Below are 92281 nucleotides of genomic sequence, written 5' to 3'. Positions count from 1 at the left end.
GTATCGGTATATAGGCACAATTCTGTTGCGATACTGTTGCGGACCTGATTCGAAGGTCTCAACGGCAGAATCGACAGAATAATCAGATCGGGAAGCCGCCTTCGGGCGGCTTCCTTTATTTATATCTAAATGGCCAGAATTTTGAATAAGTTGATTCTCAGTTTTTTGTTTTGATATATTTCAGGCCCGGAGAAAACAATAAGTCATAATAATAATATTTTTCGCCCTGCCTGACAGAATCAGCCCTTTTCATTACCATCTTAAGCAGAACAAATCAAATTCAGGTCAATAGGGTGGATAAATGATGAGCCGCACCAGGATAAGATTCTGCAAACTCGATTCGGCTGAAGAATTATATGCCGACAGGCCCCAGTCGGTTTTCGCCGCCAGGTTTATTATCTTTTCAGCAATATCCATATTATTGATCGATCTTTCTTACAAGCTGGCCGCCGGAATAACCTTTCAAACCAGGGAAAGCTGTGTTCTTCATTCGACATTTCCCAAATGGACTTTTTTGTTATATGAAAATTTAATTGAGCTGTTTCTTATAGTTATTGTCGGAGTTTTTGCCGCAACGGTGGTCGAAAGGTATTTCTTAAAAGTCAGACGTGTCCTTCCGAGGAACTGCTTTACCGCCTTTATTTATGCTTCAGTCATCCCAATTTGCTCGTGCAGTGCCATTCCATTTATAAAAACCATGGAAAATAAAATACCCTATCGGGCATTGATAACTTTCGTGATCGCAGCGCCGCTTCTAAATCCATATATCATCATGGTATCAATAACGGTTTTAGGATATAAATATGCCGTTTTGAGAATTGTTTGCTCACTGGTTCTGGCCGTTTCCACCGGTTATATTGTGGAATTATTTCATAAGCGCGAAAATTTCGCAAGACCCTATAAATTATTGGGATGTGGCGGCCAAAGCATCTGCAAAATGGATAATGATTCCATTTTTATAACGAGTATGAATATTATAAGAAAAATAATTCCCTTCATTCTGGTGGCCGGTGTATTAAGTTTTTTGTTTGAAATGGTCAATCCGGGAAGCTGGCTTCAAAGTCTTGAACTTGACGGCGGCATTCTTGGAACTGCCGTGGCCATCCTGGTGGGTGTGCCGATATATTTTTGCAACGGGGCCGATGTTTTATTTCTGAAGCCGTTTATACATCATGGCGCCATATCTGCGGGAGCGGCCATGGCGTTTTCACTGACATCCACCTCAATCTGCATCTCTTCCATGGCTATGCTCATAAAATTCACCGGAAAGAAAACTGCTGTTGTAATCCTTATCTCAATTATTGTCGTGACAATTCTTCTCAGCCTGATAATACAAATGCTCCCGGTTGAATTCTATTCTAATATGAACCTGGGGAGTATTTAGATATTTCCAATAATGCATGATAGTTCAATAAGCTTTTACTCGGATCTGTAGAAAGATTGACAGACCGCTTTGATACGGTACGAAATGACTGCCTATCTGGATGTTGTTGGCTACGCCGGTGACGGCTCAGTCAATTTGCCGGACAGCGCTGTCTCATCGCCTGAAATACTCGATGAACCCGGTCTGTCGGGAAATGTTACTCCGGCCGATATCTTGCTGACTCAGGGCGCGACGACCATGCAGGATTTGGTCACGACCATTATTACCATTCCTGCCGATGGATACATCATGGTCAGCGCGGGTGCCACCATGGAGGCCTCAGGAACGTCCAAGGCGAGTCAGATCTATTTGCAGATCGATGAGACCGCCGGCGGAAATATCGTCAGCCCGTATTTTGTCATGTCAGGGTCCGGTGACCATGATACGCCCAGCAGCAGGCATTATTTGTCGATGTCCGTCGAGAGGGTATATTTCAAATCCGCCGGGACATATGAATTTCGCCTGGAGGCCAAAGCAAGCCCTGATAACGGCAGCGGCGCCGAGACCAGAATGCAGCGGCCACACATAACCGCCATTTATTTGCCGACTGCATATGGCCAGATTAATGCCTCAAATTAAGGTGGAGGCTTTATGAGAGTAATAACTCAGAAATTGGCTCAGATCATTATAGTGGTTGCATTCATGGCGGCCATGACCGGCCCTGTCGCCGCGGCGGGAAATACGACTGCGAAGGGCCTGGCTATCGGGGGACCTGCTGTATGGCAGGTGCTGGCGGGCGGAGGAACCAGCAACAGCACTTCCGCCGATTACCGGCATTCCGGAACAATCGGTCAGACGGCTGTATTTCAGGTTATGTCGTCTTCGAATACAATTAAATCCGGCTTCTGGATGAGCGCCGGGAATGGCGGTCCCTGTGAAGGAATACCGGGTGATCCCAATGCCAGCGATTCATATAATATCCTCGATCCGGCTTATTTGATTAATTTCCTGTATCGTAACGGTCCGGCACCGGCTCCGTTGGCTCTGTATTCCGGCGATCCGAATTGCAGTTGCGACATTAATATACTCGATGTCTCTTTCCTGATAAATTATCTTTACAAGGAGGGGAACGATCCCTGCGTCTGCAACGATTGGATCATCGGATGCGGTCTTCCGATCAGGTAGAAAGCAAAAAGGGCAGTCAATTGACTGCCCTTTTTTTATATTTTGAAATTATTCCAGAGTGATGATCGTCGTATTTATAACGCGCCCGGCAATAAAACCACGCGAATCATATCCCGGCGCCGAGATATTCTTGCGATTATAATAATTTAATATCAAAGAATAAACCCCCGGTGTAAGACCGGTCAAATTGGAGGACGCAATCAGGTGACTGCCGTCATTGGTTGTTTCCACCATAAAGCAGGAATCTCCTTCAGTGCTTACCAGCAACAATTCGATCGTGCCTCCGCCATAGTCAAGCCAATTGACCAGCAAATCGCTGCTCCGGCTGTGAGTGGACATGATGGTCGGAATTATCACATACGGATTTTTGGCTGGAAAGGCTATTGAATCCACCAGAGCCGGGGCGCTGCCTGAGGCGGTTACGGTGAAAATATAATTTTCACCAAGCTGGATAAAAGGGTTGGCAATGGTTCCGAATTCGGGATATGTATATCCTCCGATGGCGGCGGCCCAGGTCAGAAGATATTGCTCGCATGTTACGGAAATTCCGGGAATCGGATTGACCGGGTCGCATGGCGCATAGGCGGAATCAAAACTTGCCGTGATCCCGTCAATAAAAGTCGAATACCCCCCCAGATAAGAAACATTTCTGGCCACAACCAGCTTGGCGAATATACCCTCAGCCGCCGAACTCGTATCTATCATGACGCAGAAGTCCGAAAGATGGCTGATTTCCGCGGAAACAGAATTATCAATGATATTCACGCTGCTTAGAATATCAACCCAGCTTGAATTCTCATAGGCGCAGATAACGATCTCAGCCTCTGGTTTTCCCCCGAGCTTTGACTCGTCATAATCAATGGTGATCGTGGCCGGCGAATTGAATATCAATCCCGATGGTTCGATTGTGAACATTGCCGACAGTGGCTTCATGGGCGCCGTCGGCTGAGTGACGGCATCAGCCCGGGAAATCGCAAAAGAGGTTGTGTCGGTAACGGCTCCGACCGGGATATCGAGCTTGATCATACCGGCTATTTCGATCATGCCGCCGTCGGGTCCGATATTTTCGCCGGCCGTAATAGGCTCATCCTTGGAGTTGTTCGTCGATGAATCACCAGAGCAGCTCCAAAACACCACCCCAATAATCAAAAAAACGAAAATCGATTGTAGATAGGCCTTGCACATGAGAACTCCTTGTTTATTGATTTTTAGATTCGAATATTATTATTATACTGCCTGACACGGGAAATGTCAAATCGTCAAATACGACTAATTAGGATTAAATCTTCTTTTTTTTATTTTGTTGACAGAATCAAACTCCATGTTATATTTCAATAAATAAGGCAGCGATACCCGCTTAAAAATAGTTAATGATTCTGCTTTATCTGCATGTTGGAGTATAGGCACAAACCACATAAAGGAGGCTTCATGAAAGCCGCAGTATTTACCGTCGTACTGTTATTTCTCTTTACAATTTCAATTATGGCTCAACAGCCTGAAAAAGTCTCATACGGACCGAATTATCTCGAATCCAATCCGAATGTGACAACTTATCAAACCAATGACCGAGGAATTCCCCGCTTCGTCGAAGGAAATCTGTCGGATCCGGCAAAATCGGATGATATCACGGCAACGGCATTCGATTTTTTTGAAAACAACCGCGGGGCATATAAAATGGCCAATCCGACCGAGGAATTGATGGTCGGCAAAATCGAAGAAGATGATTTGGGAATGCGACATATTCGCTTCAACCAAACTTATAAGGGAGTAAAAGTTATCGGGGGTGAGCTATTCGCGCATTTCACGGCGGATAATATTCTCAAAACGGTCAACGGTACTTATATCGATAGAATAAATATCGATGTCAGGCCCGATCTGGCACAGGAAGAAGCGGTCCGGCTGGCCTCCGATGACCTTTCGGGCTTTTTTGGAGCCGGTCAACCCGGATCGCCCGAACTGGTGGTTTTCCCCTGGGAAGGCCAGAATTACCTTTGCTGGCGGCTGTTTATTCTATCGGATACACCCATGGGGCGCTGGGAATATCTGGTTGATGCCAAAACCGGCGACATTGTCTTCAAAGCCAACCGCATTATGGATGTCGATGTCTGGGGAACCGGCATCGGCGTCATGGGACAGGCGCGCAACTGGCTGGATATCTCGAACACCGGCGGCACTTATTACATGATCGACTACACGCGCCGGTTGAACAATAATGTCCACGGACACGGCGGGCAAATGCCCAGCGGTAATTATATTCAGACCAATATTGCGGGCTCTTCCCTCCCCGGTTCGGTTGCCACCGATGCCGACAATTACTGGGATAATGCCACAACCCAGCGGCCGGCGGTCGACGGGCACACCTATACCGGTTTGATGTATGACTATATGCTAAGCCAGTTCAACCGAAACGGCTACAACGGCAACGGGGCCTCCATGCTCACCTCGGTCAACTACAGCGCCGAAGGCGACAACAATGCCTACTGGAACGGCAGCCAGATAGTAATCTGGAGCTGGTCCACCGGCTGGCGTTCGCTGGCGGGCTGTCCCGATGTCATCGCCCATGAATGGGGTCATGCCATAACCGAATACACCTCGGGCCTGGTTTATCAGAAGGAACCGGGGGCGTTAAACGAATCATTCTCCGACATGATCGGTGCGGCTTTTGAGTTTGCCCACGACACTCTTGACACGCCCGACTGGCTGATGGGTGAAAACGGTCGTACCACCGGCGTCGGATTCAGATCAATGTCCGACCCGCACGTTTACGGCGATCCTGATTATTATGGAACCTCCGACCCCTACTGGGTAAACGTTGTCGGCTGTACCCCTTCATGGTACAATGACTATTGCGGAGTTCATACCAACAGCGGTGTCGGCAACAAATGGTTCTTTTTGCTTTCCGACGGCGGTATTCATCATGGTATAACCGTTTCCGGTATCGGCGTCCAGAACGCCATGAAAATAGCCTATCGGGCCAACGCCTATTACTGGAATTCACAAACTGATTATCATGAAGCCGCGCTTGGGACGATCTCGGCCGCGATGGATCTCGATCCGAGCGGAGCCTGGGCCCTGCAGGTGTCCAAGGCATGGAATGCGGTCGGTGTTACGACGCCCGGCCCGTCGCTGGCCTTCTCATATCCCGAAGGTATCCCCGAAACCGTTATGCCGGGCGCAATTACGACATTTCCAGTGGTAGTTACCGGCATTCTCGGCGGCGAAGCGATTTCAGGAAGCGGACAGTTACATTATTCCATCAACGGCGGGGCATATATTGTCGAATCAATGACCCAAACCGGAATCGATGAATATGAGGCGTCACTTCCGGCAATCTCATGCGGCGATCAACTGCAATTTTATGTCAGCGCCGAAGAAGCGACTTACGGCATCTTCTATGATCCTGATCCGAGTTCACCCAATGTGGCCAATGCCGCCACGCAGGTAACCACTGTCTTATATGACGATTTCGAAACAAACCAGGGGTGGACGGTGTCGGGAGGACTGTGGAACCGGGGTGTTCCGACCGGAAGCGGCGGCCAATACGGAGGTCCCGATCCTTCCAGCGGAACTATCGGCCCCAATGTCTACGGATACAACCTTAACGGTGATTATGAAAACAGCCTGCCGGAAAGGCATCTCACCAGTCCGGTACTGGATTGCTCCGGTCTGTCCAATTTAAAATTATCATTCTGGCGCTGGCTCGGGGTGGAACAGCCTTCTTATGACCATGCCTATATCAGAATCAGCACCAACGGAACCACCTGGACCACGCTTTGGGAAAACACCGCCGAGGTAGCCGACCAGCAATGGGTCTTTATGGAATTCGACATTTCGCAATACGCCGATAATCAGCCCACGGTTTACCTTCGCTGGACCATGGGTACAACCGATGGTTCCTGGCAATATTGCGGCTGGAATATCGACGGGGTCGAAGTGACCGGATACACCTGTGATGAAAATGCACTCGTTATTACAACAGATGATCTTCCTGACTGGACGGTAAAACGAACATATTCTCAGCAACTGGAAGCATCGGGTGGAATCGGCGTCAAAACATGGAACGATCGTGATGGTGATCTGGCCGGAACCGGTTTATCTCTGGCAACCGATGGAATAATCTCCGGAATGCCCATGGATGTCGGAACCATTTCTTTTATAGCCAGAGCGGTTGATGAGGAATTACATACCGCGGATAAGCCTTTCACTTTCAATATAAACGCGGCATTATCCATAACAACCTTTTCCCTTCCGAACTGGACCATAGAAATTCCATATTCCCAGCAATTGGGTGTCAAGGGAGGAACCGGTACAAAGACCTGGATTGATAAAAACAACGATCTGTCCGGCACCGGCCTGACATTATCGAACAGTGGTCTTCTGTCAGGCTCTGTGATAAACCCCGGGCCGATCAGTTTCACGGCGATGGTAAGCGATATTGCCGGCGATACTGAAGAAAGAGTTTTCAACATTACGGCCAATCCTCATGTCGTGATTACCACCGATTCCGTTCCATCGGGATTAAATGAAGTCGAATATTCCTGCCAGCTTGAATCCACGGGCGGCACTTCGCCTCTAAGCTGGACCGATAAAAACGGCGACCTGGCCGGATCCGGAATGTCTTTGTCGACAGGCGGCCTGATTTCCGGAATGCCTGCCGCATCCGGCGATTATCCGTTCACAGCCATGGTAGTGGATGCCGTCGGCGACGTTTCAGAGAAACCATTTACCATTACAATCATATCCGTTCTGGCCATTATTACGACAGATGTGCCTGACTGGACCGCCGGATATCCTTATTCAATTCAGCTGGAAGTCGTGGGCGGCGTTGGCGCCAAAACCTGGTCGGATAAAAACAATGATCTCGACGGTACCGGTTTAAGCCTGTCGCCGACCGGATTATTGTCAGGGACCCCGACGGCCGTAATGGAAATTACCTTTACGGCCATGGTCGTGGATGAATCCAAAATGACCGACGAAAAAACATTCAGCATTACCATCAATCCGGCTCTCGAGATTACCTCCGATTCCTTCCCCGACTGGACGGTAAATGTTCCTTATACTCAGCAGTTGCTAACTGCCGGAGGTACGGGAAACATTGTCTGGCATGATAAGAACGGAAATCTGGCTTCGACCGGTATCTTGCTTTCTGCAGAAGGAATCCTCTATGGTACACCGGTTCAAGTGGGATTGATAAGCTTTACAGCAAAGGCCACGGACCAGGGCGGCGCCGCAGTCGAAAAGCAGTTCAGTTTCACCATCAATCCGGGAATAATGATCATTACCTCGGAACTGCCCGAAGTTACCGTTAATATGCCCTGCTCACATCAGCTTGACGGAGACGGCGGGACCGGGACTCTTACCTGGGCCGATAAATACGGCAATCTTTCCGGAAGCGGCGTAAGCCTTTCCGCAGACGGGCTTCTCTCCGGAACTCCGACCAGCGCCGGCTCGACAGGATTCATTGCCCGGGTAGTCGATGAAGTGGGCGCTTTTAATGAATTGAGCCTGACCTTGGTGGTCAATGAAGCAGTTAGTATATCAACCGAACAACTCCCGGACTGGACAATAAACCGCGACTACAGCCAGCAACTTGCATCATCCGGCGGAACCGGGAGTATCTCCTGGATGGACAAGGATTCCGACCTGGAAGGAACCGGCCTGTCGCTCTCGGCGTCGGGACTTCTGGCCGGTATTCCGACCTCTACAGAACCGATATCATTTACCGCCCTCGCGGCAGATGAAAGCGGCAGTTCGGCCGAAATGGTTCTCGGGCTGAACATTAATGAATCGGTGTCAATTACTACAACCTCTTTACCGTCCGCGACGGTCGAGTTACCGTATACCTTCCAGCTTGAAGCATCAGGCGGAACCGGCGGTAAAATCTGGAGTGATATGACGGGCGCCCTGGATGGCAGCGGTTTGACCCTGTCATCGGACGGCCTTTTGACCGGCACGCCGCTGGCAGTATCCGATATTGAAATCACGGTTGAAGCCGAGGATATTTGCGGCAGTATGGACGAGGTGGTTTTTACGCTGTCCATCCGGCCGGCTTATGTATGCGGTGATGCCGATGGCAATGAGAGTGTCAACATTCTCGATGTATCATTTTTGATCGCATATATATATCGCGGCGGACCGGCTCCGGATCCGATTGAGTCGGCCGATGCCGATGCCGGCGGGTCGCTTAACATTCTGGACGTTACATATATTATCGCTTATCTCTACAAGGACGGCCCGGCACCTGTTTGCCCTTAATTGCAAATTCCAGCTCTCTCCACTGGGGCGACATTAAGTCGCCCCTTTTTTATTCAAAAACATCGACCACCGGAATAATTCCAGGAATAAACGACTGACCCATATTCGTTCACTCACTGCATTCTCGAAAAAATAGCCTGTCTGTTTAAATTATATATTAAACATAATGCCTTTTTGATAAGTCGAAACATATGCATCCTGAATACGTAATGAGAAATATGCCGTCACTATTTCGCATTTAAAAAGTTTTAACCATCGGAGGAAGTATGAATGCAGTCAGGCGCTTGTTCCCCATGTTATTCATTATCTGTCTTTTTTCGGCTGCGGTATGGGGAGCAGACGAAATCTATATCGAAGTTCGCGTCGATTTGGACACGCCTGATGAACTCAGACAATTGTACCAATTAAACCCGGACATCGTGCAAGTGGGGCATAAGACAGTAACAATAATTACTGACAAGAAGGGGGTTGAAGAACTAACTGCCAATGGATTTAAATTTGAAATCATTCATGAAGATCTGGAGGCCTTCTATCAATCACGTTATCCCGATAAGGAATATACCGGATTTATGACTCTGAGCCAGATAATGACCGAACTCTTTTTCTATCATTATCTCTATCCTGAAATCACGACCGATACCATGAGCATAGGGAAAACTCTTGAAGGACGGGATATCATCGCCTTCAAAATATCCGATAATCCCGAAGTTGACGAAGATGAACCCGAAGTTTTTTTTAATGCCGCCATTCACGCACGCGAGGCAATTACTCCGCTTATCATTCTGGACATGGTCAGATACCTGCTTGAAAATTACGGTACCGATCCTGAAGTGACGCATCTTGTCAACGACCGCGAGCTGTGGTTTGTCCCGGTGATGAACCCGGACGGTTATCAGTATAATGTAGCGCATCAGTGGCCGGGCGGGATGTGGCGCAAAAATCGCAAAAATAACGGTGATGGTTCTTTCGGTATCGATCTGAACCGCAATTTTGGATATATGTGGGGTTATGACAATGCCGGCTCCTCGCCCGATGGCATCGATGAAACCTATCGCGGCACGGGGCCATTCTCGGAACTGGAGACCCAGGCCATTAGAGATTTTGTAATCGAACGCAATTTCGTCTTAACAATGAACTATCACTCCTGCTCCAATCTTTATCTCTGGGCCTATTCCTACAACAACTCCTATTCTCCGGATGAAGATATCTTTCGGGCTCTCGGCGATTCCATGAATGTCTATAATGGTTACGAGGCCGGTGTGGATGCAATCGGCTATCCGGTTAACGGCGGCGCCGATGACTGGATGTACGGTGAACAGACGCTTAAGAATAAAGTCATTGCCATCACACCCGAGGTCGGTAATTATAATGCCGACGGTTTCTGGCCGGAAACCTATCGTATCCCTGATCTTCTGGCCGAAAATCTTCAACCCAATTTGTTAATCGCCGAAATTGCGGGGCATATCGAGACAATTTTGAAACCGATTCCGCCGGTTCTGGCTGTTCCCGATTCAATCGACAACGCCGAACCGCTCGAAATTAACTGGGTGCACGAGGATGATCGCAACCCGGCCGTGCAATATGAGCTCGTGGAAATGAGCGATTATCAGGTGGTCGTGGATGGGGCTGACAATTTCAATAATTGGTACAGCCGCTATTTTGTGCTTGAGGGAGGTGTCTTTCACTCCGGGACCGACAACACGATTCCCCGATATATGCAGACGCTTCTTCCCTATACCGTCGCACCCAACGACACTTTGCGATTTATGATCTATTACGAAATTGCCGCCGCTGATATCGGCGGGTGGGATTTTGCCTATGCCGAAGTATCCACCGACGGTGTCAATTTCACCACGCTTCCCGGCAATTTGACTACCAACATCAATCCCTTCGGAAACAATCACGGCAACGGCATTACCGGCTGGTCGGGAGCCGAATGGGTCGAGGCTAAATTCAATCTTTCCGCATATGTCGGTCAGCAGGTTTATTTCAGAATTTCCTATGATGTCAATGAAAAGGCATTCGCGGGCGGCGGTATTTGGCTGGATGATATCCAACCGGTTCCGGCCTATGCAAGTTATACCATCATCGCTTCCGATTTAACGGACACTTCCTACACTTTTTCGAGTAAGCCGGAAGGCATTTATTACTACAAAGCTCGTGCCCTTGACGCCGATGGACAGTGGGGTGAATATTCCGGTGTCAAATCAGTGGTTGTCGGTAATCCGGCTATTTGCATGGATCCTGACGGCGACGGCCTCGGGACACCCGGCTACCCGGGCAGTAATTGCCCCGATGATAACTGCCCCTCGATCTATAATCCGAATCAGATCGACAGCGACGGTGACGGGATCGGAGATGAATGTGATGCCTGCACCGACCTGGACGGCGACGGTTATGGCGAACCCGGTTTTGCCGCCAATACCTGCACGATGGACAATTGTCCCAACCTGTATAACCCGGACCAGGCCGACTTTGACAGTGACGGCCTCGGCGATATGTGCGAACTTTGCGGCGATGCCGACAACAGCAATGTAGTTAATCTGCTTGATGTGACATTTATAATAAAATATTTGTACAAGGGCGGGCCGCCTCCGGCTCAGACCTGGATGGGCGATAATGACGGCAGCGGAGCCATAAATTTGCTTGATGCAACTTATCTTATCAGATTTCTATACAAAGGAAGACCGGCTCCGAGTTGCAGTTAGCGATTAATATAAAAAAGGGCAGCCCGTCGGCTGCCCTTTTTTATTGACAGAACTTCCGTGTAGATGGAATCTACTGCCAGTCACCCATGACAACAAAGGCCGCCCAGTCGGCCGGATGATCGATTTTATTTGTCGAACGCAATTCCTTCAGCTTCTTCAACTGCACCTCTCGCATTGCCCTCGAAATTTGAAAACCATTTCTTTCGTAGAAAGAGGAAAATAGTTCGGACGTAAGCCGATCCGACACCGGCCAGAGGGCGCTGACCACAGTCCGGGCGCCCGCCATCTGAAACGCCCTGCGAAGGCCATAAACGCCTTCTCCCTCATGTATTCTTCCCAGGCCGGTTTCACATGCGGAGAGCACGACGATCTTGGTTCCGTCAAGATCCAGCGCCGAGACTTCATAAGCCGTCAGAATTCCATCATCGATTCCGGCGCTGTCGGCGCCCTGACCATGAAGATTTGCACCCGCAAAAAACAGACCCGATTGAAGCAGAGGATTTTCACCGGCCCACTCATTTTCCTGTAAGGAAATTCCCCCCTGAGGTTCGGATGCGCAAACCCCATCCAGAAAATAACCATGTGTCGCCAGGTGAATAATTTCATTGCCCGGCGCCTTTTTCTTAAAGCAATCTTCAGTTGCTTTTTCACCCATGTGGAAACTGACCGGCCCCAACCCGAATTTTTCCCATGAAGCGGCTATCATTATTAGCTCCTGCCGGGTCCCCGGAAGCGGATCGAGCATAATTTCGTTCAAAGCGCCGCAACCTGAGCGCATACTTTTAGAACCGTATGCGAAGGGTATCGAAGGCCCGGCCGGCCCGTTCTTTCGAGCCGTTACCCGCGCATTTACCGAAGCATCATAATCGGGGTCACCGATAGCAAAAAGCCCTTCACCGGTCTCGCTTTTTGCAACTTGCCGCAAAATATCTCTGCCCGCGGACAGATAATGTATAATATATTTTTCGATCAAGTACCGACCGCTGTCATCAATAAGTCCCGCAAAAGAAATATTATTCAATTTCCCGTCGGGAGCTATTAACAGAAGGTCATAGTCCGAAATATATATGCTTACCGGTTTCCAGATTTTTTCAACCAGCTCGGCGCATATAATTCGGTAGGCATCCAAATCGGACTGCAGGCACTGTCGTGATTGCATTGCCGTCGTAAACATATGCTGCCGATACTTTTCCACGACCGCATCGATTTCAGCCGCCCTTCCCAGATCGATTATCACCGGTTCATGGTCCACCCTGATTATTACCGCCAGATAGCGGGAATCAAATGTAGTTGGTTCTGATGCCATTTTAGTATAAGCCAGGAATTCAATCAGGGCCGCATTATCGGGCAGCCTTTCTGCCACCCGTTCCGAGCGTATATCACGATAATCCTTTTGCCGCCTGTAACTGGCACTTCGTCGCGAAAGTTCGCTTTCCAAACTGTCGGCAAGGCTCATGAGCGAATCCGTCTTCCATTGATAACTGATTGCATCCTGACCAATACCGTCGACAAACAGGCGCGATAAATCGAACTTGGTAATTTGCAGAGTCTTTGCGATATTTTTGATATCCGGATCATCCTCTTTGGCAATGGCCCGCCTTCGCTCGAAAATTCTATCCGAGACCTGTCCTTTACCACAGAGAATTATGTCGGCTACCGACTTTGCAGCCGCATCGTTCGGAACATTTAACTCAAAATAGCGGGTTAGCAATTTATGCATGGAATTCTTATATAATCTGGAAAAAATAAGGGCGTCTTTTTCCGACATGTATAGCGCATTATCATCAAAATTAGACATCTTAATATCGCAGGCGCGCCCGGCATAAACGAAAGCGGAATCCACTTCCCCGATGTTGTTAAAATAGTCGCTATATGTCTCATAACAGTCGGCAACGGTCGTGTGCCCCTGCCCAAAAAGACTTATTCTCATATTTAACGAGGTGTCTATCAGCATCCGGGATCGGTCGTAAAATCCTTCTTTCAGGTAAACCAGGGCGAGATTGTTTAATATCTCTGCGGTCATCGGGTGGCATGATGGATATATTTTTTCACATATCCCAAGCGCCTTAGCCAGCAGCGAATCTGCTTTGAAATATTTATGGGCATCTCGATAAACCAGGGACAGGTCGAGGCAACAGGTTATCACATTCAGATGATCTTCACCCAGCAAATCGGCCGTTATTTCGTGGGATTGCAGAAGGTATTTTTCGGCCTTTTCAAATTTTCCCATTTTATGGTAAACCAGGCCGAGGGCATTCATAAGTTGAGCTGGAACCGGGTGATTCTCGCCGAAAACCTCGATATAAATGTCAAGAGCCTGGGTCAGCAATTCCTCGGCACGGCCAAAATTGTTCGTATTGCAATAAAGTTCGCCAAGAAACCAGAGATTCAAGGCGACATCGGGATGTCTCTCTCCACGGTGAATTCTCTTTATTTTCAGGGATTGTCTGAAATATTCTTCCGCCGCGGCATAATCGCCCTGGGAACAACTGATGGTGCCCAGATTGGACAGACATCTCCCGACCCTGATATCATCGGGCCCGTAAAGATCGGAATAGATTCCGAGACATCTTAAATAAATCTGCCGGGCCTCCTCCAGCCGCCCCTGCCTTCCCAGAACTACTCCCAATTCAAGCAAAGTGCCCGCCAGATCGGGATCCAATCCCCCAGGTGATTTTTCCCTGATTTCAATTGATTTATTGTAATATTCTTCCGCTTCGAATAACTTGTTTTGATTTCGACATACTAATGCAAGAAAATTATAACTCTCGGCGATAGCGGGATCCTCAGGATCGAGCAATCTCAGCCGCATGGCCAATGCCTGCCTGTGAAGTTGTTCGGAGTAACTATGGTTGCCTTTCAAATTGTGCAGACGGGCCAAATCGAAAATGGTTTGGGCTACGACGGGATGTTCGCGTCCCAGAACATTTTCCCTGATTCCCAGCGCCCGGTTTAAATATATTTCGGATTCCCCGAAATTCGTATCGGCGCGAAGATAAAGACCCAGTTTAAATAAGACCCCGGCGAAAGCAGTATCATTCTCGGGCAATTGAAGTTCGGCCAGCATCAAAGCTTTCCTGCCCAGCACTATCGCCGAGTCCAAAGACCTCACTTCAAGCAGAGAATCCGCCGATCTAATCAGTTCCGCCCATTTGGAATCGGACTCTGACGAACCGGCCCAAAGGGCAGTTAGAGTAATAATAAGGATGGTTGCCAGGGTTGTGATTATAGTGAGCATAATCCCTCTCAAGCAAATTCTCAATAATGATCGAATAAATAGACGGCTGAGTACAGATTTCTGGCAAAATTTTTTAATCGGGCCGGGAAATATCGCCACCATAATTTTCAGCTTTTCCCGCGAAAGCCATCCCTCTCAATAACATCCTCTACCTGATCAATATAACAAGATTGCCCTGATTCGTAAACAGAAATATGCGACGCCTTCAGAATCGGGTCAAACCGTCGGGCCGACCCGTCAGAATACCATTGAAAGTCCTTTTTTGTAAAATAGCTGCCTTCGGTAAACCTTTTAAGCTTGACAATATTAGACCCGATATTATATTTTAATGTGCTGCAAAGGTCTACCTATTGCAAAAATAAAATTTTGAAGGGGATAATATGCGCAAACCGAATCACCGTGGATTGATTACTTTTTATTTAATTGTGCCGGCACTGATTATTTTTTCCGCATCGGCTTTCGCCGAAACAGCCGCGTATGATGAGGCTCGGCAAGTCAGTGTTAACTGGCTTAATTATATGACCTTCCAGACGGGGGTATGGGGTGGATCGGCTGCTCCCGAAATAATCGGTTCCGAGGATATTATCGTAAATGATACCATTCTGGCCCGGTGTTTCAACATTTCTCCCCGGGGATTTATTATCGTCCCGGTCCTGAAAAATCTGCATCCCGTCAAATTCTATTCGGACGAGAGTAATCTTGACCTGAGTGAGACGCAGGGATTTGAAGCAATGGTGAGGGAAGTTCTGCAGTACGAGATAAGGACCTTTGTCGACATTTACGGCAGCCTTGAAGTGATTCCGTCGGATCAGGACCCCGTTCTTCTGGCTCCTTTTCACCGCCGGGAATGGGATAAATTCCTGGTCAGCGAAAACACCTTTAATGCGGAGCTGGCGGCCAAGAGTTTTCTTCCGCTGGAGGAAATCGGTCCCCTTCTAACTTCCACCTGGCACCAGGGCGCCCCGTATAATAATTACTGCCCGCCCGGCGACGGCGGCACCTGCGTCGTCGGCTGTGTCGCGACGGCTTCGGCGCAGATCATGAAGTATCATCAGTGGCCCCCCGAGGGAGTCGATTCATTAACTTATTATTGGTACGGCGATCAATCCTGCGGCGGTTCCAGTCCGGCCATGTTTTTGACGGGCTATTTCAACGATCCTTATGATTGGGAAAATATCGGCAATTCATGCGGGATATATGATGCCGCCGAAAAGCGGGCGGCTGTCGCCGAACTCTGCTATGAGGTTGGTGTGGCCGTGAGGATGCATTACGGTGTCTGCGGTTCCGGGGCCTACCATTTCAACGTTCCCGGCGTATTTACAGACTATTTCAGGTATTATGACGGCATCGAGGAAAAGCAACGAGCCAGATATAGTTATAACCAGTGGTCAGTCCTTCTCAAGGACCAGATCGAGCAGGGACATCCTTTTCAGTATGGTATTTACTCGCACTCGATAGTCGGTGACGGCTGGCGACAGACCGATTCGGCGACTCAGGTTCATTTTAATTATGGATGGGGCGGCAGCCGCAATGCCTGGTATACCATCGATAATTTATACTGCCCCTGGACCGGGTGCGCCTCGATGGTGGAATCGGCGATTATCAATATTATCCCGGATAAACGGGTTTACCTTACGGCGGACACATTATGGGGCCGGGTTCCTTTGACGGTTGCCTTTGGCGGACACAGCGAACTCCTGGTGGAGGACTGGAATTGGAATTTTGGAAATGGCGCATCCTCAAACGAGCAGTCGCTCCTCTATACATACACGACACCCGGACGCTTCGATGTTTCTCTCACGGTAAATGCCGGCACCGATACCTGCACCTATCAAACGACCAAATATATTACGGTTCTGGCCGATTCTCTGGTCGGCAACCGGGCGATGGGCAATGCAGGCGGCGTGGTGGAAGTTGTCATTCATGGCCGCAATACGGTGCCGCTGGAAATGATAAGAATCCCGGTGGAGTATGCGGGAACCCTGGACCTTACCTATCAAAGTTTTTCGACCGAGGGATGCCGCACCAACTACTTTGACCAGAAAAAGGCCATCAGTTTCGACCCGCTCAACAAACGCATCACTTTTTCGCTCTTGAATTACCAAAGCGACACCCCATTACTGGATGCAGGATCCGGCCCGATCTTGAAACTTTACTTTACAATCGGCGGTTCCGCTACGTACGAGCAAATGGCCACCATAATTATGGATGGTTACGGTTCTTACTATCCGATGTTTATGGGCCCGATTCTCGATTACGCTCCCGATTTGAGCGATGGCACCGTCACGTTGTATTATATGTGCGGGGATGCCGATCGCAACAACAGTATAAATATTCTTGATATTTCCTATCTGGTCTCTTATTTATATAAAAGCGGTCCGGCGCCTTTGCCGGAAATCGCCGGGGATGTCAATGCATCAGGAGACTGCAATCTGCTTGATATTACTTACCTTATCAGCTATATGTACAAGGGCGGCCCGGCTCCGGTAAATATTTTACCCGCCATTCTCATATACGACCCCAATACTCTACCATTTAATATGCTTAGCAATTACATTTGATGTTTGAATACGATATAAATGGAGCAATATCGTAATTATGATCAAGCCATTAATCGGGTATGGAATTAATTGATATTGACGGGAAAGTCAGATAATGATATATTTGCCAATAAAAGATGAAGGAAAAATATTTGGAAGGTCCAATTATCAAAGTTGGAATATATTGAGGCAAACTAACCAATAGAGGGAAAAAACAACAATGAGAAAAATCAAAGGATTGCTGCTCATTACGGCCCTAATAATCGCGCTGGCCCTTCCGGCCTTCATGATCAGCCCTGTCCTGGCCGAGGAAGAGACAAAATTGGGCTTTGCCGATTTTGACGGGGACGGCATCAACGACAATGCTGCCGATGATGACGGCGACGGCATCCCCAACGACGCCGACCCGGATTTTATAAAAGATGCCGGGGAACAGTCCGGTTTTATCAATTTTGCGGCCGGTCTGAAGACAACTGCTGTTGATGAGGCCCTGTTGACGAATTATGACAGATTCGGTAAGAAACGGTTTTGCGCGCGAGCCCTGACTGAAAACCGCTGCGGTTTCACATCGGAAGAAGGGTTCGGCTCCGATATCGGAATCGGCCTTGGATCCGCCGGAGGCGGCGCTTGCGCCGGAGGTGTCTGTAGATGAGGAAATATTTCTTTAGCCTGTTCAGTGCCATGGGTTTGTCTCTTTTGTTGACCTGGCCGAGCGCAGCCCAGACCAAAATTGAGTTCCAGGCGGCCGAAGGTTTTACCGATAATTTATTTCTGGATACAAACGCCGTGGAAGACACATACACAACTAACAAAGCCTCGATTTCAATGTATCCGGGATCATTTCTTGAACTGAGGCTCAAGAATGAGTACACTTATTACAGCACTAGATTTAACTTGAGTAATTTCAAGGGCGATATTGGTTTCACGCTTCTGCCGCTTAGCGACGCTTCGGCTTTTTCTCTTTACCTGTATGGTAATTTTGGAACACAGGTTTATCGAGTCGCTTATCAGCACTTCAGCTCTGACAATTATGACCTGGCCGCCGGCCTGGGATATACCCTGGGTGAAGCGGCTCAATTAAGAGTCGGTTGGAACTTCAACGACGCAGAGTACTCCCATGAATTGCCTGAAGTGGTCGATACCACCGATATGGTCATATCGCCATTCCCTCCATTCGACACTACTGTTTATACCGAAAAAAAATATGGTATGGTTGCCGACAATAGAAATCAGGAATTTTATATTGGAGGAAATTTTACTTTTTGGGGCTGCAATGTAATTGATGTAGAGGCCGGATATGCGCGAAAATATCTGTCCTATGTTGAGAAACCAGACAGGTTGTACTTAAGGCCGGAAGTTGATAATTTTGTCGATGGCAAGTTGGAAGCATACTATATATCACCACGATTTTCCAGGTCTATCGGCGATAAAATAGGCTTAAAAGTCACTTATACGTATCGAAGCTTAAGTGGTGACGATAATATTGTGGTTCCCGGAATTTCAACGGATTTTCTTTCGCCGTGGGCGTCGGTTTATGAGGGCGATGCCATAACAATGGCCGTCAAGACATTCCTGATACCTAATTTCATTGCCACTATCGGCGCGGCCTATTGGGACAAAGAATTTTTGATGACCGAACAGTATATTGAAGATAACGACAACAGAACACCTCCCATTCAAATTAGGGGCCGTCATGATTATCAGTCAAAGGTATTCCTTTCATTCCAGAGACCATTTCCTCTTCATTTGGGATCCTTAATCGAACCGGCTATTCAGTTTGACTATTCTGATAACAACTCATCCAATGAACTTTATAATTACACTAATTTTTCAGTATTGCTGGCATTAAAAGCCAGATTTTAGAAAAATAGAGACCCGAAAAAGGCAGGCAAGATTCCTGCCTTTTTTAATAATTAGTGCTTTATTATATACCTGCCGGTATAGTTTATATTCATCCATGTTTATAGTTTATTCTTGACACCTATAAAAAAATCATTATATTTTTTATAATGGCATGTTCCGGATGACTCTATGCACAATTTGAAGTTATGGGGACCGGGCCACCACATAAAAGAGAGGTAAAGAATCCGCCGTTTTGGCACCCTTGACTTACTGCAAGTATTTGGTAGATTATAACTTGGAAGAGAAACTGAATTTTTAATAACAAACAATTTGGAGGGCACAATGACCGTCACTAAGGGCAGTCTTTTGGGCTTATTGGTTGTTGCATCAATCCTGACCGCTTCGCTGGCGATCGGAGAGGCCTTCAAGGTTTATCCGTATGAGCGAAGCAGCGAATATCAGCCGGCTGTAACTCCGGCCGATTCTCCCGCCGAAGGCCGGGGTTACCTTGGCCGCTTGATGATTTACATTGTCGAGCCGGATTCCCGGTGGATGACATATACTGCCGGGCAGTATTATCACAACGGTTTTATTGGATTTGCCTATGACAGCACATTTGATTTGACCGCTTTGGGCGGTACCCTTGACCGCACCCTAAGCTGGCATCCCATTTCGTCATATAATGATATCACGCCTGACAATCTGATGGCTATAGCGGTTCTCTATGATATGTCACAATATGTCACAACTTGCTGTGATACCAACATTTCCGTTTGCAACTATTATTTCGATGCATATTATAGTGATGCATGTGCCGCTGCCACGGTCGATGAACAGTGGTACAATACGGTTAATGACAACTTTACGCATACGGTATTTATTGAAGAAGGAACGGCGACGTGGTGCCCCAGTTGCCCAAGTATGGCCACTCAATTGGCCTTTGCGCATGATTATTATACGGATTTTCCGTTCTTTTATGCGGCCATGGTAGTTGATAAAGACGATGCCGCCGATGCGCGTATGAATGATGATCTTAACCTCCACTGGCTGCCGACGACATATTTCGACGGCGGTCAATCTGTGCAGGTCGGATCCACTGCCTGGTATAATATTGGCGGAATGGTGGAGAATTGCGGCCATCGCACGGTCCCGGGCTTTGGACTTAAAGTCGAATTAACCCAGATCAGCGGCGTTAATTATCAGGTTCATGTATCGCTGGCGGAAAACCAAAGGCCGAATACTCCTCCCGCCCCGACCGGTGATATTCAGGCCATGGCCGGCGGAACCTGTCAGTACACCGGTAATACAACCGATCCCAACAGCGATCAGATGTACTTCCGTTTTGACTGGGGAGGTTCCGTGTCAGAATGGTACGGCCCGGTGAATTCTGGTGCCGATTGCATTGGCGATCATACCTGGGCCGCCGGTGGGAACTTTGTTGTGAAAACGCAGGCCAAGGACAGTTGGGGATTTGAATCATCATGGTCAACCGGATTGAACGTGACGGTTTATGCTTATATGGCCGGTGATCCCAACGGCAGCGGTACAGTCAATATTCTCGATTGTACTTATATAATTAATTATCTGTACAAAGGCGGCCCGGCGCCGAATCCATTGCAATCAGGTGATGTAAACGGCAATGGCTCGACCAATATTCTCGATGTCACCTACCTGATTAATTATCTGTATAAAGGCGGTCCGGCGCCCGTTTATCCTTCATAATTAATTTTCAGAGTTATACAAAAGGCCGATTCGGAAATTCCGAACCGGCCTTTTTGATTGGATTGGATGGATGATTTTATAATCCGCTGAATTGAATGTCCTTGAAATAAAGACTCGGGCGCCTGATCGAAGAATACGGGTAGGCGTCGTTTCCGGTTGCATCCAATTGCTGAAAGAGATCCAGAAGATTCCCGGAAATATTCATCTCATTGACCGGCCGGATAATCTTTCCGTCTTCGATGTACATACCGATAATACCCATCGAATAATCGCCGGTGGTGGAGTTGGAGTTGCCGCCGATGAATGAGGTTACAAAAATACCCTTTTGAACATCCTTTATCAGCTCAGCCAGAGATTTATCGCCCAATTCAATAATGGAATTGGTGCGACCGGAGATGGTTGGTTCCATGGCCAGCTTCCGACCGTAATAATTGCTGATAAAATAGGATTTTAGAATTCCTTTATCTATTATGATCCGGCGCCTGGTGGCCATGCCTTCATTGTCAAATAACTTTGAACCAAGGCCCGAAATCAGAAAAGGATCATCGGTAATGGTTGTTTTTTCGGAAGCAATCCTCTCCCCCAGCTTGCCTTCGAGAAATGAGTTTTTCCTATAGAGAGCACTGCCGGACATCGGGTAGTCGAGGGATCCTATCAGTCGGCTGGCGGCGCGATTTTCGACAACCATATCATATAAGCCGGACTCCATTTTTTTCTGCCCTAATTTTTGCCCAGCGCGTTCGACCGCCTTTTTCGACAATTCTCCGGGTCCCGGAATGTCCTTTATGAACCGAACTGTTGCCCAATCCCAGTCACTCGGGCGCCCCCCGTTTTCATCCTGAAGGGTTACCTCTAATCCCCCCGAGAAAGCGGTTTCCCGGCTGAATCCCTCAAAGCCATTGCTATTGACTTTGATAAATTCCGAATAGGTATCGGCATACTGGCTGGTGGAGGTAATCAAATTGTCGGCCAGGCCGCCTACCGACTCGTCGATCCTTCGGGCCATTTCCACCCGGTCGCTCGAGGTAATATTATCATATGCGGAATCATATATTTTCAGATCGATTTCCTGCTGCCCCTGATAATATTTGGGGTCGGGCAAGCCGCGAGACGGGTCCTCACCCAGCAGTTTTGTCATAGCCACGGAACCATCGATAAATCGTTCCAGTTCGGTTTTGCGCATGTCATTGGTGGTACTGCTGGAATAGCGGCCGGCGGCATAAATTTCAAGATTCAATGAATTCTGAGTCGATTCTTTCAATTCCTCCAGCTCATGGTCGCGGTAGCTGACCTCGATATCTCTGGAATATGCAATATCCACGGCGGCATCATTGGCCCCGGCCTTTTTGGCCCGGTCGATCGCCCAATGTGCCAGTTCAAGTCTTTCTTTTTTATTCATTTCATTTATCCTGTTTACCGGTTAATAATTCACCTTGCGATAAAATGTCATAATCAGGAACTGACGCCCCCGACGGTTATTGACGACACCTTTACGGTCGGCAGACCCATAGAGACCGGAACCCCCTGTCCCCCCTTGCCACACGTCCAGCCGCCTTCGGTGAACTCGAGATCGTCGCCTACCATAACGACTTTTGTCAATACATCGGGGCCATTTCCAATTATATTAATGTCCTTGATGGGCCGGGTCAGTTTGCCATCTTCTATCAAATAACCGGATTTGACATAAAATGTAAAATCACCGGGGCCGATTCTGACTTCGCCATTGGTAAATGTTTCGGTATAGATGCCCTTCTTGACGCTGCCGATGATTTCCTCTTTGGTGTGAGGGCCGGGCAGCATGTAAGTATTTCTCATCCTGGGTATGGGCGAATAACGGAATGACTGCCGGCGCCCGCTGCCGGTCGGTTTGACACCGTAAAATTTGGAACTTATCCGGTCATGCAGATAGCTTCTTAGTATGCCGTTTTCGACAAGAAAGGTTTCTTCCGTGTCATTGCCTTCATCATCGACATTTATCGAACCGCGCATATTCATGTTGGTACCGCTATCGACAATCGACACAAATTTCTCGGCGACCGGTTTGTTAATCTTATCCGAGAAAATGGATTCTCCCTTTCGATTGGCATCGGCTTCCATGCCGTGGCCGATGGCCTCATGCAGCAAAATTCCGGAACTGCCGGCGGCCAGAACGACTTCCATCTCCCCGGCCTCGGGCTTGACCGCTTCGAACTGCCTGAGCGCCAGATCGGCCGCCTGATTGACCAGCCGGTCAACCGCCTCATCGGTAAAATGCTCTATTCCATTCCTGACGCTGATGGTGTAATCGGCGTCTTCTTTTCGTCCATTCTGTTCGGCCACGCAGACGACATAAAGCTCACCCATTGGCTGATAATCATAAACTATCCGGCCCTCGGAGGTGGCCATAAGAATATATTTTGAGATATCCTCGAGCCAGACCCTAGCCTTGATTATGCGGCTGTCCCTGGATAATATCTTCTCATTGACCTTTTGAAGATAGGGTATTTTTTTATCGATTCCGACTTCTTCCCATAATGATTTAACCGGGTAATAGCTCGGGATTTGATGTTCACTGAGGCCGACCGGGGGCATATTTTTGCTTTCATTGGCGATGTTGGCTGCCGTCCGCGCCGCTTTGATCATAGCTTCGACGGTAATTTCCTCGGTAAATGAATATCCCGTCTTTTCGCCTTCTATCACCCTGATGCCGACCCCGTAATCGATAGTGGAATAGGCCCGGTTTACGGCGCTGTCCTCCAGGCCCATCGAATTGGAAATGGTGTGGTCGAAATAAATATCGCAATAATCTCCGCCGCGCTCCAGCGCCGCCGTCATTACCTTTCGAATGGTGGTCTCATCGACTCCAAAATGATTGTAATAATCGCTCAGTGAAGCGCTTTCGGGTGATACGGCCGCAAAGGCCGCCAGCGGATTGAATTTGAAAATAAACGGGATGCTGACCAGGGCCAGCCCCTTGGCTCCGGTCTTGATGAATTCTCTACGCGTCACTCCGCCCATAAAAACTCCCTTGTAAATTTATGGATAATATTGATATTGACATGACCTAAAACTACCGGGAAATTTCATATTCTTTAGACGCCATTGCTTTTTACAAAGATTCATTTAATTTGCTTGCGGTAATAATATTTTGGCATATAATTACAGCAAGCCAACGGCCAAAAGCCTGCGAAGTGACATAATGAATAATCTTGCTGTGAGGAATTGAAATGGCTAAGAATTTTGCTTTGACGGGCGTTTCCGGATACATCGCCCCCCGACACTTGAAAGCAATCAAGGATACAGGTAATTTTCTTATAGCGGCTGTTGACCCGCATGATTCCGCCGGCATTTTGGACAGCTATTTCGAAGGCGTTCGCTTTTTTACCGAGTTTGAGAGATTCGACCGGCATATCGAAATGCTTCGTCGTAAAGGCGAAAATCAACGTGTTCATTATGTCAGTATTTGTTCACCCAATTATCTGCATGACGCTCATGCCCGGTTTGCATTACGAGTCGGCGCCGATGCCATTTGCGAAAAACCGCTGGTCCTCAATCCCTGGAATGTCGACGCCCTGGCCGAACTGGAAAACGAATTCAATCAGAGAATATTTACCATTCTTCAACTTAGAGTCCACCCATCGCTGGTCGCAATTAAAGAAAAACTCGAAAAAGAGCCACCTAAGACCAAAAATGACATACGATTAACATACGTCACATCTCGCGGGCCATGGTACCTGGCATCATGGAAGGGCCAGATCGAACGCTCCGGCGGACTGCCGACCAATATTGGAATTCACTTCTTCGATCTCCTGATATGGCTTTTTGGAAGGGCGGAATTCAGCGAGGTCCATGTCTCGACCGTGACTAAAATCGGCGGATATATCGAACTGGCCAATGCCAGGGTTCAGTGGTTTCTGTCGATAGATAAGAATGACGTTCCTGCTGAAATTCTGGCGAAGGGTCAGCGGACTTATCGCTCGATCACGATCAATGGCGAAGAGATTGAGTTCTCCGGAGGTTTCACGGATCTGCACACCATGGTTTATCAGCGCACTCTCGATGGGCACGGCTTCGGCCTGGAAGATGCCCGGCCATCCATAGAGTTGGTTCATAAAATAAGAAACGCCAAGGAAATCGGAATCAATCTCAACACTCATCCCTTCTTAAGGAAAAGCGGCGGCCAGTAATTAATTTCGGCCAATGAGGATATGAATTGGCTAAAAAGAGAGCAGACAAAAGTAATAAAAAAGACCAGGATAATTTTTTCTCCGCCATATTCTTTATCGTTGCAGCCTTAATCTCTCTCAGGTTTATCGGTTCATTTCTGCCGGAAAAGCGTCTTTGGGGTCTAAATCATGCCGGCTATCTGGACGGCCTGGTTCTGCTCTATATAGTTTTTCTCATACTGACTTTGATATTATATTTCAGGGGGAAACGTAAGCCCGGAATCATCCCGAACAGATTGATCGAATCACCCGGGACAATCTATAAGACGCTGGTCCCTTTCTTTATTGTGATCGCATCCGCAACCGCCTTTTACTTCCTCAGTGTCTCGGCCCATTTCATGGGCGACGGCTATCAATTGATTTCGTGGCTGTTCGAGACCAACCGGGCGCCGAAGGCGCGGGCTTTTGGTGAGATGAAAATCCACCAGATATTTTTTGAAATGCTCGGGATCGGAGAACGCGCCAATGCCTATTATTCATTCAAATATATATCAATTGGTTCCGGAATAATTTTTGTTGCATCGCTTCTTTACTACAGCGGCCGTTTGTTTCAGTCATATTTTTCACGTTCTGCCTTTATTCTGATTAATATCTTATCGGCCGGAACGGTTCTATTTTATGGTTATGTCGAATTATATTCGATTCAGACCGCCTGCCTGTACCTGTTTTTCCTGTCATCCCTGGCGGCTATTATCGAAAAGAAAAAATCACCGGTTCCCATTATCATTTTTGCCATTGCCGGTTTTCTGCATAAAATAAGCTTTATCTACTTCCCTGCTCTTGCGATTTATTTATTTATCATACTTGCCAATGACGAACTCATTAATAAGGTTATGGCGCATTTCAGGCATTTTATGCTGGTTCTTATCTTTGGTTTTGTTGCTGTATATGCGGCAGTTAAGCTTTTCGCGCCGATGTACTGGCAGCAGGCTTTTCTTTCTCCATTCGGCGACCGTTTCACTACCGACGGATATTATTTGCTTTCATCTAATCATCTATTCGACTTCATAAATCTGCTGCTGCTGCTGGTGCCTGTCGCCCTTATTACCTTTATTCTTTTCACGGCCGGGATCAGAACCGAAAAGGGCCCCAACCATGCGTCGATAGTATTATTTCTTACGACCGGTGTTATCGCCGGCCTCCTGACCGCCTTCACTCTCGAACCGGAACTGGGTATGGCCCGCGACTGGGATCTGCTCTCCACTCTTCTGATTGGAGTACAAATCGCCGGCGTCTTTATTTGGGTATGTGGCTATCAGAACCGGCGGCATTTCCAAGCGGCGACAGTAATGATAATTATCTTATGCCTCTCGATTTTTGTGCCCTGGATCGCCATGCTTAATTCAATCAAGAGCTCATATTTTTACAGTCTTGCCGTCATGGAACTCGACCCCAAACACAGCCGCACCGGCATGTTCACCATGATTCCCTTGAATCAAAAACAGGGGAATACCCAGGAAGAACAGCGGCTGAAAAGATACTGCGCCATAAACTACCCTGAGATTGATTTGCACAAGCAAGGCGAACGGGAACTTTTAAATGGCAACTACCGGCAGGCCGAGACTTTCATCGATCGGGCCATTGCCGCAAATCCCGGTTTTTCCCGCTCCTATGAAACCAGGGCGCGTATTCAGAATGAAATGGGCCGCTATGATGAAGCGCTGGAAAATTTGAAAATCGCCGACGGTCTTAATCCATACAGCTCGACGACCAATTATTATATGGGGTTGACCTATGGAAAAATGGGTGAAATCGATAAAGCTGTAAAATCATGGCGGCTGGCGGTGCATTATGATGCCATCAATCCTTTTCCCTATCTCGACCTTGCCAATTACTTCTATGATCGGGGAAAGGCTGACTCGGCCCGCTATTACTTTGGCCTGATTCCGGACACGGCCGCCCTCTCGCCTTCATATAACTATTACCGTTTCGGGGTTGATGGTTTGAAATATGGCGACACAGCAAGTGCCAGGATATTTCTCAAGCGGTATCTTGAAAAAGGCGATGATTCCACTCTAATATCAAATGTCAATCGAATCATGAATTCTTTGCCATCGGAGACGGACTGAAAGCGCCGGATTCAGATGGGGGAGCATTGAAAACATGGCCGAGAAAAATACTCGCAAGAGAGAAATAACCGATCAACTGTTCAATCTGATCTTTCTGATAGTCACAGTCCTCATAATAATCAGATTCATAGGTTCTCTGGTTCCATCCCTGCGGTTATGGGGCTTCAATCATGCCGGTTATATCAATGGTGGAATTTTCATCTATCCGATATTATTGCTGATTTGTTTCCTGATTTATTCAACCGGTAAACGCCGGAGTGTCATTTGGAAAGACGGCGGCGCGGCGGCGACTGGCTTTTCCCTATCCTTTTTTCCTTACCTGGTAATAATATTGTTTGGGGCAGGTTTTTATTTCTTCAGTACAAAGGCGCATTTTCTCGGTGACGGTTATCAATTGCTTGCGCAGTTATCCGATCCGACCCTGGGGCTGAAATCGGAATCATACGGTGACATGAAAATACATCAATTGCTGGCGGACTTCATTAACGGCAGCGATCCGGCTGGAAGTGTTTATCTCTCATTCAGGTTTGTCTCCATAATTTCCGGAATAATATTTATTCTGACCTTGCTCTGCTACGGCCGCAAAATTGCCACGACAACGTTTTCATCTTATGCTTTCGTCCTGCTTAATCTGTTCGGCGCATCGGTCGTTTTATTTTTCGGCTATGTCGAGACTTACGGCCCGGTCACTGTCTTTCTGAATCTGTTTTTCATATCGGCGGTGGTCTCGATAAAAAATGGCAAAAAGTCAGTAGTACCGATTGTGGCCTTTACCGCCGCAGTTTTTTTCCATAAGATTGCGATGATCTTCTTCCCCTCGCTGTTGATTTATATGATAATGATTTTTTCAGGCGAAAATCTGACGCGGCGGTTGGTATCAGGACAGAAAAACATATTGATCGGACTGGCAGGATTAATAGTCCTCATGTACCTGGCTGTCTCCATCGCCGCACCCTTAAGTATCAAAACAATATTCCTGTCCCCATTCGGGGACCGCTTTACCACCGATGGTTACTTCCTGTTGTCGTTGAAGCATCTTATCGATTACCTGAATCTTGTTCTGTTTTTATCACCATTAATTTTGGTCATTATTTTGATTATAATGAAATGGCCGCCAAAATCGGTTTCATCCGGCATGACGGCATCGTCACTGTTTATTTTTATTTCGGCCGTTATTGGAGCATTGGCCGCCTTTATTATCGAGCCCAAGCTGGGCATGGCCCGTGACTGGGATCTGTTTTCGACCATGCTGATTCCCGCGCAATTAGCCGGCATATACCTGTGGACTGTTTATTACGAATCTAATAAGAGCTTTCAACCGGCCACACTCCTGCTGATAGTCTTGAATCTGTCTATTTTTATCCCCTGGCTGACGCTCAACAATTCTCCCGACGGTTTGAGACGATATGCGATTGATATTATGAAACAAGATCCCAAGCATGGCCGGACCGGGCTTTATACGATGGTTTCGATGCTTCGGGAACAAGGATCACCGGGTGAAGCGGAACAGCTGAAAAAATTCTGCGCGGCTAATTATCCGGAAACTGAAATGGTCCGGCAGAGCGAAGGATACCTTCTGGCGGGCAATCTTGATGGCGCGGAAAAGTTGATCGATAAAGCCATCGAAGAGAACCGGTCCTTTTTCAGGGGTTATCAGCTTAAGGCCAGAGTCCAGCTGGCGCGCGGCAAATATGAACCGGCTTTGGAGAACTTCAAAATCGCCGACGCCCTGAATCCCTACAATTCGGAAAACAACTATTTTATGGGGGACATTTACCAGAAACTTGGCCAACCGGACAGGGCGCTGGAGCTGTTTAGCCGAAGCATCCGTTATGATGCCATCAATCCTTTTCCCTATTTCGAAATCGCCAATTATTTCTATGAGCGGGGCAAGGCAGACTCGGCCCGTTATTACTTCGGCCTTATTCCCGGCAGGGCAAAGGTTTATCCATACGGGCTTTATTACAAATTCGGCCTGAGCGGCCTTAAATTCGGCGATACTTCCAAAGCGATTTTCTTCTTTGACAGGTATCTTGAGGTCGGCGAGGATTCGGCCCTGGTAAACGAAATCTTAGGAATTAAGAGTCGATTGCTTTCCAGATAAAATAATCAATGCCGGAGGCCGGACTCGAACCGGCACGGACCTTGCGATCCAAGGGATTTTAAGTCCCTGGTGTCTACCAATTCCACCACTCCGGCAGACAGCTTTACGGCCGGAAATTACACAGATTCGAATTGAAACGCAAGAGTTTTAATAACGCCCGGAATCTCCATTTGGTGAAGCCGCAGGGATGGAAGTAATGTAAGGTAAAGCAAGAAAGGAAGCGAGTGGATAAGCGCCGCTGTCAGGCAGGTTTTTTCTGTATCAGAACGAAGAGGTGGCCCGAACCGGGCGAAGTGGCATCGGCCACTATTTTCGACCAGATTAATTCAAATCCACAGGCTTTGATCATGCCCAGATTTGTCTCGGCATCGTAATGGCTCCAATACATCCGGGCGCCAAGATAATCTTCGACGATGTCATCTTCCAGATCATCGGCCCCCAAGCATAACAGAGCCAGACCGGATGGCTTAAGCAACCGATAGAAATCATTGAGGATCGCCTCATGCTCTTTTCGGGGAATATGAATAATGGCATAGTAGGAACAGATGGCGTCGATAGTAGCGTCGGGAAAGCTTAATTCCGTGAGGTCCTGGCACACGAACTGTGCCTGTGGAACCAGTTGACGCGCCAGTTGAAGCTGTGCCTCGGCGAAATCGACACCTACAACATCAAAATAGCGACTTAAGTACTGGGCCACAGGTACACCGGCGCCGCAACCGGCATCAAGAACCCGCGCGCCTCGCGGGAGCCGCTGGACAAGCTCATCAAGCAGTCGCACATCTTCGGAATCCGGTTTACGGGTGGCCAGGTAGGCATTGGCAATTGCATTGTATCCGGCCCTGACTGTTTCTTTATTTTTCATATTTTATTCCCGGACCAAGTACGAGAGCGTAATGTCATTCTTAATCAACTTATCAGCTTATCCAGGCGGGCGCGGGAGTCGGTGATCAAGTCGAGCTTCATATCGGCCTGGCCCCAGTACTTGAGAACCTCACGGTAATCAGCAACAGCCGTTTCCGTATCGCCAAGCGCCTCACAGGCCCGGCCATGATAATAAACCGCCGTCATATAACTTATGGCCCGTGAAGTTTGATTCTGGCCTGTCGGAGAAGTAACATTTTCGAGTTCTTTTTTGGCCTCGGCATAATGCCCGGTCAATACATAATATTTTCCAAGAGAGATTCTATTTCCTGTCGAACCCTGATTCTGTTCCTCGACCATTTTACGCGAAGCCTCCATAATTTTGAGCGTATCGCCGACACAAAGCGCGTCAAACCTTTCTTTCAGGACATCCCCAATACCCCACAACTCCGAAGGCAGCCGCGACTTGAAATTCTGGAGAGCTTTTTCGAAGATCTCGCGCGCTTCGGGCTCCGTTGCGGGATCAGCTTTGACCATCATCAGCGGGTAGCTGAAAGACCGGAAGCCGGTCGCCCAGTCGAATCCCTTCTTATTGAAATATAAGGCGCTGTCCAACATTTCCAGGCTCTCATAATAATCGCTGAGAAGGTCGTATTGGCCATAAATAAGGACGCTGTCTCCGGTTGGCTCGGCCAATGCCGCGGCTTTTTTCAAATTGTCCAGCCCTGACCGGAAGCGCCCCTTCCAGATATCGAAGTTGGCCAGATTATAATAATAATCAACCATCAAGTAAGGATCGTCACCATGACGTTCCTTGATATATTCGTTAAATTTGTGCGCCTCGTCGAAATTTCGCTTATGAATCTGAATACTGATCAGGCGGCCCAAAATGATTTCATTATCCGGGAATCTTTGAAGCAGCATCCGGCCTTCTTCCATGGCCTCATCCAGCTTCTGTTGCAGGTAGTAAATCTCCGAGAGAGCCCTGTATCCCTCGGGCGAATCGGGATAATAATCACGCACCAATTTGGCTTTGGCTATGGCTTCATCATATTTCTTCTGTTCCATAAATAATTCCACATAAAACATAAGGGCCAATTGATATTGCGGGTCAAGCAACAGGGCCGTATCCAGTTCGGCCATGGCGCCATCGGTATCGCGCTGCAAAGCGTATTTAAGGACGGCATTAAATGTCCGGCCTTCCTTATCATCAGGATAATTACTTACAAAGGTCTTCATCTTGGTCAGGGCTTCATCGTAGCTGACTTTCAGCCAAAGGTCGGAATAAATATCCAGCAGGTTCTTTTCTTTGACCGGGAGCTTGCTTTCATATTTCTTGGCCTTTTCGAAATATGGCGCACCCTGCATCCCTCTTGCCTGCAAGGCATATGACATACCGATTCTCATATAGGGAAGGGCAAAGGTGGAATCAATCTCCAGAGCCTTCTCGAACAGCACATTGGCTTCGTCATAGTTGCTGGCCGAAAATTTCTCCATACCCTGTATATAGTAGCGAAAGGCTTCGGGAGACGATGACATGAACTCGGAGACGCCCCTGTTATTGGCCAGCACTTCCTGGACATTCAGCGACGTGGCGATCTTCTGAGTCAGGCTGTCCACAAGGGCAAAGGGATCACTCCCTATCACCTTCTCTCCCAGAATTATTTTTCCGGATTCGACTTCCTCGAGACGAGCATCGATGCGGATATTATCCCCCATTTTATAAAACGACCCGGATAGAACAGTGGCGGCACCAAGGGACCTGGCGGCATCGATACATTTCTTATGCACTTCGATTTCGTTGATATTTTCGATTTTATCTCCCAGGCAGTCAAGAACGCGGCTTCGGCTGATTATATTAATCGCCCCGCCCTGAGCCAGGTCGGTCAATAATATTTCCGGTAAACCGGCTTGAAGCCAATCCAGATCGGCATCGCCGGTTTTATTCTGGAAACCGAGAATGGCCATGGCATTTTCTTTGGCCTGAAGGCCGCGCACCTCTGTTGAAGGGCTTTCTTTCCCGGACTTGAATATGATGTACATCGGTATTAGAATGGCAACGAGGACAATGGCTATCCGTTTGGGTCGCGAGAGTTTGAATATATAGCTTCTGCTCATTCCTTCCGGTTTTCCTGCCAGGATCGTGCTGGAATCCGATATAGAACTTTCAAACTGCCGCCTGAGACTCCGGATATCGATGACGAGATCACGGGTATCCTGATAACGATCATTCGGATTTTTCTGCAGGCACTTATCAACGATCCGTTCCAGCTCCGCCGGAATCGATTCATTCTTATCGCGCATGGGAGCATGCTTCGATTCCAGAATTTTGGCCAGGATGGATACTTTCTCCTGGCCCGCAAAGGGAAATTCACCGGTGAACATGCGGTACATCAGAATCCCGAACGAGAATACGTCCGACCGCGAATCCACCGCTTCGCCCCGCGCCTGCTCCGGCGACATATAATTCACCGTTCCCATAATCTTTCCTTCCTGGGTCAGATCATTGGACAGGGAATCGGTGATATCATTATTATCCCCCGCGAAGGTGGCATCCAGCGGTTTGGCCAATCCGAAATCGAGAATTCTGGGATCGCCGTCATCGTCAATGCGGATATTGTCGGTCTTTATATCGCGATGGACAATATTGAGCTTATGAGCCGCGGACAGACCGGCGGCGATTTTTTCGGCGAGCCGCAGCGAATCGGCAATACCCGGCTTGCGCGTTTCCAGATAATCGGTCAGCGACTGCCCGCTGACATATTCCATGACAATGTATCTAAGATCTTTTCCGCTGCTCTCATCCCGGGCGGAATCCAAATCATATATAGCCATGACATTGGGATGTGAATTTTTGGCGGCCGTTCGTGCTTCCCGGATCAGACGCTGCAAACGGTCGGCGTCATCAAGAAACGCCGGCTGAAGAATTTTCAGCGCAATATTGCGGTTCAGTTTTTGATCCTCGGCCAGGTACACCTCACCCATGCCACCCTCGCCGAGTTTCTTGATGATTTTAAAATGTCCGAAAGATTGACCGGCTTCCAACATTATTCTTCCACCTTTTTAATTGCCAAAATGGTTATATCGTCAGATCTGGGCGCATCTCCCATAAAATCATTTATATCTTTCATAAGAATGTCAACTGTTTCCCGCGGTATCTTGTCCCTGGTGGCAACGACAATGTCTTCCATCCGCTTGTCGCCATATTGCTCATCATCCCGTTGTGCCTCGGTGACGCCGTCGGTAAAGATAAAGATCAGATCATCGTTATTCAATTGGACCGTTTTCTCCTCCCAGGCAATTCCGTCGATCACCCCGATAACGATTCCGGTATCCGGAAGGTATTCGATTTCGCCGCCGCTCCGGACCAGCAGGGGATGGTTGTGTCCGGCATTAACATAACGGACCTGATTGCTGTTCGGATCAAGCAGCCCGATCATGAGCGTGGCAAAATCCCCCGGATCGCTGAATTTATACATCTGTTCGGAAACCCTGCGGACAGCCCGGCACAAATCGAAATCGGATGAATCATACAATATCCTGAATGAAGCCAAAATATTGGCCATCAAAAGCGCCGCGCCCATTCCCTTGCCCGATACGTCGGCCAGAAGAAAAAGGGTTCGTCCGTCGGGCAGGCGACTGACATCATACAAATCCCCCCCGACCGAGCGTGATTGCTCCTGAAAGGTGCATAAACGATAACCTTTGGTTTCGGGAGGATTGGTCACGAGGAGATTCTTCTGTATCCCCGAGGCCCGACTGAGCTCGGCATCGATTATCTGCTTCTGCTCTCTTTCTTCAAGAAGTTCATAATTCAGCAGACGTGATGCAATAATATTTCCGAATGTGGCCAGAATCCGGAGATGCTCGTCGCTATAATGATGCCGCGGGCTGTTGGTGTCGACATACAAAATTCCCAGGACCTTGCCCTCATCGAATAACGGAGCGGCCATGGCCGACTTTAATTCCGACATTATGATAGACTGCTGTTGCGCATACAACGGGTCCTGTAGCGGATCACTGATTCGAATTGCCGATTTTTGCGTAATTATCTGGTTAATAATCGTCCGGGACAGTCTGAATTCACCCGGATCACGGCCGCCAGGAAGAAGCTTGGCGGCAGGGTATATGTCGCCGTCGGCCGAGACAAATAAAACAGCCAGTCTTTCTGCCGGAATTACTCCTGCAATCATTCCCAGCGATTTTTCGAGCATCACCTCTCTTGGATCCGACATTACCAGCATTTTGGCCATTTCAAAAATTGTGGGAAGAAGTTCACGCTCTTCAGTGGTCCGCCTCGACATAGGCTTCAAGGCCTCTTCGATTGATAGAAAGACGGAATTCTGTGGTGTCGTCTCGGAAAATTTCAGCCCGGGCTTCGCAGACGCGGCCTCATCCTCGCTGCTAACCGTTTCCAGCCTGAATTCGGTGTGACCGAACATGATCTTATCCCCGATTTTTATCGGAACACGCCCCCTTATCTGATTGCCATTGACAAATGTCCCGTTGCGGCTATCCAGATCGAGCAGGGAAAATATTGCGCCATCTTCATTGACATGAATCTCGGCATGATTTCTCGAGACGGTTTTATGCCTGATGGAAAGTTCCGAGTCAGGATTGCGCCCCACGTGGTATTTCCCGGGTTTTAGTTGAAGAGAATAAAACTGCGTACCATCTGTTCCTAAAATTTTTATCATAATAAATCTTTGTTCCCAGAATTGCTTAAGTTTTAGTTATGCATAGTGATACGCAATCGCGTCACCAATAGCAAAAATATTTTTATAAAATGATTGGCTCAAGCAAGGATAAGATAATCGGGCGGTTATGTCAATATAATTGAAAAATGTGATATGTTTCACGGGCATGAAAAAGGGGCGAAATTTTCGCCCCAAATCATTAATCGTATAGTTTATTTTTTATAAAACAACTTGCCTATTATTATCTCTGCCGGACAAAATCTGGTAAAAGACGACTGTATCAAATTAAACCCGACAAAGGCCGTCAACAGAAACCAGTAAGGCGAAATAAAATAGCCAAGAGCCAACGACGCAGATATCAAAATCCCGGCCAGAAGTCTGATGCTGTTTTCCAAGCTCATATAGAAATCTCCTTAGTAACCATATGTAATTTTTGCATAAATATTGTCATTTTTCTGGAAGGCGCCGAAATCGGTATATTCATGGTTTCCGTCAAATATATTAGCGCCCAGGGTCAGTGTCAGGGCGTCGGTATATTTATAATTGATGGAGAACCGGCCGTAAAAATCTTCATCAGAGGGTGAATAAAACGCGAAACCGGACAGGGTCAGCGTTTCCATAAACATAAGCTTAGTCAACCGACTGGTCAACAGGTGATACATTTCGTCTGATTCAATACTTCCCGGCGGCAGATTCCCGGTATAATTATCGTAATCCAGCATCGTCCTGTTCTGATACTGCAAATTGGCCGTCAGAGTCGAGGTCAACTGGCGCTCGAACCCGATCATGCTGCTGATGGAAGAATTGGGAACCGTCGGATCATAACCGGAAGAGTCATCCCGCGAATCAAAATAGCCTGATTCCAGCCAGGCGATCCCGCCCAGCACCGGCATCCGGGCCGATGCCCCAAAAACATTCAGGCGAGGATAATAGGCCGCCAAATTGGCCATGTCCATTCCGACCGGGTTCTTATAAAACCCGTGATAGAAGTAAAGAGCCACGTCGGCGGAGCCGAAATATCGGCTGAAGCGGGCGGCGATTTCGCCGTTCCTGAATTTGGCCTCCGGCATCCGTCCCTCGAAATAATTATCCTCACCCCCGACAATTTCTCCAACCATCGGATTGAAGTAGCTTAACCTCTCCCCGGTCGGGATTCGATTAGGCGTAAAACGGGGCGTATAAATCAAGGAAAATGTACCCGGACCGGTGTACCAGGCGGCCCGGATGGTGTTCTGCGGGGCCTTTAAGTATTGATCATCGCGTCCGGTAAAAAACGAGCGGTAGTCCTTGGCAAAAAGGTCATTGATAAAAATCAGATCGCCGGTGCCCCAGGTGATGATCTGTCGGCCGATTTTGAAATCCATATTATTGCCGACCTTAAACTTGGCATAACCCTCGCGAAGTTCAAAATCGTAACCGGGATTATTATAATCATCATAAACAAAATCCAACCGCCCGAAAAACTCCGCTCCCTCTGAGTATGATTCCAAGCGCATTTGCAACCGGGATTCGGAAGCCGTCAGGTCACTTGCTGTTGGATTATTGGAATCAAGCCCGCCACCATACAACCCCTGGAGGAAGCCGGAGAGCATTACCTCCCCGGCTTTGGTTGCGGGAGTTCCCATGAGCAAAAGCAGAGCAAAAAGAAGTCCTGAAATTTTATGTATCGACATCGTACGGTCTCCCTCCTCTACTGAATAAACTCGCGCGGCGGGTTCTTGAGATAACGTTCGGTGAAGACATCCTCGTTCATACCGACATTATATTTGATACTGCTGAATTCCACCGTCGAATACTGATTTTTCCGGACATCGGCCATCTTGCGAACAGTCGCTGTCACGATTCCGTCAATTACATCGACTTTCTCCGCCGTAAAAACGCGCTCGAGTTCTCCCTTTTTGTCGTAGTATTCTTCTTTCAAGGGCAGGGAGTTTTCCTTGTCGATATAAGACACTTTACGGGAAAAACCCTTATAAGCTTCTTTGGGAATCGATTCGATAACATATACATCACGATCATTATATTTTTCTTCGCCGATTAACTTGTGATTATCTTCGCTCCAGTGCCGCCCCGAGACATCTTCATAGGTAAAATCGGAACCGACAAAACTAGAGTTCTTGTCGTCGGCCGCGATGCGCTTGACCAGATCGACCGAAGGAATGTACAGCCAGCGGTTATCGGTCGCAAACGGAATCTTGTGAACCATGAAGGTCAGCCGGGAAACATCGCTGGGTTGTTTGAAGTAAGTATAATAATCCTGCTTGCCGCCCTCCTCTATGTCGAGACGCAGCATGGTGAACTCGCGCTGGCGTTCCTTCCCTTTGGAATTAACAATCTTCATAGTAACTTCGGCGGCGCCGTCATCACCGGAATAAAACAGGGCCAGGTGAGATTTCTTCATAATTTCTTCGGCCTGATTATCCTGGGCAAAGAGATTGATCGAACCGGCAATCAGGACCAGTGCCAGAGCAAAAATAATCTTCTGAAATTTCATTATATCCTCCATCTACTTTTTTTCGATATTGTTCAATTTATTCGGTCACTGCAACTTGATGATGTTTCCTTTCGGCGATTTCGATATCGGGAAAAAGGCGCTTGCGCATGACAATGAAAATCGAAGGCAGAAGCAGCATCGTCACGGCCCCGGAAACCATCATAATGGCGAAGAAAAACGAGCTGACCGTGATATATGGAACCAGCGTCGAAAAGAACATCGGCACAAATCCGATCGCAATGACCAGGACATTTCGGCCGATCGCCCGGCCCAATTCCTCGAACAGCAATGGAAATGTCTCATTGAAATCCCCGGTCGTTTCATGAATATACTTAGCTCGTTTAATAAAATGGATGGCAAAGTCAATCGACAAACCGAGCGTAAGGGACGACAGCACCGCCACCGGCATATCGTAAGGTTTACCGATATACCCGATAGCCGCATAGATGGCCATAATGGTGATGCTGAGCGGCAGCATCGAAATCAAACCCAGTATCGACGACCGGAACAGGAATATCATCATGATAAAGACAACCGCGAACGAACTGAGAAGCGCCGAGCGCATGCCACCCACCATTTTTTCCTGCCAGACGACATTGACATAAGGCAGTCCGGCCCAGTTGGCCGCCATTTGGACCGGCGGCGGATTATCGGCCATAAACGCTTTTGCTTCATTAATAACCGAAACCACCGATTCATTGTCACCTTCGCGCAACTGAACCCAGAGATTGGCTTTGGCGTAATCCTGCGTGATAAATTTGAATAAATCATCCGGATCGCCGCCCGAAATCTCATACAGGAACAGGTCCTGCGCCACTTCATCCTGGTTATCGGGAATGGCGAATTTGTCGGGATCGCTGTTAAACATTTCGTAGCGGACTTTTTTGACGACATCGGTCACGCCGGTTACCGCTCCGACCACTTTATTTTTCTCGAGATGCCTCTGCAGCTTCTCGATGTACTTAAGGGTCTCCGGGTCCTTCATGGCATCGGGTTCGCCGCCGTCGAGCACCAGGTAATTCATGTAAGTTCCGGCCAGATGCTGATTGAGGGTCCGGTCGGCCACGCGCAAAGGATGGTTTTTCTTGAACCACTTGACAGGATTGTCATTGACGACAATCAGGCTCAGGCCGATCGCCGCGACCACCATTATGACAGCCGTTCCGAACAGGATGCCCTTGTAATATTTCCAGCTAAAATCACGGAACAGATGCATAATGCGTGACAACAAACCACGACTGTCATCATTATGACCGAAATTACGCAGCGCCTTTTCCGATATCAGCACCGCAAAAGCCGGATTAAAAGTAATCGACAGGAGCCAGGCCACAAAAATACCGAAAGCCACAAATATCCCGAAAACCCGGACCGGCGGAATCGGTGTCAGAGCCAGCGAGAGAAAGCCGACGATGGTTGTAATCGTGGTAAACAGAATGGGAATAAACAACTCGGCGATGGTATTTCTTATGGTTGTCTTTTTATGTTTGTATCTCTGATAACGATCATGAAATGACGAGATAATATGAATCGAATTCAAAACCGCAATCGGTATTAGAAATATCGGTATCATCGAACTCATTATATGAACCGTGTTGCCGGTGAGAATCAACAGGCCCATCGCCCAGATGACCGATGCGATGGCCACGATCATTAGGGCAATGACAATTTTCAGGTTGCGGAAGAACATCAGCATCAGGAGAAAAATAATGATTCCCGCCAGCGGCGCCGAAACCGCCATCTGCTTGAACATTTCGGCGCCGAAGCTGTCCTCCGCCAGCGGCAGTCCGGCTATGAAATATTTTTCGTTCGGAGTCGAATATTTGTCAATTATGGTTTGGATTTCCCCGGCAATACGGTGCGACATGTTTTTTGATTCAATCGGTATGAACATGGCGATGGCCCGGCCGTCATCTGAAGCCAGCTTGCCCCGAAAAATCGGATTATCCTTTATCCGGCCCAGGATATATTTTGCCTGTTCATCGCTTTCAGGTTCTTCCCCGAGCAATGTCGATACCCTCAGGATGCCATCGTCTCCCTGCCTGATATCATCGACCGTTGACGGCGCCATGATGTCATCGACAATAACGCCGTCGATATCGGATACTTCATCGATTATATTATAGACATGAGTCAGGTGCTCCTTTGTAAAGGCGCCGTTTTCGACCACCAATCCGACCGCGACAAAGTCATGTAAGCTGAATTCCTCCTTGACTTCGTGATCAAAAATGCGCGCCGGCTCATGAGCCTCGAGCATGTTCTCGGGATCCGTGTCTATTTTAATATTAGGTAACTGGATGGCGAAGAAGGCCGTAATCAGAACCACTCCGAAAATCACCACCCAGGGATGATTAATAGAATATTCCGTAAGAAATCGTTTCATTTACACATCCTTTCCTGATTTTTTTCCCGCATTTTACCTATTAGATAGGAAAGGCTCGAAAACGATTCAAAATAAATACTATTTTTATCCGAATTGATATAACCACAAGGGATTCAGTAACATGGCGAATATTGGAAATATGCTGAATTCCAATCGATTATTAGGATATCGGACTTGATCAATTAATATTGTCTGGAAAAAAGCAGAGTGATAATAGATGCAGATAAGCGAACCTGAAATAAAGGCCGGCATGGCCTTTCAATCTTTTGAGAGATTATATTTTCAAACCGAATTTTTTATTCCACTTTTTCCTGAGGGCGTCGTTAAGTTTCGATTCGATATCTTTTGGAAGTCTTTCTTTTTTGCCCTCCCGACACAAGACAACCGTCTGTTTGAGCGTATCCACCATAATCCGGCAATTTTTACATTCGCTCAAATGCTCTTCAAGCCGGGCGCAGAGAGTAACATCCAATTCGCCGTCGATATACTCGGCGATTTGCTGAATATGTTTGCTACACCCTTTCATGGTTTTTCTCCCGGAAAATATCGCCCAGCTTTTCTCTCAAAGCAAGTCGGGCGCGCAAAATTCTTGACTTTGTCGCCGGAAGCGACAGCCTAAGAACTCTGGCCACTTCCTTGACCGGCATTTCTTCCAAATATCTCAACGTAAAAGGGACACTGTACTTAAGCGGTAATTCGGCCAGCGATGATTCAATAATATTATTTAACTGTTTACGCTCAAAGAGTCGGTGCGGGTCGCCCCAATCATAAAGTCCTGAATTTACCGTTTCGGAATGCGAATTCGGTAAATAATCATCAATCGGTTTCAGGGCCGCCTTCTTTCGATCCCCGACATGAGCCCGAATATTATTCAGCGCTATCGAATATAGCCAAGTTCCGAACGAAGCTTCCATCCGGAATTTATCTATGGCATCGATTGCCTTCATAAGTGTTTCCTGGACAATATCTTCAGCATCTTCCCGGTTTCCCGAAAGTTTCAGGGCCAGACGATATATTTTGTCTTTATGGTCCTTTATCAGAAGGTTGAAAGCTTCAAAATCGCCGCTCTGCGCCCGTTTTATCAGTGTCTTTTCACTCATTAGACTTGAATTTACTCAAAAGGATTCAAAAAAACAAGATACGATTCCCGGATTTGATTTTCTTTTGGCAGATTATGAATAAAAGTGCACCTTTTGGATAGGAAAAGTTGGAAAGGTGAGAGCCTCACAAACACTTTAAGAGTAAACATTATCTACTTTATGTGATAACCGCAGTCGGGCATTTTTGTGTCAATGATGGAGCGCCGAATACTTACATCCTCTGGCTTCTTTCCCTCGGTTTTCACCGCCGAAAGAACCGCCCTTTGTGCCAACTTTATCATTGACAAATTAACAACAATTTTTAATATTTAGTTAAGAGGAATTTTCTCGCTTGTGTTGGTGTCAGGCAGACTTGAGTAACATAACACTTAATAAACCGCCATACTTAAAATCGTTAAGGTTACATCGGCTGTAACCATGATTAGTGATTGATTTATGAGTTTTTTTGACTTCTATTCTTAACATATTGCACAAACTGTGGAAGGGAGGTGGTGAACGACCAAAACGCAAAATCAGGTTGATTTTGATAAAATCAGCAAAGATTTATTCTTTCTGACAAAATCGACCAATATTCGTCTCAGCGAAATAGGATAACGATTTTGAAAGGAGCAAATATGTCAAGGCAACTATCGGCGACAATTTTAATCTCCCTACTGTTGCTGACTTTTCTGGCTATTAATGCATCCGCCTCACAATCTGCCGATAATAACGTTTGGAAGTACCGGGAATATCTTGAAAAGAATTCCAAAGCCAAGCTCGCCGGAGCCGAGCGGGCACTCAATTATGTTCCCGCGCAGAATGGCGCCAACGCCGCCTCTCTGGGCTTCAGCGACTTCAATGCGGCTTCCCCCGGCATAAATGTTGGAATTACCACCCATGACTTCCAGCACAACGGCCGGACCAATCGGCAGGTTGACTGGCGGGGAAGCCAGGTAGTCCATCTGATTTGGTTCAAGCAGACCGATTTTATTGCCGGCGGTGACGGCGGCACCGGTTATGAAGCATTTGACCCGTCTGATGGAAGTTTCATATTTCAGGGAACGGGCGGCGGCTGCGATATTCATCCCCGTTCGGGCAGCGGAGTCAATTTTTCCGGCTATATCGCCCTGGATGTCGATACCGAAGGCAAGGCGGTCATCGCCAACCATCATGATGAAGGTGCCGGCTATGCCTCCACGGTCTGGTACGACTTTGACGTCATGAACTGCTTCTTCTCACCATACAAGAGAAGAGTTCCCGATTCTACTATGAAATACGGCGTCCCGGCCAATCAGATCACCTCGGGCGAGTTCCGATTTGTATGGCCGGATATGGCTTATCAGGTTTATGACGGCGACACCGTCACGCATGTCTTTGCCATGCAGCTTGAAAATGAAATTGATGAATCCTTTGTTCATTATTTCCGCAGAATCGGTTCCGATACACTCGGCAGCTGGGATTATCCGCCCATGCTTGTCGATACTATCCCCTGTATTTCGCAGATCGTGGTCGCCTCGCGCAACAGCGCCAAGGTGGCTCTGGTCTGGATGGCTCCTCCCGGAGCATACCCCGGTGACCCGGAATCATGGGCTCGTGACTGGGTCGACCCCGGCCTGGGTGTCAACCAGAGAACCAATGACGTCTATATCAAGACTTCCGGAAATATGGGAGCTTCATGGGGCGCCAAACAGAATATCAGCGCCTATGACTCCACCACCGGCGGTTACCTGGGGCACAGCGATATTTCCGCCCTGATCGATACGCAGGACAGGCTCCACATACTATGGGACGCCCGCGTTATTACTGCTCCCGATCCGGCGGTCGGCGGCCTCGGCGCCTATACATATTTCTGGGGATCGCGACTGCTGCACTGGGATGATTTCAACAATGAAATCCGTACTGTCAAGGACGCCAACTGGAATATTGCCGATGACGCCATCAATGACAGCACCTGTACCGGCGGTGCCTGGAATGAAATGAGTATTGTCAAACCGCAGATCGCCGAATGCGACGGTAAATTTTACGCCTTATTCGTGCAATTCCTTGACCTTGACAACGGTAACTATAATGACTGCGCGGCCCTTCGCTGGGGAGGCGCCGGCTATCGTGGAACCGCCAACGGCGAGTTGTATATTTCCGTTTCCGATAACGGCGGTTACAACTGGGATATCGCACGTAACCTGACCAATACGCCGACTCCTCTCTGCGATACCAGCGGAACCCCCTACGCGTGCGAATCCGATCAATGGCCGGCTATCTCCCGCTTTGGAATGCAGGTTGGTGTCTCCGACGACTTCGGTATCGTCCCGGTTGTGGATCCGTCGGGAGGATATTCCGGAGACTGGTATCTTGACGTTCTCTACGTAAACGATAAATTCCCCGGCGCCTGTCAGCAGGATGCCGCAATCTGGACCACCAACCCGGTCAAGTGGTTCCGGGTGCCGTGCGTGGCACCGGTTCCCAACCCGGTTATTGTTATTTATCCCAGAGAAATCGGCGCACCGACATGGGTTAAACCGGGCGAGACGATTACGGAAACGGTCACGATTGAAAACATTGGTAATGCCGAACTGCATGTATCATCCATTTCCACGGTCGAAACAAACGGCGATCCGGGCTGGCTCGATGTCAGTAATTACGGCCCGGTAACAATTTCGCATTTAACCCCCAATTCAATACAATTCAGCCTTTACCTGAATGCCGGCGGAACCATTCAGACCGGACCGGCGGTTGTCTCAGGATATGTCCAGATTGAGTCCGACGCGGCTAACGGTACCGGCTACATACCAATCGATTTGATTGTGGCCGATACGGTGCAGTTCCCCGAACAGATGGATATCCGCACCGACTGCAAACGGCTTATTTTCAGCAATGCCGGTAATATTGGCGGCGCCGGCGGTTATAACGGCAACGGCGGCTACAATATGAACTTCTTCAACGACTGCGATACCACCAATAACGTCTCCGGAGCCGATGACCTGGCCACGGTCTATCTCTATAGCGGCAGTCCGTTTATCTGCTATATTGATGGTGCCGACACGGTCATGAATTATTATATGTTCAATGCTAACTGGCTGGATGCAGACGGCTTCCGCCCGATTGAAAGTCCCTTTGCCGATTCGACCACCTATCCCGATTATCAGTATGGCTATTCCGGTCAATTCCTGTCAAAAGATTCCAATCTTGCCCTGGAATGTGAATATTTCGCCCCGTCACATCCCGATTCATGCAGCTTTATTGTGATGAAACAGCGGATTGTCAACAATTCCTCAAAGACATACAATAATATGTTCTTTGGCGACGCCATCGATTGGGATATTCCGTCTGATTCCGGCAGTGAGAACGGCTCCGATTTTGACGCTACTCGGATGCTGATGTACTGCTATGGCGCCGAGTATGATGCCGACAGCATTGTAAACAATGACTGCGTGCTGGCCGACCAGCGTCTCGGCGGTATGGCGTACTACGCCGGATTCAAGCTGCCGCATACCAGTGAGGTCAATGACAGGTTCCTGGCGCCTCGCGCCATGTGGACCAGGATGAATGCCGATTATGTTTATCCGACAGGCGGCTTCGTCTCGGGCGAGATGTACCGGTTGATGTCCAATATTTCCGGATATAATCCATGGGAATCGAGCGATCCGGGAATGGAAGATTCGCTCTACCAGGATCTTCATATGATTTCGGTCTTTACTCAGAAGACCCTGAATCCGAACGATACCCTGGTTTTTGTCAAAATTCTATCGACTTCGAACTCCGGTTTGATGCCGCTCCAGATGAATATTGACAAAGCCAGAATGTGGATTATGGCACGTCCGGACATCTTCACCTGGCCCGAAGTTTCCGTTACCTGCTGCTGTAATTTGCCCGGTGATGCCAATAACAATGGCGGAGTTAATATTCTTGATTGTACCTTTACCATCGGTTACCTTTACAAAGGTGGCGCGGCTCCACCGTGTCCGGCTGAGGCCGATGCCAATGGTAACTGTTCGATCAATATTCTTGATGTGACCTATACGATCGGTTACTTGTACAAGGGCGGCGCGGCACCCAAGTGCCCTGCTTTGTCATGTAACTTGTGCACCGGCATATAGGCACAATCCTGTTGTGATGCCGTTGCGGGCCTGATCGGAAGGTTTCAACGGCGGAAACGACAGATTAATCAGATCGGGAAGCCGCCTTCGGGCGGCTTCTCTTTTATATTTCAATCGGTGAATATTGAGATCAGACTTTTACATGCAGCCACTGCCCGCGGCGAAAATACATATACAATCCGATTACGGCAATCATTGACGAAACATTTATCGACCACCAGACCGATTCCTGGTTGAAATTAAGAAACTGGGTCAGAACATAAATGGCCGGAATTTGAAGCACCCAGGCATTTCCGGCATTCGTTATCATGGCCGGAACATTCAATCCGACGCCGGCATAAATCTGCTCTATCATTATCAGAGCACCGATAAAGGGAAAACCGAAAGCAAAAATCCTGAGAAGCGCGGCGCCATGACTGACCGTCTCGACCGATTCGAAATAGAGTGACATAATCGATCCGCCGAAGAAATAAACCAGCAGGCCGAGTGCGGTCATGATCCCGATTCCAAGCAATATTGCCTGGCCGGCCGTTTTTTGGGCCCGCTCCTTTTTTTCTCCCCCAAGATTATGCCCGATCAGGGCCGCCAGACCCAAACCGATTCCCACCAGGATTGAAATACCTATGGCCGAGATCTGCATCCCGACTCCATAAGCGGCAACGACCGAATTGCCGAATATCGCAATCATCGGCATGATAATGAAACGGGCGCCCGAGTAGGACATGTCACCTATCCAGGATGGAACGCCGATTTTGACAATTTGGACCATCGTCTTCAATGACATCGGAACCCGGCCCCTCAAATGAAGCGATACATTGGTCACGCCGGTGTACAGAATGCCCATGCCGATAAGGAAAGTCAGAGCGTAAGACGTGATCGAGGCCACGGCCGCTCCAGCCACACCCATTTTGGGGAACCCCAGATAACCGAATATGAACAGCGGATCCAGAAGCATATTCAGGACGGTCGAACCCAGCATGATCCCCATGGCCAGTTTGGGATTGGCAATGCCGCGCATGGCCGTATAAACGGAATAGGTGGCATATGAAAAACCCATTCCCAGGAAAATCACCCGCCCATATTCGATGCCCATGCGAAGTGTCTCATCCCTGGCGCCTCCGATATAAACAAGCTGATCTATAAAGAAATATCCTACCAGCCCGAGCAGCATCCCGCTCAGCCATTTAAGCAGAAAAGTCTCTTTAATCGCAGTCTCGGTCGCATCATATTTTTTTTCGCCGTACCGCCTTGAAATAATCGCAACCGAACCGGTCCCGATCAGACTGTTGAATGAGAAAAAGACCCAGGCGATATTCGAATAAATCGTGACCGCCGCCACGGCCGTCTCACGCTCGGGAAGATGCGACACCCAGTACATATCGACCATGTAATATATGTGGCTGGCCAGGAAACCGATCATCGAGGGAACGCCCATTTTAAATATGGACTGTATAATCGAGCCTTCGGTATAGTCTGTTTTCTTCTTTTCAAGCCTAGTCGCCATCACTCGCCTTTACACAAATAAATAGCTAATATACTCAATTGGGGGCGTTCTTGTTTCGATTATTTTATCAATTGAGGGATGGTCAGTGGGCCTCGAGGCATTACCGCCACGCGGGGGCGGTATCCGAGCGCCGCAATCTCATCGGCAAGGGTCGATTGAATATCATCAATCTTGAACATTTTGCATTTTTCGATCCGGTCGCGCCCCAGTGAGGAATAAACCATGACCTTCATTCTCTTCAAAATCATGGCCAGTTTTTGAGCCTGCCAGCGATCCATCATCCTGAACTCGCTTTTACTCATCATATCAAGCAGAGATTCGGGATCGGACCGGGCTGTCAGAATTTTGGCAAAATTTCCGTCATCCGGAACTCCCCGGATGCACTCGGAAGCAACAATAATCGTCCCGCCCGCTTCGGTTATCAGAGAGGCCGCGGCGATGCCCTTGACGGTCTGATAAAGGTTCTGATCAAGCGGGTAGCCGGAATTGGAGGTGACGACAATCGGATATTTTTGTCCGAGCCGGACGACGGCCGTTTCGGCCGCGGCCCGGCAGCCGGCCCGATGGGCCTCGATAAAATGCCCGGCAAAAATATGACTCATGTCCTTTTGATGATTCAATATTACATTTACCAGAAAATCAGGCGGGGCCAGCGCCGTCACCTCCCGGGCTGCCGCCTGTTGCGGGTTATTCTCAAGGAATCCATAATCCGAATCCGGATGACCGATTATCTCATATGAATGGAAGGCGTTAATCGTTTCCATTCCGCAGATAGCGGGACAAATTCCTTTGGCACCGCCGGAATACCCCGCAAAAAAATGCGGCTCAATAAAGCCGATGACGATCCGTTTGGTCGCCTCGACATATATTTTATTCATATAAACAGGTATACCATGAGAGGTCGTTCCCAGAAACTGAAGCATGCCCTTATTGGTCGCATCATGGCACAAAACCCGGCAATTATTAACGACTTCATGGCCCAAAAGCTCAATCAATTCATCTTTACTGTGCGGGCGATGCGAACCGGTACCGACCAGGACCGTTACTTTTCCCGGATCCAGCCGGCAGAAATCAATAATGGCCTGTATGAGAAACTTGTTCGGAACCGGGCGGGTCCCGTCGGCGGTAACAATGACAAGCTCATCTGAAGGTAAAACAATATTATCCAATGTAGCCGATCCAACCGGACCGGAAACAGAATCAAGAAAAGTTCTGTCCGGCTCCTGAAGTGCCGGAAGGTTTTTCGGCTCGATTATGTCATAATCCGCGATTTTCCAGTCAAGATCGACGTTGACTCCCGAATGCCCATAATCAAGCCGAACCCGCTCTATTCTTGCCGTCATGGCTTGAATATAATCAATTCGGATTAAAATACCGAAGGGTAATTCAGTTGAAGATGGTTATCAGAACGGCCATCCAGGTTATAGCAATCGCGATTATTCCGGGCGGCCGGTCTTTGGCGATTATCAGGGCGATGGCTGAAAATATCAGGGCAATTCCCAGTCTTGCCGTCAATTTGGAAAGAATCTGAATCCTGAGCGCATCACCAAGTAATATCAATCCGGCCAGGGCAAGAGATAAATAGATCAGCCATAAAACATTGTTTCCAGCCTTTGCATTACTCATGATCGTATCCCTTTAAAAAATTCTCAATCCCCTTCCTGATGGCTTTGGCGGTCGTCTTTTGAAAGTCTTCCGTTTTCAAAAGCGCTTCCTGCTCCGGCAGGATAATAAAGGCACACTCGATCAGGACGGCCGGATACTGGGTCGGACGGTTGACCGCCAGGTTGCCGTGATAAAGCCCGTAGTCATTTAATCCGGTTTCTTTAAGCAACTCGGCCTGTATTGAGCGGGCCAGGTTTATCGAATGAGGGTGATAATAGTAGGTGGACACACCATTATTGACAAAAGGATTCACGCCATCAGGCAGGGCATTATTGTGAATTGAAACAAAGAGGTCGGCCTCGGCCTCCCGGGCAATTTTCGGTCGGTCATACAGAGGCAGAGCTTTCATATCATCGCGGGTCATGATAACCCTCGCCCCTTTGCTCTCCAGTTCCTTCTTCAGCGCCAGGGCAATATCCAGATTTGCAGTTGATTCGGTAAGCCCGGTCGGCCCTACCGCTCCCGGGTCCGGCGAATGACCAGGATCAATTATTATTACTTTATACTTAAGCTTATCAATATCTTGCGGTGGTTTATTAATCTGTAACTTTAATGCATTGCCGACATAAAAAACATCATAGCCCCATATGGGCTCGTTAAAGTAAAGCTTCAAACAATACAAGTCAGGTTCTATTTGCGACCATTGCGCCAGCCTGAGCCGATCATCGCCGAAATCATACCTTATCCAGTCGGTATCGGATATTACGCCATACAAATACAAAGTCAATATATCGGTGTCTTCTTCCTCAACCCGAAAAGCATGCCTGGCCGACAGCGGCATTTCAATCGTCAGGTGATCGTCTTCCGACTGACTTCGAATAACCTTCAAATATGACTTGGGCGGCGGCCATCCCGGATCCAGAAAACGGATTGATTTGTCACTCACCCAGCCGGTATGACCACTTGACAGCCGTAACTTAACCCACTCCCCTTCCCGACCGACGGCGAGAGCCTGAACCCCCTCCGGTTGAAATATCGTCAGATAGCCCCGGCGGGGTCCGACCCTGACGATTTGAACGGTATCGGTGAATAACACGGTCCGGGGGAACTCCGGCGGATTGATTCTGAGGAAAATCGAAGAGCTGTCCAGATTTTCCTGCTCAGGAATTTTAAGCAATTTCAGCGCCCAGAAATCAAAATCCGCAGCCTGGCTGGTCACCAATTTTTCAAGCAGTCGGTCAAGGTCGGGTGACCTGAGGTGATAATAAATTCGACTGGAATCGGGCAGCCGTTTAGCGTCAATAATTATGAAGCCGGCGTAATACCCTCGAATTTTGAGCGATTCCGGCACGGCCCCGGCACCGAATACCGATTCGCCCCAGTATGGCTGAATTCGTGGCGGCATCTCGGCCATCGGAACCGAATCGACATAACCCGGAATCGAGAAAAAAGCATCGCAGCCGGGGGTCCCCTGTATTTCCACCGTCAGCATATCTCCCTCGGCAAGCGAGATGTTGCCCGCAAAACTGTTTCTTTCGACAATATAAAGACTGTCATAAGGCAGGGATTTGAGCGGCTTAGGGACATTCACCGGCAGGGTCAGACGTTCAACAATAATGCTGTCATTGCTGCCAAACGCGGCCGCCAGTTCGAAATTGAAAAGTCCCGGCTGGATCGGGAGAAAGGCTATGAAACCGCCGTCAGAATGGACCTTGACTTCCCTTCCGTTGATTGTCAAAAGCGCACCCGGCGGCACCGATCCAAGTATAAAGGTGGAATCGACAGCAGCAATATTGCCGTTCGGCTTGGGATAGATGACCTTAATACCGGCTGAGGCGGAAATCGTGATGATCCATATTCCGACTATCAGCAGGGCCGTCAGACTCATTTTATCGCGTCCGGGCATCCAGAAATTCCTTTTTTATTTTTGGGCCGCCAATAATATCTTCATCGACATAAACATTTTCAAGATTAAAATCAATTCCGCCGGCAATCATGCTTTTTAGAAGTAATGGTCCATCAAAGTCAAGGTAATCGGCCAGGGATGCCATATAAACCGCCTGGGACAGCGCTACCGATGATTCCACCATACATCCCAGCATAACCTTCAGTTTATCCCGGCGCACCTGACGGGCGATTCTGACCGCTTCGGTGATTCCTCCCGATTTGGCCATTTTTATATTAACACCGTCGATATAATCACTGTAATTCCGGTAATCATCAAGTGTGCTCAAACCCTCATCTAAAATGAGAGAGGCCTTCGAATGATCCTTAATGTATTTCCAGTCGCGGATATATTTGAGATCGGTCGGCTGTTCTATCAATTGGACATCAAGACGATTGAGCAAATAAACCATCCTCTCCGCCATATCGGGCTGCCAGCCGCCATTGGCGTCAATACGAAAGACCTTGCCCGAAATTTCTGAAAGCCTGAGAATCAATTTTTCATCGTCCGGCGATCCCAGTTTAATTTTAATAATGGGATAAGGCGAGGAGGCAATACTATCATACATTTTATCGGTATCATCGAGACTTACCGTAAATGAGGTTTTCATTCGAGGCGGCGCATCAAGACCTATGACCTTCCAGGGAAATATCGATTTCGTCTTTGAAAGATAATTCACGATAAGACCGGAAACAGCCGCCTTGGAGACCGGATTGATTTCAAGCCCGGTCAGATCATTCAAGGCATCCGCCGACCCCGGATTTGTCTCCTCCAGAAACGAACGGGCAATCTGCAGGTCGGCAAGAATCGCCTTTTCATCGGGCCCGTAAAAAACCGAACCGGCCGCTTCGCCGAATGTTTTGTCATCGATCGATATAAAATAATTTTTTCTGAAATCGGCTGATCCGGCGGAGACCCGAAAGGTTTGCTTCAGGGGCAGTTTCAGGGCAAAAATGTCGATGGCTATGGCACTACCCTCCTGGCGGTAATGAAGGAATCGAATAAATCCTGCCGAAAGCCGAACGCTCCCGGAAGAAGACTGTTTTCCGCCACTCCCCCTTCGCCGAGAGATGAATGAATAATGCGATACTCATCAATGGCAATCGCGACATGCCCCTTGAAGAACAGCAAGTCGCCCCTTTTCACCTCTTCTCTATTGACTTCACGACCGCATTGGCGTTGATCAATACTATCGCGAGGCAGTATGATTCCGAACCTGCCATATATTGCCTGCACCAACCCCGAACAATCGTACCCGAAGGGTGTCACGCCGCCCCAAAGATAGGGCGTTCCAAGGAACTTCCGCGCTTCTTTAATAACGCCGGAGTGAACATTTATCGGCGACTTGTGCCCGGCAATCGTTGCGATATTTTTTTTCGAAATCGTCGCACGCCCGCCACCGGGCATATCAAAAACGATCTTAGCGCCCGAGTTTCTCCTGACAGCCAATTTAGTGCCGTAAAAAAGGAGAGCCGGGCACGTCGAACTTTCGGATTTACCAGACATCACTCGTGCCGTTTTTGATATAACCAGGTAATTGAGACTATCACACTTTTGCCGAAACTCCTTGGTCGTTATTTTCAGTAAAGCCCGCGTATCTACCCAGCCTTCATAGCCGTCATTTTGATATACTTTATAATAGCCTTTTCGCTCCGCCCCGATCTTAACCGGTTCGTTGAAAAGCAACTGGCTCCTGCGCTCGGTTCGGAAGGCCGGTCCGGCCCTGAGATCGGTGCAGTTCCTGATAATTATGCCATAATTCATATGCGTCAATAAATAGTCTTGAGAGTTAATTAATCAATAAAAAAATAGCCGGGCGACCATCAAAGTGGTCACCCGGCCGTCACTAACGCACAAGGAGTTAGAAGTTGATTTTAGCCGTAAAATACTGGTTAGCGTCAAAAGTTTCAGTCTCAGTCCAGGAATATTCGAAATTCACATCGGTCCCGGCGATTCTGAATATCAGACCGGCGCCGAAGCTGGCACCATACAAATAAGCATCCTGGTCGGAGTAATTATATCCGGCCCGGAGTGAATATTTGCCGTCAAAAACATATTCAAGACCGCCCTGCCACAGATCGTTCGAATAGTTGTTGGACATGAAATTGCTCGACAACATGGCGACGTTTCTTTCGTTTTCAAAGAAATTATATGAAACGCCCAGATTAAACGAACTCGGCAGATCGAATGGGGCCGAAATGGGGCGAACCGGATTGTCATTCAGGACCTGATCAAAACCACGGCCGCCGAAATTCATCTCGGGACCGTAGTTCTTTATCACCATGCCGACCTTCAATCCGCGCCAACCGGGATCATATATGAAACCGACATCAAAAGCGAAACCGGTGGCACTGGCTTCGAATATGCTTTCATGAATGAAAGTTCCGGTCAGACCGAATGAAACCCGATAGGTTAATTCCCTGGCATAAGTCAGGGTGAGAACCGAAAAGGTCGGATTAAATATTCGACCGGTTCCATCCGGTTCATAATTGGTGGTTTCTTCCATATCACCGACTGCCACGATCTTGGCACCTACGCCAATTGTGCCAAAATCCGCGATGTTGGTGGCGGCCCCGAAGAAATTGACGTTGATGTCAGCTATATAAGGAAGATAACTGAACATCACCTCGGTTCCTGCAAGGCCGGCCAGACCGGCGGGATTCCAATACATGGACTCCACACCGGAGACATCGGAGATTATGGCACCACCCATGGCAGTTCCTCGCGATCCCACCGGGATACGCAATTCCTGTGCACCCGCAGTGCCGATTCGCGGGACGTTCTCCGCATAAGCCGAACAAAGGCTTATTACAAGGAGAACAATCAACGGAATAAGAACTTTATTTTTCATTTACTTATCCTCCTTGTCTAGTAGATGTTAAGCACTTCTTCTTGGACAAAGACCGCCATCTTGCCGATCTTCGTGCCGAAGCCTTCAGCGTTAACAACATAAATGTATATACCGGAAGACACCGGTAAGCCCTGCTCGGTCAGGATATCCCAGCAGGCAATCGCCGTCGTGGGGTCATCCTTTTCAAGCGTCCTGATCAGGTCGCCGCCGAGATTATAAATCTCGATGTTGCACTTTTCAGGAAGATGATGGAAACATACCTGATAACTGCCGGGTGATGGATCGTACGGACCGACCATATAGAACGGGTTCGGAACCGCCTTAATGGCATCGAGTTCGGATTCACTGTACGATTTAGTATTGGCCTCACTCGAGAAGGTATAAGAGTCGTCGGCCTTGATTACGATATTCGGATAAAGTGTAAAATAACTTTCCTCGGCGAGCATACCGCCGGTCCCGCGGTCATTGACCCACAGACACCAGGCAGCATCCCAGACACCATTGCCGTTGGCATAGCTCCAGAAGTCGATACTTCCGCCGGTGCCGTCACCATAATATGTTCCGGTCGGATCATAATCGGTGTTCAGCAGCCAGCAATAGTTATACTGCATGTCGCCATTATTCGGTAAAAGTGGATCCGGTACCAGTGGTGCATAATTAAGATCCCACTGGCCGTTCTGGTCACGATCGCGGACAACGACATTGACTTGTCTCGGATTATCTGGATCGGTCACATCCCATACCGTAAATGGAACCGGATTAAAGCCCAGATAGGCGCCACCTGAGAAGGTCTGATACATAAATGCATTCTGCGTTTCACTCGGATCATCGACCACATACGGTTCACCGATGGTATACACGCCATCTCCATTAAGATCGGTATAGGAGGCCATCGGACGGAAGTGAACTTCCATGACCGGATAATCAATCATAGGATCAAGCGATGTCGGCCCCCAGAAATTCGGCTCCATAAAGACACCGCCGAAGAAGATTTCGCCGCCATGGTTTCCACCCGTGATCCAGCGGCCGCCTTCATAATCCTGCTCGGCCACAGCGACCGGGCTGAGATTCGGCGGATCGGCGCCGGCATAAGTATAGCGCTTGCCTGCCAGAGGAGGTCCGATGACCTTCAATTGGAACCCGTCATAAATCTGGTAAGCATCATCACCCGAGAGATTGAAGTTTCTCTGAACCAGGGTGTCATTGGTGGTCGTATTATAGGCGTTCCAGAAAGTACTAATAACAGTGGTTGTATCCGAATGGAAGATGGATGAATCCAGAGTCGAATCATAATATTCACAAAGATACACTATAATAGAATCGCCGGTGACATCCCAGTCGGCATCACATGTATCGGGTCCGATGGTGGTATCGACGGTATAATAGTCGTCAGTATATTCATCTACCTCGACGACCGTATCCAGGCCGAAATCGACCAGGTAGGAATCACCGGTCAGAGCCCAGGGATCGGTCACAATCGGTTCAAGGTAACCATCGGAAGCTCCGGTGGCATGCGTCACTTCCAGCATGTCATGAGGATTGTTGCTGAAATTAATACCGGCCGGCGCCGCCTGGGGCTGCGCCCTAACGATCGTCTGGCTCTCAAGGAAACGGTCCTGATTGGGAACCAATTTACCATTATAGTAGTAGCCGAACGAGAAAGCGGTAACCCTGAAATAATAAGTCGTAACGTCTTTCAGGTCCTCATTGAGAAGAGCGTCCTTATCAATCGTATATGAATAAGCCAAACCGGTGTTCTTGACGGCCCGCTTGATGTCAGGCAGAACAAGGCCGGTTTCGAGATCGGTCAAACTATCGACCAGGGCCTTATCATAATCATTAATGACATCCCAGGTCTTGACCAAGGTCCACGGACCCGAGGCGGACGTTCCCTGCCATACCGAGTAACCTTCGAAGTCGAAATCACCCGGATCCGTTTCCGAGACGTCGGTCCAGGTCAGAACCAGCTCTTTATGAAGTTTGGTAAGCGAAACAACCGGTCTGGCCGGCGGTTTCGGCGGATTGAATCCGTTTTCATACAACTGCTGGGCGAAATCATCGAGCTGCTTGACAACAGTGATTGAATTCAAATTGTTGTTGCCCTGTCCGACGATGATCGCGGCCAGAATTTCAGTGCTGTCACCCGGCCGGAACGTGATCGGGCCGGTGCTCTGCATCCAGCGGCGGTCGGCCGGAGCGATATCGAGGTCGCCGCTTTCGGTGACGGGATTACCGGTATGGACGAACTTCAATACTTGGCCATTATAAATATAATTGGTACCATCACGATTCAAACCGCGCATATAATAATAAGTTTCATCATTATTATCCGGGTCGGTACCGTTGATATACTTATTAAACGAAGTCATTCCCAGATTCCTAAATCCGGGGATAGTATCACCCCACATAAAAGCGGTATCGGTCGGATTACCCGCAACAAGCGGACCCTGGAAAAAGTCGATACCAAGCGCCGGCGGCGCTTCACCATACTGGCTGTCATTATTGGAATCGTTATACACATAACCAAGACCAAGCGTGGTGTCGCAGCCGACCAGGTCATCACCGGCGCTGCCCAGGTCGGGATCCGACCATATCGAGAAATAGCAGTTCTTGAGGACACGATTGCCTTTGTTAAACACATGGAGCCGGATAATCACGATATTGCCCAGCGAACCCTGTCTATCAAAGGCAAAAGTAGTATTTCTGACTTCGATTCCGAGAGGACTCGTCCAACCGGCATCATTGACATGTTGATCAGGATCAGCATCATTGAAAACCGACCAGCACATCTGATCACCGATCATATCCGGAATGGTGTCGCCCTCGTTGGTCACCAGATACGGGGCGCCCTGACCGATGGCATTGGCCAGGTAATCCAGGTAGGCCTGATTGGGATTATTTGCAAGACTGTCCCGAAACAACTTGTAGACCTTAAATGCCGGGCCATCCTCCTGGAAGGTACCCCCGACCATCGGCCCCGGAACATACTCGTCACTATATTCGGAAATTATGACCAGGGCTGAATCAGACGCCGAATCGATGGCCCCAATCCACAATCCGCCGGCATAGTAAGGAGAGAAGTCACCGGCCTTGTCGATATTGCCGCCAATGTCGGCGGTATCGCCGGTGTACGGGAACCAGGTTCCGTAATCATATCCGAACAGGTCGGATAAATCCCGGCCGAAGTTGCCGTGGTTGGTGACAAACATAAGGATGCGGTTGGCATCGATATATGTTGTGTTATCTACCCGCATTGCTGCACTGCCTTTATATGCCATGGGCAGTCTGCCGGCAGGCGGTGCCGCCACAGACGACAGAGCAAAAAGGAGCACAATAACACAGACTAAATATTTTATTTTCATTTCATTACTCCTTATCATGCTCAGAATGACAACCTCAGTCCAAGATAAATTATCCTGGGATTGGCATAGTTTTTCGGGTTGTTCTGGCCCAGATCATATCTATAAGCAAATTCCTCACCGGTATCAGGATTTGTAGCACGAACCTGGCCCTCGGCCGTTTCCAGGTAACCGGAGACATTCGCCTTACCGGTTCCTTCATAGGCCGCCGTTTCGTTTTGGGTATTAAGCAGATTCTTCACCCAGACATACGGGACCAACTTGTAGTCGCCGAACATGAATGTCTTTTCCAGTTTCATGTCAATCGTGAATGTCCAGTCCAGATTGGCGGAATTGATACCGCCGGTCGGTTCCTGCTGTACCGAAGCATTCGGGCTGACGCCGTCATACACCTTCATCGGCGTATAAGGCAGACCGCTGGCCACCTGAATAATCGTATTCAGGCCGACATTTTCGAGCGGATACATATCGCCGAGCATCGGCCCTTCACCCTTGGTCGTGCGCAGATCGAACATACCGATAAGACTGTGCCGCTGATCATAATCGAGCGGATTGGTCGTCTTGGGTATACCCTGCGAATTCTTCCAGGCGATGTTGTAAGTTGACTGAGCGTATGAACCGGTGCCGGTGGCATAACTTAGGGAATACTTCAAGTTAATGCTCATGTTCCGGTTCCGTCTCATGGTCAAGTTGAAATCGACACCTTTGATCGTGCCATAATCGGCATTGGCAAAGAAATCATAGGCATAAGGAATGGCCGCCTGATGATAAATCTGGGTCAATCCCTCGACATCCTTGTAATATGCCGCTATATCGATAGCGGTAAATTCCCCAAGCTGGCGCGTGATACCGAATTCATACTGCGTAATCTTTTCCGGTTCCAGATTCGGACTCGGGAAAGGATAATAAGACCCGGCGCCGACGCGCGCTTCAAGGAAGTCGTATCCGGCATAAAGTCTGACCAGATCGGGACGCTGATAGAACTTGCCATAGTTCATGTAAACCTGGGTCTGGTCGCTGACGGGGAATGATATGCCCAGACGCGGCGATACCCGGGTGAACTTTTTGCTGGCTTCCAGATCCGAAAGCTGAATCGTCCCGCTATTCGCGTCCTCGGTGTTATTCGGATCAAAGGGATTGCTCAGGTTTCTCAAACGTTCCGCCTTGTAATCGAAATAATCAAAGCGGACTCCGGCATTGACCACGAAATCGCGCCATTCGAAGCGGTCCTGAAGATATACACCCAGGTTGATCGGGTGCTTGGTATTATTCATGAAGTCTTGACTGTCGGATTCATTGCCGAGAGAATCAAAACCATAACGGTTGACGCGTTCCGACAGGAATCCCTGGGTCGAGTTCAGATTTTCGAAATAGCGCAGTGTATGACGCTGGAAATCGAATCCGAATTGGAGTGTATGAGCGCGGGTTACCTGACTGGTCAGGTCGCCCTTGACTCCGATATATGACGATTTCCGATGCAGGAAATTCTGCCAGTACGATTCATAGAAAGTGACAAAAGTATCCACATCACCGGTATCGGCCGGATTGAAATCGCTGGCCGTCAGGCTGTCGCCTTCGCGGAACAGATTATGAAAATCATATTCCGGATTCGCATTGGTTCTTTCATAATCCAGATAATTTTCGAACAAGACGCCGTCGCCGCGCGTTCTTTCCGTCATGAAATACGAGACGCTCAGGTTATAGTATGTTTCGGGGTTAAGCGTATGAGTCATCTTGGCATTGATACCGTAGTTCTTGTCGATGTACATCGGCGTATGCTCGACTTGATCGATAAAAGCCGGATTAAGGAAATAATGGCGGTATTCCTGCCACTTATCATAGGAACCGTTTCCATTAAAGGCCAGCTTGATGTTCTCTTTAAGCTGGAAATCAAGCTTGCCCTGGTAGGACCAGCCCTTAAGGAAATTGTTCGGCAGTCTCTGCGGCTCATCAAAATACTGCGCCAGGCCGAATTTTTCATAAACGTCCTTCGTGGTAACGGAAGGCGTCCGATCGGCCATCCAGCGCCGCTCGCCTGAGACGAAGAAATATGCCTTCTCCAGACCCGGAATGGGGCCGCTGAAGTCGCCCGAATACCAGTTCTGGTCATAGCTGTCATAGCCGACCACGGTGGCCGGATTGTCACTTATCAATTCGAGGTTGCCATGGTATTCATCAGAACCGGAATTGGTCACTACGTTCACAATTCCTGACGCCACATGTCCGTATTCCGCCGAGAAGGCGCCTGATGTAACCTTTACCTCCTTAATAGCATTGTTATTGATGTTGGCTGTCGATATACCCGACAGCGGATCCTGCTGCGAGAAGCCATCGACATAGTAGGCTACCTCGGACGGACGGCCGCCGCGCAGGTTAATTTCCGGCCCATTGGCCAATGATTCACGACCACCGCGCTGACGTATATCAACGTTGGAATTCATACGTACAACGCTGTTCTGCAGACCCACGACCTGGTCATATCCTCTGACCGGCATTTGCTGCAGCTCATCTCTTGACACGATATTGACTGTGGTAGTCTTATCTTTGGTGACAAGAGGTCTTTCGGCTTTAACCACGATTGTTTTGCCCAGATCAAGCGCTTCCTTGGACAGAGTAAAATCAGTGTACGCCGTCAAATCAGCGGAAACGCCGACGTTGGTAATATCAACAGGGGCAAAACCAATCAGTGATGCTTTGACCGTATATGTTCCTACCGGAACATTCAGAATATAGTATTCACCATTTTCATCGGTCAAAGCGCCCTGCTTGGTCCCGACTACTGATACTGCTACGCCGGGAAGAGGCTCACCGGTCTCGGTATCGGCCACGACACCGGAGATCTTACCCGTGACACCGGCAAGGATCGCCTGCGGCAGCAGTAATCCAAGTGTCAGACCAAGCATTATCGCCATAGAAAAAAGTTTTTTAACCAATTTCTATAACCTCCTTTGGTTTTAAAAATTGAATTTTCCCAGGGAAAAACAGAAAAGGTTTTTTTCTCTCTTCCTCTCACCTCCTTGTGCTGCTAATCCGATAATAATGTTTAGGCTTACATTATATTTTCCAAATAAATCTTAGCTTTATCACTATCCACAAAAAGCCTGAAGCGCCCGTATTGAAAGGCCTTCTTCACTGTAAATATATACGCCGCAAGTAAGTTAGATTTCAGCAAAAATATTGTCAACAAAAAAACAATCCGATTTTTATACTTTTTATTCCACATCCAGTATAAAAATCGGAATATTTTATAAATAATTAAGCGGTTCAGCCAATTTTCATCGCGGCTTCGGCCACTCTCGCAATTGCTTTTTTGATGTTTTCGACCGAATTCGCGTAGGAAAAACGAAGATACCCTTCGCCGTACTTCCCGAATGATGTCCCCGCCAGAGCCGCGACGCCATATTCTTCAAGAAGCAACTCCTCCATCTGCTTCGAAGTTTTCCCCAGCGCCTTGATATTGGGAAAAACATAGAATGCACCAAGAGGTCTCCTGCAGGTGATACCATCTATGCCATTAAGACCATCCACGATGACATCGCGCCGTTTCTTGAATTCCGCCACCATTTTCTCGGATTCTCCCTGAGGGCCGGTGATCGCGGCGCCCATGGCGATTTGCGAAAAGGCCGCCGTACACGACGTGCAGTTTGTCTGCAGGCGGGCCACCGCGGCCGCCAGCGCTTCATTCATGACACCGTATCCCAGGCGCCAGCCGGTCATGGCATACGTTTTGGACATGCCGTCCAGGATGACCGTACGTTCCTGCGCGCCCGGAAATTGCGTCAAAGATTCAAATCTGGCCTCATAAATGATGCGGGAGTAAATCTCGTCCGAGAGAATCCAGATATCATTTTCCACGGCGATACGGACAATTTCCTCGAGATCGTCATGCGTCAAGACGCCGCCGGTCGGATTCTGGGGCGAATTGATAATCATCAATTTCGTTTTTGGAGTCACCAGCGACTTAAGTTCTTTGACATCCAGCCTGAAATCATTTTCCTCCCGGAGCGGAATCGGCACCGGTTTGGCATTGACGAAATTTATCAGCGATTCATAAATGGGGAACCCGGGATTGGGGTAAATGACTTCATCGCCGGCATCAACCAGTGCATAAATAACAAAAAACATTATCGGCTTGCCGCCGGGGGTGATAACCACCTGCTCCGGTTTCGTCTTAATTCCGCGGGTTCGATTGATCTCGTCGGAGATGATTTTGCGAACTTCCGGATAACCCGGGGCCGGGTTATAATGGGTGTATCCATCATTCAGAGCCTTGATCGCGGCATCGGTAATATACCGGGGCGTAGCGAAATCGGGCTCACCGATTTCAAGATGCACTACATCCTTACCCTTGGCTTCGAGCTGTTTGGCTCTGACCAGAACTTCAAAAGCCGTCTCGGTTCCAAGCCGCTTCATGCGTTCTGCGAACTTCATCCCATACTCCTATATCTGTCTTAATATTTCCAACTTAACCCAGGTTCAAAAGTTTCCTGGCCTTATCGGCGATATGCTCCGCGGCAACTTCGAATTCCTTAATCAACTGCCACGGCATACCCGATTCACCAAAGCGATCCTTCACGCCGACCATACCGAACGGCAGCAATTTCCCGTCTGATGAAGCTCCATCCAGGACAGCCGCGGCCACCAGATTGCCCAGCCCCCCGATTTGATGTTCCTCGGCAGTAATGATTGCCCCGGTTTCACGGGCGGCTTTCACGATGGCTTCTTTATCCAGCGGCTTGACGGTGTGCATATTGATGACGCGGGTCTCGATATTATAGTCCTTCTTAAGAATCCAGGCGGCCCGCAGCGATTCGGCCGCTTCGGGACCGCATGATATAATCGTCAGGTCCTCATTTTCATTGACATAATCGGTTGAAAGTTTGATATCAAAGGCGTCCTTGAACATCTCTTTCTCGCCGCGGAAACGATAAATATTGGCCACCCCGAATTTAAATGGCGTCTTATCATCCGAGACAATCGGCGTGGCCTCGCGGGCGAACCGGATGTATTTCGGACCGACAATATCGAAAAGCATGGCATGCGTCATTTTCTTCGTCTCCACGGAATCAATCGGTACTCCCACGCGCATATTGGGCAGACCGCACATCTGGAAAAGGGCTTCCAGTTCCTGATGGGTCGCTCCGTCCGGACCAACCGAAACACCACCATGGGCGCCGACAATAAGGACATTAAAGTCGGCATAGCAAACTGAGACACGCAATTGATCCAAATTTCGGGCCGATGAGAAGACGCCATAGGTGCCAAAAACCGGAATCTTCCCTTCTTTGGCCAGCCCGGCCGCAACGGTTGTCCCGCCCTGCTCGGCGACACCGACAGAAATCCAGCGATTTTTTCTTTCCGGATGATTTTTGTAAAAATCGGAGATCGTGATTGAATCGGAAATATCGGCCCCGATGCAGACGATGCGCTCATCATCACCATATTGATCAAGAGCCCGGCCCAGACCTTTACGGGTCGGATCCATTTCGGTTTTCATATTGGGCTGCTTGTTCCACCAGAAATTATTGGAGAATTTGGGCAGTTTCGCCTCAAGACGTTTCTCAACTTCGGCCTGGTGATCACTGCCGACTTTGAAGAATTTATCGATATCGAAGGCATCCGATAATCCCAGCTCGGCCAGGGCCTTCTTCATTTCTTCCTGATTCGGCGGCTTGCCGTGCCAGCCGGCCACATCTTCCATAAAGCTGACCCCTTTGCCCTTGATCGTGTGCGCCAGTATCAACGTCGGTTTATCCTTTGAATTACAGGCAGCTTCAAAAGCCTTTACAAGCGCCGGAATATCATGGCCGTCAACTTCAATGACGTTCCAGTTGAAGGCGCGATACTTGTCCGCAATCGGGTCCAGACATTGTACATCCTTGGTATAACCGTCTATTTGCAGGCGATTGAGATCAAGGATATTTATGAAATTATTGAGCTTGAAGTTTCCCGCTTCCATCGCCGCTTCCCATATCGAACCTTCCTGATGCTCGCCGTCCGATGTTATGGTAAAGACACGATGGTCGCTTTTATTCAGCCTGGCGGCCAGGGCAATTCCGACACCAACCGACATCCCCTGACCGAGAGATCCCGATGAAATCTCCACGCCGGGTAAATCTTTGTGATGCGGATGCCCCTGCAAAGGGGAGCCGAGCATTCTCAACTTAGCCAGTTCCGTTTCGGCGAAATATCCCGAAACCGCCAGAGAAACATACAGGGCCGGAGCCTTGTGACCGGCCGACCAGATGATGCGGTCGCGGCCGATCCATGATGGATTTTTCGGATCATGCCGGGCGATTTTCAAATACAGAACAGCGAGGATGTCCATCATCGAGAGTGTCCCGCCCGAATGCCCGGATTTGGCCGAACATAATGAAATCATATCCAATCCGCGCATGCGATTGGCCATTTTCTTCAACTCATCTATCGAGTATTCTTTGATAATACTGCCGGATTTTGAGTCTATAAGCGGCATTTTACCTCCAACTCGTACTTTGTGAATTTCGTAACTTACTTCTTCGGGGAATATATCAGTTTGAGATTCAACAGTCAACCCTTTTCGGGATGACATTTTGAAGGATTTTCTTTATTCTAAGTTCAAGAGAACTAAGAGATTTATTGTTTTGTATTATTATGTCGGCACGAGCCCTGAATTCGGCCAATTTCAACTGCGAACGCAGCCGCATTTTTGCCTCCTCCATGGTATATCCTTTTTCTACCAGACGGGAAATTTTGGCCCTGTCCGTGGAATGAACGACAATAGTCAAGTCAACCATTTTATCCCAACCCCAATCCAGCAGCAGGGCCGCATCAATTATGACAATTTTATACTTCTTAAGAGCTGCCCTGCTTTGACGTCCAAGTTCCTTCAGGAGAACCGGATGGACGATACGATTGAGCTTATCCTTATGGTTGCTGTCGGCAAAGGCCAGACGAGCCAGGTATTTTCTTCTTAATTTACCGGAAGGAGTCAGTATTTCTTGCCCAAATGCCCTGATAAGCTTTTTCAGAACGACAGGGCTGTTTTCGACCACATCCCGGCCTATCTTGTCGGCCGATATGACATAGGCTCCGTATTTGGCGAAAATCTTCGCCGCTTCGGTCTTCCCTGACCCGATTTGTCCGGTGATACCTATCAGCATTCCCTATTTCGCTTCCAGCCAGTTGTCGCCGACCCCCATATCGGCCACAATCGGGACCTTTAAGCTAACCGCTTTTTCCATGCCGTCTCTTACAATATTTCGCAACTTATCTATCTCGTCTTTGTGTGCGTCGAAAATCAATTCATCATGCACCTGCAGAATCATCTTCGATTTCATCCCGGATATTTTTCCATAAATATCAATCATGGCCAATTTAATCATGTCGGCGGCGGTGCCCTGTATCGGCGTGTTTATGGCGGTCCTTTCGGCAAACTGGCGCACCTGGAAATTTTTGGCGTTAATTTCGGGCAGATACCTGATTCGATTGAATAACGTCGTCACATATCCATTATCCCGCGCAAATTGTTTGGTTTCTTCCATATATTTTTTGATTCCGGGATAGCGTGAAAAATAGGTCTCAATAAATTCTTTGGATTGAGCCACATCCAGTTCCGACTGCATCGAAAGCCCATAGGCGCTGACCCCATAAATGACCGCAAAATTGGCGGTTTTGGCGGCGCGCCGCATCTCCGGTGTCACTTTCTTCATATCGACACCATACACCTCGGCAGCTGTTCGGGCATGAATGTCCTCATTGTTCTTGAAAGCCTGGATCAGCGTCTTATCGTCGGAAAAATGTGCAAGTATCCGCAGCTCGATCTGTGAATAATCGGCCACCAGCAGCCGGTAATTTTCGTCGCGCGGCAGAAAGGCCCTTCTTATTCTGCGGCCGATTTCGGTTCGCACCGGGATATTCTGAAGATTGGGATCAGTCGATGAAAGCCTGCCGGTAGCGGCAATGGTCTGGTTAAACGAGGTATGAACCCGGCCGGTTTCAGGATTTATCAGGGCCGGAATAGCATCAACATAAGTGCTTTTCAGCTTTCCAAGCTGCCGGTATTCAAGAATCAGACGCGGGAGCTTGTGAATTCCGGCCAACTCCTCAAGAACGCGAACATCGGTCGAAAAACCGGTTTTCTTGGCCGTTTTTCCCTTGGTGGGAAGATTCAGCTTCTCGAATAGAATATGCGACAACTGCTGTGTGGAATTGATGTTAAACTCCATCCCGGCTTCGATATAAATCTCCCCTGTCAGTTTATCAAGCTGCTTCTCCAGTTCCAGTGAAAAATCGGCCAGGTACTCCGGATCGACCCTGACGCCGGCCTCTTCCATCGAGGCCAGCACTTTTATCAGGGGCATTTCGATATTGTAATAAAGATTGTGCAGTTTCAACTCATCGATTTTCGGCGCCAGAACACCGCGCAACCGGTACGTATAATCGGCATCTTCGGCGGCATACCAGGCCGCTTTATCGACATCAACCTTGGCAAACGAAATCTGTTTTTTGCCCGATCCGATCAGATCGGTAATCGGCTGCATACTGTAATTGAAATGCTCCAGGGCCAGTGCATTGAGACCATTCTGGCGGCCCGATGGATTGATTACATATGATCCCAGCATGGTATCAAAAGAAACAGGGTCGATATCCAGGCCGGCCCGGTGCAGTACTTCCAGATCATATTTTATATTCTGCCCGAATTTTTGAACCTTACGGTCGGCCAGTAATTTGGATAACAATTTAAGCGCCTTCTCCCGCGGAAGATTGCGTTTTTTGTCTTCATGACCGATTGGAATATAATAAGCTTTGCCGGCTTCAGCGCAAAGCGAAACACCCACCAGATCAGCTTCAAGGGCATTCAGCGAAGTTGTCTCGGTATCAACCGCCACTTCTTTTTTTGAGGAAAGCGCCCCGATCAATTTCTCCAGCGCTTCAATATCCTCCAGGCAGATATAATCGGCCTTTGAACCGCCCATTACTTTTTCCTTGTCATCAAGATCCAGCATGAGATCGAGGCGCCCGGTCAATTTGGCCAGTTCTTCAAGCAGGCGGTTGAATTCCATCTCGAGGAAAAATTTCTTGGCCTTGTCGAAGTCGATTTTTCCCCTTCTCATATCTTTCAGCGAAAATTCGACCGGAACCGATATGTCGATCGTAACCAATTTTCTGGCCAGGCGGGCGCTCTCGATATTTTCCATTATCTTGGTGCGGACCCCTTTGGCCTTGATTTTTTCCGGATTTTCCAGAATAGCATCGAGGCTGCCGAATTCCTTGAGCAGCAACCGAGCCGTTTTGGGGCCGATTCCCGGAACACCTTTAACATTATCCGAAGCATCACCCATAAGAGACAGGGTATCAATAACCAATTCCGGAGGGACCCCGAACTTGTCTTCAACACCTTTTTTGTCCAGTTTCTCGGGCGGTGTTGATCCCTTCTGCGGGTTGTATATTTTCACCTTATCGGTGACCAGTTGAAACATATCTTTATCGCCGGTAACGATCCAGACATCCATGCCCTTCTTTTCGCCCGCTTTGGCCAGAGTTCCGATAATATCGTCTGCCTCGAAGCCTTCCATTTCAAATGCCGGCAGTTCGAGCGCCTCGGTGGCCTCTTTGATTCGCGGCAATTGCATAATCAGTTCTTCCGGCATCTTGGCCCGGGTCGATTTATATTCGGGCGACATCTTATGCCGGAAGGTCGGAGCCTTGGTATCAAATATGACCGCCAGGTAGTCAGGGTTTTCCTCCCGGATGACTTTCAATATCGAGTTAACAAAGCCGAATGTGGCCGATGTATCTTCACCCTTCGAATTTATCAGCGGATTTCTGATAAAAGCAAAATACGCACGATAGAATATTGCCGAACCATCGACCAGATAAAGCGTCTTACCGTTCATCTATACAGCCCCTCCCGAATAATTGTCTGCCTGGCATTTTCCGGAACCAGGTAACGGATCGACCGCCCTTCTCGGACCCTCCTGCGGATCATGGTCGAGGAAATATCCATCAGCGGCATTTCAAATCGTTCCACTTTATCCAGCCATTTCGATTGTCGTTCCAGGCTCTCATAGCCGGGTCGTCCGGCTACGATTATTTTGACTTTTTTAACAAGTTCATCCGGCCTGTACCAAGTGTCAAAAGTGGCGATATTATCGGCGCCGAGAATTAAATGCCATTTTATATCGAGATATTCGATTTTCAGGGCATCGATTATATTGACCGTATAGGCCGGCCGGTCAAAATCTTTTTCCATATCCGAGACAACAAACACATTATTGTCTTTGATCGTCTCCTCGACCATTTTAAGACGGATTTCGAATGAAGCGACCGGTTTTTGATCGCGATGCGGCGGATTGTAACTTACCACGAAAAGAACGCCGGTAAGGTCATACGCGGCGGCAGCCGACTCGGCCAGGAGAAGATGGGCATTGTGGATGGGATCGAAGATCCCGCCCATAATTCCCCAGTTACCGGCCTTTTCAAGATTTGTCCGAAACATCTGCCGTCTCCAGCAGGCGGTGAATCTGCTCGATATACTCTTCCGCCTTAGGGACCAGTTCATTCTCGGGATAAACGGTGATAAAACTATTGAATTTCGACAGCGCCTCGGCATATTCCGATTTTTTGAAGCTGATCTCGGCCAGCCGATAAAGTGATGCGGCGGCATATGAAGTTCCAGTATAAGTATCAATCACGTACTGAAAATATATTGCCGCGGATTTATATTGATACAATTTGAAATAAAGCATCCCGTTATCATATTCTTTGTGCGCCAGTTTGGTCATACCTTCGGTTATTGCCTGCTGTGCCTGCTCTACCAGAGGCGAATCGGGATTATCAATTATGAAATCCTGAAGCTGCTGAATCGCCTTTTTCAAATCTTCCTGGTCGAGCGAATAATGGCCCGGCGTGTTTTTCAAATAACAGACACCGGTCATGTACTGCGACTCCGCATAAAAGGCGGACTGCGGGTAATTAGTCATCAACCGGCGGAACTCCACTGCTCCCAGCTCATAGTCCTTATTATTATAATATGACATGGACAGATAAAACTGCGCCGTATCGACAATATCCGCCCCGGGAAAATTGAAAATCACTTTCTGGAAACCTTCGATTGCCTTCAACCAGTGGTTTTTGTCAAACTCCGCTTTGGCAAGCGCAAATTGATCCTGGGCATTTGATTCAAGCTTAATCCCCGGCGCGCCGCAACCGGCGACCCAGATGATCATTAAGGAAATCGCGATGGAAACCAATACTTTACTCATCAGATCTGATATTTCTCCTTAAACGTTTTATAATTATCCATAACTTTATTGAGGTATGACTTGGGAAGCGGCTTGTTCAAACGAACCCGGTCCCTGAGGGCGGATTCGCCCAGATTATATGAAATGACCGCCTTGCGGACATCTTTGAATTTAAGAATCATCTCGAACAGGTGCAACGATCCCATTTTGATATTCAACTCCGGTTGAAAAAGCGTCGTGGAATCCTTCCAGTCGACACCCATCTTATCAGCCAGCGACCGGCCGACGAACGGCCTGATTTGCATCAGCCCCTCCGCTCCGGCCGATGATACCTGGCCGCGCTTGAATGATGATTCGGTGAAAATCAGCGCCAGCAGGAATAACGGATCATAATCATATTTCTTGCACTCCGAATAAATAACTTCCGTCAACTGCTGCTCCTCTTCATCGCTGAAACCGATCTGAAAATCCTCAATCACCTGCAATATCTGCAGCTTTTCTTCGAGTTCCGATATCCGCTTGCGCTGAAAATCAATTTGCTTTTCGAGATCGAATTTTTCCCGGACCAGATAAATTATAAGGACCGATTGCGAGAGATATATCAGAACAAAGAAAATTGCCACCGGCTTCGACAAAAACAGTCCCAAACGATTTGACTGGATCATTTTCCTGATACCTCCGCTTTGGCGATTAAATCATACCCCTCGGCCATAACCACCCGGGCCTCTAAAATGTCGCCCACCGTAAGATTCTCGCCGTCTATATACACCTGCTGGTCGATTTCGGGGCAGTCGCCCTTTGTCCGACCAACAGCCTGAGCATCCGGTTTAACTTCATCAATTATAACTTGTTGAATTTTGTCAATCAAGGCAATATTTTTGTCAAACGCAATCTCCTGCTGGACACTCATTAAGACATCTTGGCGCGCTTCGGCCACGGCATCGGAAATTTGATTTTTCATCCCCGCCGCCCGCGTGCCCTCTTCGGAAGAATACTTGAATACCCCCAGCCGGTCAAATTTAAACTCCTCGATAAACCGCTTTAATTCGCCAAATTCTTTCTCTGTCTCTTCAGGAAAACCGGTAATGAACGTTGTCCGAATAATATTATCCGCCGATTTATCTCTGATTTTATATAAAGTATTCTCTATTTCGGAGCGATTTGTCCGCCGATTCATAGATGAAAGAATTCTATCGTTAATGTGCTGCAATGGAATATCGAAATAGCCTAGAACCTTCCCGGAAAATGTCATAAAATCAATCAGCTCTTCGGTGACCGCCTCGGGATGAAGATACATCAGGCGAATCCACTCGATCCCCTCCACCTCCTCAAGCTTCCTCAGGAGTGCCGGAATGTCGGGGCCCTTGTCAAAATCCCGCCCGTAACCGGTTCCCTCCTGTGATACCAGGATTATTTCCTTTTTACCTTTGGAGGCAAGCATCTGCGTCTCGTCGATAATTTCGCTCATGGGCCGACTTCGATACCGACCGCGTATCAGCGGAATAGCACAATATGAGCAATAGCGGTCGCAGCCATCGGCGATTTTTACATAATCATAAGGTCTGGCGGTATCCACATGACGTAATCCGCCGGACAGATAAGTCAGTTCCGAAGCCTTATCCCTGACCAAAATGGGACCGCCGGCATTATTGCCGATGATTGCATCAGCCAGCGCTTCGATTTTACCCAGCCCGAAAAAACCGTCGATGAGAGGCATGTCGGCTGTTAGCTCATCACCATATCTCTGTGGCAGACAGCCGGTAACATATAATTTCTTGATCTGCCCACGCTCTTTTTGCTGTTCATAATTAAGGATTTCATTGATTGACTCTTCTTTGGCCGGAAGAATAAAACCGCAAGTGTTGACAATAACGATATCTGCTTCCAGATCATTATTCGTCGGCTGCAATCCTCTTGATATAAGCATACCGGCGATATAGTCGCCGTCGACATCGTTCTTGGGACAACCCAGCTTTTTTATATAGAATTTCATCAGGATTTTTCAGGGAAGCGTGATGACTTCGACAGTGTCGGGCAAGTTGATATCGAAGGCCGAGGGTTCCACAGCCTTGAAAATGCTGTCGGATAAAATATGAACCTGATTCTGATCATGGTTCAAATCATAATATTTAAGAGTGGTCAGGCGGGATTTGTTCAGGGTCAGATAAAGCGAATCGGGCAACTGGCTGTGGAGAGTGTCTTTTCTGACCATTAAAAACAACGTGTCTTTTTCTTCGCTGACCGTTTTGTAATATTTCTCGAGGTTCTTTATAAAGAAAAGCTCATTTTCAAACATTTCGCCCGGTTTAAGGCAGTCCCGGGTGGCCTGATTATTTTCAGACGAATATTCCCAGATACAGCGACCGTCGAAAACATAAAGATCGTCGCCGATGTCGGCCGCATAACGGCCGTCATCCGCGATTACGATATTCCCTTCGGTCGTATCGGTATCCTCAAAAATGTCCGAAAACACGATAATCCTGACATCGAATGTGAGCATTTTTGCTTCTGAGTATTTGGAAATAACCGAGTCAAGACTACTGCCAGTGGCGCTTATTCCAACCGCCAACAGGATCAGGATATAAATCGATAATGCTTTTATATTATTCAATTTCATTAATCTTTATACGAAGTTAAAGTTTAAGAGTTCAGGTCAGATAGCGACCGGGATGACTGCAATTTTTCGATATGGGAGCTGTCCACAAGCACTTCCCGGGCCTTGCTGCCGTCATAAGCCGAGACAATACCGGCCGCTTCGAGTTTGTCGATCAGCCGGGCCGCCCGCTGGTAACCGATGCCCAGCTTTCTCTGCAAAAGCGATACCGACCCTTGTTTATGCCTGACAACCGTCTGCGCCGCTTCGATAAAGAGTGGATCATCAAGATCGACATCGTCCGCTTCTTCGCTCTCTTCTTCTTCGACCGCCACCTCGACCTTTTCCATTTTGGGGAATTGATCGGTTATGAATTTGACAATGTTCTGGGTTTCATCACCTGATAAATAGGCCCCATGCAGCCGTATCGGCTCCGGCTGACCGGTCTGCAAGAAAAGCATATCGCCATTGCCAAGAAGTTTTTCGGCTCCATTGGCATCCAGGATAGTGCGGGAATCGACCTTGCTGGCCACCTGAAATCCGATACGGGCCGAAAAGTTGGCCTTTATCAGACCGGTGATAACATCGACCGAGGGCCGTTGCGTGGCCAGAATTAAATGTATTCCAACGGCGCGGGCCATCTGCGCCAGTCTTGTTATCAGCATTTCAATTCTTGAAGAAGCGGCCGCCATCATCATGTCAGCCAGTTCATCCACGATGATGACAATGTATGGCATTTTATCATCGATGTTTTTCTGCTTGGCATTATAGTCATGAATATTCCTGACCGCTTCGCCCGCCAGCTTTTTATACCGGCTTTCCATCTCCCCGACCGCGTCGGAGAGTACTTTTTCGGCCCGTTTGGGATTGGTCACCACCGGCCGGCCCAGATGCGGTATTCCGGCATAAACCGATAACTCCAGCATCTTGGGATCAATGAAAATAAATTTCAGTTCCCGTGGATGAAGCCGGAAAATAAGTGATGTAATAAGTGCGTTGATACATACCGATTTCCCCGATCCGGTGGCTCCGGCAATAAGCAGGTGCGGCATTTTGGCCAGATCGGTCACGTACGGTTTTCCCGATATAGTCTTTCCCAGCGCCAGCGGAAGGTAATTACGCGTGTCGGCATACACTTCCGAATTGATAATATCTTTCAGAAATACCATTCTGGCCTTACGATTTGGAATCTCGACTCCGATAGCCGCCTTGCCCGGAATCGGGGCGATAATGCGAATCCGCTTGGCCTGCAGGGCCAGCGCCAGGTCATCGGATAAATTGGTAATCTGATGCACCTTAACTCCGGCGGCCGGTTTGAACTGATACCGGGTAATGACCGGCCCGGGATATTTTTCTATCTGGCCGTCAATGGTCACTCCGAAGGTCTCAAGCGTATCTTTCAGCGCCTTGGCCGTAAATGATAGTTCTTCCGGGCTGACAGTCGGCCCATTGTCGGGATTATCATTCAGCAAATCCAGGCCGGGGAAGATAAAATCTTTGGTCTCGCGGCCTACCGCCACGGTCGATACCGCTTTCCGCTCGCTTTTCTTATCGCTTTTCTTCTTTTCTCTCTTCCCGTCTTTGTCGTCAGATTCACTTTCATTGTCGCCTTCATACAAACTTAAACCATCCTCATTCCGCTCCAGCGATTCCTGAAGTATTTCATCAAAATCTTCCGGCGAAGGATGCGGTTTCCGACTCCTTTCCCCGCTTTTTTCTCCACGCCCCTCGAACAGGGAAATAATAAAGGCCGGGATTGCGGCAAGCGTCCTTCCGATGCCTCGGAATATGCGCCCAACATCGAATTTAACCGGCAATCCGAATTTGATTCTCAGCCAGGGGTACCGGTAGCCCAGCGCTACCAGGGCGGCGGCAATTAATGCTCCCAATAATATCACGGAGCCGGTTTTGCCGATAATTTTGGCCGCCAAAAGAGTCAAATTGAAAAACAGGTAGCCGCCGTAGCCCTCGGCATACCCGATAGTGCGCCCGGATGCTTCGATTTCATAAATATTGGCGATCATGGTTACCAGCAGGCAGACAAACGCGGCAAACCAGATCATCGGGCCAAAATTGGACCGCCAGCTAAAATCGAGAAATTTAAGGGCAAGCAAAATCAGCATAAAAGGCAGAAACACGGAAAGCCACCCGAAAAACCAGAAAAGAAAATATGAAGTCAACGCCCCCACTGTTCCGACCTGGTTGCGGTAATCAATCATAAAGGGATTACTCTCGGCCTCGAAGCGCTGGTCGTCCCAGGCCGAATGCGTGAAAAGAGAGACCAGGATCAAGGTCGAAAAAAGAATCAGAAGGATACCCAGAATCTTCTTCTTCGTCCCTTCATTGCCGTTTTTTTTACTGCGTTTTGCCATATTTCCAACTTTTATACCAGATAGTTAAGTTAATCGGATGAGCGCCTCAGGTCAACTAAAATAAAGAAGGCAGAGATCACTCTCTGCCCTGTCAAAGATATCCGGAAACCGGAACTACTTTTTGACGGCATCCTTCAAAGCTTTGCCGGCACGGAAATGCGGAACACGGGCCGCCGGAATATTAATTTTTTCACCGGTCTGCGGATTACGGCCGACACGAGCTTTTCTCTTGCTGGTGGTAAATGTGCCGAAACCGACGAAACTGACTTTTTTGCCCTTTTTCAGATTGGTCGTAACATTCTCGAAGAAGCTTTTCAGGGCATCCGACGCCTGGCGTTTGTTGATCTTGGCGTCCGTCGCGACTTTGGCAATCATTTCTTCCTTGGTCATACCAATTTCCTCATCCTATGAAGTTAATGGTTAATGTGATTCTGATGAAAAAAACATGATTATTAAATATGAAGTCAACATAAAAAATTGAAGGGAACCCCAAAAAAGGCTGATTTTTAGCGGCTTTGGACGATTTTTATTATTACTTAAGATGAACTGAACGGAGTAATTGTGCCTGAATCCCTCTTTTCGTACTTAATTTCAGGAATGGAAATAATATTTATTTTGAACCAGTACCCCTGGTTCGAGCCCTGCGGAACCCAGTTGAATGAGGCTTCCCAGCAGTGCAGATTTTTCTTTATCATGAGATTCTTATTGATCGATTTCTGCCTGGCGATATCATAGCTCTGCGTGAAGCTGACATCGGTCGTCGGCGTCAGGGCCAGTTGCAGGCTGTAATTGATTTGATGCGCCTTGCTGAACAACGCTCCCCGCCCGGATTCACTGTAAGAATGACTGACTGATATGCTCCATCTTTGCCGTCCGGTTCCCGCGCCCGCTCTCGTCGAATCAGATCTGCTCTCGGTTGCATACTCACTGAAAATACCGCCCGTGTTAAATCGGGTGGATATGGAAAACCTCTGCAAGTAGGGCGACCACCAGCGAAGTTTGTCGGTTCCCGGCTCATAGAGTTCATGAAGCATCGAAGCCGAAATAAACATGTTAATACTTTTCAGCATACTTGAACCGAATGAGGTTGACAGGCCGGACCACTTATGCCCGACCGCTTCAAAATTATAACTGGCCGAGCTATTAACGTAAAATAAATCGTACTTCTTCGACTCTTCCCCGGATTTTACCTTTGCCTGGAAAATATTATCAAGACCGAAACTCATGGTTTTCTGTTTCGCTCCACCGGCGCCAACCCCGGTATATTTTTTGACATCGTCATTCATGGTGATTTCGGGCGCCCATGAAAAACGCACCGATGGCGTAATGACATGCCGGAGTGCCTGCAAACCGAATAAATTCGGCTCGATTGTGCCGTACATATCGGTTGATGCGGAAACTGAAGCACTATAGGCATACCGACGGTAAACCTGCGAGGCATCGATTCCAGCCGCAAGACTCTGATCGGTCTCGAATACTTTATACCATGATTCCTGATAACTGAATGATGGAACGAGTTTGAGATAGCTGATCTTTATTTGCTGCAAGCCGATCGTGGGCGTATGATGCATCGTGAGATATTCTTTACGGCTTTTGAAACCGGTCGTATCGGTCTTCCGGTCATTATAATTATTGAGGTTCACGCGATAGCCGAATGTAAATTTACTGTACCATTTGTCGATTTTCTTGCCCGAGGCATCTTTGGCCGATGAGCCGAAAATCGCCATAGTCGGAAGGCTGAAACTGGCCGTCGGGAGCCTGTCCACGCGCCGCTCCTGGTCCAGATAATCATCATGCGTGAACTGAGCCGAGAGCGAAGCATTCCCGAATTTTTTCGAAATAGACGCCTTGCTTTGCATAACCCTGTTAGTGCGGTCATCCAGATTTGTCGAATAATCCGAATAGTAATTCTTATCCGAAATAAAGGTCCCGTCGGCCTTGATGCTGAAAGTCGGCGATAACGTGTGCGAATGATCGAAGCGCAGGTTCCACCGTTTCGATTTCTGCTCATTTATTCCGATATAGCGCGCTTCATTGGCATAATTGCCGGTCACCGAGCCGGACAGGACATAGCGAAGATTATACCTGAATTGCCCCCTGTAATTGAACCCGAGATTTTCGGTATAATCCAGCGCCCCCAGAACATCCCAGTATTCCGAGGCCGCCCAGTAATACCCGACATTGTGAACATAGCCGTCACCGCGCTGATAATTGCCGATACTGAACGGCAAAAATCCCGAATGGCGGCCCGGTTTGGTGGGAAAAACATAATACGGCACGATGAACAGCGGAAGCTTCTCGACATAAAAGACCACCGGCCGGGCAATAATTTTATCTTCCTGAATCATCTTCATATTTTTCGATTGAAAATGAAAATGCGGCTCTTCGTGGTCGCAGGTGGTATAACAGCCGTCCTCCACGTAGTAAACATCTTTTTCTTCCCTGAATAGTTCTCCGCCCCGATAATAGGCCTGTTCGTACTCCGACCTGGATTTCCGGATCATCCCCTTTTCGGTGTTCATGGAATACTCCAGATATGAACCGAGTATTTCCTCGCTGCCATCCTTGAGCAAAACCGGCCGATAGACAAAAGTCGTATCATCAATCACAGTGGAGTCATCATACGCCGTGACCAGTTCGCGCGCCGTGTTATAATTGATCTTATAGGCCGTTAACGCAACCGTCTTGTTCTTCACGGAAGCATCGCCGTTGAGAGTAATAACCGAATCGGTGAGCGAGTAGCGGATGGAATCAGAAGCATATACTACCGTATCTTCGACAAATGATCTAATCGTGTCTTTGGTTTGATATTTGCCGGTAAAATACTCACCTTCAGCGCCGCCGATCACCTCGACCACCGAAAGTTCACCATTATTCATAAACAGCCTGAGCGTATCGCCCGAGACATTATTTTTAACGATCTCCGTGCTGTCAATGGAACCCGGATTATAGAATGAATAGGCCTGTCCTGAAGCCAGAATATTATCGAGCTGACCATACTTAAAGCGAAAATCTATCTCAGCCGCTTTCAGATTAGTGATATCGAAGACAGTGGAATCTTTTTGGGTCGGCTCCTTGAAATTGCCGACGCCGTTTCCGGAAACCATCACACGTTCAAGCTTCGAGTCTTTGGCATATAGAATCAGCGTGTCGCCGATAATTTCCGACTGACCTCGTATCATTTTGGGGTTTTCCAGCAAAAGCAGTATCTCATCATCGACATAAATGATGGCCCGCCCCGAATTCGATTCCGAGTCCTGCTGCTTGATAATGACATTGCCGTCGGCATAACCGATCTTATTTTTGGATTCTATCGAGATCTTGTCGGCATCGATCTGAGTCACTGCCGACGTGTCCTGGAAATTTATAAAAACCGTCGGCCGATCCCACATTCTGAAAATACTTGAGTCGCGATTATAGAAAGCATTGGTTCCTTTGGCCAGGATGGAATCCATATGAGAAATAAGCACAACCGTATCGCCGATAGCATCGGCCGAGTTACGCCGCAAATCATAGACAACCCGGTCAGCGGCCAGATTATAAACGGTGTCTTCAATATATACATCTTTGACAAGGATGATTCTCTCACCTTTTATCCAGATAGCGGTATCGGCCACAATGGTAGCCGCACCCTGACGAAAAACGGCCCCGGTGATAAAAACAGTGTCCCGGTCAAGACCGCGGATAAATTCAAACGAATCCGACTCCTCCAGGTACAGAGTCTTGTCGGCCGCGACTGCCATCCCGCAAAATAATAAAACTATGAATATGAAAAATCGAGCTGTCCGGTACACTTCAGTCCCCGCTGATTTCTTCCTTGATTATATTGACCAGAGATCGCAAAAACTCTTCCCTTCGCTCGAGCGGGATATTCCCTATTTGCGCGAAAGCCGGGCTTCCGCCCCCCTTGCCGGGATATTTGTCCATAAATAGTTTGGCCACCTTGGCGGCATTGGTCGGTAATCCTTCCGAAACTGAAATCAGCAGCTTGTCATTCGATGATAGAATGGCCACCGAGTCATAGGCCTTTGTGACCTGCATCGCCAGATCCTTCAAATCTTTCGGGTCCTGATCGTCATAGCTCTGGATGACAATTCTGATCCCGCGCACCTCATCCCCTTTTTCCTTGAGCCGTTCCACCTCGATCGGTATCAGCTTCTTATTGAGGGCGGCGATATCCCGGCGCAGTTCCGCATTCTGCTCGGACAATTTGACTACGGCGGCGTCGATACCGGTAAAATGACAGGTGAAGCGACCGGCCAGGTCGGATATGATGGCATGTTTGGCGGAATAGTCATCCAGGGCCTGCAACCCGACCAGGAATGTCACGCGCGTGTGTCCGCGTAATTTTGCGGTGCCGATAATTTTCACCAAGCCTACTTCGGCGCTGAAGCGGCAATGCGTGCCGCCACAGGCGGTATAATCGAACTCCCCGACCTGGATTATCCGGTACTTGCCTTCCAGCTCCGGAATTTTCCTGATCGGCATATTTTTCAATTCATCACGGTTATAATAGGCAATCCGGACAGGATGATTTTCGAGAATTATCTGATTGGCCAGCCGTTCGACTTTATTCATGGTCTCATCATCAATCGCCGCGGCCGACAGCTCGATCGTCGATTCCACTTCACCAAGGTGAGCGCTGACCGTTTCGGCGCCGGCCGCCTCGATAAAGGCGCGTGACAGAATATGCTGCCCCGTATGTTTGCGCATATTCTCCAGGCGACGCTCCCTGTCAATCACTCCTGCAACTTTATCGCCGACCCCGGCTTTCCAATTTTCCACCAGATGAACGACCTCGCCATGTTCATCTTCGAAGACATCAAGAACCGACTCGCCATCGAGGATTCCGGTATCGTGCAATTGTCCCCCCGAATCGGGATAGAAGGCGCTTTTCTTCAAAAGAATCTCATGACCGCGCTCGGAGTGCCGGGCACCCGCAACCGCCGACTCGAATTCAAGCAAATAGGCGTCGTCGTAATACAGTCTTTCACTCATGTTGAGGGCCTTTCATCAGTCCATATCAAATGTCCCGGACAGCGGCAGTCGGATGATCCGAATTTCTTTATAATCCGGGCGTTTTTCAGACTCTTCAGACTGTCCATATTGATTATACATTCATCCAACCGCCCATGGAAATAAAATATATCAACAATTTCGAGTTTTTCCAGCAGATAATCAATATGCCGGAATTTCTTTTTTCGGTGGCGTAGATGCCGCTGCACCCGCATCTGAAGCCCTTTTTGGGCCCGCCCGGTGTAAATATAAAAACCTGTTTCGAAATTTATTATTCCCAATGCGCCAATCCTGACTTTACATGGGCTGTCCAGCCGGGTCACAATCTGATAACAGCCGGAATCCGGCCCGCACTCAGTCAAAACTCAACTCGGTTTGTTCGGGAACAAATCTTCCGGGATTGACAGAATGAAATTCCTTGCCAAGAACAATGAGGTACCACAGCTTCTGACCGGATCTCGAGGCCGCCGCCAGTTGGAACAGCAGGAATTCGATGATAATACCGACCATGCCGCCGATTCCACCGGTCGCCTTTAGCGCCAGCCATTCGACCAACAGCCAGATTATGAAAAACGGCAGGTATGTGACAATATAATAAAGAAACAGCCGACCCAGCCTCGGCTTGAAAAAATCGGCGCCGTGCCGAAGTATTTCCCGCAGATTCTTGCCAGGGTATGCCGCGGATGCGGCCCGGGCCGAGTCGGAAAATATCGACGCCGCCGTCAGAATGAACATCATGATTAAAAACTTCAGCAACATCAACCACAAAACCGATGTCCCCGACATCTGCCCGCCGATCAGGCCGAGAAGATTGACAAAGAACATTCCTGCCGGTATCAGGAGGGCGTAAACAATCAGCATTATTAGCGTGATCTTCATATGGATGAAAAAATTGACGCCCCCCTCGGCAAATAAATCTTTCCATCCCGGATCAGCCAATTTCCTTGAGACCACCAGATAATAAAGCCCGCCATTGGCAAATTGCATTAAAATAGTATAAATTATCAGTCCGATAAAAATCGAGATTATAATCGGCGCGATAGCATCACTTTTCAGCGCTATCAATTCGGTAAAGACCGAGACATCCCAGGATTCGATCAAACTTTTGCCGAAAAGTGAAGTGGACAAAGCCGAATCTACCGTGATGAAAAGCGGCAGGGTCACCAAAAATGCCATGATGGTCTTAAAAATATACAAGTACAGCCAGAGAGATTTAATATTTAAAAGATGCCGAAATTGCGTCAATATCGCACCCATCATAACCCGCCCAGAAAACTGAAGATTGACTCTATCAGAAACATTACTCCCGATGATAACCTGAGGGCCGCGCGGCTGTCGGTCCTATCGGTTATCGAATTATTGGCGAGATTATCGTCAACAGTAATAATATTGTCAGGATCAACGATCACTTCCATGACCGGCGCCGGAAGTCGGAAAATCATTTTTTCGGTCTTCCGCTGCGGCTCCCACGCCTGATCCAGGGTGTCTCCATTGTAAAGAATCATCCTGTAATCGATCGACAGGTTCAACTCGCCCTTTTTCTTGAGGACGAACTCCGATTCATAAGTCACGGAATCGATTTGCTTATTGGCTAGGCCTTTCACGGCGTAATCAATTTGCCCCGCATGGTTAACCAGATAATCGACCGCGCTCTTAATCCCGTCCCCTCCGATCTCGCCCGCCAGCTCGACAAAATCGTCCGGTGTCGGACAGCCGAATTTATAACGATCATAATAACTGTGCCAGAAAAGCATTGATAAAGAATCACCCAGGAGATTATCAAATGTCTCGATCAGAAGCGCCCCGCGCATGTAAACTGTCCCGACATAATCGACATCATCGATGAATTCCGAGGTCGGGCGATTCAATGGGCCGTTATCGGCCGACATTTGCGAAACAAGCCGAACCTGGTCTCTTTCGGAAATCCTGAATCCGGCAAAATCCAGGACATTGGCATCGATCCCCCACACTTTTTCCATAATTTTTAGAGTGAAGACATCGCTGATGGCTTCATCCATCCATGGAGCCGCCGCCTGGTCCGAATATATGGCCCCGTAGAACCATTGATGAAGTGTTTCATGAACCACCAGCACTTCAAATATCCTCATCTTAGCCATGACTCCATGAGATGTATTGAGTGCAATCAGGCCGGGCATTTCGACCCCGCCCGCCGTGACCAGATCAAAAACAGCCAGGGTCAAGCGGTCATATGGATAGGGCCCGACATTTTCTTGCATGAATTCAATGACATAGCCGGCCGCCGTCCTGATTCTCTCGATCACGGGCAGATCGCCCGGACGGTAATAAATAACCACATTGATTCCATCAATGGAAGTGGAATCAACCTCGAAATCAGGCGCCAGCACCAGGCCGAAATCATGAGCCGGGCCGAACGAAAAATGATTTGTCACCAGCGAATCATCCGCTGCGATTATTTCAGGCGGCACGGCCGAAGCGATTTTTAGATTGCCCGGCAGGCGCAGATTAATCTCATATTGATAAAAATTGCCGACCAGTTCCGCGAAGGAATTATAATCCGGATTGTACCATGAACCGTCCTCCTGAACGATTGCCGGATATGGAAACCAGCCGTCCAGAAAATAATTCCCGCCAAAGGTCGACAAGCGGTCGCCCCGCTCCGGCAAGCGGGTACGGAAATAAACATCGACTTGTCCGCCGTTAATATTTTTCCCGGTCTTTGATCGATAGACCGCCCGCGTGTATTCGACCGTCACACCGTTTGTGATGTTGTTTCCATCCAGCAGAATTGAATCCAGGACCATCTCGCCCCATTTCCCTGAACTCTTTAATTGCTCCCTGAGAATTTTCTTCTCCAGTAAGTATGGAGAATCTTCGGAAGCATAGACATTGGGGAAAAGCTGAAGCTCGAAGGAAGACAGATCCGGCGACATCGGAAGAACAAATGTCACCGAACCGCTGATATCTTTTCTAAGTGTATCCAGGGATGCATCGACCCGGAGAGTATCAAAAGCAAAGGCGTTCCCGGCAATCAAAAGCAAAATGGCCGGGATTATTCCTGCCGCTTTAGATAACATCATTGACAAGCGATCCAATTCCTTCGATTCTGACTTCGATCCTGTCCCCGGGCTGCATCGGCCCGATGCCGGAAGGCGTTCCGGTCGAAATTAAATCGCCCGGATGAAGGGTCATGACCTTGGATATGAAAGCAATCAGCGTCGGAATGGGAAATATCATCATCGACGTCCGCGCCGACTGCCTTAATTCGCCGTTTAGATATGATTCAACCTGAATATCTTCATATTTAATTTTATCGACAATCCACGGCCCGACCGGACAAAAGGTATCAAAGCCTTTGGCCCGGGTCCACTGGACATCCTTTTTCTGCAAATCGCGTGCGGTGACATCGTTGACGCAGGTGAAGCCGAAAATATAATCCTCAGCCTCGATAGCGGCCACATTACGGCATTCTCTTCCAATCACGACACCCAGTTCGCCTTCATAATCGACGCGCGCCGCCATATCGGGATACTCGATTCTCCTTCCGGGACCAAGTAATGCCGAGGGCGGTTTGAGAAACAGCACCGGCTCTTCGGGAATTTTGTCGGCCGACTGCGACTCTTTGACATGCTCTTTATAATTAAGCCCGACACAGACTATTTTGCTCGGCTCCACCGGCGCCAGCAACCTTACAGAAGAAGGATCGTAAAATCGCCCGGTCGCTTCATAGGCATGAACCGGATTGCCGGTAATCTTCTCGATTCGTCCCTCTTCCAGTTTCCCCCACAGACTCCCCTCCGCGGCTTCAAATCTGATATATCTTTCCATCAGCCCGTTTGCATCTCCTTTAAATGTTCATACAGGCACAAGCCGTTGGCATTACTGTTATATCCGCCCTCCAATATCGACAGAACCATGCCCTTACAATGCTTGTTCGCTACATCAACCAGTCTTTCGGTCATTCGACCGAAGGCCTTTTCCGTCAGCATCATGCCACCCAGCGGATCATCCCGATGTGAATCGAATCCGCAGGATATTATTATAAACTCCGGATTATACCGAGTCAATCCAGGAATTACTTTAGTTTCAAATTCATGCAAATATTTTTCATCGCCGCAGCCGCCGGGAAGCGGAATATTAAGAGTATATCCGGTTCCCGCTCCGGAACCGCGTTCGGCGCCGGCGCCCGAACCGGGGTAAAAAGGATATTGGTGCAGGGAGACAAAAAAGAGGTCATCACGTTCATAAAAATAATGCTGGGTGCCGTTGCCGTGATGAATATCCCAATCGACAATCGCGACCCGCTTAAGACCACCCTTTTTTATCAGGTATTCCGCCGCCACCGCGACATTATTTATGAGGCAAAATCCCATTCCATGATCAAATTCGGCGTGATGCCCCGGAGGCCTTACTGCCATAAAAATCCGCCGGTATTCCTGCCGAATTATGGCTTCCGCGGCGCCTATTGCCGCCGAGGCCGTTTCCATGGCGGCATAAAATGAACCTTTGGATAGATAGGTATCACCATCGAGATACCCGCCGCCTTGGGAAGATATGTCCTGCATCCGCCTTAAATAATCCCGGCTGTGGACCATTTCGATACAGTCGGTTTCAATGGTGGCAGGCGTAATTAATTCCAAATCCCCCGCAATATCCGATTTTAATATGAAATCAACCGCCGGTTTAAGGCGAAGGGCATTTTCCGGATGACCTGATGGCGCCGGATGTTTCGCTTCCTGAATCAGTGTAATCAGACCAACTTCCATGATATTATCAAGTAAAGACAGATGGGACCGACTGTCAAGATAATAGACAAGTTACAACTTTTTTGTTTTCCAGTTCCCCTTTTTGAACCACAGGGCCAGGACAATGGCTTTGGCAAAAGATGTAATCGTCAAGGTCCACCAGATCCCGTTAATTCCGACATCAAGAGTGAAACATAATAAATATGCCAGAGGCAACCTGGCTATCGAGCCGGGAATAGATACCAACATCGGCGGCAGCGTGTTCCCGGCCCCGGTGAAGGCTCCTTCCAGCGTAATTTCTATCCCCATAAAGACTTGCGAAAGACCAAGAATGAACAAATAATCGGCCGCTATGGCCACTGCCGCCTGGTCCGATGAAAAGATACCGGCGATAAACTCCGGAACTGTCACGAAGAATACCGAAACTATGAAGGTAATAACCGCGACAATTCCCACCGAACCCCAGGCGCATCTGGCCGCCCGATCCGGCTTGCCCGCCCCCAGATTCTGACCCACCATGGTTGACGCCGCCATGGAAAACCCAAAGGTCGTCAGAAAAGACAGGGCCTCCATGCGATTGCCGATCCCCATCGCCGCCCCGGCCGTATCTCCGAAGTGATGAACGATCTGAATAATGAACCAGTAGACCACGACGAAGATTATATTCTGCAATGAAATCGGAATCCCGATTTTGGCGATTTTAAGCATCGCTTTGAAATGTGGTTTGGTGCGATGAAGCCCTGCCAGCGAAAAATCAAGCCTTCCTCTTAAAATAAGAGTCAAAAAGACCAGGGAAGCTATCGAAACCGAAATGGCGGTGGCCAGGGCCGCACCGGCCACGCCCATTGCCGGAAATGGCCCCCAGCCAAAGATAAAAAGCGGGTCGAGAAACAAATTCAAAACCGTGCCGGTGGCAAAGGCTATGGTCGGTGACTTGGTATCTCCCGAGGCCCGGAAAATCGAACCCAGGGAATCATTGATGAATAATATCAGGATGGCTATAAAAAATATCCTGAGATACGGTATTCCCAGTTCCACGACCTGCGGGCTGGCTTTCATGAATGACAGAACATCGGGAGTAAAGATAAAGCCGACCACGCTGGCCATCAGGCCGACGCTGATCGCCATTATTATCCCCTGGCGCGAATAGAACGAGGCATCTTCCATTTTTCCGGCCCCGATAGCTCTCGCTATTATGGCCGTCAGTCCGGTCACAATAATGGCGCTCACGGCAAACAGCGTCCAGGTGACAATCATCGATGTGGTGATGGCATCCTGCTCCGGTGTTCCCAGAAAACCAACCCAGAAATAGTCGGTTATATTTAGCGCAAACTCCAGGGCCATGGCGGTCACCACCGGCCAGGCCAGCCTGAGGATTGTCGACAGAATAGGACCGTCGGTTATATGTTCAACTTTCGCCATATCTTAATCAGGTCTCTGAATTACATGGGAATTTCGCCGCTTTGCCGAATATGCCCGAAGAAGAAATACTAATCCCGGGAAATAACCGGCTCCTTCGAATAATCCTGCACCAAGCTGATAAAATCAGGATAATGATCGGAAATGAGTTCAAAATTATCAAGCGTTGACCAGCCCTGCCCCGACAGCGACAGGACAAAAAAGGCCAGGGCAACTTTGGGATTCAGAAACGGCCCAAAATCGGCGCCGGTTATTTCATTGGTGCCCTCTATTACCAGTCCATCTTCCAGTATTCCGCATTTTACATTAATCTTTTCGAGATTCCCGGCAATCTCCACGAAAGGATCGATTCCCCACTCGGAAAACTCGCGAACTCCCCTGATTATCGAAGTCCCCGTTCCCAGCGAGGCCATCGCCGCCATAAACGGTATGTCTTCGATAAGGGCCGCCGCCTGCTCCCCGGCTGTCTTGCGGACCTTGAGCTCGGCTCCTTTTAAGGTCACCGTGCCGAACTGAATGCCGTCAACCGCCTTGCGGTCGGTGATGACCGGCTCGATGCCACAGGCCTTCAAATAATTGATAAACTTCGTTCTTACTCTGTCCAGCGGAATACCGTCGAAAGTAATATTTTTCTTATTCAATATTGCCAGCGCCATCAGGGCGGTTATCATGTCCGAATCGGGCGGCAGGTCGATCTCGAACCCCTGCAACTCCGTATTGGACGCCAGCCTGATTTCCTGCCTGTAATCCACTCCAGTCGTTCTAACTTTTTTTCGCGGGTCATTGGGATCCGGTTTAATAATCGGCTTGGGCCGGTCCATTTCCAAACCCGTACCGAATCGCGCGACATAATTCTGGAAAATGTCATTGGTAATCCGAATTTCACGGATCAGAACCGATTGTCCCGACACCAGCCCGAACATCAGCAGGCAATTTTTCAAAAATGACAACGATGATGTAATTCGAATGTCGATCGGAAACTCGGCCGCGGCCCTTATTACCACCGTCCGCGAATCGGCTTCATGAAAGATGTCAATCCCGTTGGCATTAAGGACCTCGACGATGCTGTCAATAATATCATGATTGACGACTTCGGAATACTTTAAACAACAGGAGCGATTCAATCCCGTCAGCATGCCCAAAATCAATGACAGCGTAAAAATTCCGCCCTTGTACTCCAGCGTATCATCTTCCGGGACATTCAGCTTCCGGTCTGCCTCCACCGTAATTCCGTTGTCATCATGGCTGAATTCAACACCCAGCTTCTTTAGAAAGCCGATGGTCCGGTTGGTATCGACTCCGGTTCCGGCATTTCTTATTACCGTCTTTCCCTTCGCCAATGCGGCCAGCATCAGAGCCGCCTGAGTCGCATTGTGGTCTCCTGAAAAGGACAGATAGGGGGGGATTATTTTAATCGGATATATTCTTGTATTCATAATTACAATCTACATTTCATCGGGGGCCTCGATCCCCATTAAATACAAACCTTCCTGAATGACAATTTTCACCGCCTTGACCAGCGCCATGCGGGTCGCCGACAGCTCGGGATCATCGGATATAATTTTGTCCATCCGACCCGTGTCATCCTTGCGCTGATACACTTTATTAAAGGCCCCGGCCAGTTCAATTAAATGGGAACCGATCAGGTATGGCTCATAATTACGCGCCGCCTCGTTGATTGTTTCCGGAAATTTATAGAGTAAATCAAGAACGCGATGTTCTTCCGGATTATCCAGCATCGAATAATTAACCTCAGCCGACGACTCGATATCATAATGCCGCAGCAGCGAGGACAGCCGGGCATGGGTGTACTGCAGATACGGCCCCGTCTCTCCCTCGAAATTAAGAACCTCATCCCAGTCGAAATTGATATCTTTCATGCGGCGGGCCGACATATCGGCAAATAACACCGCCCCGATGCCAATCTGCCGGGCGGTCTGGTCGATCAGCTCCAGATTCGGATTTTTCTCGGCGATCTTTTCGCGGGCGAGCGTGATCGCTTTATCCAGGACATCATCGAGTAAAATAATATTTCCCCTCCGGGTGGACATCGTCTGATCCTTGAATTTGATCCATCCGAATTCAACATGTTCCAGATTTTGCGAGCAGCGCTTTTCCGGCGGAACATTTTCCGCTTCTTCAAGCAATTCAATGACCTTGAAGACCTGCTTGAAATGATCCCGCTGGGCGGTCCCGACTACATATAAAGCCTTGTGAAAATTAAAAGTCTCCCAGCGGTACACGACTCCGGTTATATCGCGGGTGGCATAAAGCGTGGCTCCGTCGCCTTTGGCCAGGATACATGGCGGTAGCCCGAATTTATCGAGATCGACAATCAGCGCCCCTTCCGAAATCCGGGTCAACCCTGCTTTATTTAATCTTTCGACCACCTCCGGCATTTTTTCGTTGTAGAATGACTCTCCGGTAAAATAGTCGAAATGGATGCCGAGCATTTTATATGTTTCCTTGAAGGCCTCCAGTGAGACTTCCTTGAACAAATTCCATAGATGCGCCTCATCATGCTCACCCTGTTCCAGTCTTCGAAAAGCTTCACGGGCCTCATCGGCTAGGGATGGATCGGTTTCTTCTTCTCTATGAAATCTCACATACAAATCATAAAGCTTGAGAACGGCGTCCCTTTCAAGATCCTCTTCCCGTCCCCATTTCCGGAAAGCGACAATCATTTTCCCGAACTGCGTTCCCCAGTCACCGAGATGATTTATGCCGATTGATTTATATCCCAGTTTCTCGAATATCCGGTACAGCGAATGCCCCAGCGCCGTCGTCCTGAGATGCGCCACGCCGAAAGGCTTGGCAATATTGGGCGATGAAAAATCGATGACGATATTTCTGCCGCCGCCTTCATTCGATGAACCATAATCCTCGTCCTGGCTGATGATCAGGGGAAGTGTCGCCGAGGCCAGCGCCTCGGTGGCAATTCGGGCATTATTGAACCCGCCCACCGCGGTAAAACTCAGAAATGAGTAATCATCATTATCTCGGGTAATGCGATTTTGAGCTTCGGCCAATTGCTTATTAAGTTCCATCGGATTTTTGCCGATTTCTTTGGCCGGCGAAAACAGCGGCAGGGCGGTATTGCCCATCTCCGGTTTCTTGGGAGTTTCGAGCATCTCATACAGTCGCCCGCCATCGAATAGATAATGATCGGGTTGCTCTTCATAAAGCGAGGGCAGCAATTCAATGAATGCTTTAGCCGTACATTCGGAAATCGCAATTTTGAATTTATCTTTTGTCATCTTTTTTCCAATTCAGGAGTTGAAAACCAATCGACTCTCCGACCATCTTTATTTCAAAATATGATTTGTCATGCCAGTTTTTTTCGAATTCCACACCCAGCTCCCGATAAAGACCGGCCGCCAAATGTTTTTTTTCCAGACCGATTCTCTCGGCAAGCCGAGCCGCCTCGAAACGGAATCCGGCGCCGTCGGGGACAGTCTCGACCACCAGTTCATAAACCAACTTCGGATCAATGCTCAAATCGGGATAAAGCTCCCGCAGAATAAAATGTATCTGCCGGGCGACCTCATCCTTTTCCAGCTTGAATTTTATCTTAGCCATTATCCGCCATTATTACTTTAAAACCGCTGTCTGTTTTCCGTTCCGAGTCCCTGAAAAATATATAATACAAAATTGAAGAGAGCATGTAAAGCCCTGCCGTAATCATTAACGGCAGTGTATAGCCGTAAGCCTCGATCAGCCGGCCGCCGACAACGGTTGATACCATCCATGAAGAATTCCACCCAAACATAAATAAAGCATTGACAAAGGCTTGCTCGGATTCATCGACCACCTCCATCCCGAAATTGGTTCCGATCGGCTGCCCCAGATTCATCAGCCCCCCCCTGATAAGAAACGCAAAAAAAGCCAACTCCAGCGAATATGTATAGGCCAGGACCACCATAAACGGGATGGAAATCACCTGTGTCCAGACCAATGATCGAACCATGCCCAATTTACGGGCCAGAACCGGGCCGGCCAGAATACCAAGGAACATGGTCGCGTGGACCGCCGTAAAAAACAGACCGATCTTATCGGGAGGCTGCCCGAAACGGTCCCGAAAATAGAGATTGAGAAACGGAATAATCAGCCCGGCACCTAAACCGACCACAAAATATGGTAAAAATAGTCTGGAGTAAAGCCCCAGCCGGCTTTTCAGCAAAGATAACGAAAATATAGCCTTTTTGTCTTCGGCGGCCGGATCGGCCGCCTTTATCATCGCAAATGGAATCAAGGATGTCAGCCCCAATCCGATACTCGCCACAAAGGTCCAGCGATAAGCAGAAATCATTCCTCCTATCATCGGAGCCAGCGTGGTCACCATTTTGCCGAATAATATGGAGCCAAAGATGCTGGCCAGAAGTGATACCCCGAATGATAACGAAAAAACATAGGTTCTTTCTTCCGGCGTCGTGTTTCGCATAAAAAAAGGCGCCGCCGCCACCCGATAAAAAGTCGTGGCGATACCGGCTGTAAATGAAACGACAATCAACCATGAGGACACCGGCAGCCAGGTCAGGACATAAATCGATAAAGCATACATGGCAGTACTTATCAGGAGAATCTTTTTGAGTTTTATTCGCCGCAGGATAAATGCCGCCGGAATCGAAGTCAGGGTCATCCCGACCGCGCCGGCTGATAATACGTTTCCGATAAATGATTCCGCCGCACCCTGCTCTCGAAGATAAAGATTAAGCAAAAGCTGGTAACCGGCAAAAGTCAGTCCGATCAGAAATGAGGCAGCCAGATATAGGCGGACGTTTCGAGAAAAAAGCTGCAGATGACGCCAATAGTCGGCAATTCCTGCCGATGTTTTCCCGAATATATTGCGCCCCGCTGTATTATTCCATTCGACCGACAATTTTGATACTCCATTGAGTTTTATTCGGCGTCAAATAGATACTCGCCCTTGCAGATAAATGCAACCGGCCCGGTCAAGTAAATATTATCATCCTTTTCGGACCAGTCGATATAAAGGGACCCGGCAGGAAAAACGACTTCAACCTTGCGATTTATATAGCCATTAACAACACCGGCAACAACCGCGGCCGCCGCGCCGGTACCGGACGATCCGGTCGCGCCCGCACCGCGTTCCCAGTCATTCAGAACGACTTTGGACCGGCTGACAATATTGACAAACTCCACATTGGTGCGATGCGGGAAGTATTTACTGTGTTCAATTATCTTACCCAGTTCCTTCCAGTCGAAATCAAACCTGTCCACGAACAGAACCGTATGCGGATTGCCGACAGACAAGACGGTTACGGGAAATTTCGTTTTTTCAATTTCGATCGGGGCATTGATATGAAACTTCCCATTTGATTTCATCGGCACCCGTTTCGTCTCAAAATCAGGTTTGCCCAGAGAGACTTTGATGGAAAAACCTTTCGAACCGCTTTTAATAATCTCCGCATCGGCAATTTCATCATTGATTTCAAAAGCAAGTTTTTTCTTTCGGGCGTAATTGCTGTGGAAATATGCCGCTACAATTCTGAGTCCGTTGCCCGATTTTTCGGCCCAGGAACCGTCGGAATTGAAAAGGTCAATGCAACAATCGGCACGGCGGCTTTTTGTCAATACCAGGATACCGTCGGCGCCGACGCCGAAACTGCGATTGCAGATTTTTTCGGCAAGCTTATTATAGTCCGGCACAGCGGGGCGTTTCTTCATCAGATCGATGATTAAAAAATCATTGCCCAGACCGTGATATTTGTAAAATTCAATCTTTTTCATGAGGCTCAAGATATAGTTTTAATAATATTTGTAAAGCAAAAAGCCCCGCACAAAGGCGGGGCTGAAAACTCGAAATTTAATCGTGTCTCAGGGCAGATTTTCCCTGAACACTTTGCCCAGCCGCTCGATGGCCAGCGTAATTGTCTCCAGTGATGCATTCGAGAAATTCAGGCGGAAAGTGTTGTCACCGGAGCCGTCCGGGAAAAACGGCCGGCCGTAAACATAAGTAACCTTGTTTTCAATCGCCTTGGGAAGCAAATCCCGGCCCGACATCGGCTCCGGCAACTCGCCCCACAGGAAAAGACCGCCTTCGGGGCGCGTCCATTTTATTTCCGAAGGGAAATGCTTGTCCATCAGTTTCAGCATATGATTGCGCTTGGCGCCGTAATTGACAATAATCTTCTTAATATGATCGTCCAGCTTTTCGGCCTGGATATATTTGAATATCATGTACTGTGTAAAAGTATTGGCATGAAGATCGGCGCACTGCTTGACCTTCTCGAAAATATTTATAATTTTTGTCGAGCAATTCATCCAGGCAATGCGCAAACCGGGGGCGATAATCTTGGAAAATGTCCCCAAAGATATCACCGCGTCGCCGCCGAGCGCCTTCATCGATGGAATCGCTTTGCCTGAAAAACGCAGCTCGCCGTAGGGATTGTCATCGACAATCGGAATATTGTACTTAAGGGCCGTCTCTATCAGCGCCTTCTTCCGGTCGGTGCTCATGGTAATCCCGGTTGGATTCTGAAAAGTGGACACGGTATAAATCAATTTGGGTTTATATTTTTTGATGGCATCTTCGACCTGATCCACAATCATGCCGTTTTCATCCATTTCCACCGATGCATATTTGGCCTGGTAGAAATTGAAGGCCTGCAAGGCGCCGACATAGGTGGGATGCTCGGTGATAATATAATCGCCGGGATCGATAAAGGCCCTCGCGCATAATTCAATGCCCTGCTGAGAGCCGGAAGTGATCAGGATATTCTCCAGCTTCGTCTCGGCGCCCGATTTGGTTTCGCGCCGGGCAATGGCTTCGCGCAGCGGGACAATCCCCATCGATAATGAATACTGGGTGGCGGCCGACTGGAATTCATCAATGGCATCAACAGCCGCTTTTTTCAGGTCTTCGAGAGGGAAACTGTCGGGCGAAGGGTAACCGCCGGCCAGTGAAATGACGCCCGGCTGCGAGGAGATTTTCAGAATTTCACGAATGATTGAAGTTTCCAATTTTATCACATGCGGCGTAAAGGGCCATTTCTCCGGAACTGCCCTGGCCGTTTCTTCTGTTAACATTTCTTTATCCATAATTATAGTCCCGTTTTTAGGTTTCTGATTTGGCTTGTGATAAAGATAACAAATAGACCGTCGAAGTCAACCCGGAAAAAGAAAAATCGGATTAAACAGGAAAGCATAAAAATGGGATAAAAAAAGAATGGATTTAATCCGGTTACAGCTTGGTTCCGGCATATTTTATGACCGATTCGCCGAACCGCTCCCGGATCTGATCGATCGCTTTGCTGGTATCTTTGATTTTATTCAAGGCGGAATTTTCAATCAGGCTCAACTGGCAATTCTCAACCTTCTTTTCGAGATGAGATACCCTGATCCCGAGCAGCCTTACCTTGATTCTGGGCCCATAATCTCTCGGTATCAGCCGTTTTGCCGTCTCAAAAATCACCTTGGCCTGATCGGTCGGCTCAGTTAAGGTCCTGTCCCGTGTTATTGTCTGAAAACTCGATGAGCGTATTTTGACTGTTACGGTTCGCCCCCAGTAATTTTCTTTTCGCAGCCGTCTCGCCACCTTATCGGAAAGCCATAATAAGGTCGAATATATTTTGTCGATTTCGGAAAGGTCAGCCAGCATGGTCGTTTCATGCGACATCGATTTATCATTCGGCCGGTTTTCATAATTGTACACCTCCGAACTGTCAAGGCCACAGGCCACCACCGAGAGCCACTCCCCGTTTTTCCCGAAATGCGCGGTCAACTCCTTTTCTTTTTTGGCCGCCAAGTCGCCGACCGTCCAGATTCCGATTTTGGCCAGCGCCTGCCGGGTCGATTCGCCGACCCCCCACAAAGCAATGACCGGTCGGGGATAAAACAATCTTTTGAAATCATCACGATCCATAATCGTCAACCCGTCCGGCTTATTCTCTCCCGACCCCATCTTGGCAATCAACCTGGTCGGGGCAATGCCGACCGAACAGGTCAGCGACAATTTCTCTTTTATCTCCGCTTTCATTTGTGCTACCAGGTTTTCCACCGTTCCGAAAATCCGATGACAACCGGTCAAATCCAGAAAAGCCTCATCGACAGAAAATGGTTCCACTATCGGCGAGTAATGCTCGAATATTTTTTGAAGCATCGCCGAGGTGTACACATAGCCCCGCATCGTTCCCGGTATAAACACCGCCTGCGGGCACAGTCTCTTTGCCTGCGTGATCGGCATCCCGGAATGAACCCCGAACTTGCGCGCCTCATACGAGCAGGTCGAGACCACCGAGCGATGTCCCAGGAAGCCCCCGACAATAACCGGCTTGTCTTTCAAATGGGGACAGTTTCGGACCTCGAAAGCGGCGAAAAATGCATCCATATCGACATGCATAATCACCTTGTCCCATTCTTTTGTACGGTCTATTCCACCCATATTTTGCTTATCACCCAGCTTGTCTGGCGCTCATCGAACGTCAGTTGAAAGAAATTCGAGGAGCTGTCGACCACCGCATAATGATGCACTTTATAGGCGCCTATATCGGTTTTCCAGTCGCCGGTCACTTCGCTGATTTTGTACACCCGGTTATTCCAGCGAAACCTGACCGGCTTCATCTTGTGGTTTTCGAACAATGCCACCACCTCGACCGGCTCATCCATATCCTGGTACATCTATGTCAACTCCTTGATGCCATTCAAAATGCCTCACACCATCCCGCTTATTCTCACCACTGCATCGAAACATGAAAATTTGTAGGTCAGGAGTGATCTTGCCCCAATTTAGTGGACACTTTGAGTAGGTTGGATTACATTTAATCCAGGAGGTGTCCTGATGGAAAAGCGGCGTAGATTTGATCGATCTTT

Annotated in this window: 62 protein-coding genes and 1 tRNA gene; 13 read left to right on the top strand and 50 right to left on the bottom strand. The window is 48.4% G+C overall.

The genetic code is table 11. The features are described from left to right. The first annotated feature begins 301 nt into the window (after window positions 1-301). From CVT49_08110 to CVT49_08100, 3 genes are all read left to right on the top strand, one after another. Window positions 302-1384, top strand: coding sequence for a hypothetical protein (locus CVT49_08110; protein ID PKK83587.1), 1083 nt, complete (start codon window positions 302-304; stop codon window positions 1382-1384). 84 nt (window positions 1385-1468) lie between these two features. Next, window positions 1469-2002: a hypothetical protein gene (locus CVT49_08105; protein ID PKK83586.1), complete on the top strand. Its 534-nt coding sequence runs from the start codon at window positions 1469-1471 to the stop codon at window positions 2000-2002. Between the two features lie 12 nt (window positions 2003-2014). Further along, complete coding sequence (locus tag CVT49_08100; GenBank protein PKK83585.1) at window positions 2015-2548, top strand: hypothetical protein; 534 nt, start codon at window positions 2015-2017, stop codon at window positions 2546-2548. Between the two features lie 48 nt (window positions 2549-2596). Here CVT49_08100 and CVT49_08095 read toward each other — a convergent pair whose 3' ends face one another. Next, the gene (locus CVT49_08095) at window positions 2597-3733 is read right to left on the bottom strand and encodes a hypothetical protein (protein PKK83584.1); all 1137 of its coding nucleotides are present in this window, start codon (window positions 3731-3733) and stop codon (window positions 2597-2599) included. Between the two features lie 204 nt (window positions 3734-3937). Between CVT49_08095 and CVT49_08090 the strand changes: the two genes are divergently transcribed. After that, complete coding sequence (locus CVT49_08090) at window positions 3938-8803, top strand: hypothetical protein (GenBank protein PKK83583.1); 4866 nt, start codon at window positions 3938-3940, stop codon at window positions 8801-8803. 266 nt (window positions 8804-9069) lie between these two features. Further along, window positions 9070-11511: a hypothetical protein gene (locus CVT49_08085; GenBank protein ID PKK83582.1), complete on the top strand. Its 2442-nt coding sequence runs from the start codon at window positions 9070-9072 to the stop codon at window positions 11509-11511. A 70-nt stretch (window positions 11512-11581) separates the two neighbouring features. Here CVT49_08085 and CVT49_08080 read toward each other — a convergent pair whose 3' ends face one another. Then, a complete protein-coding gene (locus CVT49_08080; protein PKK83581.1) occupies window positions 11582-14851 on the bottom strand; it encodes a hypothetical protein in 3270 nt (1089 codons plus the stop codon). A gap of 278 nt (window positions 14852-15129) precedes the next feature. Here CVT49_08080 and CVT49_08075 point away from each other — a divergent pair, with 278 nt between their 5' ends. The 4 genes from CVT49_08075 (at window position 15130) to CVT49_08060 (ending at window position 20853) form a co-directional block, all read left to right on the top strand. Then, on the top strand, window positions 15130-17310 hold the full coding sequence (locus tag CVT49_08075) for a hypothetical protein (GenBank protein PKK83580.1): 2181 nt from the start codon (window positions 15130-15132) through the stop codon (window positions 17308-17310). A gap of 199 nt (window positions 17311-17509) precedes the next feature. Then, entirely contained in the window at window positions 17510-17941 is a 432-nt protein-coding gene (locus CVT49_08070; GenBank protein PKK83579.1) for a hypothetical protein, read from the top strand. Then, a complete protein-coding gene (locus CVT49_08065) occupies window positions 17938-19152 on the top strand; it encodes a hypothetical protein (GenBank protein PKK83578.1) in 1215 nt (404 codons plus the stop codon). Before CVT49_08070 ends, CVT49_08065 begins: the two co-directional genes overlap by 4 nt. A gap of 321 nt (window positions 19153-19473) precedes the next feature. Then, window positions 19474-20853: a hypothetical protein gene (locus CVT49_08060; protein PKK83577.1), complete on the top strand. Its 1380-nt coding sequence runs from the start codon at window positions 19474-19476 to the stop codon at window positions 20851-20853. Between the two features lie 76 nt (window positions 20854-20929). On the opposite strand, the gene CVT49_08055 is transcribed toward CVT49_08060, so the two are convergent. Both CVT49_08055 and CVT49_08050 read right to left on the bottom strand, forming a co-directional pair. After that, window positions 20930-22252, bottom strand: a complete 1323-nt coding sequence (locus CVT49_08055; GenBank protein PKK83576.1) for a TldD/PmbA family protein — start codon at window positions 22250-22252, stop codon at window positions 20930-20932. Between the two features lie 53 nt (window positions 22253-22305). After that, complete coding sequence (locus CVT49_08050; GenBank protein PKK83575.1) at window positions 22306-23850, bottom strand: peptidase U62; 1545 nt, start codon at window positions 23848-23850, stop codon at window positions 22306-22308. Between the two features lie 209 nt (window positions 23851-24059). Here CVT49_08050 and CVT49_08045 point away from each other — a divergent pair, with 209 nt between their 5' ends. From CVT49_08045 to CVT49_08035, 3 genes are read left to right on the top strand one after another with little or no spacing between them, the layout of a single operon-like run. Next, window positions 24060-25019 carry an oxidoreductase gene (locus CVT49_08045; protein ID PKK83574.1) on the top strand — a complete coding sequence of 320 codons (960 nt, stop codon included), beginning with the start codon at window positions 24060-24062 and terminating at the stop codon, window positions 25017-25019. A 26-nt stretch (window positions 25020-25045) separates the two neighbouring features. Continuing rightward, entirely contained in the window at window positions 25046-27127 is a 2082-nt protein-coding gene (locus CVT49_08040) for a hypothetical protein (GenBank protein PKK83573.1), read from the top strand. A 34-nt stretch (window positions 27128-27161) separates the two neighbouring features. Then, on the top strand, window positions 27162-29231 hold the full coding sequence (locus CVT49_08035) for a hypothetical protein (protein ID PKK83572.1): 2070 nt from the start codon (window positions 27162-27164) through the stop codon (window positions 29229-29231). A gap of 9 nt (window positions 29232-29240) precedes the next feature. On the opposite strand, the gene CVT49_08030 is transcribed toward CVT49_08035, so the two are convergent. The 10 genes from CVT49_08030 to CVT49_07985 form a co-directional block, all read right to left on the bottom strand. Continuing rightward, a tRNA-Leu gene (locus CVT49_08030) sits at window positions 29241-29326 on the bottom strand. 146 nt (window positions 29327-29472) lie between these two features. Continuing rightward, a complete protein-coding gene (locus CVT49_08025) occupies window positions 29473-30093 on the bottom strand; it encodes a methyltransferase type 11 (GenBank protein PKK83571.1) in 621 nt (206 codons plus the stop codon). 44 nt (window positions 30094-30137) lie between these two features. Further along, window positions 30138-33140, bottom strand: coding sequence for a hypothetical protein (locus CVT49_08020; GenBank protein PKK83570.1), 3003 nt, complete (start codon window positions 33138-33140; stop codon window positions 30138-30140). Further along, entirely contained in the window at window positions 33140-34789 is a 1650-nt protein-coding gene (locus CVT49_08015) for a hypothetical protein (protein ID PKK83569.1), read from the bottom strand. The genes CVT49_08020 and CVT49_08015 overlap by 1 nt, the downstream gene beginning before the upstream one ends. A gap of 212 nt (window positions 34790-35001) precedes the next feature. Beyond that, entirely contained in the window at window positions 35002-35190 is a 189-nt protein-coding gene (locus CVT49_08010) for a DUF2892 domain-containing protein (GenBank protein ID PKK83568.1), read from the bottom strand. Between the two features lie 12 nt (window positions 35191-35202). Then, window positions 35203-36462 carry a hypothetical protein gene (locus tag CVT49_08005; GenBank protein ID PKK83567.1) on the bottom strand — a complete coding sequence of 420 codons (1260 nt, stop codon included), beginning with the start codon at window positions 36460-36462 and terminating at the stop codon, window positions 35203-35205. 17 nt (window positions 36463-36479) lie between these two features. After that, entirely contained in the window at window positions 36480-37295 is an 816-nt protein-coding gene (locus tag CVT49_08000) for an outer membrane lipoprotein-sorting protein (GenBank protein PKK83566.1), read from the bottom strand. Between the two features lie 25 nt (window positions 37296-37320). Further along, window positions 37321-39663, bottom strand: coding sequence for an RND transporter (locus tag CVT49_07995; GenBank protein ID PKK83565.1), 2343 nt, complete (start codon window positions 39661-39663; stop codon window positions 37321-37323). Window positions 39664-39937: 274 nt separating this feature from the next. Continuing rightward, window positions 39938-40189 (bottom strand): hypothetical protein, encoded by a 252-nt coding sequence (locus tag CVT49_07990; GenBank protein ID PKK83564.1) that lies wholly within the window; start codon window positions 40187-40189, stop codon window positions 39938-39940. Further along, complete coding sequence (locus CVT49_07985; GenBank protein ID PKK83563.1) at window positions 40176-40763, bottom strand: hypothetical protein; 588 nt, start codon at window positions 40761-40763, stop codon at window positions 40176-40178. Before CVT49_07985 ends, CVT49_07990 begins: the two co-directional genes overlap by 14 nt. Before the next feature lie 614 nt (window positions 40764-41377). Here CVT49_07985 and CVT49_07980 point away from each other — a divergent pair. After that, a complete protein-coding gene (locus CVT49_07980; protein PKK83562.1) occupies window positions 41378-44836 on the top strand; it encodes a hypothetical protein in 3459 nt (1152 codons plus the stop codon). Window positions 44837-44966: 130 nt separating this feature from the next. Here the strand turns inward: CVT49_07980 and CVT49_07975 are convergent, their stop codons facing one another. The 36 genes from CVT49_07975 to CVT49_07800 form a co-directional block, all read right to left on the bottom strand. Then, the gene (locus CVT49_07975; GenBank protein PKK83561.1) at window positions 44967-46340 is read right to left on the bottom strand and encodes a hypothetical protein; all 1374 of its coding nucleotides are present in this window, start codon (window positions 46338-46340) and stop codon (window positions 44967-44969) included. A gap of 59 nt (window positions 46341-46399) precedes the next feature. Next, window positions 46400-47683 (bottom strand): hypothetical protein, encoded by a 1284-nt coding sequence (locus tag CVT49_07970; GenBank protein ID PKK83560.1) that lies wholly within the window; start codon window positions 47681-47683, stop codon window positions 46400-46402. A gap of 43 nt (window positions 47684-47726) precedes the next feature. Further along, complete coding sequence (locus CVT49_07965) at window positions 47727-47966, bottom strand: hypothetical protein (protein ID PKK83559.1); 240 nt, start codon at window positions 47964-47966, stop codon at window positions 47727-47729. Then, window positions 47959-49851, bottom strand: coding sequence for a hypothetical protein (locus tag CVT49_07960; protein PKK83558.1), 1893 nt, complete (start codon window positions 49849-49851; stop codon window positions 47959-47961). Before CVT49_07960 ends, CVT49_07965 begins: the two co-directional genes overlap by 8 nt. Continuing rightward, complete coding sequence (locus CVT49_07955; GenBank protein PKK83557.1) at window positions 49835-50632, bottom strand: hypothetical protein; 798 nt, start codon at window positions 50630-50632, stop codon at window positions 49835-49837. Before CVT49_07955 ends, CVT49_07960 begins: the two co-directional genes overlap by 17 nt. Window positions 50633-50853: 221 nt before the next feature. After that, complete coding sequence (locus CVT49_07950) at window positions 50854-51654, bottom strand: hypothetical protein (GenBank protein ID PKK83556.1); 801 nt, start codon at window positions 51652-51654, stop codon at window positions 50854-50856. Between the two features lie 97 nt (window positions 51655-51751). Then, on the bottom strand, window positions 51752-52741 hold the full coding sequence (locus CVT49_07945) for a hypothetical protein (protein ID PKK83555.1): 990 nt from the start codon (window positions 52739-52741) through the stop codon (window positions 51752-51754). A 17-nt stretch (window positions 52742-52758) separates the two neighbouring features. Next, a complete protein-coding gene (locus tag CVT49_07940; GenBank protein PKK83554.1) occupies window positions 52759-56121 on the bottom strand; it encodes a hypothetical protein in 3363 nt (1120 codons plus the stop codon). A 2-nt stretch (window positions 56122-56123) separates the two neighbouring features. Then, window positions 56124-59012 carry a hypothetical protein gene (locus tag CVT49_07935; GenBank protein PKK83553.1) on the bottom strand — a complete coding sequence of 963 codons (2889 nt, stop codon included), beginning with the start codon at window positions 59010-59012 and terminating at the stop codon, window positions 56124-56126. 352 nt (window positions 59013-59364) lie between these two features. Next, a complete protein-coding gene (locus CVT49_07930; protein ID PKK83552.1) occupies window positions 59365-60531 on the bottom strand; it encodes an aspartate aminotransferase in 1167 nt (388 codons plus the stop codon). 34 nt (window positions 60532-60565) lie between these two features. Beyond that, window positions 60566-62575, bottom strand: a complete 2010-nt coding sequence (locus CVT49_07925) for a transketolase (GenBank protein ID PKK83551.1) — start codon at window positions 62573-62575, stop codon at window positions 60566-60568. A 67-nt stretch (window positions 62576-62642) separates the two neighbouring features. After that, window positions 62643-63242: a dephospho-CoA kinase gene (locus CVT49_07920; protein ID PKK83550.1), complete on the bottom strand. Its 600-nt coding sequence runs from the start codon at window positions 63240-63242 to the stop codon at window positions 62643-62645. A 3-nt stretch (window positions 63243-63245) separates the two neighbouring features. Continuing rightward, window positions 63246-65978, bottom strand: a complete 2733-nt coding sequence (locus CVT49_07915) for a DNA polymerase I (protein ID PKK83549.1) — start codon at window positions 65976-65978, stop codon at window positions 63246-63248. Further along, a complete protein-coding gene (gene nadD, locus CVT49_07910) occupies window positions 65975-66748 on the bottom strand; it encodes a nicotinate (nicotinamide) nucleotide adenylyltransferase (GenBank protein ID PKK83548.1) in 774 nt (257 codons plus the stop codon). Before nadD ends, CVT49_07915 begins: the two co-directional genes overlap by 4 nt. Continuing rightward, entirely contained in the window at window positions 66561-67346 is a 786-nt protein-coding gene (locus tag CVT49_07905) for a hypothetical protein (protein PKK83547.1), read from the bottom strand. Before CVT49_07905 ends, nadD begins: the two co-directional genes overlap by 188 nt. Beyond that, window positions 67346-67990: a hypothetical protein gene (locus CVT49_07900; GenBank protein PKK83546.1), complete on the bottom strand. Its 645-nt coding sequence runs from the start codon at window positions 67988-67990 to the stop codon at window positions 67346-67348. The genes CVT49_07905 and CVT49_07900 overlap by 1 nt, the downstream gene beginning before the upstream one ends. Beyond that, window positions 67987-69318, bottom strand: coding sequence for a 30S ribosomal protein S12 methylthiotransferase RimO (gene rimO / locus CVT49_07895; GenBank protein PKK83545.1), 1332 nt, complete (start codon window positions 69316-69318; stop codon window positions 67987-67989). The genes CVT49_07900 and rimO overlap by 4 nt, the downstream gene beginning before the upstream one ends. A 9-nt stretch (window positions 69319-69327) precedes the next feature. Beyond that, window positions 69328-69942 (bottom strand): hypothetical protein, encoded by a 615-nt coding sequence (locus CVT49_07890; GenBank protein PKK83544.1) that lies wholly within the window; start codon window positions 69940-69942, stop codon window positions 69328-69330. Window positions 69943-69965: 23 nt separating this feature from the next. After that, the gene (locus tag CVT49_07885) at window positions 69966-72290 is read right to left on the bottom strand and encodes a hypothetical protein (protein ID PKK83543.1); all 2325 of its coding nucleotides are present in this window, start codon (window positions 72288-72290) and stop codon (window positions 69966-69968) included. Between the two features lie 114 nt (window positions 72291-72404). After that, the gene (locus tag CVT49_07880) at window positions 72405-72680 is read right to left on the bottom strand and encodes a DNA-binding protein HU (GenBank protein PKK83542.1); all 276 of its coding nucleotides are present in this window, start codon (window positions 72678-72680) and stop codon (window positions 72405-72407) included. 146 nt (window positions 72681-72826) lie between these two features. Further along, a complete protein-coding gene (locus tag CVT49_07875) occupies window positions 72827-76033 on the bottom strand; it encodes a hypothetical protein (protein PKK83541.1) in 3207 nt (1068 codons plus the stop codon). A 52-nt stretch (window positions 76034-76085) separates the two neighbouring features. After that, window positions 76086-77288 carry a hypothetical protein gene (locus tag CVT49_07870; GenBank protein ID PKK83540.1) on the bottom strand — a complete coding sequence of 401 codons (1203 nt, stop codon included), beginning with the start codon at window positions 77286-77288 and terminating at the stop codon, window positions 76086-76088. Next, a complete protein-coding gene (locus CVT49_07865; GenBank protein ID PKK83539.1) occupies window positions 77285-77668 on the bottom strand; it encodes a DUF123 domain-containing protein in 384 nt (127 codons plus the stop codon). Before CVT49_07865 ends, CVT49_07870 begins: the two co-directional genes overlap by 4 nt. Beyond that, a complete protein-coding gene (locus CVT49_07860) occupies window positions 77661-78563 on the bottom strand; it encodes a hypothetical protein (GenBank protein PKK83538.1) in 903 nt (300 codons plus the stop codon). Before CVT49_07860 ends, CVT49_07865 begins: the two co-directional genes overlap by 8 nt. Continuing rightward, window positions 78563-80362: a hypothetical protein gene (locus tag CVT49_07855; GenBank protein ID PKK83537.1), complete on the bottom strand. Its 1800-nt coding sequence runs from the start codon at window positions 80360-80362 to the stop codon at window positions 78563-78565. The genes CVT49_07860 and CVT49_07855 overlap by 1 nt, the downstream gene beginning before the upstream one ends. Next, window positions 80352-81113 (bottom strand): hypothetical protein, encoded by a 762-nt coding sequence (locus tag CVT49_07850; GenBank protein ID PKK83536.1) that lies wholly within the window; start codon window positions 81111-81113, stop codon window positions 80352-80354. The genes CVT49_07855 and CVT49_07850 overlap by 11 nt, the downstream gene beginning before the upstream one ends. Further along, a complete protein-coding gene (locus CVT49_07845; protein PKK83535.1) occupies window positions 81113-82051 on the bottom strand; it encodes a histone deacetylase in 939 nt (312 codons plus the stop codon). Before CVT49_07845 ends, CVT49_07850 begins: the two co-directional genes overlap by 1 nt. A 51-nt stretch (window positions 82052-82102) precedes the next feature. Continuing rightward, on the bottom strand, window positions 82103-83452 hold the full coding sequence (locus tag CVT49_07840) for a hypothetical protein (protein PKK83534.1): 1350 nt from the start codon (window positions 83450-83452) through the stop codon (window positions 82103-82105). A gap of 68 nt (window positions 83453-83520) precedes the next feature. Further along, entirely contained in the window at window positions 83521-84885 is a 1365-nt protein-coding gene (locus CVT49_07835) for a hypothetical protein (GenBank protein PKK83533.1), read from the bottom strand. Window positions 84886-84894: 9 nt separating this feature from the next. Further along, on the bottom strand, window positions 84895-86706 hold the full coding sequence (gene argS / locus CVT49_07830) for an arginine--tRNA ligase (GenBank protein ID PKK83532.1): 1812 nt from the start codon (window positions 86704-86706) through the stop codon (window positions 84895-84897). Next, complete coding sequence (locus tag CVT49_07825) at window positions 86693-87028, bottom strand: hypothetical protein (protein PKK83531.1); 336 nt, start codon at window positions 87026-87028, stop codon at window positions 86693-86695. The genes argS and CVT49_07825 overlap by 14 nt, the downstream gene beginning before the upstream one ends. Then, window positions 87021-88328, bottom strand: a complete 1308-nt coding sequence (locus tag CVT49_07820; GenBank protein ID PKK83530.1) for a hypothetical protein — start codon at window positions 88326-88328, stop codon at window positions 87021-87023. The genes CVT49_07825 and CVT49_07820 overlap by 8 nt, the downstream gene beginning before the upstream one ends. Window positions 88329-88348: 20 nt before the next feature. Then, window positions 88349-89200 carry a diaminopimelate epimerase gene (locus tag CVT49_07815; protein PKK83529.1) on the bottom strand — a complete coding sequence of 284 codons (852 nt, stop codon included), beginning with the start codon at window positions 89198-89200 and terminating at the stop codon, window positions 88349-88351. 87 nt (window positions 89201-89287) lie between these two features. Continuing rightward, complete coding sequence (locus tag CVT49_07810; protein PKK83528.1) at window positions 89288-90511, bottom strand: aminotransferase; 1224 nt, start codon at window positions 90509-90511, stop codon at window positions 89288-89290. Window positions 90512-90653: 142 nt separating this feature from the next. Beyond that, the gene (locus CVT49_07805; GenBank protein ID PKK83527.1) at window positions 90654-91853 is read right to left on the bottom strand and encodes a DNA polymerase IV; all 1200 of its coding nucleotides are present in this window, start codon (window positions 91851-91853) and stop codon (window positions 90654-90656) included. Beyond that, on the bottom strand, window positions 91841-92089 hold the full coding sequence (locus CVT49_07800; GenBank protein ID PKK83526.1) for a hypothetical protein: 249 nt from the start codon (window positions 92087-92089) through the stop codon (window positions 91841-91843). The genes CVT49_07805 and CVT49_07800 overlap by 13 nt, the downstream gene beginning before the upstream one ends. Window positions 92090-92281: the final 192 nt, after the last annotated feature.

The organism is candidate division Zixibacteria bacterium HGW-Zixibacteria-1 (assembly GCA_002838945.1).
GTDB lineage: Bacteria > Zixibacteria > MSB-5A5 > GN15 > PGXB01 > PGXB01.
Note: the sequence above shows the minus strand (reverse complement) of the source record. Positions and strands in the feature narration are given on the sequence as shown.

What these genes read in the sequence shown, in the direction of transcription:
- CVT49_08110 (PKK83587.1), top strand. Translation starts at nt 302, where the DNA reads ATGATGAGCCGCACCAGGATAAGATTCTGCAAACTCGATTCGGCTGAA.
- CVT49_08105 (PKK83586.1), top strand. Translation starts at nt 1,469, where the DNA reads ATGACTGCCTATCTGGATGTTGTTGGCTACGCCGGTGACGGCTCAGTC.
- CVT49_08100 (PKK83585.1), top strand. Translation starts at nt 2,015, where the DNA reads ATGAGAGTAATAACTCAGAAATTGGCTCAGATCATTATAGTGGTTGCA.
- CVT49_08095 (PKK83584.1), bottom strand. Translation starts at nt 3,733, where the DNA reads ATGTGCAAGGCCTATCTACAATCGATTTTCGTTTTTTTGATTATTGGG.
- CVT49_08090 (PKK83583.1), top strand. Translation starts at nt 3,938, where the DNA reads ATGTTGGAGTATAGGCACAAACCACATAAAGGAGGCTTCATGAAAGCC.
- CVT49_08085 (PKK83582.1), top strand. Translation starts at nt 9,070, where the DNA reads ATGAATGCAGTCAGGCGCTTGTTCCCCATGTTATTCATTATCTGTCTT.
- CVT49_08080 (PKK83581.1), bottom strand. Translation starts at nt 14,851, where the DNA reads ATGGTGGCGATATTTCCCGGCCCGATTAAAAAATTTTGCCAGAAATCT.
- CVT49_08075 (PKK83580.1), top strand. Translation starts at nt 15,130, where the DNA reads ATGCGCAAACCGAATCACCGTGGATTGATTACTTTTTATTTAATTGTG.
- CVT49_08070 (PKK83579.1), top strand. Translation starts at nt 17,510, where the DNA reads ATGAGAAAAATCAAAGGATTGCTGCTCATTACGGCCCTAATAATCGCG.
- CVT49_08065 (PKK83578.1), top strand. Translation starts at nt 17,938, where the DNA reads ATGAGGAAATATTTCTTTAGCCTGTTCAGTGCCATGGGTTTGTCTCTT.
- CVT49_08060 (PKK83577.1), top strand. Translation starts at nt 19,474, where the DNA reads ATGACCGTCACTAAGGGCAGTCTTTTGGGCTTATTGGTTGTTGCATCA.
- CVT49_08055 (PKK83576.1), bottom strand. Translation starts at nt 22,252, where the DNA reads ATGAATAAAAAAGAAAGACTTGAACTGGCACATTGGGCGATCGACCGG.
- CVT49_08050 (PKK83575.1), bottom strand. Translation starts at nt 23,850, where the DNA reads ATGGGCGGAGTGACGCGTAGAGAATTCATCAAGACCGGAGCCAAGGGG.
- CVT49_08045 (PKK83574.1), top strand. Translation starts at nt 24,060, where the DNA reads ATGGCTAAGAATTTTGCTTTGACGGGCGTTTCCGGATACATCGCCCCC.
- CVT49_08035 (PKK83572.1), top strand. Translation starts at nt 27,162, where the DNA reads ATGGCCGAGAAAAATACTCGCAAGAGAGAAATAACCGATCAACTGTTC.
- CVT49_08025 (PKK83571.1), bottom strand. Translation starts at nt 30,093, where the DNA reads ATGAAAAATAAAGAAACAGTCAGGGCCGGATACAATGCAATTGCCAAT.
- CVT49_08020 (PKK83570.1), bottom strand. Translation starts at nt 33,140, where the DNA reads ATGTTGGAAGCCGGTCAATCTTTCGGACATTTTAAAATCATCAAGAAA.
- CVT49_08015 (PKK83569.1), bottom strand. Translation starts at nt 34,789, where the DNA reads ATGATAAAAATTTTAGGAACAGATGGTACGCAGTTTTATTCTCTTCAA.
- CVT49_08010 (PKK83568.1), bottom strand. Translation starts at nt 35,190, where the DNA reads ATGAGCTTGGAAAACAGCATCAGACTTCTGGCCGGGATTTTGATATCT.
- CVT49_08005 (PKK83567.1), bottom strand. Translation starts at nt 36,462, where the DNA reads ATGTCGATACATAAAATTTCAGGACTTCTTTTTGCTCTGCTTTTGCTC.
- CVT49_08000 (PKK83566.1), bottom strand. Translation starts at nt 37,295, where the DNA reads ATGGAGGATATAATGAAATTTCAGAAGATTATTTTTGCTCTGGCACTG.
- CVT49_07995 (PKK83565.1), bottom strand. Translation starts at nt 39,663, where the DNA reads ATGAAACGATTTCTTACGGAATATTCTATTAATCATCCCTGGGTGGTG.
- CVT49_07990 (PKK83564.1), bottom strand. Translation starts at nt 40,189, where the DNA reads ATGAAAGGGTGTAGCAAACATATTCAGCAAATCGCCGAGTATATCGAC.
- CVT49_07985 (PKK83563.1), bottom strand. Translation starts at nt 40,763, where the DNA reads ATGAGTGAAAAGACACTGATAAAACGGGCGCAGAGCGGCGATTTTGAA.
- CVT49_07980 (PKK83562.1), top strand. Translation starts at nt 41,378, where the DNA reads ATGTCAAGGCAACTATCGGCGACAATTTTAATCTCCCTACTGTTGCTG.
- CVT49_07975 (PKK83561.1), bottom strand. Translation starts at nt 46,340, where the DNA reads ATGGCGACTAGGCTTGAAAAGAAGAAAACAGACTATACCGAAGGCTCG.
- CVT49_07970 (PKK83560.1), bottom strand. Translation starts at nt 47,683, where the DNA reads ATGACGGCAAGAATAGAGCGGGTTCGGCTTGATTATGGGCATTCGGGA.
- CVT49_07965 (PKK83559.1), bottom strand. Translation starts at nt 47,966, where the DNA reads ATGAGTAATGCAAAGGCTGGAAACAATGTTTTATGGCTGATCTATTTA.
- CVT49_07960 (PKK83558.1), bottom strand. Translation starts at nt 49,851, where the DNA reads ATGCCCGGACGCGATAAAATGAGTCTGACGGCCCTGCTGATAGTCGGA.
- CVT49_07950 (PKK83556.1), bottom strand. Translation starts at nt 51,654, where the DNA reads ATGAATTATGGCATAATTATCAGGAACTGCACCGATCTCAGGGCCGGA.
- CVT49_07945 (PKK83555.1), bottom strand. Translation starts at nt 52,741, where the DNA reads ATGAAAAATAAAGTTCTTATTCCGTTGATTGTTCTCCTTGTAATAAGC.
- CVT49_07940 (PKK83554.1), bottom strand. Translation starts at nt 56,121, where the DNA reads ATGATAAGGAGTAATGAAATGAAAATAAAATATTTAGTCTGTGTTATT.
- CVT49_07935 (PKK83553.1), bottom strand. Translation starts at nt 59,012, where the DNA reads ATGGCGATAATGCTTGGTCTGACACTTGGATTACTGCTGCCGCAGGCG.
- CVT49_07930 (PKK83552.1), bottom strand. Translation starts at nt 60,531, where the DNA reads ATGAAGTTCGCAGAACGCATGAAGCGGCTTGGAACCGAGACGGCTTTT.
- CVT49_07925 (PKK83551.1), bottom strand. Translation starts at nt 62,575, where the DNA reads ATGCCGCTTATAGACTCAAAATCCGGCAGTATTATCAAAGAATACTCG.
- CVT49_07920 (PKK83550.1), bottom strand. Translation starts at nt 63,242, where the DNA reads ATGCTGATAGGTATCACCGGACAAATCGGGTCAGGGAAGACCGAAGCG.
- CVT49_07915 (PKK83549.1), bottom strand. Translation starts at nt 65,978, where the DNA reads ATGAACGGTAAGACGCTTTATCTGGTCGATGGTTCGGCAATATTCTAT.
- nadD (PKK83548.1), bottom strand. Translation starts at nt 66,748, where the DNA reads ATGCCGCCGCATCACTTTATCGGCTGGCCGAGATCAGCTTCAAAAAAT.
- CVT49_07905 (PKK83547.1), bottom strand. Translation starts at nt 67,346, where the DNA reads ATGAGTAAAGTATTGGTTTCCATCGCGATTTCCTTAATGATCATCTGG.
- CVT49_07900 (PKK83546.1), bottom strand. Translation starts at nt 67,990, where the DNA reads ATGATCCAGTCAAATCGTTTGGGACTGTTTTTGTCGAAGCCGGTGGCA.
- rimO (PKK83545.1), bottom strand. Translation starts at nt 69,318, where the DNA reads ATGAAATTCTATATAAAAAAGCTGGGTTGTCCCAAGAACGATGTCGAC.
- CVT49_07890 (PKK83544.1), bottom strand. Translation starts at nt 69,942, where the DNA reads ATGAAATTGAATAATATAAAAGCATTATCGATTTATATCCTGATCCTG.
- CVT49_07885 (PKK83543.1), bottom strand. Translation starts at nt 72,290, where the DNA reads ATGGCAAAACGCAGTAAAAAAAACGGCAATGAAGGGACGAAGAAGAAG.
- CVT49_07880 (PKK83542.1), bottom strand. Translation starts at nt 72,680, where the DNA reads ATGACCAAGGAAGAAATGATTGCCAAAGTCGCGACGGACGCCAAGATC.
- CVT49_07875 (PKK83541.1), bottom strand. Translation starts at nt 76,033, where the DNA reads ATGGCAGTCGCGGCCGACAAGACTCTGTACCTGGAGGAGTCGGATTCG.
- CVT49_07870 (PKK83540.1), bottom strand. Translation starts at nt 77,288, where the DNA reads ATGAGTGAAAGACTGTATTACGACGACGCCTATTTGCTTGAATTCGAG.
- CVT49_07860 (PKK83538.1), bottom strand. Translation starts at nt 78,563, where the DNA reads ATGGGTGCGATATTGACGCAATTTCGGCATCTTTTAAATATTAAATCT.
- CVT49_07855 (PKK83537.1), bottom strand. Translation starts at nt 80,362, where the DNA reads ATGTTATCTAAAGCGGCAGGAATAATCCCGGCCATTTTGCTTTTGATT.
- CVT49_07850 (PKK83536.1), bottom strand. Translation starts at nt 81,113, where the DNA reads ATGGAAAGATATATCAGATTTGAAGCCGCGGAGGGGAGTCTGTGGGGG.
- CVT49_07845 (PKK83535.1), bottom strand. Translation starts at nt 82,051, where the DNA reads ATGGAAGTTGGTCTGATTACACTGATTCAGGAAGCGAAACATCCGGCG.
- CVT49_07840 (PKK83534.1), bottom strand. Translation starts at nt 83,452, where the DNA reads ATGGCGAAAGTTGAACATATAACCGACGGTCCTATTCTGTCGACAATC.
- CVT49_07835 (PKK83533.1), bottom strand. Translation starts at nt 84,885, where the DNA reads ATGAATACAAGAATATATCCGATTAAAATAATCCCCCCCTATCTGTCC.
- argS (PKK83532.1), bottom strand. Translation starts at nt 86,706, where the DNA reads ATGACAAAAGATAAATTCAAAATTGCGATTTCCGAATGTACGGCTAAA.
- CVT49_07825 (PKK83531.1), bottom strand. Translation starts at nt 87,028, where the DNA reads ATGGCTAAGATAAAATTCAAGCTGGAAAAGGATGAGGTCGCCCGGCAG.
- CVT49_07815 (PKK83529.1), bottom strand. Translation starts at nt 89,200, where the DNA reads ATGAAAAAGATTGAATTTTACAAATATCACGGTCTGGGCAATGATTTT.
- CVT49_07810 (PKK83528.1), bottom strand. Translation starts at nt 90,511, where the DNA reads ATGGATAAAGAAATGTTAACAGAAGAAACGGCCAGGGCAGTTCCGGAG.
- CVT49_07805 (PKK83527.1), bottom strand. Translation starts at nt 91,853, where the DNA reads ATGGGTGGAATAGACCGTACAAAAGAATGGGACAAGGTGATTATGCAT.
- CVT49_07800 (PKK83526.1), bottom strand. Translation starts at nt 92,089, where the DNA reads ATGTACCAGGATATGGATGAGCCGGTCGAGGTGGTGGCATTGTTCGAA.